This is a genomic window from Amycolatopsis sp. NPDC004772, from assembly GCF_053601215.1.
In genome coordinates this window covers 1-112,165 of the sequence record NZ_JBSGBK010000021.1, presented here as the reverse complement: position 1 = coordinate 112,165, position 112,165 = coordinate 1, and the positions used below count along the sequence as shown (strand labels likewise).

102 protein-coding genes and 1 tRNA gene are annotated in these 112,165 nt (G+C 71.2%); 49 read left to right on the top strand and 54 right to left on the bottom strand.

The features are described 5' to 3' along the window. Positions 1-119 precede the first annotated feature (119 nt). From ACWEF6_RS15800 to ACWEF6_RS15790, 3 genes are read right to left on the bottom strand one after another with little or no spacing between them, the layout of a single operon-like run. Positions 120-1,496: a hypothetical protein gene (locus ACWEF6_RS15800; RefSeq protein WP_449683571.1), complete on the bottom strand. Its 1,377-nt coding sequence runs from the start codon at positions 1,494-1,496 to the stop codon at positions 120-122. Further along, on the bottom strand, positions 1,493-1,828 hold the full coding sequence (locus ACWEF6_RS15795) for a hypothetical protein (protein WP_310973344.1): 336 nt from the start codon (positions 1,826-1,828) through the stop codon (positions 1,493-1,495). The genes ACWEF6_RS15800 and ACWEF6_RS15795 overlap by 4 nt, the downstream gene beginning before the upstream one ends. A 15-nt stretch (positions 1,829-1,843) precedes the next feature. After that, positions 1,844-2,368 carry a YbaB/EbfC family nucleoid-associated protein gene (locus ACWEF6_RS15790; RefSeq protein WP_449683570.1) on the bottom strand — a complete coding sequence of 175 codons (525 nt, stop codon included), beginning with the start codon at positions 2,366-2,368 and terminating at the stop codon, positions 1,844-1,846. Between the two features lie 144 nt (positions 2,369-2,512). Here ACWEF6_RS15790 and map point away from each other — a divergent pair, with 144 nt between their 5' ends. Beyond that, positions 2,513-3,277, top strand: coding sequence for a type I methionyl aminopeptidase (gene map / locus ACWEF6_RS15785; RefSeq protein ID WP_449683569.1), 765 nt, complete (start codon positions 2,513-2,515; stop codon positions 3,275-3,277). A 9-nt stretch (positions 3,278-3,286) separates the two neighbouring features. Further along, positions 3,287-3,799 carry a GNAT family N-acetyltransferase gene (locus tag ACWEF6_RS15780; protein ID WP_449683568.1) on the top strand — a complete coding sequence of 171 codons (513 nt, stop codon included), beginning with the start codon at positions 3,287-3,289 and terminating at the stop codon, positions 3,797-3,799. On the opposite strand, the gene ACWEF6_RS15775 is transcribed toward ACWEF6_RS15780, so the two are convergent. Next, on the bottom strand, positions 3,796-4,680 hold the full coding sequence (locus tag ACWEF6_RS15775; RefSeq protein WP_449683567.1) for a hypothetical protein: 885 nt from the start codon (positions 4,678-4,680) through the stop codon (positions 3,796-3,798). The genes ACWEF6_RS15780 and ACWEF6_RS15775 overlap by 4 nt on opposite strands. Positions 4,681-4,833: 153 nt before the next feature. Here ACWEF6_RS15775 and ACWEF6_RS15770 point away from each other — a divergent pair, with 153 nt between their 5' ends. Continuing rightward, on the top strand, positions 4,834-5,676 hold the full coding sequence (locus ACWEF6_RS15770; RefSeq protein WP_449683566.1) for an SDR family oxidoreductase: 843 nt from the start codon (positions 4,834-4,836) through the stop codon (positions 5,674-5,676). Positions 5,677-5,788: 112 nt separating this feature from the next. After that, positions 5,789-6,844 carry an alpha/beta hydrolase gene (locus tag ACWEF6_RS15765; RefSeq protein ID WP_449683565.1) on the top strand — a complete coding sequence of 352 codons (1,056 nt, stop codon included), beginning with the start codon at positions 5,789-5,791 and terminating at the stop codon, positions 6,842-6,844. 43 nt (positions 6,845-6,887) lie between these two features. Here ACWEF6_RS15765 and ACWEF6_RS15760 read toward each other — a convergent pair whose 3' ends face one another. The 3 genes from ACWEF6_RS15760 to ACWEF6_RS15750 all read right to left on the bottom strand — a co-directional run bounded on the left by ACWEF6_RS15760 (position 6,888) and on the right by ACWEF6_RS15750 (position 10,304). Continuing rightward, entirely contained in the window at positions 6,888-8,093 is a 1,206-nt protein-coding gene (locus ACWEF6_RS15760; protein ID WP_449683564.1) for an acyl-CoA dehydrogenase family protein, read from the bottom strand. 21 nt (positions 8,094-8,114) lie between these two features. Then, a complete protein-coding gene (locus tag ACWEF6_RS15755; RefSeq protein WP_310974160.1) occupies positions 8,115-9,410 on the bottom strand; it encodes an acyl-CoA dehydrogenase family protein in 1,296 nt (431 codons plus the stop codon). Positions 9,411-9,506: 96 nt separating this feature from the next. Then, positions 9,507-10,304 (bottom strand): SDR family NAD(P)-dependent oxidoreductase, encoded by a 798-nt coding sequence (locus tag ACWEF6_RS15750; protein WP_449683563.1) that lies wholly within the window; start codon positions 10,302-10,304, stop codon positions 9,507-9,509. A gap of 100 nt (positions 10,305-10,404) precedes the next feature. Here ACWEF6_RS15750 and ACWEF6_RS15745 point away from each other — a divergent pair, with 100 nt between their 5' ends. Further along, the gene (locus tag ACWEF6_RS15745; protein WP_449683562.1) at positions 10,405-11,229 is read left to right on the top strand and encodes a helix-turn-helix transcriptional regulator; all 825 of its coding nucleotides are present in this window, start codon (positions 10,405-10,407) and stop codon (positions 11,227-11,229) included. Here ACWEF6_RS15745 and ACWEF6_RS15740 read toward each other — a convergent pair. Then, entirely contained in the window at positions 11,224-12,429 is a 1,206-nt protein-coding gene (locus tag ACWEF6_RS15740; RefSeq protein ID WP_449683561.1) for a low temperature requirement protein A, read from the bottom strand. The genes ACWEF6_RS15745 and ACWEF6_RS15740 overlap by 6 nt on opposite strands. Before the next feature lie 118 nt (positions 12,430-12,547). Here ACWEF6_RS15740 and ACWEF6_RS15735 point away from each other — a divergent pair, with 118 nt between their 5' ends. The 4 genes from ACWEF6_RS15735 to fxsT (ACWEF6_RS15720) all read left to right on the top strand — a co-directional run bounded on the left by ACWEF6_RS15735 (position 12,548) and on the right by fxsT (ACWEF6_RS15720) (position 20,528). Beyond that, the gene (locus ACWEF6_RS15735; RefSeq protein WP_449683560.1) at positions 12,548-13,450 is read left to right on the top strand and encodes an effector-associated domain 2-containing protein; all 903 of its coding nucleotides are present in this window, start codon (positions 12,548-12,550) and stop codon (positions 13,448-13,450) included. Positions 13,451-13,560: 110 nt separating this feature from the next. Further along, positions 13,561-15,051: a VMAP-C domain-containing protein gene (locus ACWEF6_RS15730; RefSeq protein ID WP_449683559.1), complete on the top strand. Its 1,491-nt coding sequence runs from the start codon at positions 13,561-13,563 to the stop codon at positions 15,049-15,051. Continuing rightward, the gene (locus ACWEF6_RS15725) at positions 15,035-16,120 is read left to right on the top strand and encodes an AAA family ATPase (protein WP_449683558.1); all 1,086 of its coding nucleotides are present in this window, start codon (positions 15,035-15,037) and stop codon (positions 16,118-16,120) included. The genes ACWEF6_RS15730 and ACWEF6_RS15725 overlap by 17 nt, the downstream gene beginning before the upstream one ends. A 1-nt stretch (position 16,121) precedes the next feature. Further along, positions 16,122-20,528 (top strand): FxSxx-COOH system tetratricopeptide repeat protein, encoded by a 4,407-nt coding sequence (gene fxsT, locus ACWEF6_RS15720; RefSeq protein ID WP_449683557.1) that lies wholly within the window; start codon positions 16,122-16,124, stop codon positions 20,526-20,528. Between the two features lie 90 nt (positions 20,529-20,618). Here the strand turns inward: fxsT (ACWEF6_RS15720) and ACWEF6_RS15715 are convergent, their stop codons facing one another. Then, positions 20,619-22,454: an aKG-HExxH-type peptide beta-hydroxylase gene (locus ACWEF6_RS15715; RefSeq protein WP_449683556.1), complete on the bottom strand. Its 1,836-nt coding sequence runs from the start codon at positions 22,452-22,454 to the stop codon at positions 20,619-20,621. Positions 22,455-22,456: 2 nt separating this feature from the next. Then, a complete protein-coding gene (locus tag ACWEF6_RS15710; protein WP_449683555.1) occupies positions 22,457-22,648 on the bottom strand; it encodes a hypothetical protein in 192 nt (63 codons plus the stop codon). A 296-nt stretch (positions 22,649-22,944) separates the two neighbouring features. Here ACWEF6_RS15710 and ACWEF6_RS15705 point away from each other — a divergent pair, with 296 nt between their 5' ends. Genes ACWEF6_RS15705 through fxsT (ACWEF6_RS15695) form a run of 3 tightly spaced genes read left to right on the top strand, consistent with a single transcriptional unit; the run spans position 22,945 to position 29,810 of the window. Then, positions 22,945-24,477 (top strand): VMAP-C domain-containing protein, encoded by a 1,533-nt coding sequence (locus ACWEF6_RS15705; RefSeq protein ID WP_449683554.1) that lies wholly within the window; start codon positions 22,945-22,947, stop codon positions 24,475-24,477. Continuing rightward, positions 24,455-25,513: an AAA family ATPase gene (locus ACWEF6_RS15700; RefSeq protein ID WP_449683553.1), complete on the top strand. Its 1,059-nt coding sequence runs from the start codon at positions 24,455-24,457 to the stop codon at positions 25,511-25,513. The genes ACWEF6_RS15705 and ACWEF6_RS15700 overlap by 23 nt, the downstream gene beginning before the upstream one ends. A 1-nt stretch (position 25,514) precedes the next feature. Next, positions 25,515-29,810: an FxSxx-COOH system tetratricopeptide repeat protein gene (fxsT, locus tag ACWEF6_RS15695; protein WP_449683552.1), complete on the top strand. Its 4,296-nt coding sequence runs from the start codon at positions 25,515-25,517 to the stop codon at positions 29,808-29,810. Positions 29,811-29,815: 5 nt separating this feature from the next. Here fxsT (ACWEF6_RS15695) and ACWEF6_RS15690 read toward each other — a convergent pair whose 3' ends face one another. From ACWEF6_RS15690 to ACWEF6_RS15680, 3 genes are all read right to left on the bottom strand, one after another. Continuing rightward, positions 29,816-31,609, bottom strand: coding sequence for an HEXXH motif domain-containing protein (locus ACWEF6_RS15690; protein ID WP_449683551.1), 1,794 nt, complete (start codon positions 31,607-31,609; stop codon positions 29,816-29,818). Positions 31,610-31,631: 22 nt separating this feature from the next. Next, positions 31,632-31,826, bottom strand: coding sequence for a hypothetical protein (locus ACWEF6_RS15685; protein WP_449683550.1), 195 nt, complete (start codon positions 31,824-31,826; stop codon positions 31,632-31,634). A 169-nt stretch (positions 31,827-31,995) separates the two neighbouring features. After that, positions 31,996-33,174 carry a TetR/AcrR family transcriptional regulator gene (locus ACWEF6_RS15680; protein WP_449683549.1) on the bottom strand — a complete coding sequence of 393 codons (1,179 nt, stop codon included), beginning with the start codon at positions 33,172-33,174 and terminating at the stop codon, positions 31,996-31,998. Positions 33,175-33,324: 150 nt separating this feature from the next. On the opposite strand from ACWEF6_RS15680, the gene ACWEF6_RS15675 reads away from it, so the two are divergent. The 3 genes from ACWEF6_RS15675 (at position 33,325) to ACWEF6_RS15665 (ending at position 37,613) form a co-directional block, all read left to right on the top strand. Then, a complete protein-coding gene (locus tag ACWEF6_RS15675; protein WP_449683548.1) occupies positions 33,325-34,536 on the top strand; it encodes an acetyl-CoA C-acetyltransferase in 1,212 nt (403 codons plus the stop codon). Between the two features lie 8 nt (positions 34,537-34,544). After that, on the top strand, positions 34,545-36,716 hold the full coding sequence (locus ACWEF6_RS15670) for a 3-hydroxyacyl-CoA dehydrogenase NAD-binding domain-containing protein (protein WP_449683547.1): 2,172 nt from the start codon (positions 34,545-34,547) through the stop codon (positions 36,714-36,716). Positions 36,717-36,935: 219 nt separating this feature from the next. After that, positions 36,936-37,613 (top strand): hypothetical protein, encoded by a 678-nt coding sequence (locus ACWEF6_RS15665; protein WP_449683546.1) that lies wholly within the window; start codon positions 36,936-36,938, stop codon positions 37,611-37,613. Here ACWEF6_RS15665 and ACWEF6_RS15660 read toward each other — a convergent pair. The 3 genes from ACWEF6_RS15660 to ACWEF6_RS15650 form a co-directional block, all read right to left on the bottom strand. Next, on the bottom strand, positions 37,610-39,655 hold the full coding sequence (locus tag ACWEF6_RS15660) for an MMPL family transporter (RefSeq protein WP_449683545.1): 2,046 nt from the start codon (positions 39,653-39,655) through the stop codon (positions 37,610-37,612). The genes ACWEF6_RS15665 and ACWEF6_RS15660 overlap by 4 nt on opposite strands. Positions 39,656-39,769: 114 nt before the next feature. After that, a complete protein-coding gene (locus ACWEF6_RS15655) occupies positions 39,770-40,435 on the bottom strand; it encodes a response regulator (protein WP_449683544.1) in 666 nt (221 codons plus the stop codon). A 7-nt stretch (positions 40,436-40,442) separates the two neighbouring features. Continuing rightward, positions 40,443-41,510: a sensor histidine kinase gene (locus ACWEF6_RS15650; protein ID WP_449683543.1), complete on the bottom strand. Its 1,068-nt coding sequence runs from the start codon at positions 41,508-41,510 to the stop codon at positions 40,443-40,445. Positions 41,511-41,602: 92 nt separating this feature from the next. On the opposite strand from ACWEF6_RS15650, the gene ACWEF6_RS15645 reads away from it, so the two are divergent. Both ACWEF6_RS15645 and ACWEF6_RS15640 read left to right on the top strand, forming a co-directional pair. Continuing rightward, positions 41,603-42,070: a DUF3761 domain-containing protein gene (locus tag ACWEF6_RS15645; RefSeq protein WP_449683576.1), complete on the top strand. Its 468-nt coding sequence runs from the start codon at positions 41,603-41,605 to the stop codon at positions 42,068-42,070. Positions 42,071-42,156: 86 nt separating this feature from the next. Further along, positions 42,157-43,560 (top strand): MFS transporter, encoded by a 1,404-nt coding sequence (locus ACWEF6_RS15640; RefSeq protein ID WP_449683542.1) that lies wholly within the window; start codon positions 42,157-42,159, stop codon positions 43,558-43,560. On the opposite strand, the gene ACWEF6_RS15635 is transcribed toward ACWEF6_RS15640, so the two are convergent. The 7 genes from ACWEF6_RS15635 to ACWEF6_RS15605 form a co-directional block, all read right to left on the bottom strand. Beyond that, positions 43,557-44,363: an SAM-dependent methyltransferase gene (locus tag ACWEF6_RS15635; protein WP_449683541.1), complete on the bottom strand. Its 807-nt coding sequence runs from the start codon at positions 44,361-44,363 to the stop codon at positions 43,557-43,559. The genes ACWEF6_RS15640 and ACWEF6_RS15635 overlap by 4 nt on opposite strands. A 42-nt stretch (positions 44,364-44,405) precedes the next feature. Beyond that, positions 44,406-45,209 carry an SAM-dependent methyltransferase gene (locus ACWEF6_RS15630; RefSeq protein WP_449683540.1) on the bottom strand — a complete coding sequence of 268 codons (804 nt, stop codon included), beginning with the start codon at positions 45,207-45,209 and terminating at the stop codon, positions 44,406-44,408. Further along, positions 45,209-46,012, bottom strand: coding sequence for an SAM-dependent methyltransferase (locus ACWEF6_RS15625; protein WP_449683539.1), 804 nt, complete (start codon positions 46,010-46,012; stop codon positions 45,209-45,211). Before ACWEF6_RS15625 ends, ACWEF6_RS15630 begins: the two co-directional genes overlap by 1 nt. A 43-nt stretch (positions 46,013-46,055) precedes the next feature. Further along, positions 46,056-47,618 (bottom strand): acetolactate synthase large subunit, encoded by a 1,563-nt coding sequence (locus ACWEF6_RS15620; protein WP_449683538.1) that lies wholly within the window; start codon positions 47,616-47,618, stop codon positions 46,056-46,058. Beyond that, complete coding sequence (locus tag ACWEF6_RS15615) at positions 47,615-49,000, bottom strand: FAD-binding oxidoreductase (RefSeq protein ID WP_449683575.1); 1,386 nt, start codon at positions 48,998-49,000, stop codon at positions 47,615-47,617. Before ACWEF6_RS15615 ends, ACWEF6_RS15620 begins: the two co-directional genes overlap by 4 nt. Positions 49,001-49,108: 108 nt before the next feature. Then, positions 49,109-49,585, bottom strand: a complete 477-nt coding sequence (locus ACWEF6_RS15610; protein ID WP_310973290.1) for a roadblock/LC7 domain-containing protein — start codon at positions 49,583-49,585, stop codon at positions 49,109-49,111. A gap of 5 nt (positions 49,586-49,590) precedes the next feature. Further along, positions 49,591-49,962 (bottom strand): hypothetical protein, encoded by a 372-nt coding sequence (locus ACWEF6_RS15605; RefSeq protein WP_310973289.1) that lies wholly within the window; start codon positions 49,960-49,962, stop codon positions 49,591-49,593. Between the two features lie 212 nt (positions 49,963-50,174). Here ACWEF6_RS15605 and ACWEF6_RS15600 point away from each other — a divergent pair, with 212 nt between their 5' ends. After that, positions 50,175-50,987, top strand: coding sequence for an aldo/keto reductase (locus ACWEF6_RS15600; RefSeq protein WP_449683537.1), 813 nt, complete (start codon positions 50,175-50,177; stop codon positions 50,985-50,987). Positions 50,988-51,027: 40 nt separating this feature from the next. On the opposite strand, the gene ACWEF6_RS15595 is transcribed toward ACWEF6_RS15600, so the two are convergent. Both ACWEF6_RS15595 and ACWEF6_RS15590 read right to left on the bottom strand, forming a co-directional pair. Continuing rightward, the gene (locus ACWEF6_RS15595; protein ID WP_003079597.1) at positions 51,028-51,525 is read right to left on the bottom strand and encodes a DUF3830 family protein; all 498 of its coding nucleotides are present in this window, start codon (positions 51,523-51,525) and stop codon (positions 51,028-51,030) included. 2 nt (positions 51,526-51,527) lie between these two features. Then, positions 51,528-52,784, bottom strand: coding sequence for an aspartate aminotransferase family protein (locus ACWEF6_RS15590; protein WP_449678748.1), 1,257 nt, complete (start codon positions 52,782-52,784; stop codon positions 51,528-51,530). Between the two features lie 91 nt (positions 52,785-52,875). On the opposite strand from ACWEF6_RS15590, the gene ACWEF6_RS15585 reads away from it, so the two are divergent. The 3 genes from ACWEF6_RS15585 (at position 52,876) to ACWEF6_RS15575 (ending at position 55,921) form a co-directional block, all read left to right on the top strand. Next, a complete protein-coding gene (locus ACWEF6_RS15585) occupies positions 52,876-54,339 on the top strand; it encodes an NAD-dependent succinate-semialdehyde dehydrogenase (protein ID WP_310973283.1) in 1,464 nt (487 codons plus the stop codon). Further along, positions 54,336-55,394 carry a tartrate dehydrogenase gene (locus tag ACWEF6_RS15580; RefSeq protein WP_449683536.1) on the top strand — a complete coding sequence of 353 codons (1,059 nt, stop codon included), beginning with the start codon at positions 54,336-54,338 and terminating at the stop codon, positions 55,392-55,394. The genes ACWEF6_RS15585 and ACWEF6_RS15580 overlap by 4 nt, the downstream gene beginning before the upstream one ends. 212 nt (positions 55,395-55,606) lie before the next feature. After that, positions 55,607-55,921 carry a DUF4262 domain-containing protein gene (locus ACWEF6_RS15575; RefSeq protein WP_449683535.1) on the top strand — a complete coding sequence of 105 codons (315 nt, stop codon included), beginning with the start codon at positions 55,607-55,609 and terminating at the stop codon, positions 55,919-55,921. Between the two features lie 232 nt (positions 55,922-56,153). On the opposite strand, the gene ACWEF6_RS15570 is transcribed toward ACWEF6_RS15575, so the two are convergent. From ACWEF6_RS15570 to ACWEF6_RS15560, 3 genes are all read right to left on the bottom strand, one after another. Further along, on the bottom strand, positions 56,154-56,873 hold the full coding sequence (locus tag ACWEF6_RS15570; RefSeq protein WP_310973279.1) for a GntR family transcriptional regulator: 720 nt from the start codon (positions 56,871-56,873) through the stop codon (positions 56,154-56,156). A gap of 1 nt (position 56,874) precedes the next feature. Further along, positions 56,875-57,621 carry a maleate cis-trans isomerase family protein gene (locus ACWEF6_RS15565; RefSeq protein ID WP_449683534.1) on the bottom strand — a complete coding sequence of 249 codons (747 nt, stop codon included), beginning with the start codon at positions 57,619-57,621 and terminating at the stop codon, positions 56,875-56,877. 61 nt (positions 57,622-57,682) lie between these two features. After that, positions 57,683-58,423, bottom strand: a complete 741-nt coding sequence (locus ACWEF6_RS15560; protein ID WP_310973276.1) for a maleate cis-trans isomerase family protein — start codon at positions 58,421-58,423, stop codon at positions 57,683-57,685. A gap of 100 nt (positions 58,424-58,523) precedes the next feature. Between ACWEF6_RS15560 and ACWEF6_RS15555 the strand changes: the two genes are divergently transcribed. Genes ACWEF6_RS15555 through ACWEF6_RS15545 form a run of 3 tightly spaced genes read left to right on the top strand, consistent with a single transcriptional unit; the run spans position 58,524 to position 61,223 of the window. After that, positions 58,524-59,531: a D-2-hydroxyacid dehydrogenase gene (locus ACWEF6_RS15555; protein ID WP_449683533.1), complete on the top strand. Its 1,008-nt coding sequence runs from the start codon at positions 58,524-58,526 to the stop codon at positions 59,529-59,531. After that, on the top strand, positions 59,528-60,907 hold the full coding sequence (locus ACWEF6_RS15550) for an amidase (RefSeq protein WP_449683532.1): 1,380 nt from the start codon (positions 59,528-59,530) through the stop codon (positions 60,905-60,907). Before ACWEF6_RS15555 ends, ACWEF6_RS15550 begins: the two co-directional genes overlap by 4 nt. A gap of 58 nt (positions 60,908-60,965) precedes the next feature. Beyond that, positions 60,966-61,223, top strand: coding sequence for a hypothetical protein (locus ACWEF6_RS15545; RefSeq protein ID WP_310973271.1), 258 nt, complete (start codon positions 60,966-60,968; stop codon positions 61,221-61,223). Between the two features lie 24 nt (positions 61,224-61,247). On the opposite strand, the gene ACWEF6_RS15540 is transcribed toward ACWEF6_RS15545, so the two are convergent. From ACWEF6_RS15540 to ACWEF6_RS15505, 8 genes are all read right to left on the bottom strand, one after another. Beyond that, the gene (locus ACWEF6_RS15540; protein WP_449683531.1) at positions 61,248-62,480 is read right to left on the bottom strand and encodes an MFS transporter; all 1,233 of its coding nucleotides are present in this window, start codon (positions 62,478-62,480) and stop codon (positions 61,248-61,250) included. A gap of 96 nt (positions 62,481-62,576) precedes the next feature. Beyond that, the gene (locus ACWEF6_RS15535) at positions 62,577-63,095 is read right to left on the bottom strand and encodes an ArsR/SmtB family transcription factor (protein WP_449683530.1); all 519 of its coding nucleotides are present in this window, start codon (positions 63,093-63,095) and stop codon (positions 62,577-62,579) included. 44 nt (positions 63,096-63,139) lie between these two features. Further along, positions 63,140-63,955 carry a pyrroloquinoline quinone biosynthesis protein PqqB gene (gene pqqB, locus ACWEF6_RS15530; protein ID WP_449683529.1) on the bottom strand — a complete coding sequence of 272 codons (816 nt, stop codon included), beginning with the start codon at positions 63,953-63,955 and terminating at the stop codon, positions 63,140-63,142. Then, entirely contained in the window at positions 63,952-65,016 is a 1,065-nt protein-coding gene (gene pqqE / locus ACWEF6_RS15525) for a pyrroloquinoline quinone biosynthesis protein PqqE (protein WP_449683528.1), read from the bottom strand. The genes pqqB and pqqE overlap by 4 nt, the downstream gene beginning before the upstream one ends. Then, positions 65,007-65,273, bottom strand: coding sequence for a pyrroloquinoline quinone biosynthesis peptide chaperone PqqD (gene pqqD, locus ACWEF6_RS15520; RefSeq protein ID WP_449678740.1), 267 nt, complete (start codon positions 65,271-65,273; stop codon positions 65,007-65,009). The genes pqqE and pqqD overlap by 10 nt, the downstream gene beginning before the upstream one ends. Beyond that, positions 65,270-65,959, bottom strand: coding sequence for a pyrroloquinoline-quinone synthase PqqC (gene pqqC / locus ACWEF6_RS15515; RefSeq protein ID WP_449683527.1), 690 nt, complete (start codon positions 65,957-65,959; stop codon positions 65,270-65,272). The genes pqqD and pqqC overlap by 4 nt, the downstream gene beginning before the upstream one ends. Before the next feature lie 3 nt (positions 65,960-65,962). Further along, a complete protein-coding gene (pqqA, locus tag ACWEF6_RS15510) occupies positions 65,963-66,049 on the bottom strand; it encodes a pyrroloquinoline quinone precursor peptide PqqA (protein ID WP_043776987.1) in 87 nt (28 codons plus the stop codon). A gap of 108 nt (positions 66,050-66,157) precedes the next feature. After that, entirely contained in the window at positions 66,158-67,522 is a 1,365-nt protein-coding gene (locus ACWEF6_RS15505) for a WS/DGAT/MGAT family O-acyltransferase (RefSeq protein WP_449683526.1), read from the bottom strand. 80 nt (positions 67,523-67,602) lie between these two features. Here ACWEF6_RS15505 and ACWEF6_RS15500 point away from each other — a divergent pair, with 80 nt between their 5' ends. The 6 genes from ACWEF6_RS15500 (at position 67,603) to ACWEF6_RS15475 (ending at position 75,642) form a co-directional block, all read left to right on the top strand. Then, entirely contained in the window at positions 67,603-68,778 is a 1,176-nt protein-coding gene (locus ACWEF6_RS15500) for an NAD(P)/FAD-dependent oxidoreductase (RefSeq protein ID WP_449683525.1), read from the top strand. Positions 68,779-68,849: 71 nt separating this feature from the next. Next, a complete protein-coding gene (locus tag ACWEF6_RS15495) occupies positions 68,850-70,445 on the top strand; it encodes a thiamine pyrophosphate-binding protein (protein WP_449683574.1) in 1,596 nt (531 codons plus the stop codon). Continuing rightward, complete coding sequence (locus ACWEF6_RS15490; RefSeq protein WP_449683524.1) at positions 70,442-72,460, top strand: hydantoinase/oxoprolinase family protein; 2,019 nt, start codon at positions 70,442-70,444, stop codon at positions 72,458-72,460. Before ACWEF6_RS15495 ends, ACWEF6_RS15490 begins: the two co-directional genes overlap by 4 nt. Beyond that, positions 72,457-74,157, top strand: a complete 1,701-nt coding sequence (locus ACWEF6_RS15485; RefSeq protein ID WP_449683523.1) for a hydantoinase B/oxoprolinase family protein — start codon at positions 72,457-72,459, stop codon at positions 74,155-74,157. Before ACWEF6_RS15490 ends, ACWEF6_RS15485 begins: the two co-directional genes overlap by 4 nt. Positions 74,158-74,159: 2 nt before the next feature. Next, entirely contained in the window at positions 74,160-74,945 is a 786-nt protein-coding gene (locus ACWEF6_RS15480; RefSeq protein WP_449683522.1) for an SDR family NAD(P)-dependent oxidoreductase, read from the top strand. Positions 74,946-74,949: 4 nt separating this feature from the next. After that, a complete protein-coding gene (locus ACWEF6_RS15475; RefSeq protein ID WP_449683521.1) occupies positions 74,950-75,642 on the top strand; it encodes a GntR family transcriptional regulator in 693 nt (230 codons plus the stop codon). Here ACWEF6_RS15475 and ACWEF6_RS15470 read toward each other — a convergent pair. After that, entirely contained in the window at positions 75,617-75,811 is a 195-nt protein-coding gene (locus ACWEF6_RS15470) for a hypothetical protein (RefSeq protein ID WP_449683520.1), read from the bottom strand. The two genes, ACWEF6_RS15475 and ACWEF6_RS15470, sit on opposite strands and share 26 nt — an antisense overlap. 119 nt (positions 75,812-75,930) lie before the next feature. Between ACWEF6_RS15470 and ACWEF6_RS15465 the strand changes: the two genes are divergently transcribed. Next, a complete protein-coding gene (locus ACWEF6_RS15465) occupies positions 75,931-76,917 on the top strand; it encodes a helix-turn-helix domain-containing protein (protein ID WP_449683519.1) in 987 nt (328 codons plus the stop codon). On the opposite strand, the gene ACWEF6_RS15460 is transcribed toward ACWEF6_RS15465, so the two are convergent. After that, entirely contained in the window at positions 76,907-78,826 is a 1,920-nt protein-coding gene (locus ACWEF6_RS15460) for an NPCBM/NEW2 domain-containing protein (protein ID WP_449683518.1), read from the bottom strand. The genes ACWEF6_RS15465 and ACWEF6_RS15460 overlap by 11 nt on opposite strands. A gap of 172 nt (positions 78,827-78,998) precedes the next feature. On the opposite strand from ACWEF6_RS15460, the gene ACWEF6_RS15455 reads away from it, so the two are divergent. Together ACWEF6_RS15455 and ACWEF6_RS15450 are read left to right on the top strand one after the other, a co-directional pair. After that, on the top strand, positions 78,999-80,180 hold the full coding sequence (locus ACWEF6_RS15455; protein WP_449683517.1) for a CaiB/BaiF CoA transferase family protein: 1,182 nt from the start codon (positions 78,999-79,001) through the stop codon (positions 80,178-80,180). A 33-nt stretch (positions 80,181-80,213) separates the two neighbouring features. Continuing rightward, the gene (locus tag ACWEF6_RS15450; RefSeq protein WP_449683516.1) at positions 80,214-81,482 is read left to right on the top strand and encodes an aminotransferase family protein; all 1,269 of its coding nucleotides are present in this window, start codon (positions 80,214-80,216) and stop codon (positions 81,480-81,482) included. Between the two features lie 218 nt (positions 81,483-81,700). Here the strand turns inward: ACWEF6_RS15450 and ACWEF6_RS15445 are convergent, their stop codons facing one another. The 7 genes from ACWEF6_RS15445 to ACWEF6_RS15415 all read right to left on the bottom strand — a co-directional run bounded on the left by ACWEF6_RS15445 (position 81,701) and on the right by ACWEF6_RS15415 (position 86,742). Further along, the gene (locus ACWEF6_RS15445) at positions 81,701-82,117 is read right to left on the bottom strand and encodes a VOC family protein (protein ID WP_449683573.1); all 417 of its coding nucleotides are present in this window, start codon (positions 82,115-82,117) and stop codon (positions 81,701-81,703) included. Beyond that, positions 82,117-82,314 carry a hypothetical protein gene (locus tag ACWEF6_RS15440; protein WP_004561810.1) on the bottom strand — a complete coding sequence of 66 codons (198 nt, stop codon included), beginning with the start codon at positions 82,312-82,314 and terminating at the stop codon, positions 82,117-82,119. Before ACWEF6_RS15440 ends, ACWEF6_RS15445 begins: the two co-directional genes overlap by 1 nt. Before the next feature lie 134 nt (positions 82,315-82,448). Next, entirely contained in the window at positions 82,449-82,952 is a 504-nt protein-coding gene (locus ACWEF6_RS15435) for a GNAT family N-acetyltransferase (protein WP_449683515.1), read from the bottom strand. Between the two features lie 31 nt (positions 82,953-82,983). Then, positions 82,984-83,769, bottom strand: a complete 786-nt coding sequence (locus tag ACWEF6_RS15430) for an IclR family transcriptional regulator (protein ID WP_449683514.1) — start codon at positions 83,767-83,769, stop codon at positions 82,984-82,986. Between the two features lie 122 nt (positions 83,770-83,891). Next, positions 83,892-84,584: a family 16 glycoside hydrolase gene (locus ACWEF6_RS15425; protein WP_449683513.1), complete on the bottom strand. Its 693-nt coding sequence runs from the start codon at positions 84,582-84,584 to the stop codon at positions 83,892-83,894. 77 nt (positions 84,585-84,661) lie between these two features. Further along, positions 84,662-86,122, bottom strand: coding sequence for a PH domain-containing protein (locus ACWEF6_RS15420; RefSeq protein ID WP_449683572.1), 1,461 nt, complete (start codon positions 86,120-86,122; stop codon positions 84,662-84,664). A 110-nt stretch (positions 86,123-86,232) separates the two neighbouring features. Beyond that, the gene (locus tag ACWEF6_RS15415; protein WP_449683512.1) at positions 86,233-86,742 is read right to left on the bottom strand and encodes a PH domain-containing protein; all 510 of its coding nucleotides are present in this window, start codon (positions 86,740-86,742) and stop codon (positions 86,233-86,235) included. A gap of 173 nt (positions 86,743-86,915) precedes the next feature. Here ACWEF6_RS15415 and ACWEF6_RS15410 point away from each other — a divergent pair, with 173 nt between their 5' ends. Beyond that, positions 86,916-87,836: a proteasome assembly chaperone family protein gene (locus ACWEF6_RS15410; RefSeq protein ID WP_310967003.1), complete on the top strand. Its 921-nt coding sequence runs from the start codon at positions 86,916-86,918 to the stop codon at positions 87,834-87,836. Next, positions 87,833-88,564 carry a class I SAM-dependent methyltransferase gene (locus tag ACWEF6_RS15405; RefSeq protein WP_449683511.1) on the top strand — a complete coding sequence of 244 codons (732 nt, stop codon included), beginning with the start codon at positions 87,833-87,835 and terminating at the stop codon, positions 88,562-88,564. The genes ACWEF6_RS15410 and ACWEF6_RS15405 overlap by 4 nt, the downstream gene beginning before the upstream one ends. On the opposite strand, the gene ACWEF6_RS15400 is transcribed toward ACWEF6_RS15405, so the two are convergent. Next, on the bottom strand, positions 88,561-89,523 hold the full coding sequence (locus ACWEF6_RS15400; RefSeq protein ID WP_449683510.1) for an MCE family protein: 963 nt from the start codon (positions 89,521-89,523) through the stop codon (positions 88,561-88,563). The two genes, ACWEF6_RS15405 and ACWEF6_RS15400, sit on opposite strands and share 4 nt — an antisense overlap. A 4-nt stretch (positions 89,524-89,527) precedes the next feature. Then, positions 89,528-90,757, bottom strand: coding sequence for an FAD-dependent monooxygenase (locus ACWEF6_RS15395; RefSeq protein ID WP_449683509.1), 1,230 nt, complete (start codon positions 90,755-90,757; stop codon positions 89,528-89,530). A gap of 114 nt (positions 90,758-90,871) precedes the next feature. On the opposite strand from ACWEF6_RS15395, the gene ACWEF6_RS15390 reads away from it, so the two are divergent. Then, the gene (locus ACWEF6_RS15390; protein WP_449683508.1) at positions 90,872-91,531 is read left to right on the top strand and encodes a TetR/AcrR family transcriptional regulator; all 660 of its coding nucleotides are present in this window, start codon (positions 90,872-90,874) and stop codon (positions 91,529-91,531) included. Here ACWEF6_RS15390 and ACWEF6_RS15385 read toward each other — a convergent pair. The 4 genes from ACWEF6_RS15385 to ACWEF6_RS15370 all read right to left on the bottom strand — a co-directional run bounded on the left by ACWEF6_RS15385 (position 91,528) and on the right by ACWEF6_RS15370 (position 95,131). After that, positions 91,528-91,803: a YggT family protein gene (locus ACWEF6_RS15385; RefSeq protein ID WP_176175160.1), complete on the bottom strand. Its 276-nt coding sequence runs from the start codon at positions 91,801-91,803 to the stop codon at positions 91,528-91,530. The genes ACWEF6_RS15390 and ACWEF6_RS15385 overlap by 4 nt on opposite strands. Before the next feature lie 114 nt (positions 91,804-91,917). After that, positions 91,918-93,078, bottom strand: a complete 1,161-nt coding sequence (locus ACWEF6_RS15380) for a right-handed parallel beta-helix repeat-containing protein (RefSeq protein ID WP_449683507.1) — start codon at positions 93,076-93,078, stop codon at positions 91,918-91,920. A gap of 144 nt (positions 93,079-93,222) precedes the next feature. Further along, on the bottom strand, positions 93,223-94,242 hold the full coding sequence (locus ACWEF6_RS15375) for a pentapeptide repeat-containing protein (protein WP_449683506.1): 1,020 nt from the start codon (positions 94,240-94,242) through the stop codon (positions 93,223-93,225). Positions 94,243-94,474: 232 nt separating this feature from the next. Continuing rightward, complete coding sequence (locus ACWEF6_RS15370) at positions 94,475-95,131, bottom strand: TetR/AcrR family transcriptional regulator (RefSeq protein ID WP_449683505.1); 657 nt, start codon at positions 95,129-95,131, stop codon at positions 94,475-94,477. 132 nt (positions 95,132-95,263) lie between these two features. Between ACWEF6_RS15370 and ACWEF6_RS15365 the strand changes: the two genes are divergently transcribed. From ACWEF6_RS15365 to ACWEF6_RS15335, 7 genes are read left to right on the top strand one after another with little or no spacing between them, the layout of a single operon-like run. Further along, positions 95,264-96,388 carry a VOC family protein gene (locus ACWEF6_RS15365; protein WP_449683504.1) on the top strand — a complete coding sequence of 375 codons (1,125 nt, stop codon included), beginning with the start codon at positions 95,264-95,266 and terminating at the stop codon, positions 96,386-96,388. Beyond that, the gene (locus ACWEF6_RS15360) at positions 96,385-97,314 is read left to right on the top strand and encodes a fumarylacetoacetate hydrolase family protein (RefSeq protein ID WP_449683503.1); all 930 of its coding nucleotides are present in this window, start codon (positions 96,385-96,387) and stop codon (positions 97,312-97,314) included. Before ACWEF6_RS15365 ends, ACWEF6_RS15360 begins: the two co-directional genes overlap by 4 nt. After that, positions 97,311-99,188, top strand: a complete 1,878-nt coding sequence (locus tag ACWEF6_RS15355) for an acyl-CoA synthetase (protein ID WP_449683502.1) — start codon at positions 97,311-97,313, stop codon at positions 99,186-99,188. The genes ACWEF6_RS15360 and ACWEF6_RS15355 overlap by 4 nt, the downstream gene beginning before the upstream one ends. Then, on the top strand, positions 99,185-99,526 hold the full coding sequence (locus ACWEF6_RS15350; protein ID WP_449683501.1) for a DoxX family protein: 342 nt from the start codon (positions 99,185-99,187) through the stop codon (positions 99,524-99,526). Before ACWEF6_RS15355 ends, ACWEF6_RS15350 begins: the two co-directional genes overlap by 4 nt. Continuing rightward, a complete protein-coding gene (mhpA, locus tag ACWEF6_RS15345; protein WP_449683500.1) occupies positions 99,523-100,980 on the top strand; it encodes a bifunctional 3-(3-hydroxy-phenyl)propionate/3-hydroxycinnamic acid hydroxylase MhpA in 1,458 nt (485 codons plus the stop codon). The genes ACWEF6_RS15350 and mhpA overlap by 4 nt, the downstream gene beginning before the upstream one ends. Positions 100,981-100,992: 12 nt before the next feature. After that, entirely contained in the window at positions 100,993-102,177 is a 1,185-nt protein-coding gene (locus ACWEF6_RS15340; RefSeq protein ID WP_449683499.1) for a cytochrome P450, read from the top strand. A 12-nt stretch (positions 102,178-102,189) separates the two neighbouring features. Then, positions 102,190-102,387 carry a ferredoxin gene (locus ACWEF6_RS15335; RefSeq protein ID WP_449683498.1) on the top strand — a complete coding sequence of 66 codons (198 nt, stop codon included), beginning with the start codon at positions 102,190-102,192 and terminating at the stop codon, positions 102,385-102,387. Between the two features lie 109 nt (positions 102,388-102,496). On the opposite strand, the gene ACWEF6_RS15330 is transcribed toward ACWEF6_RS15335, so the two are convergent. Next, a tRNA-Arg gene (locus ACWEF6_RS15330) sits at positions 102,497-102,569 on the bottom strand. Between the two features lie 150 nt (positions 102,570-102,719). Here ACWEF6_RS15330 and ACWEF6_RS15325 point away from each other — a divergent pair. Beyond that, entirely contained in the window at positions 102,720-103,820 is a 1,101-nt protein-coding gene (locus ACWEF6_RS15325) for an epoxide hydrolase family protein (RefSeq protein ID WP_449683497.1), read from the top strand. A 195-nt stretch (positions 103,821-104,015) separates the two neighbouring features. After that, positions 104,016-104,936, top strand: a complete 921-nt coding sequence (locus ACWEF6_RS15320; protein ID WP_449683496.1) for a cation diffusion facilitator family transporter — start codon at positions 104,016-104,018, stop codon at positions 104,934-104,936. Here ACWEF6_RS15320 and ACWEF6_RS15315 read toward each other — a convergent pair whose 3' ends face one another. Together ACWEF6_RS15315 and ACWEF6_RS15310 are read right to left on the bottom strand one after the other, a co-directional pair. Further along, positions 104,937-105,641: a DUF305 domain-containing protein gene (locus tag ACWEF6_RS15315; RefSeq protein WP_449683495.1), complete on the bottom strand. Its 705-nt coding sequence runs from the start codon at positions 105,639-105,641 to the stop codon at positions 104,937-104,939. It lies immediately after the preceding gene. Further along, positions 105,638-106,447: a DUF3105 domain-containing protein gene (locus ACWEF6_RS15310; RefSeq protein WP_310967022.1), complete on the bottom strand. Its 810-nt coding sequence runs from the start codon at positions 106,445-106,447 to the stop codon at positions 105,638-105,640. The genes ACWEF6_RS15315 and ACWEF6_RS15310 overlap by 4 nt, the downstream gene beginning before the upstream one ends. 196 nt (positions 106,448-106,643) lie before the next feature. On the opposite strand from ACWEF6_RS15310, the gene argS reads away from it, so the two are divergent. The 4 genes from argS to thrC are packed head-to-tail and all read left to right on the top strand — an operon-like array spanning position 106,644 to position 112,110. Next, on the top strand, positions 106,644-108,299 hold the full coding sequence (argS, locus tag ACWEF6_RS15305; RefSeq protein ID WP_449683494.1) for an arginine--tRNA ligase: 1,656 nt from the start codon (positions 106,644-106,646) through the stop codon (positions 108,297-108,299). A 5-nt stretch (positions 108,300-108,304) separates the two neighbouring features. Continuing rightward, positions 108,305-109,735: a diaminopimelate decarboxylase gene (gene lysA, locus ACWEF6_RS15300; RefSeq protein ID WP_449683493.1), complete on the top strand. Its 1,431-nt coding sequence runs from the start codon at positions 108,305-108,307 to the stop codon at positions 109,733-109,735. 6 nt (positions 109,736-109,741) lie between these two features. Continuing rightward, entirely contained in the window at positions 109,742-111,052 is a 1,311-nt protein-coding gene (locus tag ACWEF6_RS15295) for a homoserine dehydrogenase (protein WP_310967025.1), read from the top strand. After that, the gene (thrC, locus tag ACWEF6_RS15290; protein ID WP_449683492.1) at positions 111,049-112,110 is read left to right on the top strand and encodes a threonine synthase; all 1,062 of its coding nucleotides are present in this window, start codon (positions 111,049-111,051) and stop codon (positions 112,108-112,110) included. The genes ACWEF6_RS15295 and thrC overlap by 4 nt, the downstream gene beginning before the upstream one ends. Positions 112,111-112,165 lie beyond the last annotated feature (55 nt).

The following is a 112,165-nucleotide window of genomic DNA, read 5'->3' as shown; positions in this document are numbered from 1 at the left end:
TACCTTTCTTTTCTTTCCCCCCGCCCCTGGGGGGGGGTCTCCCGGGTGTTTTTTTGTTCCCGGGGGTTAGAACCCGCTTTACCACTCACGACAAGCCGCGGCAGGCTCGGGTTCGGGGATTACTGCGGTTGTTGCTGTTGCTGCTTCTTGTCTTCCTCGGCCCACGCGGCTTCCGCCTGCATCTGGATGTCGGTGAGACCGCGGTCGACCTGCACGATGTCCTTGCCCGCCCAGCCCACGAAGTTCTTCGAGCTCTTGGCGTCGGAGAGCGCCTTCAGCATCGGGTAGTAGTCCGGGTGGTTCTTCTTGATCCAGTCGTCGGCGAACTTCATCTTCTGGTAGCTGTCGCCGAACTTCGTCTTCAGCCAGTCCTCGTGCTTCTTGATGGTCGAGATGTCGTGGTCGCTCAGGTGCGACTTCGGCGGCGCCGGCTTGGGCGGGGGCGGCAGGGGCCGCGAGAAGTTCGGCGTGGTCCCGTCACCCGGCGGCCGGGTGCTGGGCGTCGCGCCGCCACCCGGGTTGTCATGGGTGACCGCGGTGCCCGGCGGGGGCAGCGGCCGCGAAAAGTTCGGGGTCGTGCCGTCGCCCGGGGGCCGGGTGCTCGGCGTCGCGCCGCCACCGGGGCGGTCGTGGGTGACCGCGGTGCCCGGCGGCTTCGGCAGCGGCCGGGAGAAGTTCGGCACCCCGCCGCCGTGCGGGGGCAGGTTGCTCAGCTCGTGCCCCGCGCTCGAGGACGAGCCCGGCTTGCCCTTGACCAGCTTCGACAGCCCGGTGAGCCGGGCCAGCGTGCGGCCGGCGTAGGCGACGACCTTGGCGAGCTTGGCCATCATCGCCGCGACCTGGACCGAGACCGTCGCGACGCACTTGGTCACGCCGACCGCGATCGAGGCGCCGAAGGTGGGGATGGCGAGGGCGAGGGCGATCAGCATCGTGGAGATAATGTCGCCGAGGATGGTCGTGATGATGTCGCGCAGCAGCGCGCGGACCGCGCCGATCAGCGCCCCGGTGGTCTCGACCATGTAGCCGGCGACGTCGGCCGCCTTGGCGTTGGCGTCGATCCAGCCCTTCCGGTCGTTGATCGACTTCAGGAAGCTGTCGTAGCCCTTGCCCTGCCACTGGGTGATCGTGGCCGTGAGCGTCTTGTCGAGGTCCTCGCCGGTGTTGCGCAGGCTTTCGCCGATCTTGTGCAGCTCGTTGGCGACCTTCGTGACTTCCGACGGGTTGCCCGCGACCTGGTCGAGCGGCCACTTCAGGAACGAGACGTGCTCGATCAGCCAGCCCAGGCCCGCGGCGATCAGCTTCGCCAGCGGGTCCATGGCGAACGCGACGGTGTCGAGCACGGCGCTGATGACGTTGATGCCCAGCTCCACGCTCACGGCCGCGAGGTCGCCGCCGTGCTCGGTCTGGACCTTGCCGATCGAGTCCCCGACCTGCTTCCAGCTGTCGAAGACGCCGGCGCCCGTGGTCGAGTTCGCGGACGTGATGGGAACGGTCACTTGCCCAGCTCCGTTTCGAAGGTGCTCAAGCCCTGCGCCGTGTTCGCGTCGTGGGTCGCGTACGTCTCGGCGGCCTTCTTCAGGTCGTCCGCGGACTTGCCGATGTCGCCCACGAGCTTGGTGATCTCGCCGGTGATGACGGCCATCGTGACCCGCGAGGGCACGGCGAGCACCTGCGCGAGCAGGATGCCGAACGCGGCGTTGTCGAACCCGTTAGCCGCCTGCATCCGGTTCGCGGCGTCCTGCACCGCCGGTTGCGTGGTGCCCGACAGGAACTGGCTGAACTTCTGCAACTCGGCCGGGTCGACCGAGAACCCTGCTCCGGAAACCACCGGTTCTCCTCCGTGCTACCAGGGATTGCTTTCGCCGTCGTCCTCGTCCGGCTCGGGCCGGGGACGACGGCGCTGCTGACCACGCTGCGGCTGCGGTGGGCCCGCCTGTGGTGGCCCCGCCTGGGGCGGCCCCGGCGGCGGTGGCCGGTGCGCCGGAGGCTCCTCGGCCGGCTGCTGCGGGCCCTCTTCCGGCTGCGGCAAAAACTCGTCGAGGAGCTCGCGGGCCGCCGAGTTCTCGCCGACCATGCCGCTGAACGCGTCGGCGACCTCGGCCGAGACCTTCTGCTGCGCCCGGCCGATCAGCTGCAGCACCAGGCCGGACAGGGCTTGCGGGGGACGCTCGTACGCGCGCGGGCCGAACCGGAGGTCCTGCAGGACGCCGCTCGGGCCGACGGTCACCGAGACCGACCCGTCCGGCGATTGCACGCTGGCGACGGCGGATCGGAGCTTTTCCTGGGCTTCCGCGGCTTTGGCCTGGATTTCCGCGAGTTCGGCGCCGAACGCGGCGAGCGCATCGCCGTCGGGCACTGACTGGGTCAATTTGTCCTCGTCGCGAGAGAGGTCGTGAACGGGAGAAGTCAATCAGCGCTGCCTGAACTCCGGATGACACGGACCGAGCCGCCGGTTGAACGTGCGGTCCTGTCCCGACTGGACAGCGATAACTATACCGGTATAGTTATCGTCATGGTCGAGATCAAAACCGAGTCCGAGCTGGCGATGATGCGCGAGGCCGGGCGGGTCGTGGCGAACACCCTGCACGCGGTCAAGGAGGCGGCCGCGATCGGCGTCTCCCTGCGCGAGCTGGACGACGTCGCCGCCCACGTCATCAGCGAGGCGGGCGCGAAACCGTCGTTCCTGCACTACCAGCCGCGATCCGCGCCGACGCCCTACCCGAACGTCCTCTGCGCCAGCGTCAACGACGTCGTCGTGCACGGGATCCCCACCGCGTACCGGCTCCAGGACGGCGACTTGGTCAGCATCGACTGCGGCGCGATCCTCGACGGCTGGAACGGCGACGCGGCGATCAGCTTCGTCGTCGGCACCGCCGATCCCGCCGACCTCGCCCTCATCGAGGCCACCGAGCGGGCTCTGCAGGCCGGGATCGCCGCCGCTCAGCCGGGCGCGAAGCTCGGGGACATCTCGTACGCGATCGGCGCCGCCGGGCGCGCGCACGGCCACGGCATGCTCGACGACCACGGCGGGCACGGCATCGGCCGCGCGATGCACGAGGACCCGCACCTGCCGAACGAAGGCCGCGCGGGGCGCGGAATGCGGCTCAAGCCGGGGCTCGCGCTGGCGATCGAGCCGATGCTCACCCGCGGCGGCGACGACTACCGCTACGCCGAGGACGGCTGGTCGATCCTCACCGCCGACGGTAGCCGCGCCGCGCACGTCGAGCACACCATCGCCATCACCGAAGACGGCCCGCGCGTGCTCACCGTGCGGTAGACAAGGGGGATGGAGAACATCGTCATCCGGTCGGGTGATTCTGGGGATGTTGACACGCTGCTGCGCTTCTTCGACGAGGCCGTCGAATGGCTGGTCGCCCGCGGCAGCTCGAAGCAGTGGGGGACCGAGCCGTGGAGCCGCGTCCCGAAGCGCGTCGAGCGGGTCCAGGGCATGGCCGCGGACCCGGGTCTGCGCATCGCGGTGGTCGACGGCGAGCCGGCCGGCGCGCTGATCGTTTCGGAGGACCACGACCCGCACGTGCCCGCGGTCGACGAGCGCGAGCTGTACATCCGGCTGCTGATCACCTCGCGGCGGTTCACCGGCCGGCGCGTCGGCGGCCGCCTCGTCGAGTACGCGCTCGACGAGGCTCGCCGCCGCGGTATCGACCTGGTCCGCGTCGACTGCTGGGCCGGCGGTGACGGCGACCTGCAGCGGTACTACGAGGGCCAGGGGTTCAAGCCGACCGTCCGGTTCGCCGTCGACGAGTGGGTCGGCCAGGTGCTGGAGCAGCGCGTGGGTTAGCGGACCCGGAACCGGGCGGTCATCCCGTGCAGGGCGAGCGGGCGGCCGTCGGGGCCCGGTTCGAAGCTGATCAGCGTGTAGGTGCCCGGCCGCAGCGCCACCAGGGACATCACGTCGGAGCCGTTGTCCTGGCCGATGGTGACGACCTGGTCGTGGGTCAGCTTCCCGCCGAGCAGGTCCTCGGCGGTGGCGCCTTCGGGGAGCCGGAACAGGATCGCCTCGTGCCGCTGCGCGCCGGTCTGGTGGAAGCGCAGCACCACCTTGCCGTGCGGCGCGCGCACGCTGGTGGCGGCGGGCCGGTAGAAGTAGTCGCCGACCTCGACGTCGAGCGGGACCGCGTCCGCCGGCACGGGTGGTGCCAGCGGTTCGAGCTTGTTCACCTTCAGGTAGCCGTCGGTGTCCGGCCACCAGTACCAGCGTTCGTGGACGAGCTTGTGGCCGTAGGCGAGGTAGGTGCCTTCGGTGCTGAAGCTGCCGTCCGGGTAGGCGACGACGTCGAGGGTGCGCATCCGGTCGATGCGCAGGCCGCCGAGCACCCTCGGCACGCTCGCGTAGCTGTCCTGGTGCATGAACGTGGTGATGAAGTGGACCGTGAACAGGGTGGCCGCCGGGTTGGCGGCGAGGTCGTCCGGCCTGGCGGGGTCACCGGCGTTGACGCAGGCGACGAAGTTGCCGATGCCGGCGCGGACCCGCCGGGCCGTGGCCGGGTCCGCCGGGCGGCCCGGCCCGGACGGTGCTGCGGCCGTCGCGGGGTCGACGGTCCAGGCGCCCGGTGCCGGGGAGGTGCAGGTCGGCTGGGTCGTCGTCGTGGCGGCGGCCGGCGCCACCGCCACGGTGGAGATCCCCAGTGCCGTGGCCGCGAAAATGTGGGACAAGCGCATGTCCGTGCTCCTTTGCGGTTCGGATGTCGCCAGGCTAGGAACGGCGGACCGGTCGTCGCCTCGGGAATCCCACTGAAATTTCCCCGGGGAGTGGCGCCGTCCCGCTTCAGGGGCGACACTGTTGACGCGGTGCCAACAGACGAAGGAGTCGGCATGGAACTCGCGGGCAAGGTCGTGGTGATCACCGGCGGCGGGCAGGGGATCGGCGCGGCGACCGCGTCGGCGCTGGCCCGGCTGGGCGCGAAGGTGGTGATCGGCGACCTGGACCAGGTCCGGGCCGAGAAGACCGCCGGCGAGCTGGACGCCGACGCGCTGCCGCTGGACGTCACCGACCTCGCCGGGTTCACCGCGTTCCTCGACGAGGTCGAACGCCGGCACGGCCGCATCGACGTGCTGATCAACAACGCCGGCATCATGCCGCTCGGCGACCTCGAGACGGAGAGCGACGCGACGACCCGGCGTCAGCTGGAGATCAACCTGCACGCCGTCATTCACGGCACGCGCGAGGCGGTGCGGCGGATGCGGCCGCGGCGGTCCGGGCACATCGTCAACATCGCGTCGTTCGCGGGTAAGGCCGGCTTCCCCGGCGCGGCGACCTACTGCGCCACCAAGCACGCCGTCGTCGGGCTGTCCGAGGCGGTGCACCTGGAGCTGCACGGCAGCGGTGTCCACGTCTCGTGCGTGATGCCGGGCATCGTGCGGACGGAGCTGGCGAGCGGCCTCGCCGAGGCGAAGTTCTTCAAGTCCGTGCGGCCGGAAGATGTGGCGGACGCCATCGTATCCGCGCTGCGCAAACCTCGTTTCGACGTTTTCGTGCCCCGCTCGCTGGGCACTATGGGCAAGCTCACGCGGCTGCTGCCGCGGCGGGCGGGCGAAGCGTTCTCGCGGGCGTTGAAGGCGGACCGGCTTTTGGCTTCAGCAGCCCATTCCCCGGCCCGCGCGGCGTACGAAGCCCGGGCCGCGGAGAGCGGGCCCGGGGTAACTCGGACGGACTAGCGACCGTCCGAATTGGACGTGCTTGCCGGGTGCTTGCGGGTGTACCGATGTTGAGTCCGCCCGCCCGGCCCGGCAAGATTGCCCCCGGATCGGTTTCGGGAGGCACGAGGAAATGATTTCACCACCCGCACGGCTGGCCGCCGCGGCGTCGAACGTGGTCGGCAAGGTGCTGCACGGCGGCGTCGCCGACCTGCGCCCGATGCCGCGGGTGCTGATCGACCAGGGACCCAACCGCTCGCTGTACCGGATGACCCACAGCGGCGGCTCGGTGTCCGGGCCGCCGATCCTCCTGGTGCCCCCGCTGGCGGCCCCGGCGATCTGCTTCGACCTGCGCCGCGGCTGCAGCCTCATCGAGCACCTGATCGACGGCGGCCGCAACACCTACCTCGTCGACTACGGCATGGTGGCGTTCTCGGACCGCCGCCTGGGCATCGAGCACTGGATCGACGAGGTCCTGCCGCGCGCGATCCGCCGCGTGAGCGCGGACGCCGGCGGCCAGGACGTGCACCTGGTGTCGTGGTCGCTGGGCGGCATCTTCTCGCTGCTGGTGAACGCCGACCAGCCGGACCTCCCGATCGCCTCGATCACGGCGATCGGCTCCCCGGTCGACTTCACGGCCATCCCGATCGTGGCCCCGTTCCGCCCCCTGGTCGACCTGACCGGCGGCCACCTGCTGACGCCCATCTACCGCGTCTTCGGCGGCGCACCGTCCTATTTGGTCAGCCGCGTGTTCCGCGCGACGGGCATCAGCAAGGAAATCACCAAGCCCCTGGCCATCCTGTCCCACCTCGACGACCGCGACTACCTGGCCCAGATCGAGGCGGTCGACCACTTCATGAGCAACATGTACGCGTACCCGGGCCGCACGTTCGGCCAGCTGTACCACCGCCTGTTCCGCACGAACGACCTGGCGGAGGGCAAGGTGGACCTGAACGGCCGGATCATTTCGCTGTCCTCGGTCCGCGTGCCGACCATGGTGGTGGCGGGCGAGAACGACACAATCGCCCCGAGGCCGTCGGTGGAGCGCGTGGTGGAGCTGCTGGACAAGGCCCCCGAAGTCCGCTTCAAGACAGCGCCGGGCGGGCATCTGGGTGTCTTGACGGGCCGGAAGGCCCGGGGAACGACGTGGCGGTATCTGGACGAGTTCCTGGACGACCAGATCGCTTGAGATGGTGAAAGGGCCGCCCCGATTGCCGGGGCGGCCCTTCCGCCTACTTCAGCTCGGCGCTCGTCTTCCCGAGGATCCGGCGAGCCACGATCAACTGCTGAATCTGCTGCGTCCCCTCAAAAATGTCCAGGATCTTCGCGTCCCGAGCCCACTTCTCGAGCAGCGACTCTTCGCTGTACGCCCCGGTCAGCTCGACGCACTTCAGCGCGATCTCCACCACTGACCGCCCCGCCTTGGCCTTGGCCATCGAGGCCTGGAGCGAGTTCGGCTGGCGGTTGTCCGCCATCCACGCCGATTCCAGGGTCAGGAGGTAGGCCGACTCGTAGTCCGCCTCCAGGCGGAGGAACTCCGCCGCGGCCGCGTGCTGGCTGTTCGCCGGGCGGTCGTAGTCGATGGTGATTCCGGCGGACGTGAGGATCTTGCGCGTCTCGTCGAGGGCCGCGCGGGCGACGCCGATCGCCATCGCCGCCACCAGGGGGCGGGTGTTGTCGAACGTCTGCATGACGCCCGCGAAACCCTTGGCCGTGTCGATCTCCGGCGTGCCCAGCAGGTTCTCGCGCGGCACGCGGCAGTTCTCGAAGCGCAGCACCGCCGTGTCCGAAGCGCGGATGCCGAGCTTGTGCTCGGTGCGCACCACCTCGAAGCCCGGTGTGCCCTTCTCCACCACGAACGACTTGATCGCCGCGCGGCCCTTGCTCTTGTCCAGCGTCGCCCAGACGACCACCGCGTCCGCGCGCTCGCCTGAGGTCACGAAGATCTTCTCGCCGTTGATCACGTAGTGGTCGCCGTCGAGGCGGGCCGTCGTGCTGACCGCCGCCGAGTCCGAACCGAAGGCCGGCTCGGTGATCGCCATCGCCGCCCACATGCCGGAGAAGCGCTCGAGCTGCTCGTCCGTGGCCACCGAGCCGATCGCCGCGTTGCCGAGGCCCTGACGCGGCATCGACAGCAGCAGGCCGACGTCGCCCCAGCACATCTCGATCGTGCCGAGCACCACGTTCAGGTTGGCGCCGTTGCGGTTTCCCTTGGCCGCATCGTCCTTGCCGGACCGCCGCACGCCCGCCGCGCCCGCGCCGCCCTCGCCGGAGGAGTTCAAGCCGTCCAGCAGCGCCGCGAACATGTCCAGCTCGCTCGGGTACGTGTGTTCCGCGCGGTCGTACTTGCGCGAGATCGGCCGGAACACCTCGGCCGCGGCCTGGTACGCCTGGTTGATCAGCGCGCCGGCCTTCTTGGGGACTTCCAGGTTGATCATGGTCCAAAGCCTTTCCGAAGCCTAGAGAAGGACGGCGCCTTCCATGACGCCGATGGCCCGCAGGTCCCGGTACCAGCGCTCGACCGGGTGCTCCTTGACGAAGCCGTGCCCGCCGAGCAGCTGCACGCCCGCGTTGCCGATCTGCATGCCCTTGTCCACGGCCAGCTTCCGCGCCAGCGCGACCTCACGGGCGTAGGACTTGCCCTGCTCGGCCCGCGCCGCCGCGCGCAGCGTCACCAGGCGCAGGCCTTCCAGCTCGATCGCGATGTCGGCGACGGAGAACGCCACCGCCTGCCGGTGGCTGATCGGTTCGCCGAACGCGGTCCGCTCGTTGACGTAGGGGACGACGTAGTCGAGAACGGCCTTCGCGGTGCCGGCGGCCAGCGCCGCCCAGCCCAGCCGCGACAGCCGGACGACCTCGGCGAAGACGTCCGCCTTGCCGCCGCCGAGCAGCGCGCCCGCCGGCAGGTGCACGCCTTCGAGGTGCAGCTTGCCGGTCGCGGCGCCGCGCAGGCCCATCGCCGGCTCGGCCTCGATGGACACCCCGGCGTTCGACGACTCGACGAGGAACAGCGCCGGGCCGCGGCCTTCGAGGTCGGCCGACACGACGAACAGTTCCGCCTGCGTCGCCCGCGGGACCAGCGACTTGACGCCGTCGAGCTGGTAGCCCTTCGGGGTGCGGCGCGCCTTCGTGGCGGGCTTGAAGGGGTCGTAGAGCGCTTTCTGCTCCTGCAGGGCCAGCGCCGCGGCTGGGACGTGCTCGCCGGTGAACGCGGGCAGGTAGTCGGCCTGTTGCTGCTCGTCGCCCCAGCTGACCAGCGCGGTGCTCACCGCGGACGGCGCCAGCACGGCCACGGCCAGGCCGAGGTCGCCGTGGGCCAGCGCTTCCGCGACGAGCGCGTTGGTCACCACCGAGCGTTCGGTGCCGATGCCGCCGAGTTCTTCGGGGATGCCGACCAGGCTGATGCCCAGCTCGGCGGCCCGGCTCAGCAGGCCTTCGGGGGCCTCGAGCTTGGCGTCGGCGTCCGCGGCGGCCGGCCGCAGCTGCTCGGCGGCGAACTCGGTCACCGTTTCGACGATGAGCTGCTGGTCCTCGGTCGGCGTGAGGTCGAACAGCCCGGTGTCGGCGGCCGGCGTGAGCCGGGCGGGCTTGCCCAGCTTCTGCACCGACTTGAACGACCGGGTCGCCGCGCCGGCGACGCGGAAGCCGTTGCGTGTCCCCGCGGTGACCAGGCCTTCGAGCGGCTTGCGCAGCCCGGCCCGATCGACGACCTTGCTCCCGGCCAGCCGGGTCAGCGCGGACAGGCCCCAGCCCATCGCGTCCCGTTTCCTTGGCGCAGCCATGTGGCCCTCCATCCCGTTACCTACTCGCGAGTAGGTTAACCCGCGGGACGGGATAGCGCCAGTGCGGGTTCAGGCGCGCGTCAGCCGGGCCGAGGTCTCCCACAGCTCGCGGGCGCCGTCGGCCGGGCGTCGCCGTTCGAGCCGGGGCCGTCCGCCCGACCGGCCGCCCGGGCCGATGTAGGCGTTGCCGGGGACGTCTCCGGTCGCGGCGAACAGGATGGGCCGGGCGCCGTACTCGGCCTTCTTCTGCGCGATCAGCGGGTAAAGCGCTTTCAGCAGGACGGCCTGGACACCGCCGAAGTGCCGGTCGATCCCGGTCCGCGCGACGCCGGGATGGGCGGCGACGGCCCGGACCGCGCTGCCGGATTCGGCCAGCTGCCGCTGGAGTTCCTGGGTGAACAGCAGGTTCGCGAGCTTCGACTGGGCATACGCGCCCAGCGGCGAATACCGGCGGCGCTCCCAGTTCAGATCGTCGAGCCGCAGCCGCCCGCGCCGGGACAGGTTCGAGGAGACCGTGACGACCCGGCCGGTGAGGTGCGGCCGGAGCAGGTGCGTCAACAGGAACGGGCCGAAGTGGTTGACGGCCATGTGCGTCTCGAAGCCGTCGGCCGTCTTCGCGTACGGCACGGCCATCACACCCGCGTTGTTGATCAGGACGTCCAGCTCGCCCCGCCAGCCGGCGGCGAACTCGCGCACCGAGGCGAGGTCGGCGAGGTCGAGCCGCCGGACTTCGGTGGCGCCCGGCGGGGGCGTGACGCGGGCGGGGTCACGGACGGCCAGGACGACGCGGGCCCCGGAGGCGGCGAGCTCGCGGGCGACGAGGGCGCCGAGGCCGCTGCCGGCCCCGGTGACGAGGTAGGTGGTCATGCGCCCAGCGTCGCCGCGGCGGCCGGGGTGCGGCAGAGCGCGCCGATCGGGGGATCGGCGATCCCTGGCACCGGCCGGGCGGACGCCGATAATCGACGACGTGGACCGCACCGCGCTCGCCGACTTCCTCCGCCGCCGCCGGGAAGCCCTGCGCCCGGACGACGTCGGGCTGCCGCCGGGGCAGCGCCGCCGCACGGCCGGGCTGCGCCGCGAGGAGGTCGCGACGCTTTCGGGCATGTCGGCCGACTACTACACGCGGCTCGAGCAGGAGCGCGGGCCGCGGCCGTCGGAGCAGATGCTCGCGGCGATCGCCCGCGGGCTGCGGCTCACCCTGGACGAGCGCGACCACCTGTTCCGGCTGGCCGGGCACACCGCGCCGGCCCGCCACTCGCGCACGGACCACGTCAGCCCGCCGCTGATGCGCGTGCTGGACCGGCTGCACGACACGCCGGCGCAGGTGATGTCGAACCTCGGCGAGACGCTCGTGCAGAACCGGCCGGCCGAGGCCCTGCTCGGCGACGAAACCCGGCACCGCGGTCCGGCGCGCAGCGCGGTCTACCGGTGGTTCACCGACCCCGCCGAGCAGCGGATCTACCCGGAGCCCGCGCGCCCCGGCCACGCCCGGTTCCTGGTGGCGAGCCTGCGCGCCACCAGCGCGACCGACCGCCGGGCCACCGAGCTGGCCCGGCTGCTCACGGCGAAGAGCGCGGAGTTCGCGCAGCTGTGGGAAGCACACGAGGTCGCGGTGCCGTCCGAGCGGCGCAAGACGATCGTGCACCCGAACCTCGGCGAGATCGCGCTCGACTGTCAGCTGCTCTTCACCGACGACCTCGCGCAGGTCCTGCTGGTGTTCACCGCCACGCCCGGCAGCGAGGACGCGGAGAAGCTGCAGCTGCTTTCGGTCGTCGGCCCGCAGTTGCTATGAGTGCTCGGCGTGCACCTTCCGCCGCCACTCGCCGAACCGGAGCCGCTCGAAGGTGATGAGGCCGAGCACCGCGACGGCCGCGACCAGCAGCAGCGCGGCGGCGGGCACGTGTTCCAGCACCGGCGTCGCCGCGACCAGCAGCACCCCGAGGACCAGCCGCTGGACGTTCCAGCTGCCGAGGTTGCGCTTGCGCAGGGCGCTCAACGCGACCAGGTAGAGCGCGAGGCCGCCGGTCAGCGTCCAGATCGGCACGCCGTGCAGCGCTTCGCCGGGCGTGTGGTGCTCGGTGTCGGCGATGTAGAGGAACGCCTTCTTCAGCCCGAGGGCGACCAGCACGATGCCGGCGATGAGCGGCAGGTGCAGGAACGTGTAGGAGTCGGTGGCGAGCTTCGTGCGCTCGGTCCCGGTCGCCTGGGTGAGCCGGTGCTCGGAGACGCGCGCGACGACGTCGAAGTAGCTCCACCACATCCCGGCGGCCAGCCCCAGCCCGCACACGGCGGCCCCGGCGATCAGCCACGACATCGGCAGCGCCCCGATCCCGATCCCGATGGCGACGATCGACTCACCGAGCGCGATGATCACGATGAGCCCGAACCGCTCGGCGAAGTGCGCGGGCGAGTTCAGCCGCCAGCCCTCGGGCCCGGCGAGGTAGACGTTGAGGTAGTCGACGAGCAGCGCGACGACCCACAGCCCCAGCTGCCACGGCCCGCTCAAGAACGCGGCCACGCCGAGCAGGACGACGCTGGGCAGCAGCCCGACGAACATCTTGAGCAGTACCCGCCGCAGCCCCGGATCGTGCTTCGCGGCACCCAGGTAGGCAACGAGGTGCAGCAGCCGCACGAGCGCGTAGCAGACGACGAACAAGGCGGGGGCGTACAAGCCACCGGGGTGGTCGACGAAGGCTTCGGGGATGGTCAGCGACACCAGGAACATCACCGTCATCGCGCCGAACATGGCCAGCCGGGCGATCCCGTGGTCGACGTGGATGGTGTTCCCGAGCCACGCATAGCTGCACCAGCACCACCACAGCACCGCGAGCATCGCCACCCCCTGCACCACACCGGTGGGGCTCAGGTGGTCGGCCATCAGCTGGGTCGTCTGGGTGATGGCGTAGACGAAGACCAGGTCGAAGAAGAGCTCGATGGTCGAGACGCGGTGGTCCTCATCCGCGCTCACCAGGTGCAGGCGTCTCGTGGGCACGCCGAATTATGGACGAAACAAGGTCAAGAAGGTCCGGTTTCCGCGTAACGCCCTGCGCGAACATGGCCGAGCGTGCATGGGTCTGGGACAATGAGCAGCGGACGTGGGGAGGTGGGTCGTGCATTCCTATGCGGCCGCGCACCACAAGACGATCATGGCCGTCGACATCGCCGGCTACAACGACCCCCAGCGGACGACCGCGCACCGGCTGGTCGTCCACGAGGGGTTCTGGAAGATCATGCGCACGGCCTTCGCGGAGGCCGGGATCCCGTGGGACACCCTCTTCCGGGAGAACACCGGCGACGGCGTGATGATCCACCTGCCCACCGAGGTGGCGAAGGCGGACCTGGTGGCCGGGCTGCCCGACCGGATGCTGGCCGAGTTGCGCCGGTACAACGAGGTGCACGCCGCCGAGGCGAACGTCCGGCTGCGGGTCGCGCTGCACGCGGGCGAGGTCTACCAGGGCAGTCACGGAACGATCAGTGACGCGAACAGCTTCGCGTTCCGGCTGCTGGACGCGACCGAGGTCAAGGTCGCGTTGAAGGAGTCGAAAGCGGTGCTGGCGCTGGTCGTGTCGAACCCGTTCTACCAGGACGTCGTGCGCGCGGACCCGGCGGCGGACGCGCTCTCGTACCGCCGGATCCCCATCGAGAACAAGGAAACGAAGACCGAGGCGTGGCTGCGGCTGCTCGGCGCGGTCACCAACGGCTTCCCGGTGGCGGCGCCCGCTGCCCCGGACTTTCCGGCGCTCGTGGCCGCACTGCTGGCGATCTCCTGCGTGCGCAAGACGGAAAGCCGGCAGCTGCTGCTGGAGCTGTTCCCCCGCCGGGAAATCGCCGACCTCGTTCCCCACCACGCCGAAGACCGCCTGCACGTGATCGCCCTGGCGCGCACCTGCCTGCGCTTCGACGGGGGCCTGCAGGACCTGTTGGACGCGGTCCGGACCATCGAGCCGGGATCGCCGCAGGTGACGGCGCTGGCCGCGATCGTCGGCCGGTGGCCCGAGCGGCCGGCGTGGTGACCGGCCGGCCGGGCTTTCGGCGGGTCGCGTGTCAGCTTTTTGCCCTTTTGTGATTACGCCGAACAGGTAAACTCACGATCTTCGGTGCGCTTCTCGGGGTGGAGGTGAGGGTGAAGCAGGGGCATCCCGGCCTGGGTATCGCGGTTCGCAAGGCAGTCGTGGACGTGCTCGTGGTGGCCGGCTTCGCCGACGACAAATCGATTCGCACCCTCATGGTGAGCGAACTGCGGGAGGCGCTCGATCACCCGTTCACCTTTTCGGACCAGCTGACCGGCCGTGACCAATTGATCGAAATAGTTTCCGCGTGCTGCCGGCTCGCGGAAGGGCTGAACGCGCTGGCGGACGTGATCGATTTCCTCCGGCCCGGCAGCAAGGAGTGCGCGGAGGTGCGCACCCTTGTGACGTCGGTCCGGATGCACGAAGTGGTCCCGGAGGCCGAACAAGAGAAACTGCGCGAACGGTTGGCGGGTTTCGCACCGCCGGGGCTCGGCATGGCCGTCCGCCGGGCCGCCCGCTACGTCTCCCCGCCGCCTCGTTTCGAGGACGCGTCCGCGGCGTTTTCCGGGCTCGCCGATTTCAACGCCGGTCCCGGCGAGCTGCCGCCGCTGCTGATCTTCGTCGAACTGATCGCCGCCGAATGCGACGACGACCTCGCGGCGGAATTGCGCGGCTGGTCCGACGGGCAGGTGCGGCGGCTTCGCCTCGGTGACGCCTTGGGCCAGCTGCGCGCGGAACTGGCGGCCGCGCGCCCGGCTCCGGGCACGCTCCACCTCTTGATCGTCGTGCGCCCGGACCCGATCGAGGAGGACCGGTACGAGCTTTCCTGCTGGAGGCAGGAGGATCCGGACGCCTGGTCGCTGTCGAGGGGCGAGGCCGCGCTGGTCCGCGAAAACGAGCTGGAGCGCTGCGTCGACGTGCTGATCGCGGAGACCGAACAAGCCTGGTCGGAGGTGGTGTCCGACGTCGTGGTCGAGTTCGTCCTGCCGCGTGCGCTCCTCAACCTGCCGGTGCATTCGTGGACCACCGAGCGTGCTTCCGGCGCGCCGAAACCGTTGTATCTCAGCTACCGAACGGTGGTGCGGTCACTGGAACGGATGAGTGCTCCGCGCTGGCACCGCGTCTGGCGGCAACGGTGGGAGTCGTGGGTCGGTGATCCTTCGTTCGAACGGGTGTATTTCTGCCGGGCCGGGGACCGTCGCGATCCACTTCGGCTCGAAGCGATATTGAGCAACGAGCAATGGGCGATGACGGTGCTGACCGAATCGCCGCCGGTCAGCGCGATCTCCGGGCAGGACGAGCTTTTGCCGGCGTTGCGGACCGGCGTCCCGGTCATCGTCTGGCACCCCAGCGCCCCTTCGGAAGTCGTTCGCGAAGTGGTAGCCTGGTTAGCCGAAAGCAGGGGTGGATTGGGGGATTTGCCCGCACTGGTAAGGGAGTCTCGGCTGGACGCGCTTCGGAATCCGCCGTCGTCGGGCGATGGCGGAGCACTCACGGACCTGGTGGTGCTATGGGACGACCCGAATCGATTGCTTCCCATTGGCGAAACCGGGATCGTGGGGCGCCCCGAAGGAGGTGCCGACCAACGTGACCGAGCTTCCTGAAAACCGGCCCGGCGGGCCACCGCACCCGGACAGCCCACCCGATTGGTGGATTTACCGCGGGACCGGACGGCCGCTGCACGACGTCCGCCTGGCGGACCGGTTGCCGGCTCCGCCGCCGTGGCGCACGTTCCGGGGAGCCGAGCTCCCCGAGCGGGACGTCTTCCCGCCGGACGACGGCGAGATCGAGCGCAAACTGGGCACCGAGCTCAGTTACTCCGCCCGCGATGTCGATCCGCACGAAGCGGAAATGGTCAACGCGGCGCTGTACTTGCGGCGGCCGTTGCTGGTGACGGGCCGGCCGGGAAGCGGCAAGTCGTCCCTGGCGTACCGGATTTCGCGGGAACTGGGCCTGGGGCGCGTTCTCCGCTGGGCCATCACTTCGCAGACGACGCTCAGATCGGGGCTGTACGACTACGACGCGATCGGCCGTGTACAGGCCGCCGCGGCCTGGAAGGAACTCGCCGGCACGGGAGCGCAAGGGGAACTTCCGATCGGCGAGTTCGTCCGATTGGGTGAGCTGGGCACGGCTTTCCTGCCGCGCCGGCTGCCGCGTGTGCTCCTGGTCGACGAGCTGGACAAGTCGGAGTCGGACCTGCCGCACGACCTGCTGGGGCTGTTCGAAGACGGCGAGTTCGTGATTTCCGAGCTGGCCCGGGACGCACGCCGCTCGACGTCGGCGGAGGTGTTCACCGCGGATCCCGGCTACCCGGCGGAGATCCGGCACGGCCGCGTCCGGTGTGCGGCGTTCCCGATCGTGGTGATCACCAGCAACGGTGAGAGGGAGTTCCCGCCCGCGTTCCTCCGGCGGTGCCTGCGACTGGAGACGCGCGAGCCGGACGCCGGCCAGCTCGCGGCCATGGTCGCGGCGCACGCCCTGGACCCGGAGGGCGGCCGCGCCGGCTTGATCGAGGACTTCATCGCCCGCAGCGCGGCGGTCGGCGGGTTGCCCGCGGACAAGCTGCTCGACGCGGTCTTCCTGGCCACCTCCGGTGCGTACCGGCCGGAGGACGGCGCGTGGCCCCGGCTCGTCGATTCCCTCTGGCGGCAGCTCAGCCAGCAGGTGCCGTGAGATGCCGGAGCGGCCGGACCCCACTGCGGGCGACCACGACCTGACGTGGACCGAACTCGGCGACGGCCTCTGGCTCATGGCCGCCATCGAGACGCCCGCGGTCCCGGCTCCGCCGCCGGCGAGCCCTCCGGAACGGCCGGCCGCGCCGCCTCCCGAGCGGCCGCGTGAACATCCCCGGCCGCACACGGAGAGCGGCAGGGAACCCGATCGTGAGCCGCCGCTTGTCGACCGGCCATCGTTCGCCGAGCAGCTCGTGGGAAACGGCGTTCCGCTCGCACCGAGAGCCGGCGAGCCGTCTCCCGACGTGGACCTCACCAGCGCACCGACGGCCCCGGTGCTGCCCGGCGCGGCGGAGTTCGTCCGCGCCCTCCGCCCGTTCAAGCGAAAAGTTTTCTCGAACCGGGCGGACGACGTCGAGCTCGACGAAGACCGCACCGCGGAAGAAGCGGCACAGACCGGAATGTGGCTGCCGGTCACCAAGCGGCGGCGCGGTCGCTGGCTCGACCTGACGCTCGTCGTCGATTCGTCCCCGTCGATGGCGCTGTGGACGCCGACCGTGAACGCGTTCGCCCGGCTGCTGGAACGGCTGGGAGCGTTCCGGTCCGTGCGGGTCCGGCTGCTGGAAACCGGCAAGACCGGCGCGGCCGAAGGGGGCGAGGTTCTCGGCCCGACGTTGCGCGGAGGCACGGCCGACGCCCCGGCGCGCGGGGCGGGCGAGGTCATCGGCTCGGCGGACCGGAGTCTGTTGCTGCTGCTGACCGACGGCGTCAGCGACGCCTGGCACCGCGACCTGGTTTCGCCGCTGCTCGCCCGCTGGGCCCGCGCCATGCCGGTCGCGATCGTGCACCTGCTGCCCCAGCGCCTCTGGCCCCGCGGCGGGATGGAGATCCACCAGGCGGTACTCACCCCACCCGGCCCGTTGCGGCCCAACGCCAGTTACGACGTCCGGTCCGCCGACGTCCTCCTGGATGCCGCCGAGGCAGCCGAGCTCACCACCGGCGCGGTCCCGGTGCCGGTGCTGGAGCTGCAGGACCGGTGGCTCGGCTGGTGGGCGTCGATGATCACCGGTGTGGGTGGTGCCGCCCGCAAAGCCGCGGTGGTGCTGGCCCGCGACCAACCACGTCCGGGTGAGCAGAGCGCGGGCCCGGAGTCGGAACGGTCAGCACGGGAGAAGGTGAAGCATTTCCACAGTTCGGCGTCCCCCTCGGCCTTCCGCCTGGCAACGCTGCTGGCGGCGGTACCGGTGGACGTCGGCGTCGCTCGCATCCTGCAGGCGGAACTGGTGCCGGGTTCCGGCCCTGGTCACCTTGCGGAGGTCTTCACCAGCGGGCTGTTGAAGCGATCCCTGGACGGAACGCCGTGGGACCGCGCGAACTGGGAGTTCGCCGACCACGTCCGCCAGCTCCTGCTGAGAGGTGCGCGCCGTTCGGACACGGCCCACGCCGTGATCAGCGCTTCGAGGCGCTTCGGGGACCGAAATCCGGTGCTGGCCCGTCTCCAGGCCGCACTGGCGGCACCCGACGCGACGCCCGATCCGGTGTTACCAGCGGCAACTCCAGCGGAGATCGCCCTCGAACGTGACCTAATGCGTGCGCTATCCGGCCCATATCTATCACGGGCGGACCGGCTGGAGAGTAGAATCGCCGGCATCGGGCAACCCGGTGATCGACCGACGACCATCCCACCCACTAGCATTCCGGCGGTGAGTGACACGATGTCGCAGGAACTCAAGCCGACGGGTTCCTCGAGCGAACCTGCAACCGTCGTCCATCCGGACACCAGGAATGTCGATATTCCTGCCGCGGTGAGCGAAGTGTCGCCGGTCGTGCGGACGAAGATCGTCCGGGAGATCGCCGATGTGACCAGCCGAAGCGAGCGTCGTTCCGGTGACGAGGCGCCCCCCGTTTGGGGTGCTGTTCCGCCCAAGAACCCGAATTTCACCGGAAGGCGTGAACTCCTCGATCAATTGAGCGAACGGCTCGGAGCCGGAACGACAGCCGTCCTGCCAGCGGCATTGCACGGAATGGGTGGTATCGGCAAGACGCAGATGGCGGTGGAATATATCTACCGGCATCTGAAGGACTACGACATCGTCTGGTGGATTCAAGCCACCCAGGCCACCCAGATTCGCAAATCCCTCACCGAACTCGCCCAGCACCTGCGCCTGCCCGGCGCGGACGAGGCCATCACCGCGGTCCCGGCGGTCCGTGAGGCGCTGCGGCTGGGCCGTCCCTATCGGCGCTGGCTGCTGGTCTTCGACTCCGCCGAGGACCCGGCGATGGTGCGGCAGTTCTTCCCGGTGGACGGCCCGGGCCAGATCCTGGTGACCTCGCGCAACCCCAGCTGGGCCGGCATCGCGCGCCCGCTGGAAGTCGCCGTCTTCGAACGCGACGAAAGCAAGAAGCTGCTGGCCATGCGCCGCTCCGAGCTCGTCGACGCCGACGCCGACCTCATCGCCGACAAGCTCGGCGACCTGCCGCTGGCCATCGAGCAGGCGGCCGCCTGGCTGGCCGAGACCGGCATGCCGGCGCGGGACTACCTGGACCTGTTCGACGAGAAGGTCACCGAAATCCTCGACACCTCCGCGCCGAACGACTACGAAGTGTCCGTCGCCGCGGCGTGGAACGTCTCGTTCGACGAGCTGAGTACCCGCAACCCGGCGGCACACCAGCTGCTCCAGGTCTGCGCCTTCTTCGCGCCGGAGCCGATCTCGCGCAGCCTGTTCACCGGCGTGCGCGAGGTTTCCATCGCGACGGAACTCGACGCCGCCCTGCGCGACCCGATGCGGCTCGGCCGCGCGATCCGCGACGTCAACCGGTACAGCCTGGCCAAGATCGACCACCGCAGCAACACCCTGTTGCTGCACCGGTTGGTCCAGCTCGTCCTGCGTGAGCGGATGGGTGAACAGCACCGGCTGGAGATGCGCCACGGTGCGCACCTGCTGCTGGCGAAGCTGGACCCGAACGACCCCGCTTCGCCGCAGACCTGGCCGCGGTACCAGGAGATCCTGCCGCACATCTACGACGCCGAGCTGACCGACTGCGACGATCCGTGGGCCCGTCAGCTGGTGATCAACCTGTTCACCTTCCTCTACCACTGGGGCGACCACCAAGGCGCGCTCTCCCTGGCCGAACGGGCCGTCAACGCCTGGGCGACCGATCGGGAACAGCGGGTCGAACGGGGTGAGGCGCCTCGCGAAGACCCGCCGCTGCTGGAACTGGGCGCGTCCGAGCGGCTGGCCTTCTTCTACTGGGTCGTCGGCCGGTACAGCCAAGCCGCCGACGTCGCGAAGCAAACGCTGAACCGCTACACCGAGGCCCTCGGCGAAGAGCGTGAGGAAACGCTGAACGCGCAGCTCACGTATGCGCTCATCCTGAAGGCCCGCGGCAGCTTCTCCGAGGCCCGGCGGCGCAACGAGGAGATCTACCTCAAGGCCCGCGGGCTGTTCGGCGGCGACGACCCGATCACGCTGGACGCCGCGCACGAACTCGTGGTCGCTTTGCTGCTGACCGGCGAGTACCCGAGGGCTCGTGAGCTGGCCGAAGAAACCTACAGCCGCCGCGTCGAAACCTTCGGCTTCGACAACGACAACACGATCGGCACGCAGGTGCTGCTCGTGCTCGCGCGTCGCGAACTCGGCGACTATCCGTGGGCGCGGATCGAAATGGAGCGCATTGCGGAGCGGGCTGAGCAGTTGTACGGCGACGACAGCGTCGGCACCCTCCGGCGTCGTTACTACCAATCGGTCGCCTGCCGCAAGGACGGTGACCACGATGCGGCGCTCGAACTGTCGAAGGAGGCGCTGCGCAGGTTCCGCATCCGCTACGGGAACAACCACCCCAACGCGATGGCCTGTGCACTGGGGCACTCCATCGACCTCCGGCACTCGAGGAAGTTCGCCGAAGCCCGGGCCCTCGGCGAAGAGGTGTTCGAGCTCTACCGGGAGAACCTCGGCGAAAACCACCCGCACACGCTGTCGGCGGCGCTCGACCTCGGAGTCACCTTGCGGCTCGGCGGCGATCCGGCTAGTGCCCGGGTGATCGACGAGAAGGCACTGGCGGGGTTGCGCGAGAAGCTCGGCGAGGACCACCCGCACACGATCGTGTGCGCGATCGACGTGGCGAGCGACCTCTTCGCGCTGGACCGGATCGAGGAGGCCGCGGCTTTGGACGCGGACTTGCTGGTCAGGACCCGCTACCTGATGGGCGAAGACCACCCGACGACGCTGGCCGTGCAGCTCAACCGTTCGCTGGACCTGCGAAAACTGGGCGAGACCGCGGAAGCGGACGCGTTGTACGAGGACGTGTTGACGCGGTACCGCTTGGTCCTCGGGGAGAACCACCCCGGCACGGAAGCGGCGTCGCGCGGCGTCCGGGCCGACTGCGACATCGACCCGATGCCGCTGTAGCACGAGGTCGGTCGGCGACGCGCGGTTCGCAGACCGCTTACCGGAGGCCCTTGGCCATGCGGTGGCGGTCTGCTTTCCGGGAGGCACGGTTCAGTGCGTGAACCGGCCCAGCCAGCCGGCGATCGCCTCGACGGACGGAGTGGCCCCCGGCTCGTTGCGCAGCAGCCGGTGCACCGCCCGGACCAGTTCCGGGCGGTGCAGCAACGCCCTGGTCGCCGGTCCGGTGCTCCGCGCCGCGAGGGCGATCCCCAAGCCCGCCAGTGCCCCGGCGTCGTCGGGGTTCGCGGCGAGCAGGCGCCGGTAGCCGGCGGCCGCGGCCACCGGCCGCCCGGCCACGAACTCCAGCTCCGGTTCGGTCGCGCCCGGTACCGCGGCGCCGTGCGCGGCGAACCGTGCCGCGCCGTCCGTGCCGAGGCGGAGCCGGATCAGGTCGGTGAGGGTGTCTTCCCAGTCGCCGTCCGGCACCGGCGTCGGCTCTCGCGGCTCCAGCCGGCCGATGAGGGAATGCGGTCGCGAAAGCCCCTCTCGCCAGGCCGTCGCCAGCTCCGCCACCACGCCGGAATCGGGACGCAGGTGCCTGACCCGCCAGGCCGCGTAGTGGTTCTCGGCCGAGGCCCGGGCCAGCGCCTTCGCGTGGGCGGACACAGGTTCCTCCTGCCAAGCACCGATCTTCGCCGCGAGGCGGTCCAAGAACCGGTGGCCCGCCTCGGCGAGGCTGTCGTCGCCGTGCACCGCTTCGAGCGTTCGCCAGACCTGCCCGCGCCACAGCGCGAATTCGAACGCAGCCAGTTCGTTGCCCGGTTCCGCTGCGGCGAGGGCGCGCCAGAAGCCGGTCACGCCGAAAAAGGCGTAAATACCGTGCAGGACACCGGCGATCGGACGCGGATCGGCACGCCACGGCGCATACAGCCGCTCGCGCGGGTCGTCTTCGCTCAGCCGGACCAGGTGGAGCAACCCGCCCAGCCGGATGTGCTGGAACTCGTGGACCAGCGCGGCCGCCAGTGTGGCCGGATCCTCCCCGTAGGAAACGATCGCGCTGCCGAAGGCCTCTCCCGTGGACGCGCTCGGCAGCCGGAACGGGACGGCGGGTGCGGGCACGAGCGAGTACAACCCTGTCGGCAGGGCCGCGGCGGTCTCGGGAAGGTGCTCGACGAGCAGGCCCCACGCCTCGTCGAGCACCGACCGCCACGATTCGAGCTCGACCGGGCTCAGCCGCGCCGGAAGGATCGGTTCGTACAGCTCTCGGTACGGATCCAGATCGTCCAGCCTCACCGCCAGCCGGTGCTCGTCCGACCAGGAGACCACCTGGCGGATCCCGAGCCAGCCCGGCGCGTCGGCGGACAGGTCGCCGGGCAGTCGAACGACCGAATGACGATTGCGGATCTCGACGTGACCGTCCGCGCCTCGGATCGTGGCGACGGAGAACGGCGCCTCGGCCCGCAGCAACGCGGTTCCGAGCGTCGGCAGGGAAACTTTCCCGTGCCAGACCGGAAGTTCCGTCTCGAACGGGATCCCGGCGTGAACGGCGGCCGCGGCCGCGAGGCAGTGCAGGTGCCCGGCGTGCACCCAGAACGGGCAGACACCGGTGGCGTCTTGGCGGTAGAGCCGGGTCGTGTACCCGGCCCACGTGCCCGTGTACGGGTGGGCCAGTATTGTCTCGAGGGCCTGCGGGGCCGTCTGCTCGACACGGGCCAGCAATTCCCACGCCATTTCCGGCGACGGCAACGGTCGGTACAGGTCTTCGGATTTGGTGACGACCTCGACGAGGCCGCGCATCAGCAGCAACCGGCGGCTCCGTTCGGCCGCCCGCAGTTTCCGCAGCGGCCCGGGGCCACCCTCGCCCGCCGCTACCGCGTCGAAATCCGCCCACGGCAGCTGGTGGCGCCCAAGACCTTCGGTCTGACCCACGACTTCCTCGGCGGTCACGGTCAATCGACCCGCTTCGCGCCCTTGCTGCCACTCGCGGTCACCGGGATGTGCGAGACGCGTTCGACCGCATGGCGCAGTGCTCTGCGTATTTCGCCACCGTCCAAGGTGCGCAACCGGGCGATCGACACGCCGCCGAGGTCGAGAAGTTCGGATTCGATTCCCGCATCCGCGCCGGAACGTGCTGCCTGCATCGCCCTTTTCTCCTCTCGCCGGGAGAACGGACCCCGTCGGCCCGCTTTCATTGTCCCGCATTCCGGGCGGCTGCGACAGGGACGGCCGCAGTGCGCCGATCAGGTGACTTGCACCGGGCCGCAGCCACCGCGGCGCCCGGTCTTTCCGGCCCGCTCGCCGGTGGTTCCGCCGCCGATCACAGCGCTGCGTGCCGGTTTTCTGCCAACGCATGTCCACGTTTTGCCCACTACGACTGCGGGATTCGGTGGGTAAAATCACGACTCCTGGGCTTGCGGGCGGGGAGGTGGTTCGTCACGTGTCGGCCGGAGAACGAACCCACGGTGCGGACCGCGAGCTGCACTTCCCGTCGGCGGTCCGCGTGGCGGTCCGGGAAGCGATCGTCAACGTCCTCGCCGGGATGGGCTTGGCGGGCGATCGGTCGAGCCGGTCGCTGCTGGTGGGCCTCATCCACGACAACCTCGGCTTCCCGTTGACACTGTCCGATCACGCCACCGGGCGGGACCAGCTGATCGACGTCGTGAACGCCTGCGCCAAGGCGGAAGGGGGACTGCTCGCCCTCGACCACGCCGTCCGCATGCTGCGGCCGAACTGCCCGGAATCCGAGCTGCTGCACCGGCTCGTGCACGAACCGCGCATGCACGACCTGCTGCCGGACTCCGAGTTGCCTTGGTTGCGTTCCGTGCTGACCGGGTTCACCCCGCCGGCGCTGGGTGTGCTCGTCCGGCGGGCCGCGGGCTGGGCCGCGGGCCCGGCAGGCGAACCGGGCGACGCGTGGGAGGCGTTCTGCCTGCTGACCGAGCTCAACACGCCCGCACACGGGTTGCCGCCTGCCCTCGCCTTCGTCGAGTTCGTCGCCGCCCGGTGCGCCCGGGCACTCGGCGACGAGTTGCGGGAGTGGAACACCTGGCAGGCCCGGCGGGTGCAGGGCGAGGCCCGGTTGCGCGAACTGCGTGCCGAAGAGGAACCCCGCGGTGGCGACGGGTTGCGGCTGCACCTGGTGATCATGGTCGAGCTGGACGGCATCGACCCCGACCGGCACGTGGTCTCCCACTGGCGGCAGGAAGATCCGCACGAATGGCCGCCGGCCCGGGGCGGGATGACCACCATCCGCGGCACGGACCTCGAGCACCACGTCGACCGGTTGATCGTCGACGCCGAACGCGCGTGGTCGGAATACCCGGAAGAAGTGGCGCTGGAATTCGTCCTGCCGCGGGAACTGGTGAACCTGCCGGTGCACCGGTGGTGCAAGGAACACGAAACCGGGGACCCCCGGCCGTTGTTCCTCGACTACCCGATCGTCATCCGTTCGCTGGAGCGGATGTTCTCGCGGCAGTGGCACCGGGCGTGGCGGATCCGCTGGGCGGCGATGCTCGGCAACCCGTCCGCCGAGCGGGTGTACTTCTGCCCGCCGCGCGAGGGCGCCGAGCACCGCCGGCTCGACGCCGTTCTCAGTGACGGGCGGTGGCTGGTGATGGTACTGGCGGGACCGCCGCCGGCGCGGCCGCGGCCGGGCGGGGACGAGCTGGCGACCGGGCTGCGGACCGGCATCCCGGTGGTGCTGTGGCACCCCGATGCCCCCGCCGACCTGCTCCGCGGAGCCGTCGCCTGGCTCGTCGGCGGCGGTGCCGGGCTCGGCGACCTGCCGGCCCGGACGCGGGATTCCCGGCTCGCCGCGTTCTCGAAAGACACGCTTTCGGCCGATTTCCAGGCCGCACGCGACTTGGTGATCCTGTGGGACGACCCGAGCAGACTGCTCTTTCTGGACGAAGGCCCTTACCTGCCGAACGCGACACGGGAGATTTCGGATGAACGGGGAAAAGCGTCCTGAGCGGCCGAGCTGGTGGATCTACCACGGGACCGGCCGGCCGCTTCACGGCGCTTCACTGGCCGACCTGCTCCCACCCGCCCCGCCTTGGCGCGTGTTCGACGGGGGCCCGTTGCCGGACGAAGACGTGGTGGCACCGGACGAAGGGGAAGCGGCCCGGCGGCTGGGTTCCGAGCACCGGCTGACCGCCCGGCACGTCGACACGCACGAGATCGACATGGTCAACGCCGCCCTGTACCTGCGCCGTCCCCTCCTGGTCACCGGACGGCCGGGCAGCGGGAAGTCGAGCCTCGCCTACCGGGTCGCGCGCGAGCTGGGACTGGGCCGGGTGCTCCGGTGGCCGATCACCTCCCACACCACGCTCAAGAACGGGCTGTACCACTACGACGCGATCGGCCGGGCGCAAGCGGCCGGTGCCCGGGCGGCCGCGGTTCCGGACGGCGAACCGGAACCGCCGATCGGGGACTACCTCCGGCTCGGCGAACTCGGCACGGTCTTCCTGCCCCGGCGGCTGCCCCGGGTGCTGCTGATCGACGAACTCGACAAGAGCGAAGCCGATCTGCCGAACGATCTGCTCAGTTTGTTCGAAGACGGCGAGTTCGCGATCCCGGAGCTGGTGCGGATGCGCAGCCGGACCCGGGAGGTCGAGGTCTTCACCGCGGACGCCGACGCGACGGCGACGGTGGTGGACGGGCGGGTCCGGTGCGCGGCGTTCCCGTTCGTCGTGATCACCAGCAACGGCGACCGCGACTTCCCACCCGCGTTCCTGCGGCGGTGCCTGCGCCTGGAGATCCGGGAGCCGAACATCGAACAGCTGGCGGCCATGGTGGCGGCGCACGCACTCGACCCGGCTGACACGCACCGGTCGCGGATCATCGAGGAATTCGTCAGCCGGAGCGAAGCCTACGGTGGTCTGCCGGTCGACAAGCTCCTCGAAGCGGTCTACCTGGCGACGTCCGGTGCCTACCACGACGAAGGCGACTCCTGGCCGCGACTGGTGGACGCGCTGTGGCGTCAGCTGAACTCAGTGGTGCCGTGACATGACCGAAGAGGTGTCCGGCAACGCGCCCCTGTCCTGGCGGGAGGTCGCCGACGCGGTCTGGCTGACGGCGGTACTGGGACGACTGCCGGAGCGACCGGCCGAGGAACCGGAATCCCGGGCGCGCCCACCAGCGCCCGATCGGCCACCCGAGCTCCCGCCTCCCGTGCCCGACCCGAAGGCCGCGGCAGATCCGCCGCGGCCCGGGCCCGGGCAACCCGAACCCGGGCAGCCCGCCGCGCGGTCCGAGCCGGTCAGCGAGCGGCAGCGTCGTCCGCTGACCGAAGGCTTCGTGCGCGGCGCCCGCGAAAGCGCCGGCAACGGCGAGCCGGTCAACGGCCGGGGCCGGAAGCCCCCGACGATGCCGGGCGGGCCGGACATCCTGCGGGCCCTGCGGCCGTTGAAACAGCTGCGTCCGTCGTCGAGCGAAGACGATCTCGAGCTGGACGAGGAGCTGACCGCCGAACGAGCCGCACAAACCGGCCTGTGGCTCCCGTGGCTGCGGCCCACGCCGACGACCCGCGTCCTGGACCTGACGGTGGTCGTGGACGCCGGGGTGTCGATGGCGTTGTGGCAGCACGAAGTCACGGCCTTCCTGAAACTCGTGCAGCAGCTCGGGGCGTTCCGCACGGTCCGCATCCGTTACCTGGAAACGGAAACCCGGGCGACGGACGGCTCGCTCGCTCCAGTGCTGCGCGGCGGTACGCCGGACGCGCCCCAACACAGCGTGGCCGAACTCCTGGACTGGTACGGCGGGCGGCTGATGCTCGTGCTGACCGACGGCGTCGCCGAAGCGTGGCGGCAAGACCTCGTTTCGCCATTGCTCGCCCAGTGGAGCCGCCGGATGCCGGTCGCGCTCGTCCACCTGCTTCCCCAGCACATGTGGCGGAAGAGCGGGATCGCCCTGCACCGAGCCCGGTTGACGTCACCCGGTCCCTTCCGCCCCAACAACCGCTACGGGTTCGACCTGCCGGATGCCTGGATGACCATGGCGGAACCCGAAAAGGCGATCGCCGGTGCGGTGCCCGTCCCGGTGCTCGAACTGGACGGCCGGTGGTTCACCTGGTGGGTGGGCCTGATCGCCCGTTCGGTCGGCAAGGCGGTGCCGGCCACCGTGCTGCTGGCGCGCGACCAGCCGATGCCCGAAGGCGAGGACGACGAAGAGCCGGCCTCGTCGCTGACGGCCGAGGAACGGGCCCGGCGCTTCCTCGGTGCCGCGACCCCGCCTGCGTTCCGCTTGGCGACATTGCTCGCCGCGGTGCCGGTCAACCTGCCGATCGCGCGGTTCGTCCGAGCGGAATTCGTCCCGGAGGCCGACAGTTCGCACGTCGCCGAGGTGCTCACCAGCGGGCTCCTCGGCCTGCCTGCCGGCCGCCCGGCCGAGGAGGACGCCGTCTTCGCTTTCCCGATCCCGGTCCGCGAAGCCCTGCTCGCGGCCGCGCGGCGGGCGGAGACGGTGCAGGTGGTCGTGGCGACCGGCCGGCGGTTCGGCGAACGGCACCCGGTGCTGGTCCGGATCACCGACGCACTGGCCGATCCCGAACGGGTGGCCCTGCCGGACGAGCCCGCGGACGTCTCTCTCGAGCGAGTCGTCATGCGGGCGCTCTCGGGTCCGTACGCGTGGCGCGCCGAGCGACTGCAGGAGCGGGAGCGGGAACTGGCCGCGGCGGAGGAGGAGGCGGAGTCCGCGGCGGCCGTGGCGCACCAGGAGATGCTCCCGCCGGTGACGGTGGGGACGGGAACCCCGGACGAGGCACTGGTCGCGACCGTCCGGAACGAAGCGGCCACCTCCCGGCGCCGGGTGCGGCAGATCACCACCGACGCCCCGATGGTCTGGGGCGCGGTCCCGGCGCGCAACCCCGAGTTTGTCGGCCGCGGTGAGTTGCTCGACCGGCTCGGAGCCGCACTGCGGTCGACCCGTTGTGCGGTGCTCTACGGAGCGGGCGGCCTCGGCAAGACCCAGCTCGCGGTCGAGTACATCTACCGGCAGCTGCGCGACCACGATCTCGTCTGGTGGGTGAGCGCACCCCAGGAGTCCCAGGTCCGGGCGTCGTTGACCGAGCTGGCCCGGCAGTTGCGGCTCCCCGGCGCGGAGGAGACGCTGACCGCGGTGCCCGCCGTGCTGACGGCGCTCCGCGCGGGCAAGCCGTTCCGCCGCTGGCTCCTCGTCTTCGACGCGGCCGACCGGCCCGAGCTCCTGCGCCCGTTCCTCCCGCTCGGCGGCCCGGGCCGGATCGTGGTGACCGCACTGGACGCCCCGTCCGGCTCGTTCCCGGCGGAGTCCATCGAAGTGGACCGGTTCGCTCGCGCGGAGAGCGTCGAGCTCCTGCGCCGCCGGGACCCTGCGGTCAGCCCCGCCGATGCCGACGCGCTGGCGGAGAAGCTGGGAGACCTGCCGATCGCCTTGGCCCTGGCCGCGGCCTGGCGAGCCGAGGCCGGCATCCCGGTGGCCGAGTACACCCGGCTGCTGGACGAGAAGGTGGCCGAGATCCTCGCGACCGCCCCGCTGCAATCCGGCTACGAGATCGCCATGACGGCGGCCTGGAACGTGTCCTTCGACGGGCTGGCCGTGCGCAACCCGGCCGCGCACCAGCTGCTCCAGGTGTGCGCTTTCTTCGCCGCCGAACCGATTTCCCGCAGCTTGTTCACCGGGGTCCGGGGAGTGTCGATCGCCCCGGAACTGGACACCGCGATGCGCGACCCCGTCCTGCTGGACCACGCACTCCGGGAGCTCAACCGGTACCGGCTGGGAAAGCTGGACCACCGCAGCGGAACCCTGCTCCTGCACCGGCTCGCGCAGCTGGTGCTGCGCGCCCGGATGACCGACCGGACGCGCGCGGAAATGCGCCACGGCGCGCACGTCCTGCTCGCCAACCTCGATCCGAACGATCCCGAGACGGCGTGGCAATGGCCGCAGTACCAGATCGTGCTGCCGCACCTCCGGCACGCCGAACTCGTCGGCTGCGACGATCCGTGGGTCCGCCGGCTGTTGCTCAACCTGATGAAGTTCTTGTACGTCACCGGTGACCACGCGGGTGCGGTCGCACTGGCCCGCGAAGTCGTCGCCGCCTGGACGGATCGTTACGGTGCCGAGGACGCCCAGACGCTGTCCGCGTCGGTCCAGCTCGGGTTCGTGCTCTGGGTGCTCGGCCAGTACGAAGAGTCTTCGGCGATCAGCAGGCAGACCTTGTGGCTGTACCAGCGGACCGTGGGCCCGGACTCCGAACAGGCCTTGCGGGCCGAGGTCCAGGTGGCGGTCGGGTTGAAAGCCAGCGGTGATTTCTACGCGGCCCGCGAGCTCAACCGGCGGACCTACGAGAAGGTCCGTTCCCTCTTCGGCGACGACGATCCGACCGCGCTGCGCGCTGCCCACGACCTGGTCGTTTCGCTGCTGCTGGCGGGTGACTACCAATCGGCTCGCGGGCTCGGCGAGGACACCTACGAACGCCGGTCGGAGGTGCTCGGGTACGACAACTGGGAAACCATCATGACCCTGAACATCATGATCATCTGCCGCCGGGAGCTCGGTGACTATTCGTGGGCGCGCATCGAGCAGCAGCGGGTCGTCGAGCGGGTGCGTGGTTTGTTCGGCCTGGAAACCGACGGCGTCATCCGCCGCGACTACCACCTCGCCGTGGCACAGCGCAAAGACGGCTACCACGAGGCCGCGCTCGAACTGTCGGGCAGTGCGCTGAAGCGGTTCCGGCTCAAATACGGGTCGGGCCACCCCAGCGCGATGGCCTGCGTGCTCGCCCATTCGATCGACCAGCGCAACGCCGGCGACCTGCCGGCATCACTGGAGCTGGGTGAGCAGGCGCTGTCGCTCTACCGGACCGGCTTGGGTGATCGGCATCCCCACACGCTGGCCGCCGAAGCCAACATCGGGGTGACCCTGCGGATGCTCGGTGATCCCGCGAGCGCGCTGCACCGGGACGAGCGCGCCCTGGCCGGCTTGCGTGATCGGCTGGGCCCGGCCCACCCGCACGTTCTCGCCTGCTCGATCAACACGGCGAACGACTGGTTCGCCCTCGACGACGTGCCGCGCTCCCTCCGGATGAACACCGAGACACTGGCGCGGCTGCGCCGGGCGCTGTCCGAAAGCCATCCGATCACGCTGGCGGCCCGGCTCAACCGGGCTCTCGACCTGGAACGGCTCGGCCGCGTCCGGGAGGCGGTCAGCCAGCACCAGGACGTTCTGGCCGTGGCCGACAGGGTGTTCCGGCGCGGTCACCCCGCTGTCGCGGCCGCGGCGAAGGCGGTGCGGGCGGAGTGCGATATCGATCCGATGCCGTTGTGACGACGTCAGCGCAGTGCTTCGCCGATCCAGCCGGCCAAATCGACGACCGCCGGTGCGGCGCTCGTGCGGCGCAGCTCCCGGTGCACGGCACGCACCACCTCCGGTACGCCGAGCAGGGCGCGGGCTGCGTGCCCTGCGGGCAGGGCGAGACCCAGGCCGACCAGCGCTTCGGCGTGCTCCGGGTTTTCCGCAAGCGCGGCCTCGTAAGACGAGCCGGCTTCGCCGGCTCGTCCGGTGAGCAACCGGTGATCGCCGTCGAGCGCTCCCCGCACCTGCGACCACACTTGCGCCAGCTCGGCGTCACCGTCATCGGCGAAGCGAACGCGGATCAGGTCCGCACGAGCGTTCGTCCACTCGCCGTCGGACACGGTGTCGAGCCGGGTCGCCGGGGATACCGGCGGGCACGGGCCGTGCTGTCGCCAAGCCTCAACGAGAGCCGAGACGGTTTCCGGCTCGGGGCGGAGGTGGCGCAGCCGCCAGCCGGCGTGGTGGTCCGCGGCCAGGACTGCCGCCCAGTGCACCGCTTCGCGCGTGCACGGTTCGGCTTGCCACGGCTCGAAGACGGCGGCGAGTCCGGTGAGGAACTGCTGTCCCGCTTCGGTCAGCGCAGCCTCGTCCCGGATGGCCTGCAGCGTCCGCCAGGTCACGGTGCGCCAGTGGGCGAACTCGAAGGCAGCCAGCCGATCGCCGGGACGTGCCCGCGTCAGCGCCCGCCAGAAAGCGGTGACGCCGAAGAACGCGTAGACCCCGTGCACCAGACCACCGAGCGGCCGCGGGTCTTCCCGCCACGGGGCGTAGAGCCGTTCGGTGCGGTCGTCGTCGTGCAGCGGCACGAGCTGCAGCAAGCCACCCAGCCGGATGTGCTGGAACTCGTGCACGAGGGCGGCGGCCAGCGTGGCCGGACCGCCGGTCCCGGGTTCGGCGATCACCGCGCTCCCGAAGGCTTCCCCCGTCGATGCGCTGGGGAGCCGGAACGGGACGGCCGGCTCGGGCACGATCGACGTCAGGCCCGTGGGCAGGATGGCCGCGTACTCGGGCAGGTGCTCGACGAGCAGCTGCCAGGCCTCGCCGAGCTGGTTCTGCCAGTGCGCCAGGCCGGCGTCGGTCAGCCGGTCGGGCGGGATCGGGTGGTACAGACCGCGATGGGGATCCAGGTCCTCGAGCCGGAGGGCGAGGACCCGGCCGTCGGCTTCGAACCGGAATTCCCGCAGCCTGCTCCAGGCCGCCGAGCCGGGCGTGACCTGTGAGCGGTCGCCGGTGATCGTGAACGAACCGGCCGCGCCCCGCACTTCGGCCGTCGTGAAGCCGCCGCCTTCGTCGAGCCGTCCGGCGCCCAGTGTCGGCAGTACGACGACGTTGTCCCAGACGGGGACGCGGAGGGAAAATTCCAGGTTCGCATGGATGGCCGCGGCGGCGGCGAGGGTGTGGAAGTAGCCGTAGTGGACCCACAGCGGGCACTCACCGGTCAGCCCCTGCTCGAGCAGCCGCGTCGTGTATCCCGCCCAGCTCCCGGTGTAGGGATGCGCGAGGACTCGCTCCAGGGCGTCCGGATCGGCCTGCTCGGCCCGCACCAGCAGGTCCCAGGCCCGTTCGGCCGGATCGAGCGGGCCGGTCAGCCGGTCGTCGGTTCGAGCCGACTCGACGAGCCGGAGCAGCAGGAGCAGCCGGCGGCTGCGATCCGCGCTGCGCAACAGTTCCACCGCATCCACGCCACCACCCCCGACGGCCAGCTGGTCGAAGGTGTCCCAGCTGATCGAGTGCAGATCGGACTCGGACGCCAGGTGGTCCACGGTGCGCACGGAACGGCCCTTCGAAGTGGATTCAGTCGACGCGTTTGGCGCCGCCGCTGCTGCCGCTCGCGGTGACCGGGATGTGCGCGACACGAGTCACGGCGTGACGAATCGAACGGCTGAGCGCCGGGGTGTCGAGTTTCCGCAGTTCGGAGAGGGAGACGGCGCTGAGATCGAGGAGCTCGGATTTGATCCCCAGCCGCTCGCCGAAAGCCGGCGATCGCATAACGGTGCTTCACTTCTCCTTGCCCGGAACCCACGCGTCAATCGGAAGCGCGAAAAGTAACACCGGAGCGGGCGCGAAGGCATGATTGATGCCCGGCGTGTTGAGAACACGTCGGGTCTCGATCCTGGCTGTGGGATCCATCGTACGCCTCGTCGACCGGGTCGGCCGATCAAACGACGCCGAGGACCTTGTGCAGCAGCGTCGTCAGCTCCGGCTCGAAGTTCGGTCTCGACGCCACCCGGCGTGTCCGGGCCAGGTCGTTCGCGATGGTCAACGCCGCGTGGACCGTGATCTTCGCTTCCCGCGGCGGGAGCTCCGGCCGCACCGCCGACAGCAGCGTCACCCACTGCGCCACGTAGTCCCGCTGCACCCGAAGCAGGTCCACCTTGTCCCGGTCCGGCATCGTCACCCGGTCCGCCGAGAACGAGACCAGCAGCTCCGGCGTGTGCAAGATCGTGTGCACATACGAAGCCGCCAGGCGGCGCAGGGCCGAACGCTCGTCCGACGTCTGCAGCGCCAGCTCTGCCGCCAAGGCCAGTCTGTCCGCCGCTCGGTGGCCGATGGCCACCATCAATGCCGCTTTGCTGGGGAAGTGGCGGTACACGCTGGGGCCCGCTATGCCCGCCGCTGCTCCGATGTCCTCCATGCTCACGTCGTGGAAGCCTCTCTGGGCGAACAGGGCCGTTGCCTCCGCCAGCACCTGCTCGCGGCGGGAGGGCTTGCCCAGGCTCGATGCTGCCGCAGGAGGGGGAGACGACGGCTCGGGGAGTGTGGTGTTCAGCACACCCAAGGCCAGCTCGACCAACAACGCGGCGAAGCGGCGACGTGCCACCGACGTGTGGTGGACGGACACGCTGCCGAACACCGACAGGGCCGCCCAGCAGAGAAGCTCAGCGTCCTCGGCCGGCAGGTCCGGACGCCGGGCCTGGAGGGCCTTCGACCACGCCGCCAGGGCCAGCGCTGATCGGCGGGCGATCTCGCGCTGGTCCTCCTTCGGCAGGTGACGGCCCTCCCAGCGCCACAGGGCCGCGATCTCGCGCCGCTCGACCGCCTGGCCGGCGAGGCGGTCGAGGAGGGAACGGAGCTGGTCAGCCGGGGGAACCGAGTCCGACAGGGCCTCCGCCGTCGCCGCCTCCATGTCCTCGAAGCCGCTCAGGACCACGTACGCCAGGATTGCCTGCTTGTCCGCGAAGTGGCGGTACAACGCCGGCCCCGTTAACCCTGCCGCGTCCGCTATGTCCTTTATGCCGACTCCGGGGAAGCCTCGGGCGCGGAACAGCTCCGCCGCCACCGCGGCCAGCTGGGCCTTGCGGTCGCGGGGGCGCGCACTACGCACTGAGTCGGTCATGGTGAGTGAACGATAGCGCCTAACGGCACACCTGCAACCCATTGACACCAAGGGGTAATCCGGCGATATGTTAATGGCCATTAGCCCTACTGGCCGGTATCATCGGTCACGGTACGACGACGTCCGACATCGCTCGCGAGGAGTTGTTCAGTGAGTAGCGAGGCCTACATCTACGAGGCGATCCGCACGCCTCGCGGCAAGAACAAGGGCGGTGCCCTGCACGGCACCAAGCCGGTCGACCTGGTGGTCGGCCTGATCAACGAACTCAAGGTCCGCCACCCGAACCTCGACCCGCAGGCGATCGACGACATCGTGCTCGGCGTCGTCTCGCCCGTCGGGGAGCAGGGCGCCGTCATCGCGCGCACCGCCGCCCTCAACGCGGGCCTGCCCGAGACCGTCGCCGGCGTGCAGCTCAACCGCTTCTGCGCCTCCGGCCTCGAGGCCACCAACACCGCCGCGCAAAAGGTGCGCTCCGGCTGGGACAACCTGATCATCGCCGGCGGTGTCGAGTCGATGTCGCGCGTGCCGATGGGCTCCGACGGCGGCGCGCTGTTCATGGACCCGGCCACCGCCTACGACAACTACATCGTCCCGCAGGGCACCGGTGCCGACCTGATCGCGACCATCGAGGGCTTCTCCCGCGAGGACGTCGACCGCTGGGCCGTCCGCTCGCAGGACCGCGCCGAGGCCGCCTGGTCCGGCGGCTACTTCGCCAAGTCCGTCGTACCGGTCAAGGACATCAACGGCGTCACCGTCCTCGACCACGACGAGCACCGCCGCCCCGGCTCCACCGTCGAGGGCCTCGGCAAGCTCAAGCCCGCCTTCGCCGGCATCGGCGAGCTGGGCGGCTTCGACGCCGTCGCGCTGCAGAAGTACCACTCGGTCGAGCGCATCAACCACGTCCACACCGGCGGCAACTCCTCCGGCATCGTCGACGGCGCCGCGCTGGTGCTCGTCGGCTCCGAGCAGGTCGGCAAGACCTTCGGGCTGACCCCACGCGCCCGGATCGTGGCCACCGCGTCGATCGGCTCCGAGCCGACGATCATGCTGACCGGGCCGACCCCGGCCACCGAGAAGGTGCTGAAGGCCGCGGGCCTCAAGCCCGAGGACATCGACCTGTGGGAGCTCAACGAGGCGTTCGCGTCCGTCGTGCTCAAGTGGATCAAGGACCTGCACCTCGACGAGGAGAAGGTCAACGTCAACGGCGGCGCGATCGCCATGGGCCACCCGCTCGGCGCCACCGGCGCGATGCTGGTCGGCACCGTGGTCGACGAGCTGGAACGCCGCCAGGCGCGCCGCGCCCTGGTGACCCTGTGCATCGGCGGCGGCATGGGCGTCGCGACCATCATCGAGCGGGTGTGAGGACTCCAATGGCCGAGAGCAAGACCATCCGCTGGGAACAGGACGAAGACGGCATCGTCACCCTGACCCTGGACGACCCGAACCAGTCGGCGAACACGATGAACGCCGACTTCCGCGAGTCGCTCGGTGTCACGGTCGACCGCCTCGAAGCGGAGAAGGACAACATCACCGGTGTGGTCCTCACGTCCGCCAAGAAGACGTTCTTCGCCGGCGGCGACCTCAACGACCTCATCCAGGCCAAGCCCGAGCACGCGGTCGAGCTGACCGAGGGCAGCACCCTGATGAAGGGGCAGATGCGCCGCATCGAGCAGCTCGGCAAGCCGGTCGTCGCGGCGATCAACGGCGCCGCGCTCGGCGGCGGCCTGGAGATCGCGCTGGCGACGCACCACCGCATCGCCGCCGACGTCAAGGGCAGCCAGATCGGCCTGCCCGAGGTGACGCTGGGCCTGTTGCCCGGCGGCGGTGGCGTCGTGCGCACCGTGCGCCTGCTCGGCATCCAGAGCGCGCTGCTGAACGTCCTGCTCCAGGGCCAGCGGCACCGTCCGGCCAAGGCCCTCGAGCTGGGCCTGGTGCACGAGCTCGTCGGCTCGGTCGAGGAGCTCGTCCCCGCCGCGAAGGCGTGGATCAAGGCGAACCCCGAGGGCGGCGTGCAGCCGTGGGACGTCAAGGGCTACAAGATCCCGGGCGGCACCCCGTCGAACCCGAGCTTCGCGGCCAACCTGCCGGCGTTCCCGGCGAACCTGCGCAAGCAGATCAAGGGCGCGAACATGCCGGCGCCGCGGGCGATCCTGGCCGCCGCGATCGAGGGCGCGCAGGTCGACTTCGACACCGCGATCCAGATCGAGACGCGCTACTTCATCCACCTCGCCACCGGCCAGGTCTCGAAGAACATGACGAAGGCGTTCTTCTTCGACCTGCAGACCATCAACTCGGGTGGCTCGCGGCCGGACGGCTTCGAGAAGTACACGGCCAAAAAGGTCGGCGTCCTCGGCGCGGGCATGATGGGCGCGGCGATCGCGTACGTGTCGGCGAAGGCGGGCATCGACGTCGTCCTCAAGGACGTCTCGCAGGAGGCGGCCGAGAAGGGCAAGGGCTACGCGGAGAAGCTGGAGCAGAAGGCCCTCTCGCGCGGCAAGACCACGCAGGAGAAGTCGGACGAGCTGCTGGCCAAGATCAAGCCGACCGCCGACCCGGCCGACTTCGCGGGCGTCGACTTCGTCATCGAGGCCGTGTTCGAGAGCGTCGAGCTGAAGCACAAGGTGTTCGGCGAGATCGAGAGCATCGTCAACGCCGACGCCGTCCTGGGCTCGAACACCTCGACGCTGCCGATCACCACCCTCGCCGAGGGCGTGCAGCGCACCGAGGACTTCATCGGGATCCACTTCTTCTCGCCGGTGGACAAGATGCCGCTGGTCGAGATCATCTGCGGCGAGAAGACGTCGCCGGCCACGCTGGCCAAGGTGTTCGACTACACGCTCCAGATCAAGAAGACCCCGATCGTCGTCAACGACAGCCGCGGCTTCTTCACCTCGCGCGTGATCGGCACGTTCATCAACGAGGCCGTCGCCGCGCTGGGCGAGGGCGTCGAGCCGGCGTCGATCGAGCAGGCGGGTTCGCAGGCCGGCTACCCGGCGCCGCCGCTGCAGCTGATGGACGAGCTGACGCTGACCCTGCCGCGCAAGATCCGCAAGGAGACCCGCGAGGCCGTCGAGGCGGCCGGTGGCGTGTGGAAGGCGCACGCGTCGGAGACCGTGATCGACCGGATGGTCGAGGAGTTCGACCGCAAGGGCCGCTCGACCGGCGCGGGCTTCTACTCCTATGGGGAAGACGGCAAGCGGACCGGCTTGTGGCCGGGGCTGCGGGACGCGTTCAAGTCGGGCACGGCGCAGGTGCCGTTCGAGGACCTCAAGGAGCGGATGCTCTTCGCCGAGGCCCTGGAAACGGTGAAGTGCTTCGACGAGGGCGTGCTGACGTCGGTCGCGGACGCCAACATCGGCTCGATCTTCGGCATCGGCTTCCCGGCGTGGACCGGTGGCGTCATCCAGTACATCAACCAGTACGAGGGTGGCCTGCAGGGCTTCGTCGACCGGGCGCGTGAGCTGGCCGCCCGGTACGGCGACCACTTCGAGCCGCCGGCCTCGCTGGTGGAGAAGGCCGCCAAGGGCGAGATCTACGAATAAGCGGTGCCCGAAGGGGCTCTCCTCGACCGAGGAGGGTCCCTTCGGTCGCGTTCGGACTGCTGTCGTCGCTCTCGGTGCCGAGCATTGGCACCGGCGTGCCGAAGTGACCGTCCCCCGGTGCTGGCCGGGCATGATCTATCGCCCGTTCGGGGCCGCTACCGGTGCGGAGTAGCATCCCGGTTGCTTCTCTTCTCATAAGCGCGAGGGAGACTCAGCCGGATGGCAGATCCCGTTCATAACACCATCGTTATGCTCGACGTCGAAGGGTACAGCTCGGTCGAAAGGACGAGGGATGACCTCGACGCGCTGAAAAAAGGCCTTCACGAGGCATTGGTGGCGGCCTTCGCCGATTCCGGTATGCCATGGGACGATTTGCAACACGAAATCAACGGTGACGGCTACCTCATTCTCGTGCCTGCGCGATTTTCGAAGTCGCCACTTGTCGAGCGATTTCCACAATGCTTTGCCAAAGAGATCCGGGTGCACAACGCCCAAAACGAAAAACAAGCCCAGATGCGGCTGCGGATGGCGTTGAACGCTGGTGAGATCGCCGGCGGGCCGGGCAAGTGGACCTCGCCGGCGATCAGCAGGACTGCACGCCTGATCGATGATCAAGCGGTGAAAAGCGCACTCGCCGGGTTCAATGGTGTGCTTGTCATGATAACTTCGGATTACATCTTCGATGAGGTGGTGCGGCCGAGCAGGGTTGCGGCCGCACCCACTTTTCGCAAGGTGCGCATCAAGCGGATTTCGCAGCACGCTTGGATCTCGCGCCCGGAAGATCCCTACCCGGTGAAAAAGCGCCGATCCGCCGCGGCCCGGCGATTCTGGTGGCTGGCCGCGGCGGTAATCGTGGTCGCGGCCATCGTGCTGGCCGCGCTCCTGATCCTCGGCTAGGGCTCCAGCGCGAAGTGCGGCAGCCGGCGATCCAGCCACCGGGGCAGCCACCACGCGCGGGCCCCGAGCAGGCGCATGATCGCGGGGACGACCAAGCAGCGGATCACCAGTGCGTCCAGCAGGACCGCGACCGCCAAGCCGAGGCCGAACTGGGCCAGCATGCGGGACGGGTCGAGCAGGAACGCTCCGAACACCAGGACCATGATCGCGCCCGCCGCGGTGATCACCGCTCCCGTCGACGCCAGGCCTTCGCGCACCGCCGACTGTGCATTGCCCGTGCGGCGCCACTCCTCGTGCATCCGGGACACCAGGAACACCTCGTAGTCCATCGACAGCCCGAAGACGATCGCGAAGATCATCACCGGGACGAACGCCTCGATCGGGCCCGGCTGCGCGCCGAACCAGCCGTCGCCGAACACCAGCGTCATCACGCCGAGCGAAGCGCCGATGCTCAGCAGGTTCAGCAGCGCCGCTTTGAGCGGGATCAGCACCGAACGGAACACCACCATCAGCAGCAACGCCGACAACCCGACGACGACCAGCACGAACAGTGGCAGCCGGTCCGCGACGGCGTCCGCGAAGTCCGTCGCCGCCGCGACCGAACCGCCGACGAGGTAGTGGCCCGGCAGCGTCGGGAGGACGTCCGTCCGCAGCCGCGTCACCAGATCGGCGGTGGCTTCGTCCTGCGGTGACGTCGTCGGGAACACCAGAACCGTCCGGCCCATCGGCGGCAGGACCTGGGCGATGCCCGGATTCGACGTGAGTTTCCTTTGCAGCGCAACGGTGTCGCCGTCTTCGGTGACGATCGCGAGCGGGCCGGTGAAGCCCGGGCCGAAGCCTTCGGCCAGCAGGTCGTAGGCCTTGCGCGTGGTGGAACCGGCCGGGTCGGTGCTCGCGTCGGCGAACCCGAGCCGCAGGCCGGCGGCCGGAATGGACAGTCCGATAAGGACGATCAGCCCCAGGGCGAGCGGCGCCAGCGGACGGCGTTGGACACCGTCGGCGAGCCGTCGCCACGCCTTGCCGTGCTCCTTCCGAAGAGCGTGCCGGCGGATCCCTCGCTCGAGCCGCTTGCCGAACAGCGACAGCAGCGCGGGCAGGAGCGTCACCGACGCGAGCATCGTCATCAGGACCGTCAGCGCCACGGACAGCGCGACCCCGCGCAGCCCGCCGAGCCCGAGCGCGAGGAGGCCGAGCAGGGCGATGATCACCGTCGTCCCGGCGAACAAGACCGAGCGGCCTGCCGTGTCGAGGGCCCGCCGGGCGGCCGAATCGCGGTCGTGGCCGGCGAGGATTTCCGTGCGGTAGCGGGAAAAGATCAGCAGCGCGTAGTCGACGCCGACGCCGAATCCGACCAGCATCATCAGCGGCGAGGTGTAGCTCGCGATGTCGACGAAGTGCGAGACGACCGTGATCACGCCCAGCGTGCTGCCGACCGCGAACACCGCCGTGATGACCGGCAGCCCGGCCGCCAGCAGCGAGCGGAACAGGAACACGAGGATGACCAGCGCGGCGAGCAAGCCGACGCCCTCCGCGGGACCGCCGCTCTCGGAGATCCGCTCGATCGGGTCCCCGGCGAGCGCCACCTCGACCGGCCCGGCCCGCTTGGCGGTGTCGGCGAACTGCACGATGTCGTCGTAGGGGAGATCGGTCGACGCCGCGTCGAAAGTGACGGTGGCGTAACCGATCCGTCCGTCGGGAGAGAGCGTCGTGTCGGTGACCGAGCGCACGTGCGGCAGGGACCGGACTTGGCCGAGCATGGCGTCGATCGGCGCCCGGTCGGCGGCGAGGCCATTGTCGGCTTTCAGCACGATCTGCGCGTTCGCGCCGGACTGCGCGGAGTTCTTGAGCAGGTCCACGACCTGCTGGGATTCGGTGCCGGGCAACGAGTTGTCGTCGTGGAACGCGCTGCCGGCCAGTTGCGAGGTGAACGTGACGCCGATGAGGACCAGCGCCCAGAGCGCGACGGCGAGCCACCGGTGGCGTTGCGCCCAGCCGGCCAGCCGCGCCAGGCCGCCCCCGGAGGTACGAGTGATGGTGTCCATGGTGGACAAGGATTCGCGAGCGGGGCCCTACCGCGCGTCGCGCAGCGGAGGACACTTCGCGTGCTCCCGGCGGTGTCCCCTAAGGCCGGTCCCGTACACCTGGGGGAGTACGGGTCAGGGCGCCAGCCACCGCGGCGTCACCGCGCCGGACTCGTAGGCGAGGACGACCAGCTGCGCGCGATCGTGCATGCCGGTCTTGGTCATGATGCGGCTGACGTGCGTTTTCGCCGTCGCCGGGCTCAGCGTGAGCTCGCGCGCGATGTCGTCGTTCGACAGCCCGGCCGCGACCAGGGACAGCACCTCGCGCTCGCGGTCGGTGAGCCGGTCGAGCGCCGGGGACGGCGCCGGGCGGGTGCCGCGCGCGGCGAACTCCGCGATCAGCCGCCGGGTGATCGACGGCGCCAGCAGCGCGTCGCCGCGGGCGACCACGCGCACGGCGTGGATCAGCTCCTCGGGCTCGGTGTCCTTCACCAGGAACCCGCTCGCGCCCGCCCGCAGTGCGCCGTAGACGTCTTCGTCGAGGTCGAACGTCGTGAGGATGACGACCTTGGCCGGCACGCCGGGGTCTTCGAGGAGGTGCCGGGTGGCGGCGAGGCCGTCGAGCACCGGCATCCGGATGTCCATCAGGACGACGTCGGGGTGGTGGTCGTGCGCGGCCTGCAGCGCCTCGCGCCCGTCCGCGGCCTCGGCCACGACGGAGATGTCGTCCTCGCCATCCAAAATGGACCGGAAGCCGGCGCGGACGAGCCGCTGGTCGTCGACGAGCAGGACCCGGATCATCGGCCCATCATCGCACCGGCAGCCGGGCGCGCACGCGGTAACCGCCGTCTTCGCGCGGCGCCGCGGTCAGCTCGCCGCCGAGGGCCCGCGCGCGTTCGGCCATCCCGCGGATGCCGTTGCCCGCCGGCGCCGCGCCGCCGCGGCCGTCGTCGTCGACCTGAACGGACAGCTCGTCGGCGCCGTAGCCGAGCCGGACGACGACGGTCTTCGCGCCGGCGTGCTTGGCGACGTTCGTCAGCGCCTCCTGGACCACCCGGAACGCGGCGTGCTCGACGTCCGGGGGCAGGTCACGGGCGACGCCGTCGATCTCGGTGCGCACGGTCAGCCCGGAGGCGCCGACCGATTCGGCCAGCTCGGCGACCCGCTGGAGGCTCGGGCCGCCGGTCCGGCGGAGCATGCCGAGCGTCGCGCGCAACTCCTGGAGCGCGGTCTTGCTGGCGTCCTTGATGGCGCCGAGCGCTTCCTCGGCCTGCCCGGGCTCACGGCGGTGCAGCGCGGCGCCGGCCTGGACGTTGATCAGCGCGAGGTGGTGGCCGAGGACGTCGTGCAGCTCGCGGGCGATGCGCAGGCGTTCGTCGGTGGCGCGGGCCCGGGCCTCGGCCTCCTTGGTGCGCTCGGCTTCGGCGCGGTAGTGCGCGACGGCCCCGCCGGCGACCAGGGCGACGAACCAGCCGGTCATCAGGAAGAAGGCGAAGTTGTCGACGTGCCGCCCGGTCCGCGAGCCGATCTCCCCGGCGGCGACCCCGGCCATCGCGGCGACGACGAGCAGCGCGGCCCCGCGGATCCGCCCGGCCGCGGCGGCGTTGTAGAGCGCGTAGGCGAAGGCGAGCAGGACGAGACCGTCGGGATCGGTGAGCGGGTAGTAGAGGGCGCAGCAGCCGAGCGTGACCGTGGCGACGGTCAGGGGGAAGCGGCGCCGGAAGAAGAGGGCGGCACAGGCGAGGACGGTGAGCACCCAGCCGACGGCGGCGTGGTGCGCGGGCTTGGCCCCGTCGTTGAGCACGGCGAACAGCGAGCCGACGAGCACCGCGATGATGACCGCGAGCTCGGCCGCGTACCGCCGTAACCAGGACATACGGCGAGTTTAGGAGAACCGGCGTAACAACCGGGCGCGTTCGATCGACTCCTGCGGCATTGCTTCGTGGTGCTAAGGGAGTCGGCATGCGGATGAAGTTCGGTGCGGTGCTGGTCGCGGGTGTGCTGGTCGCGGGGTGTGGGGCCGGTGCCGTGCCGCCCAAGGACGCCGGGAACCTCGGGGTGGTCGCCCCCACCACGTCGGCGTATTCGATCCCGACGTACTCGGCGCCGACCGAGACGTCGACGTCGGTGCCGACGACGTCCGAAGCGCCGGTGGTCACCACGACCCCGGAGGCGCCGAAGACGGTCGCGCCCAAGGTGACCGCTCCGAAGGCGACCACGCCGCGGACCACCGCCCCGAGGACCACCGCGCAGGCCGCGCCGAAGCCGGCCGAGTGCGGTGCCGACTACTACCGGAACTCGGACGGCAACTGCGTCCACCGGCCCAGTGACAACCCGGCCGGCGCCACGGCCCTCTGCAAGGACGGCACCTACAGCTACAGCCAGCACCGCTCGGGCACCTGCTCCGGCCACGGAGGCGTCCGCACCTGGCTGTGACGAAACCGCCACTCGTACGGAAACCCGTCACCCCGTAGGTACAGTGCATGAAGTTGCATGACGCGTACTAAACACACACTGGGGGTGTGGTGGTGTCCCGTTCCGGCCGGGCGATCGTCGTGGTGCTCGCCTCGTGCGGGCTCGTTGCCTCCTTCATGCAGACGCTGGTCGTGCCGCTGATCCCGGTCTTCCCGCGGCTGCTGCACGCGTCCCCGGCCGACGCGTCCTGGGTGGTCACCGTGACGCTGCTGGCCGCGTCCGTCGTCACCCCCGTCAGCGGGCGGCTCGGGGACCTCTACGGCAAACGGCGGATGATCCTCGTCAGTCTCGGGCTGCTCATCGCCGGCTCGGTCGTGTCCGCGACGACCAGCGCGCTCGCCTTCCAGATCCTCGGCCGCGGGCTGCAGGGCTGCGCGATGGGCGTGATCCCGCTCGGCATCAGCATCATGCGCGACGAACTGCCGCCCGAACGCGTCGGTGGCGCGATCTCGCTGATGAGCGCGACGCTCGGGGTCGGCGGCGCCATCGGGCTGCCGGTCGCGGCCGTGGTGGCCGAGAACGCCGACTGGCACGTGCTCTTCTGGACCGCCGCCGGGCTCGGGCTGGCCTGCGCGCTGCTGATCCTCACCGTGGTCCCCGAGTCGCCGGTGCGGACGCCCGCGCCGTTCGACTACTTCGGCGCCTTCGGCCTGGCCGCCGGGCTGCTCTGCCTGCTGCTGCCGGTGGTCAAGGGCGGGACCTGGGGCTGGACCAGCGCTCGGACGCTCGGGCTGGCCGCGGCCGCCGTCGTCGTCCTGCTCGGCTGGGGCGTCTACCAGCTGCGCCGCCGCGATCCGCTGGTCGACCTGCGGGTGTCCGCGCGCCGCCCGGTGCTGTTCACGAACCTCGCGTCGATCATGGTCGGCTTCGCCCTGTATGCCATGGCGTTGTCGTTCCCGCAGCTGCTGCAGGCGCCGGCGTCGACCGGCTACGGGCTGGGCCAGACGCTGGTCGAGTCCGGCCTCACGCTGGCCCCGAACGGCCTGGTGATGATGCTGCTCTCGCCGGTTTCCGCACGGCTCATCGCCCGGTTCGGCCCGCGCCCGACGCTGATCAGCGGCTCGCTGGTGATCGCCGCCGGGTACGCGTTCGCGATCGTGCTCATGGACAACGCCGCCGAGCTGATCACGGCGTCGGTGATCATCGGGGCCGGCGTCGGCATCGCGTACGCGGCGATGCCCGCGCTGATCATGGGTTCGGTGCCGATCACCGAAACGGCGTCGGCGAACGGCCTGAACTCCCTGATGCGCGGCGTCGGCACGGCCGTCTCCAGCGCGGTGATGGCGGCGATGCTGGCCCAGCTGACCATCACCGTCGGCGGGCTGCCGGTGCCGTCGCTGTTCGGCTTCCGCGCGACGTTCGCGGTGGCCGCGTTCGCCGCGCTGGCGGGGGCGCTGCTCGCGGCGCTGGTCCCGCGGACGCGGACCGCGCCGGAGCTCGTCGCCGTCTAGTTCTTGCGGGCCACCAGGGCCAGGCCGCCGCATTCCGCGGGGTCGGGCGGCATTTCCGCGGGGTTGTCCGGCCGCCACTCGGGGATGAACACGATGCCCGGGTCGACGATCTCGAAGCCGTCGACCAGCGCCTGGAGCTCGTCGGCCGAGCGCGGGGTCACCGGGTTCGCGCTCTTCTGGTACATCGCGACCGCACGGGCCGTGTCGTCGCTCTGCTGCTCGTAGGTGGCGGACGACAGCGCGAGGTAGCTGCCGGGCGCGAGCGCGTCGCGGTAGGCGGCGATCAGCCCGGCCGGGTTGCGCTCGTCCGGGATGAAGTGCACGAACAGCGCCATCACGACCATCACCGGCTGGTCCAGGTCGAGCATCATCTCGGTGATGTCGTGCTCGAGGACGTCGTCGGGGAACTCGGCGTCGGCGTGCACCATGGCCGCGTTGTCGTTGTCCTCCAGCACGATCTCGCTGTGCGCGACGGCGACCGGCTCGTTGTCGACGTAGACGACGCGCGCGCCGGCGTCGACGGCCTGGGCGACTTCGTGCACGTGCCCGACCGTCGGCATCCCCGAACCGATGTCGAGGAACTGCCGGATGCCCTGGTCCATCCCGAACCGGATGGCCCGGCGCAGCCACTGCCGGTTGAGCCGGGCCCGCTCACGCGCGTTCGGCTGCGCGGCCAGCACCTGCTCGGCGAACATCCGGTCGACGGCGTAGTTGAGCTGCCCGCCGAGGATGTAGTCGTACACGCGCGCGGCGTTGGGCTTGTCGAGGTCGATGCCCCGCCGCGCGTACTCGTCTTCGCTCATCCGCCGCTCCCCGGAAGTCAGGTGTGCCGCGAGAATAGCCGCTCAGTTCCGGCGGGCCACCAGGGCCAGCTGACTGGCCTGCTCCGGGTGCTCGCCGACCTCGGCGGGGTCGTCCGGCCGCCACTCCGGCGTGAACACGATCCCCGGCGGCACGATCTCGAAGCCGCCGACCAAGGCGCGCAGCTCCTCCCGCGACCGCGCGAAGACGTCCGTGACGCTCTGCTGGTACAGCTCCGCCGCGCGGCGGACCTCCTCGCCCTGCCCTTCGAACGTGCCCGACGACAGCGCCAGGTAGCTCCCCGGCGCGAGCGCGTCCCGGTAGGCCGCGATCAGCCCCGCCGGATCCCGCGAGTCCGGGACGAAGTGGATGAACGCCGCCATGATCAGCATCACCGGCTCGGTGAAGTCCAGCAGCTGCTCGGTCGCCGGGTGCCCGAGGACGTCGGCCGGGCGCTCCGCGTCCGCCTGCACCATCTCCGCGTTGTCGTTGTCCTGCAGGACGATCTCGCTGTGCGCGACGGCGATCGGCTCGTTGTCGACGTACACCACCCGGGACGCCGGGTCGATCGACTGCGCGACCTCGTGCACGTGCCCGACCGTCGGCGTGCCCGAACCGACGTCCAGGAACTGGCGGATCCCCTGCGAAGCGCCGAAACGCACTACGCGGCGCAGCCACCGGCGGTTGAGCACGGCCAGTTCCCTGGCCTCCGGCCGCACCTGGAGGATCCGCTCGGCGAACTCCCGGTCGATCGCGTAGTTGAGCTTGCCGCCGATCAGGTAGTCGTACACGCGCGCCGCGTTCGGCTTGTCGACGTCGATGCCGCGCGGCGCACGGTCGCCGGCCATCACCGCTCCTTGCGGCCCACCAGCGCGAGGCCGCCCGACTGCTCCGGCGGGTCTTCGAGCGGGCCGTCCGGACGCCATTCCGGCGTGAAGACGATCCCCGGCGGCAGGACTTCGAAGCCCGTCACCAGCGCCCGCAGTTCGTCGGGTGACCGCAGGGTCAGCGGCGTGCCGCTCTTCTCGTACAGCGCGACCGAGCGCTGAGTCTCCTCGCCCTGTCCTTCCCAGGTGCCCGACGACAGCGCGAGGTAGCTGCCCGGCGCGAGGACGTCGCGGTAGGTGCCGATCAGCCCGGCGGGGTCCCGCGAGTCGGGGATGAAGTGCACGAACGCCGCCATGATCACCATCACCGGCTCGCCGAAGTCCAGCAGCTCCTCGGTGACCGGGTGCTCCAGCACCTCGTCCGGACGCTCGGCGTCGGCCTGCACCATGGCGGCGTTCTCGTTGCCCTCCAGCACGATCTCGCTGTGCGCGACGGCGATCGGCTCGTTGTCGACGTACACCACCCGCGACTTCGGGTCGATCGCCTGGACGACCTCGTGCACGTGCCCGACCGTCGGCATCCCCGAACCGATGTCCAGGAACTGCCGGATGCCCTGCTCGGCGCCGAACCGCACGGCGCGGCGCAGCCAGGCCCGGTTGGTCAGCGCCATGTGCTGCGCGTTCGGCAGCACGCCCAGGACGCGGTCGGCGAACATCCGGTCGACGGCGTAGTTGAGCTTGCCGCCGATCATGTAGTCGTACACGCGCGCGGCGTTCGGTCTTTCGAGGTCGATGCCCCGCTTCGCGTGTTCGTCGTCGCTCATCCGCCGCTCCCGGGTCGAAGGTGTGACGGGAGAATAGTCCGGTTCACAGCAGTGGCGGCACCGCGGCGTCGATGAGGTGCGGGCCGGGCTCGGCGAAGGCGCGCTGGAGCTGTTCGGCGAGCTCTTCGGCCGTGGTCGCCCGGGACGCGGGCACGCCCATGCCCTCCGCGATCTTCACGAAGTCCATGTCCGGCCGGGAAAGATCGAGCAGGTCGTTCGCCTTCGGGCCGCCCGAAGCCGCGCCGACGCGCTGCAGCTCCAGCCGCAGGATCGCGTACGCGCGGTTGTTGAGCAGCACCGTCGTGACGTTCAGGTTCTCCCGGGCCTGCGTCCACAGCGCCGAAATCGTGTACAGCGCACTTCCGTCGGACTGCAGGTTCAGCACCGGCCGGTCCGGCGCCGCGACGGCCGCGCCGGTGGCCACCGGCATGCCGTAGCCGATCGCGCCGCCGGTCAGCGTGAGGACGTCGTGCCGCGGCGCGCCCGCCGTCGCCATCGGCAGCATCAGGCCGGAGGTGTTGGCCTCGTCGGCGATGATCGCGTTCTCCGGCAGCAGCGCCCCGATCACCTCGACCCAGTTCTGCGGGGTCAGCGGCCCGCTGGGCAGCGCCGGCCGCGATTCCGGCGCCAGCACGGGCTCGGTGTCCGCGGCGACCAGCTCGGCGACCTCGTTCAGCGCGCGCGTGACGTCCTGCCCGACCGACGCCAGCGTGTGCACCTGGGCGCCTTCGGGCACCAGGTCGCTGGCCTTGCCCGGGTAGGCGAAGAACGACACCGGCGCCTTCGTGCCCGCGACGACGACGTGCTTGATCCCGTCGAGCTGGTAGGCGACCTGCTCGGCGAGGTAGCCGAGCCGCTCGATCGCGGGCAGCCCGGCGCCGCGCTCCAGCCGCGCCGGGAACGTCTCGACGAACACCTTGGCGCCGGTCGCGGCGCCGATGCGGCTGGCGGCGCGCAGGCCTTCCTCGCGGCACGCGCCGCCGCCGACGAGCAGGGCCACCGGCTCACCGGTGCCGAAGACCGCGGCGACGTCCTTGACGGTCGTCGCGTCGACGGCCTGCGGCACGCGCGGCGGGATCGGCGCGCAGGTCTCGCCGCCCTCGCCCCACGAAGCGTCCGCGGGCAGGATCAGCGTGGCGACCCGGCCGGGCGCGTCCTGCGCGGCGGCGACCGCGGCGGCGGCGTCCGCACCGACGTCCTTGGTGTGCTCCGAGCGGCGCACCCAGCCTTCCAGCGAGCCCGCGACGGCCTCGATGTCCGACTCCAGGGGCGCGTCGTACTGCTTGTGGTAGGTCGCGTGGTCGCCGACGACGTTGACGACCGGCGTGTGCGCGCGCCGCGCGTTGTGCAGGTTCGCCAGGCCGTTGCCCAGGCCGGGGCCCAGGTGCAGCAGCGTCGCGGCGGGCTTGCCCGCGATCCGCGCGTACCCGTCGGCCGCGCCGGTGACGACGCCTTCGAACAGGGCGAGCACGCCCCGCATCTCGGGGACGGAGTCGAGCGCGGCGACGAAGTGCATCTCCGACGTGCCCGGGTTCGCGAAGCACACCTCGACGCCGGCGTCGACCAGCGTGCGGATCAGGGACTGGGCGCCGTTCAGCTCGCTCATGCTTTTCCTTCGGGGAAGAGAACGCCGGGGTTGAGGATCCCGGCGGGGTCGAAGCTCTGCTTGATCCGGCGCATCAGCTCGATCTTCGCCGGGTCTTCGAGTTCGGAGTGGTAGTGCGCCTTGGTGCGGCCGAGGCCGTGCTCGCCGGAGATCGCGCCGCCGAGTTCCATGGCGTAGGCGAAGACGTCGGTGAGCAGCTGCTTCCGCTTGGCGTCGTCCTTGCAGAAGATGCCGAGGTGGACGTTGCCGTCGCCGGCGTGCCCGCAGCCGAGCGCGCCGCCGCCGGCGGCCATCGCCAGTTCACGCGCCTTCGAGATGAACTGCGGCATCGCGGTGCGCGGCACGACAACGTCGATCACGTCGTCGGCGCCGGCCGCCTTCGCGGTCCAGAACGCCTTCTCCCGGGCTTCGATGAGCTTGCGGGCGGCGTTGCCTTCGAGGACGTAGACGTCGGTGGCACCCAGCTCGCTCAGCAGCTCGCCGACGGTTTCGACGTCTTCCCCGAGGCGCCCGGTCTCACGATTTTCCAGCGCCACCACGAGGTACGCCTCGCTGGTCTCGCGGATCTCGTCCGGCACACCCAGTTCGAGCTTCTCGTTGTAGACGATCGCCGCCATCGTCAGGTTGTCGATGTACTCGAGGATGTGCGGCGCAAGGCCGCTGGAGAGGACCTCCGGCACGGCGGCCATGACCTGGCCGAAGTCGCCGAAGGGGGCGAGCACGGTGGCGCCGTGGGCCAGCCGCGGGTGCAGCTTGACGGTGATCTCGGTGGCCAGCGCGAGCGTGCCCTCGGAGCCGATGATCAGCTGCGTGAGGTCGTAGCCGGTGGAAATCTTCGACGTCTTGCCGCCGGTCCGGATGATCTCGCCGGTCGGCAGCACGGCCTGCAGGCCGAGCACGTTGTTGCGGGTGACGCCGTACTTGACCGCGCGCATCCCGCCGGCGTTGGTGCCGACGTTCCCGCCGACGCTCGCGCTGAGCTCACCGGGGTAGACGGTGTAGCCGAGCCCGGCTTCGGCGGTCTTGGCGTCGAGTTCGGCGAGGGTGACGCCGGGCTGGACGACGGCGACGTGGTTCCCGGTGTCGACTTCGAGGACGGCGTTCATCCGCTCGAAGGAGATCAGCAGCCCGTCCGCCTGCGGCCGGGCCGCCCCGGACAGCCCGCTGCCGGAGCCGCGGGCCGTCACGGGGACGTTGTGTTCCGAAGCGGCTTTCAGCAGCTCCGCGACTTCTTCTGCCGTTGCCGGCTTCGCGACGTACGCAGGCTTCTGCGGTTCCGCCGTCAGCGCTTCGTCGTGCGCGTAGTCCTCCGAGATCGCCTCGCCCGTCAGCAGGTTTCCGTCCCCGACGATCTCGGCCAGGCGTGCCGCCACGTCGCCCATCGGCAGTTTCTCCTCCGCGCCGTCGCTGTGGTTACCGCAGCGTAGTACGTACCGGCGGTACGCCGCCATGAAGGATTTTCACGTTCTTGCGCGGAGGAGGTTCGCCGGTCAGTTCGCCGTGGTCAGAGCGTCCTGGAGCAGGGTCAGCGCCTGCCTCGCGACGACGTTGAACAGGCCCATGGTCGTGTCCGGCCGGGCGAACACGACCAGCAGGATCGGCCCCTGCACGGGGAAGACGCAGACGTGCCCGAGCGAACCCTGGAACATCGCGCCGCGGGCCTCGCCGAGGCCCGCCTGCCCGATGAACCTCGTGGCCAGCCCGACCGCGGCGGCGGACATGGCCGCCACGCTGTCGTCTTCGATCTCCCGGGTGTCGCTGGCCAGCAGCAGGCCGTCCCGGCTGGCCACCAGGAGCCCGGTGATGTTGGCCCGGTCGACCCGGTCGCGGATCTCGTCGAGGGCCTTGGCCGCGGCCTTGGCGTCGGGGTGGGCCTCCCGGGGTCCCTTCTGGACGGGGAAGGCCGGGGTCGCACCGAGCTTGCGCGTCGGCAGCGGCACCGGGGTGCCGGGTACTTCGGCCGGCATCCCCGTCACACGACCAGCTCGGCTTCGATGTTCTTGAGGTAGTGCCGCGCCAGCGCGAGGTTGGCCCGCTCCCGGTCCAGGACGAGGTACAGGAACAGCGCGGAGTCGTGCTTGGCCGGCTTGAGCAGGCGGATCAGGTGGTACTGGCGACCGAGCGTGATGAGGATGTCCTCGATCTCGTCGTTGAGCCGCAGCGCGGAGATCACGCGCAGCTTGGAGCGGACGACCTCGGTGTTGCCCGCGGCCGCGGTGTCGAGGTCCAGCCAGTCGCCGCCGCCCAGCGTCCCGAGGGCCATCCCGCTTTCGTAGTCGACCAGGGCGGCACCGACCGCGCCGGTGATGGAAAGCGCTTCCTTCAAGGCTGTTTCGATGTTCATGGGGCTCGTCTTCTCCCTTGTCCCGACGCCTTGACGTGCCGACCCGGTGGTCAGGTGCGATCACCCTAGAGTTGCCTGAGGCGTCAGCATATCCCCAAACGGAGCAATCAAATTGCTCCAATGGCGCTATTAGATAACGCAAAGTGCAAGTTGCAGATTTGGCTCAGACTAAATCTCTGGTGGGTGACGGGGTCGGCGGCGAAGCTTCCGGCATGACCTCGACGTACACCTTCGAAGACGGCCTTTCCGTGCACCGCCTGGGGTTCGGCGCGATGCGGCTCACCGAGTGGGACCACGTGCGCGACGGTGCCGCCGCGGTCGCGCGCCGCGCGGCCGACCTCGGCGTGACGTTCTTCGACACCGCCGACGCCTACGACCTCGGCCTGAACGAGGAGCTGCTCGCCGACGCGCTCCACCCGTACCCGGGGCTGCTCATCGCGACGAAGTGCGGGCACGCCCGCCCGAGCCGCGGCGAGTGGGTCCCGCTCGGCCGGCCCGAATACCTCCGGCAGCAGGCGGAACTTTCGTTGCGGCGCCTGCGCGTCGACCGGCTCGAGCTGCTGCAGCTGCACCGGGTCGACCCGCAAGTGCCGCTGGCCGACCAGATCGGCGCGCTCGCCCGGCTGCGCGACGAGGGCAAGGTCGCCCGGATCGGGCTGTCCGAAGTGACCGTCACGCAGCTGGCCGAGGCGCAGGCGATCGCGCCGATCGCGAGCGTCCAGAACCGCTACAACCTGACCGACCGCGCGTCCGAGGACGTCCTCGACCACTGCGAGCGCAACGGAATCGCGTTCGTCCCGTGGCTCCCGATCGCCCGCGGTGACCACGCCACGGCGGACGGCGTGCTGGGCAAGGTCGCGGCCGGCGTCGGCGCGACCCCCGCTCAGGTGTCCCTCGCCTGGCTGCTGCGCCGGTCGCCGGTGGTGATCCCGATCCCGGGGACGTCGTCGATCGCGCACCTGGAGGAAAACTGCGCCGCGGCGGAGGTCGTGCTCTCCGACGCCGATCTCGCGCAGCTGGGCTGAGCTCGGCCCGGCCGCGGAAAACCGCGGCCGGGCCGGGGGATCAGGCGCGGGCGAACGAGAGCGTTTCGCCCTCGACACCCCGCAACCACAGGTCCTGCGCGGCCGCCGCCATCTCGGCCAGGCCTTCCTCGATCGTGGCGAACACGTTGCCGGGCACCCAGCCCGCGTCGCCGTTGATCAGCAGGTTGTTGCGGCCGTAGAAGATCGCCAGGTCGGTCGCGCCCTGGTCGCTGTGCGCTTCGCTGCCTTCGTCGTAGCCGTACGCCGGATTGCCGATTTCCCAGGCCTCGAAACCGAAGTACACGACGTCGCCGGGGATCGGCGTGATCGTCGGGTTCTCCCGGCCCGGCTTGGGTTCGGCGAACGGCGGTACGAGCGTGTAGACCTCGTTGCGCGCGTACTTGGCGTGGTAGGCGGATCCGCTCTGCGGCAACGCGTCCCAGACCGCCTTGCAGGTGCGCGGTGCCTCGTCGTCCAGCAGCCGGGCCCGGCAGGAGACGCCGCGCTTGTCCAGGGTGATCGTGATGTACCGGGCCATGCTCAGCTCCCCGTGACCGAAGCGACGACGTCGCCCCAGATCCGCAGCGCGTCGTCGACCTGCTCGGCGGTGACGACCAGCGGCGGCACCATCCGGACGACGTTCATGTACGGCCCGCAGGTGAGCAGCAGCAGCCCGTTCTTCGCCGCCGCCTGCTGCGCGGCCTGCGCGGTGGCCGTGTCCGGTTCGCCGTCGGCCGTGGTGAACTCCGAGCCGACCAGCAGCCCGAGCCCGCGCACCTCGCCGATCGACGGCGTCTTGTCCGCGATCACCCGCGCGCCTTCGAGGAGCTGGCGGCCGCGCTCGGCGGCGTTCTCGACCAGGTTCTCCTGCTGGATGACCTCGAGCGTCGCGATCGCCGCGGCGCACGAAACCGCGTTGCCGCCGTACGTCCCGCCCTGCGAGCCCGGGAACGCCTTCGCCATCAGCTCCTGCGAAGCGGCGATGCCGGACAGCGGGAAGCCGCTCGCCAGGCCCTTCGCGATGAGGACGATGTCGGGGGAGACGTCGAAGTGGTCGTGGCCCCAGAACTTCCCGGTGCGGCCGAAGCCGGTCTGGATCTCGTCGACGACCAGCAGGATGCCGTGCCGGTCCGCGCGTTCGCGCAGCCCGGCCAGGAACTCGGTGTTCGCCGGGACGTACCCGCCCTCGCCGAGCACGGGCTCGACGAACATCGCGGCGGTCTCGTTCGGCGCGCTGACCGTCTGGAAGAGGTAGTCCAGCTCGCGCAGCGCGAACTTCGTCGCCGTCTGCTCGTCCCAGCCGTAGTGGTAGGCGTACGGGAACGGCGCGACGTGCACGCCGGCCATCAGCGGACCGATGCCGGCGCTGAACCGCGTCCCGGACGTCGTCATGGTGGCGGCGGCGACGGTGCGGCCGTGGAAACCGCCCTGGAAGACGATGACGTTCGGGCGTTTCGTCGCCTGCCGCGAGAGCCGCAACGCCGCTTCGACGGCTTCGCTGCCGGAGTTGGCGTAGAAGAGCGAGTCGAGCCCGCTCGGCAGGACCCCGCCGAGGCGTTCGGTCAGCTCGAGGAGCGGCTTGTGCATGACCGTCGTGTATTGGCCGTGGACGAGCTTGCCGATCTGCTCCTGCGCCGCCCGCACGACGTGGGGGTGGCAGTGCCCCGTGCTCGTGACGCCGATGCCGGCGGTGAAGTCCAGGTGCCGTTTGCCGTCGACGTCGTAGAGGTAGACCCCTTCACCGTGGTCGACCACGACGGGCGTTGCCTGCTTGAGCAGCGGAGAGAGCTGGGCCACAGCGTGCTCCTCGGTCGGTTCGAGCGGGTTGTCGATTGTTGACAATATCCATAGCATGGCCTCCGGGACAACACGTGAGGAGCAGGTCGGCATGAGCGCGAGCACCGAGACCGGCGTCGTCGAGGCGGTCGGCAAGGAACTGTTCATCGGCGGCAAGTGGGTTGCCGCGCAGGACGGGAAGACGTTCCCGGTGGTCGACCCGGCCACCGGGAAGGAGCTGTGCCACGTCGCCGACGCCTCGCCGTCGGACGGCGTCGCGGCGCTGGACGCCGCCGTCGCGGCCCAGGCCGATTTCGCGAAGATGGCGCCTCGCGAGCGCGGCGAGATCCTGCGCCGCGCCTACGAGCTGCTGATGCAGCGCCAGGAAGAACTGGCGTTGCTGATGACCCTGGAGATGGGCAAGCCGCTCGCCGAGTCGAAGGGCGAGATCGCCTACGCCGCCGAGTTCTTCCGCTGGTTCGCCGAGGAGGCCGTCCGCATCGACGGCGGCTACGCGACCGCCCCGAACGGCGCCGGCCGGTTCCTGATCACCAAGCAGCCGGTCGGGCCGACGCTGCTGATCACGCCGTGGAACTTCCCGATGGCGATGGGCACGCGCAAGATCGGCCCGGCGATCGCCGCGGGCTGCACGTCGGTGATCAAGCCGGCCGCGCAGACGCCGCTGTCGATGCTCGCGCTGGCCGGCATCCTCGCTGAGGCGGGCCTGCCCGAAGGCGTGCTGAACGTCGTGACGACCAGCGACTCCGGCGGCGTGATGGAGCCGCTGATCCGCGACGGCCGCGCCCGCAAGCTGTCCTTCACCGGCTCCACCGGCGTCGGCCGCAAGCTGCTGGAACAGTGCGCCGACAAGGTTTTGCGGACGTCGATGGAGCTGGGCGGCAACGCGCCCTTCCTGGTCTTCGACGACGCGGACATGGACGCCGCCATCGACGGCGCGATGCAGGCGAAGATGCGCAACATCGGCGAGGCGTGCACCGCGGCGAACCGGTTCTACGTGCAGCGCGGCGTCGTCGACGAGTTCGCGCGGCGCCTGACCGAGCGCATGCAGGCGCTGCCGATGGGCCGCGGCACCGAGAAGGACGTCGTGGTCGGCCCGCTGATCGACGACAAGGCCGTCGAGAAGGTGACGGAACTGGTCAAGGACGCCACCGACCGCGGTGCCCGGGTCCTCACCGGCGGCTCGGGCGTCGACGGCCCGGGGCACTTCTACCAGGCCACCGTGCTCACCGACGTCCCGCAGGAGGCGCGGCTGACGCACGAGGAGATCTTCGGGCCGGTCGCCCCGATCACGCCGTTCGACACCGAAGAAGAGGCCGTCGCGAAGGCGAACGACACCGAGTTCGGCCTGGTTTCCTACGTCTTCACCAGCGATCTCAAGCGCGCGCTGCGGGTCTCGGAAGCCCTGGAGGCCGGGATGATCGGGCTCAACCAGGGGATCGTGTCGAATCCGGCGGCGCCGTTCGGCGGGATCAAGCAGTCCGGGCTCGGCCGTGAGGGCGGGTCGGTCGGCATCGACGAGTTCCTCGAGACCAAGTACATCGCGGTGGCCCTGTGAGCGGGTACCGCATCGCGAGCATCCCGGGCGACGGGATCGGCGTGGACGTCACGGCCGAGGCCCGCAAGGTCCTCGACCGGGCGGCCGCTTTGTTCGATTTTTCCTTGGAGTGGACCGAGTTCGACTGGAGCTGCGAGCGGTACGCCCGGGTCGGCGCGATGATGCCGGAGGACGGGGTCGCGCAGCTCTCGGCGTTCGACGGCATCCTGCTCGGCGCGGTCGGTTTCCCCGGCGTCCCGGACCACGTTTCGCTGTGGGGCCTGCTGATCCCGCTGCGGCGGGCGTTCCAGCAGTACGTCAACCTGCGTCCGGTGCGGCTGCTGCCGGGGACGACGTCCGTGCTGGCCGGGCGGAAGGCCGAGGAGCTGGAGCTGGTCATCGTCCGGGAGAACTCCGAAGGGGAGTACTCGGCGGTCGGCGGGCGGCACAACGCCGGGCGGCCGGACGAGTTCGTGCTGCAGGAGTCGGTTTTCACGCGGGTCGGCGTCACGCGGATCATCCGGTACGCGTTCGAACTGGCGCGGACGCGGTCGGCGCGGGTCTGCTCGGCGACGAAGTCGAACGGGCTGATCCACTCGATGCCGTTCTGGGACGAGATCTTCGCCGAGGTCGCGGCGGAGTTCCCGGACGTACACAGTGAACAGATGCACGTGGACGCGCTGGCGGCGCGGATGGTGCAGGCGCCGGACCGGCTCGACATCGTGGTGGCGTCGAACCTCTTCGGCGACATCCTGAGCGACCTCGCGGCCGCCATCACCGGCGGCCTCGGCATGGCCCCGTCCGGAAACATCAACCCATCAGGTGAATTCCCGTCGATGTTCGAGGCGGTCCACGGGAGCGCCCCGGACATCGCGGGACAGGGGATCGCCAACCCCGTGGCGCAGGTCCTGGCGGCCGCGATGCTGGTCGAACACCTGGGCGAAACCGTTGCGGCGCAAGCGATCCGCGCCGCGGTGGACCGCGTGCTCGACGAGGGCCGGGTGCGCACGCCCGACCTCGGCGGCACGGATACCACAGAACGGCTCGGCACGGCGGTGGCCGAAGCGCTGGGCTGAGTTTTGTCGGTGCCCTCCGGCACGGTGGACCACGAGCCCACCGAGGGGGAGGAGTCACCGATGTGCTTCGAGTGCGAGAACCCGGACAGATCCGGTTACCTGGAACGGCTTCGCGGCGGCGTGGCCGACCGGGGCTGGCTGGTGCAGGGAGTGGAGAGAGAGCGGGGCCGTACCCGCCGTGGGCCTACACGATCGGCCTGAGCGGGTACGGCTTGCCGGAGCTGGTCGTCACCGGCCTGCCGATGCTCGCGGCCGGCGCCCTGCTGAACGCCCTGGCGTCCCACACCCTGCACGGCCCGCCGTTCGCGGCGGGTGACCACATCCCGTTGCGCGACGGCCCGCTGATCGAGGTCGTCTCGCTCGCCGAGCCGTCGGCCCACCTGGTCTTCGCGGCGGCGCTGTACGGCCCGCAAATCCGCGCGCTGCAACTGGTCCACGCAGACACCCAGGGCCGCTTCCCCTGGTCCCCCGACTACCGCGACGGCCGCGCCGGCCAGCCCGTCCTGGGACCCCGCCATGCGAACTGACCCCCGTGAGTTCCGCCCCCAATCACGCGAGTTCCGGCCTCAATCACGCGAGTCCCGGCCACAATCACACGAGTCCCGGTCCCCTTCACACGAGTCCCGGCCCCGGCCGAGCGTGTCGTCCGCCCAATCACGCGTGTCGACCGCCCGATCACGCGAGATGCCCGCCCAACCACGCAAGATGCCTCGCTGGGCACCCGTGTCGACCGCTCAATCACCCGTGTCGGCTCTGCGGTCACGCGTTTCCCGGCACCGGCGGAGCTTCCCCGTCCCGCAGGCTCGTGCCCGGCGCGAGCCGCTGCACCGCGTCCTCCATGTGGGCCTCCAGCAGCGTCAGCGCCGTCTCCTCGTCGCCGTCGCGCAGGGCCTGGATCAGCTTCGTGTGCTCCTCCACCCGCTCCTCGACCCGCTGGTACGTGCTCTGCAACGCCGTCAGGCACATCCGCGTCTCGATCAGCAGCGTCCGGGCCATCCGCACCAGCCGTTTGCTGCCGGAGGCGTTGATCAGCGCCTCGTGGAACTTCAGGTCCGCCGTGGAGAGCGCCGTGGGGTCGTCCTCGCTCGCCGCCGTCGCCATCTCGGTGACGGTCTGCTCGAGCACGTCCGCGATCCGGTCGCGGTCGCCGCCGCGCAGGGCGCGCAGCATGGCCGCCCGCTCGATCGCGGATCGGGCCGCGTAGATGTCGTAGACGTCGCCCGGTTCGAGGTCGATGACGAACAGCCCGCGGTGTCTTTCGCTCCGCAGCAGCCCTTCGGACACCAGGTGCTGCATGGCTTCCCGGAGCGGCCCCCGTGACACCTGGAACCGCGCGGCCAGCTCGGTCTCGCCGAGCTGGGTCCCGGGCGGGAGAGCGCCCGTCATGATCGCGTCACGCAGCTGGCGCGCGATCACGGCGGCCGTCGACTCGCGGCTCACCGGCTCGATCTCGGGCAGCATGCCCGGTGGCAGGGCCATCTCAGGCGCCCCCGTCCGGCAGGTGCCGGAAGAGCGCGCCGAGCGAGCGGACGAGCCGGTGCTGCCCGGTCAGGCGCAGGCCCTCCCAGACCGTGACCTGGTTGGCGGTCAGCACGGGCTTGCGGAGCGCGGCCTCCACGGCGTTGATCTCGCCGAGGGTGCGCATGGCGGTGTCCGGCACGAGCACCGCTTCGGCGTCCGGGTGGTCGTGGCCGACGGCGAGCTCGACGACGGCCTCCGGGGTCATCGCGCCGACCTCGGCCGCCGTGACGATGTCCGCGCTGGCCATCGAGACGACCTCGATGCCGCCGGCCTGGAGGAAGTCGGCGAACAGCCGGGCGATGTCGTCCGGGTAGCTGGCGGCGACGGCGACCCGTCGAGCGCCCAGCGCACGCGCGGCGTGCACGAACGCGAAGGAGGTGCTGGAGGCCGGGACACCGGCGACGGCGGCGAGACGGTCGGCCTGGTCGCGGGCGCCGTCCCAGCCGTAGACGAAGCTGCCGCTGGTGCAGGCCCAGATGACGGCGGCGGGCTCGTGCTTGGCGAGGAGGGCGGCACCGTCGGCGAGGCGGGCCTCGCTGCCGAGGTCGAGCAGCTCGGCCACCGCGTGCTTGTCGGTGCCGTAGATGTGCTCGACGGCCAGGCGGATGTCGCCCTCGTCGACGGCCATGCCGCCGAGCAGCTGCTCGGCCAGCGGGTAGTCGTCTTCGGCCGCGTGGTCGGGGTAGATGAAACCGATGGTGGTCACGGAACCTCCGGAGGGGACGCAAATTGTCGACAATCCTAGAGGGGAGGTCAAGGAATACCCTTCACGACACGTCACGAAGCCACCTCCCGGGTCCGACGATGGGGAGGTTCATCCGGCGCAGGCACGCCCACATCGTCAGCTGGTTGGCGGTGAGCACCGGTTTGCCGAGCGCGGCTTCCAGGGGTTCGATCAGGTCGTAGGTGGGGAGGTTGGTGCAGCTGACGAAGATCGCTTCGGCGTCGCCGTGGTCGGCGGCGAGGATGCGCTCGGCGATGGTCCGGTAGCTGACCTTCCAGATGCCGCCGCCCAGGCCGAGGTGGTCGCTGGCGACGGTCGTGACGTCCAGCTCGGCGAGGAAGTCGTGCAGGGCGCGGGTCAGGTCGGCGTCGTACGGCGTGAGCACCGAGACGCGGTGGAGGTCGAGCTGGTGCAGCACTTCGGCCAGCGCGCCCGAGGTGGTGACGGCGTCCGGCGCGCCGGCGTCGCAGATCGCCTTGGTCAGCGAGCGCTCGTAGTCGACGCCGTTGACGAAGCTGCCCGACGTGCAGAGGTAGGCGACGACCTCGGGCTCGACGTGCAGCACGTCGCGGGTCGCGCTCGCCAGGTGGTGGCTGTCGCTGACCAGGCGGGCCATCTCCATGCTGACCGGCACGGGCTCGTACGGCGTGCGGGCGAGGTGGAGGGACACCTCCATCGGCACCCAGCGCCAGAGCTCGCGCTCCAGCGCGAGGTCGAAGGGGGCGATGACCCCGATGCCGCGTTGCGCCAGCGGGCCGTCGAACGCCAGGAAGTCGAAATCCAAGGCTCAGCCTCCGGAATACGTCTGTACTTGACAGTCCGGTGCTCCGGGGGTCGTTCCTCGGATTGTTGACAATCATACGAGTCACTTTTACCGTGTCAACGTGATCGCCTCGGAACACCGGGAAGCCCCCGTCCTGGCAGTGCTCTGCGGCGAGTCCCGCCCACCGGACATGCGTGCTGTCGAATCCGGGGCGGTCGTGCGTTACACGGACGCGGCGGGTCTCGCCGAAGCGTTGTCCGGAGCGGACGCCCTCTTCGTCTACGACTTCCTGTCGACGGCCGTCCCCGGCGCGTGGCACGCGGCCGACCGGTTGCGCTGGCTGCACATCGCCAGCGCCGGGGTCGACCCCGTGCTGTTCCCCGGGCTGCGCGAAAGTGACGTCGTCCTGACGAACTCGCGGGGTGTCTTCGACGACGCCATCGCGGAGTACGTGCTGGGCGTCGTCCTCGCTTTCGCGAAGGACTTCGCGCGCTCGCACGACCTGCAGCGCGAAGGCCGCTGGCTGCACCGGGAGACCGAGCGGGTCGCCGGGCGCGAAGTGCTGGTGGTCGGCACCGGGCCGATCGGCCGGGCCATCGCGCGGCTACTGCGCGCGGCCGGCATGCGGGTGAGCGGCGCCGGCCGCCGTGAGCGCACCGGCGACCCGGACTTCGGCGTCGTGCACGAGTCCGCGCGGCTCGCCGAAATCCTGCCGCACGCCGACTACGCCGTCGCGGTCGCGCCGCTGACCGAGCACACGAAGGGCATGTTCGACGCGCGGGCGTTCGCCGCGATGAAGCCGTCGGCGCGGTTCGTCAACGTCGGCCGGGGCGAGCTCGTGGTGACGTCCGACCTGGTCGCCGCGCTCGAAAACAAGACCATCGCCGGGGCCGCGCTCGACGTCTTCGACACCGAGCCGCTGCCGGCCGAAAGCCCGCTGTGGACGCTGCCGGACGTGCTGATCTCGCCGCACATGTCCGGCGACTTCATCGGCTGGCGGAACACACTGGTCGAGGTGTTCACCGAGAACTTCCGCCGCTGGCGCGCCGGGGAGCCGCTGCGCAATGTCGTCGACAAGACGCTCGGTTACGTGCCGTCGGAGAACCAGGGGAACCAGGGAGCCGGATGAACGACAGGATGCTGACCGCCAGCGAGCTCGTCGCCGCCTACGCGACCGGCGAGCTTTCGCCGGTCGAGGCGACGCAGAACGCGTTGCAGGCCATCGAAGCCCGGGACGGCGAGTGCAACGCCTACTGCCTCGTCGACGCGGACCGGGCGCTGGAGCAGGCCAAGGCGGCCGAGGTCCGCTGGCGGGACGGCAACCCGATCGGGTGGCTCGACGGCGTGCCGGCGTCGATCAAGGACATGTTCCTCACCCAGGGCTGGCCGACCGTCCGGGGCTCGAAGAGCATCGACCCGGACCAGCCGTGGGACGTCGACAGCCCGGTCGCCGCGCGGATGCGCGAGGCCGGCCTGGTGCTGCTCGGCAAGACGACCACGCCCGAGATCGGCTGGAAGGGTGTCACCGACAGCCCGCTGTGCGGCATCACGCGCAACCCGGCCGACCCGTCGAAGACGGCGGGCGGGTCGAGCGGCGGCAGTGCCGCGGCCGTCGCGGCCGGCATGGGCGAGCTGTCGGTCGGCACCGACGGCGGTGGCTCGGTGCGGATCCCGGCGTCGTTCTGCGGCATCGTCGGGCTGAAGCCGACCCACGGCCGGATCCCGCTCTACCCGGCGAGCCCGTTCGGCCCGCTCTCGCACGCCGGCCCGATGGCACGCTCGGTCGACGACACCGCGCTGCTGCTGGACGTGCTTTCGCTGCCCGACCACCGCGACCCGGCCGCGCTGGCGCCGCCGGTGGGGTCGTTCCGGGAGGCCGTCCGGCGGGACGTGCGCGGCCTGATCGCCGCGTTCTCGCCGACGCTCGGGTACGTCGACGTCGACCCGGAGGTGGCCGCGATCGTCGCCGAGGCGGTCCGCTCGCTGGGGGACGCCGGCCTGCACGTCGAGGAGACCGACCCCGGGTTCGCCGATCCGAAGCCGGCGTTCGACGTCCTGTGGTCGTCCGGCGCGGCGAAGCTGCTGGACTCGTTCCCGCCCGGGTCCGAGCAGCGGACCGACCCCGGTCTGCGCCGGGTCTGGGAACTCGGCCGGAAGTGGACGGCGAGCGACTACCTCGACGCCACCGCCGAGCGGGCCGCGCTCGGTATCCGGATGGGCGAGTTCCACACGCGCTACGACGTGCTGATCACGCCGACCCTCCCGATCGCCGCGTTCGAGGCGGGGCACGACGTGCCGCCGGGCAGCGGGCTGAGCGAGTGGCCGGAGTGGACGCCGTTCACGTACCCGTTCAACATGACGCAGCAGCCGGCGATCAGCGTGCCGGCCGGGCGGACGTCGGCGGGGCTGCCGGTCGGCCTGCAGATCGTCGGGCCGCGGCACTCGGACGACCTGGTGCTGGCCGTCGCGAAGCTGCTGGAGGAAGTGCGGCCCTGGGCGCCCTGACCACACGTGAGGGTGAAACCCGGACCGGCGAGGGGAAAGCTGTGCCACTGTCGGCCGGGTGAACGCTCAAGGCTGGTGGTACGAACGAGCCATCCCGACCGTCGACGTCACCGGAGAGCCGACGCGGGTGGTCGTCGGCCTGATCGAACAGGGCGACAGGCTGGCCGCAGCACTGCGGGTGGACGACGGCAAGGCGGCGCTCGTCCCCCTGGAAACCGGCGGCGAGCTGCTGAAGGCGCTGCGCGAGACGCTGGAGAACTGGTGGCGCCTGGACGGCCACCGCGACCTGACGTCCGGACCGCGCGTGGGCCGGTAGAACGACCGGGGCTGGTGCTGAACTTCAGCCTGGTGCGCCCGGGCTGACCGGCGCCCGGCGGACGAGCCCCCGCACCTGCGAGCTGCACAGCACGAGCGCGGTGGCGCCGACGACCAGGGCCGCGCCGCCCAGCAGCGTTGCCGACCGGCCGGCGTGTTCGGCCAGCGGGCCCACGCTGATCTGGCCGAGCGGCATCGCGATGCACGAGCCGAGCATGTCGTAGGAGTAGACGCGGGCGAGCTTGTCCGGCGGGATGTTCTCCTGCAGGGACACGTCCCAGGCGACGGAGAACTGTTCGATCGCGATGCCGGAGAGGAACATCGCGGCCAGCAGCGGCAGCAGGTACGGCGTCTGGCCGAGGACGAGCATCGGCAGCGCGTCGACCAGGACCAGCGCGACGCCGACGAACAGCATCCGCCGCGGTTGCCAGTGGGCGGCGAGGATGCCGCCGAGCAGCGACCCGGCGGTCTGCACGGCCAGCGCGAAGCCCCAGCCGGTGCGGCCGAAGGTGTCGTCGGCGACGAGCGGGCCGATCACCAGCAGCGCGCCCGCGGTCACGGCGTTGACGATCATGAACTGCAGCACCACCAGCCACACCCACGCCCGGGCGCGGAACTCCCGCCAGCCTTCGGCCAGCTCGGCGAGCGGACGGCTGCCGGGCACGCGTTCACCGCGCGGCAGCCGGATCCGCCGGTACGCCAGCGCGGCGGCGAGGAAAAGCAGGGAGTTCCCGGCGAGCGCCCACCCGGAACCGGCGAAGGCGACGAGCACGCCGGCCAGCCCGGCCCCGGCGATGCGGCCGGTGTTGGAGAGCAGCCGGACCAGGGCGTTCGCCTGGGTGAGCAGGGTGGCCGGCACGGTCAACGGCGTGAGCGACGCGGCCGCGGGCAGGGAGATGGCCGAGACGGCCCCGTTGACGAGCCCGAGCCCGGCCAGCAACGGGATGGAGGCGAATCCACAGAGGACACTCGCGGCGATGGCGGCCTGCGTGAGCGCGGCGGCGGTTTCGGTGCCCTGCAGGATGACGGACCGCGGAAGCCGGTCGGCCAGCAGGCCGCCGAAGAGCAGCAGGAGAACGTTCGCGATCGACCGGGCCCCGACGACGATCCCGAGGTCGACGGCCGACCCGGTGAGATCGACCACGGCGAAGGCCAGGGCGAAGGGGGCGATGGCGTTCCCGAAGTCGGCCAGGCTCCGGCCGGTGACGAGGGCACGGAACCGGGCTTCCCGCAGCGGGGCGAGCAGCGGACTGGTCACGACAGCGGCTCCGAGGGGGCGGGCACGCGGGTTCGGCGTGGGGCGCTCACGACAGCGGCTCCGAGGAGGCGGGCACGCGGGTTCGACACGGGGCGCTCACGACAGCGGCTCCGTGCTCTCCAGCTCGAACAGCGCCACGCTCGCGCTGACCCGGACCGTCCCCGGAGATCGAGGGGGCCGGGCCGCCGCGTGCAGTTCCTCGCTCAGTGCCGTCGCCTTCTCCAGGAGGCGGGCCCACAACTCCGGGTCCACCCACAGCTCCGCGTCCGTCAGGGACGCCGGTCGCTTCGCCGCCCGGTCGGCAGAGCGCCTCAGCAGCTCGTTCGCGATCGCCTTCGTCAGGAGCTTCTCCTCGCCCGGCGAGCGGGTCGTCAAACGCTTGCCCGAGTCCGGCTGGTGGCGGTAGCGCTTGGCGCGGCCGCCGCGGATGTGGACCTCCTCCGCCACCTCCAGCAGGCCCGCGTCGTGCAGCCGGCGGACGTGGTAGCTGACGTTCGCCTGCGTCTCGCCGAGTTCGCGGGCCGCCTCCGCCGCGCTCAGTGCCGTGCCCGTCAGCAGCGACAGGATGCGCAGGCGCAGCGGGTGGGCCAGCACCCGGAGGTGGTCGTGGGGCATGTCCCCAGTCAACCACGACTGTCAAACACTTATTTGGGGGTTGGTCAGAACGAGAACCGAGCGCCGTCCGGAGGCAGGGAAGCGCCGGCGGCCAGCACCGCCGCGTGTTCGGGGGACGCGGGGTCCAGCACCGGGTTCGTGTTGTTCAGGTGGGTGAACGCCCACGGCCGCCCGGCCACCCGGGGCAGGCTCGCCGTGATCGGCAGGTGGCCCATCGCGAGCTGGTCCGGCCCGCCCACCCCGGCCATCTCGTCCGGCGCGTAGAACGTCCCGTCGAGCAACACCAAAGACGCGTCCGCCACGAACTCGTCGAACCCGGCGGGCCAGCTCCGCAGGCACGGTGCGTACACCAGCACCCCGCCCGTCACCGGGTCCGTGATCCGGTAGGCGACCACCCAGGTGCCGCCGGAAGGAGCGGCGTACTTCGGCCGCTTGTCGCTCACCGGCAGCGTCTCGACCCGCAGGCCCGGGATGTCCACAACCGACGACCAGGTCCAGTTGCCGTAACTGTCCACGAGGGAGAACAAGGGCGACCGCGCGGCCGGCGGCACCCACACCGGCAGCCCACCCGACTCGCGCAGCATCAGCAAGCCCAGGGAATGGTCGAGTTCGGCGTCCGTCAGCAGCACCCCGCGCAGCGGGATCTCCCGCGGCCCCGGCCCGGCCCGCAGCTCCGGCGTCCCGAGGAGCTGCGCCCGGATGTCCGGCGAACAGTTCAGCAGGTACCAGCCGGCGCCGTCCGCGCTGATCGCCACGCAGTCCTGCGTGCGTGGCGGCAACCCCGAAACGCAGAGCCGGCACGCGCAGTTCCACTGTGGACACCCGCCGCCGGCCGCGGTGCCGAGGATGATCACCTTCACCGGCGCATGACCAGGTCGGGAACCCCGGGCCGGGACAGGACCAGGTCGACCACGCCACGCTGGGGCGACCGCGAGCACACCGGGTCCGTCGCCGCCGCGTCGCCGGTGAGCAGGAACGCCTGGCAGCGGCAGCCACCGAAGTCGACGCCCCGGCGGTCGCACGTGCGGCACGGCTCGCTCATCCACTCCTCGCCGCGGTAGGCGTTGAACGACGACGAGCGGTACCAGATCTCGGCCAGCGGCGTGTCCCGCACCGACGACAGCGAGAGCGTCGAGATCGCCGACGCCGCCGGGCAGGGCAGCACCGTGCCGTCCGGCGCCACCGTCAGCTGCCGCGCACCCCAGCCGTACATGCACGGCTTCGGGTACGGCTCGTGGTAGTCGGCTACGACGTAGACGATCTCCATCGTGCCCCGCAGGCGATCGACGGCCGCGCGCACCACCGGCTCGGCGGCCGCCAGCTGGGCAGCCGTCGGCATCAGCGCGTCCCGGTTGCGCAACGCCCAGCCGTAGTACTGCGTGTTCGCCAGCTCCAGCCGGTCCGCGCCCATCCGCTCGGCCAGCTCGATGATCCCGGCCAGCTGGTCGTGGTTCTGCCGGTGCAGCACCACGTTCAGCGACAGCGGCAGCCCGGCCGCCTTCACCAGGGAAGCCGCGGCCAGCTTCCGGTCGAAAGCCTTCGCCCCCGCCAGCCGATCGGACCGCTCCCGGGTGGCGCCCTGCGCCGACAGCTGGACGTGCGCCAGCCCGCGCGCAACGAGGTCGTCGAGCCGCGAAGACGTCAGGCCGAGCCCCGACGTGACCAGGTTGACGTAGCAGCCGAGCCCGTGCGCGTGGGCGACCAGCGCGGGCAGGTCCGGCCGGAGCAACGGCTCACCGCCCGACAGGTGCACCTGCAGGACGCCGAGTTCCCGCGCCTGCGGAAACACCGACAGCCAGTCCTCAGTGGACATCTCACGGGCACGGGCCGTCAGCTCGACCGGGTTCGAGCAATAAGGACAGTGCAGCGGACACCGGTGGGTCAGCTCGGCCAGCAGGCCCAGCGGCGGGCTCACGTCCATGCCACGACCCGCCGTTCGCCCAGCCGGGTCAGCACGGACAGGACGTCCTGCGCGACGACACCGGAGTAACGCCCGGAAAGCGCCGTCGTGATCTCGCTGACGGACCGGGCACCGTCGCAGAGCTCGAGGACCGCGGCCGCCGTGGCGTTCGGCACCAGGACGCCCTCGGGGAACAGCAGCACGTGCGTCTCCCGGACGTGGTCGAAGGACAGCCGCACACCCCGGCGCAGCTGCGGAACCGAATCGGCGGTGATCACGCGGCCGCCCGCTCGATCGCGTCGAGCATCGACCACAGGACGTCGCACTTGAACGACAACGCGGCGATCGCGCGGTCCTGCTGTTCGCGCGTGACGCAGTGGCGGACCACGATGTCGAGCGTGTCCTTGCCCTCGCCGGAAACCTTGTCGATGCGGTTGGTGAAGTACGCGAGGTCGTCGGGAGAAATCCACGCGTAGTGCGCGAGCATGTCCGCCACCCGCTGCTGCATCAGGTGCCCGGCGAACATCTCGGTCAGCCCCGACGCGACGGCCTCCCACCACGGCTTCGTTCGCGCGAAGGTGACGTAGGCGTCCACCGCGAACCGGACGCCGGGAGCGACGTGCCGTTCGTCCAGGACTTCGTCGCGGTCCAGGCCGACGGCCGTGCAGAGCCGCAGCCAGCGGTCGATCCCGCCGGTGCCGGCGCTCACGCCGTCGTGGTAGACGATCCGGTCGAGCCACTGGCGGCGGATCTCCGGCACCGGGCAGTTGCTGATGATCGCCGCGTCCTTCTGGGGCAGCACGCACTGGTAGTACCAGCGGTTCGCCGCCCAGATCCGCAGCGCGCGCTCGTCGAGCTCGCCCGCGTGCAGCCGGCGGTGGAACGGGTGCGTTCCCCAGTACCGGCCGGAAAGACCGCGCAGCGCGTCGATGAATGCGCTTTCCGGGAGTGGCTCGACCGGCATCGGTCAGTCCGCCATGCGGGCCGCGTAGGCGGTGACCTCCATCGGGGTTTCGTACTCGACGAAGTCCGGGGTCGTCCACTCCTCGGTCATGCCCTGCTCCTCTCTCCGGGGGTGATCGTCGTCACCCTAGGAGCGTCCGGAGCGGACTGACCAGCCAGTTCGGAAAGATTCCTTCCGATGGGGGAGCCGGTGAGCGGGCTACCGCACCGCGGCTTCGAGCTCGACGAGGGCCGTGTCGAGGTGGGTCAGGATCCGCTGCAGGTGCGGGACGCTGCGGCGGCAGCCGGTGATGCCGAAGTCGAGGTGGTCGCCGTTGCTCGTCAGGGTGATGTTCACGGCCTGGCCGTCGAGCAGCACCGACGCCGGGTAGATGCCGTCGAGCTGGGCGCCGTTCCAGTACATCTGCTTGCGCGGGCCGGGCACGTTCGAGATCACCAGGTTGAACGGCGGCCGCGTGTTCTTGACGACGCCCGGGATCGGCGAGACGCCGAGCTGCGCGACGTTCACCGCCGAGAGCAGCAGCGTCTGCAGCGGCGTCAGCTCCGAGAACAGCCGCTTGCCGTTGCGCATCGACTGGTGGATCGTGACGAGCCGCTTGCCCGCGTCCGGCAGGTCGGTGGCCAGGTTGCAGAGCAGCGCGCCGATGTTGTTGCCCGCGGCCTCGCCCGGGTCGTTCTGCCGGCGCAGCGACACCGGCACCATCGCGATCAGCGGCGCGTCCGGCAGCGCGCGCTGCTCGATGAGGTAGTCCCGCAGCGCGCCCGAACACATCGCGAGCACGACGTCGTTGCGCGACACCCCGGCCGCGGTCGCCACCTGCCGGACCCGGTCCAGCGACCACTTCTGCGCCGCGAACCGCCGCGCGCCGCCGATCGGCACGTTGAGCATCGTCTTCGGCGCCTGTCCCGGCAGCGTCAGAGTGTGCTCGCCGAACGCCTCGCGCGCGACCTTCATCGCGGCCGGCGCCAGGCTCGCGAGCTGGTTGGCGGTTTTCCGTGCCGTTCCGAGCACCGAGCGCGGGCGCTTCTCACGCTCGCCGCCGGGCTTGCGCCGGCTGCCCCACCACGGCGGGCAGTCCATGTCCGCGGGGTCGTCCGAGAGCGTGCCCTGCAGCTGGCGCAGCGCCGAGACGCCGTCCATCAGCGCGTGGTGGACCTTCGTGTAGACGGCGAACCGGCCGTCGTCGAGCCCCTCGATGAGGTGGGTCTCCCACAGCGGGCGGTGCCGGTCGAGCAGGGTGCTGTGCCACCGGCCGGTCAGCTCCAGCAGCTCGCGGACGCGGCCCGGCCGCGGCAGCGCCGAGTGCCGGAAGTGGTAGTCGAGCTCGAGCTCGGCGTCGTTGGCCCAAGCCACGTGCCCCATCGTGTTGACCGGCCGGGCCGGGCGGCGCCGGAAGACCGAGCGCATGTTGTCCGATTCGAGGAGGCTCTTGCGGATGTCACGCAGGTACTCGTCGCCCGCGCCATCGGGTTTCCGGAACAGCTGCAGACCGCCCACGTGCATCGGATGCTCGCGCGTTTCGACGAGGAGGAACATCGAATCGGTCACGGGCATCATCGCCATGGGACATCACCTCTCGAGCTCGGCACGCCGACTCTACGCGCTCGGCGGCCGCCGGTGGATCACGTTCTACATTGGCGAGTATGACCGGCCGCGGCACAGGGGAAACGTCGTTGCCACCGATGGCCGAGTGCGTCGTGATCGGCGGTGGCGTGATCGGCGTCAGCTGCGCGTTCCGGCTCGCCGAAGCCGGCGTGGACGTGCTGCTCCTCGAGCGCGGTGAGCTGGGCGGCGGCTCGACGGCGAAGGCCGCGGGCGGCATCCGGTCGTCGTTCACCAGCCGGGTCAACGTCGAGCTCGGCCTGCGCGGGCTGGCCGCGTACAGCGCTTTCCGGAGCGACTTCGGCACCGAGATCGACTTCCGCCGCGACGGCTACCTCTACCTCGTCACCGACCCCGCCGACGTCTCCGCGTTCGAGCGCTGCGCCGAGCTCCAGCGCGAGCACGGCGTCCGCAGCCACCTGCTCGACCCGGCGGAGGCGAAGAAGGTGCTCCCGCCGGTGGAGACCGACGGTGTCGTGGCCGCCCTCTGGTCGCCGGACGACGCCAAGGCGACGCCGGACGCGGTCGTCCAGGGGTACGCGAAGGCGGCCCGCGCGCGCGGCGCGAAGCTGCGGACCGGCGTCGAGGTCACCGGGATCGAGCGCGACGGCGACGCGCTGACCGGCGTCGTCACGACGGCGGGAGTGGTCCGGACCGGCGCGGTGGTCTGCGCGGCCGGCGCGTGGTCGGGCCGGATCGGCGAGCTGGCCGGGGTGGACCTGCCGGTGCGCCCGTACCGGCGGCAGGTCGTGTTCACCGGGCCGGTGCCCGGGCTGCCGGAAGCGGTTCCGCTCACCATCGAGATGCCGTCGGCCTTCTACTTCCACCGCGAGGGGCCCGGCCTGGCGATGTCGTTCTCCGACGGCGACGGCGTCCCGGGCTTCGACACGCGGTACGAACCGGGCGAGTGGCTGCCGCGGCTGGCCGAGCTCGCGGGCCGCCGGCTTCCCACCGTGCTCGACGCCGGCATCCGGACGGCCTGGGCCGGGCTGTACGAAACGACGCCGGACCGCAACCAGATCATCGGGGAAAGCGTCCTGCTGTCGCGGTTCTTCTACGCGACCGGCTTCTCGGGCCACGGCTTCCAGATGGGCCCGGCCACCGGCGAGCTGATCCGGGACCTCTACCTGCGGCGACGGCCCGCGGTGGACATCGCCGGGCTCGACGTCCGCCGGTTCGCCGCGGGCTCGGCGGGTGCCGAGCACAACATCGTCTAGGGGCAGATTGCCAGATCGTTGAACGATCTGGCAGTATCCGAACCGTGGCTGTGAGTGGTGCTCGGGAGCTGGTGGACGCGCTGGAAGCGCTCGGAACGGAGATCGTCTTCGGCCTTCCGGGGGTGCACAACCTGCCACTGTGGGAAGCGCTCGGTGAAACCCGCATCAAGCTCGTCGGCGTCCGCCACGAACAGACCGCCGGATACGCCGCCGACGGCTACGCCCGCGCCACCGGCAAGCTCGGCGTCGCGCTGGTCACCACCGGTCCGGGCGCGGCGAACACGCTCGGCGCGGTCGGGGAGGCCATGGCGTCCGCGGCCCCGGTGCTGGTCATCGCCACCGACATCCCCTCGGCGCTGCGGCGGCCCGGCGTCGTCCGCGGCGTGCTGCACGAGACGTCCGACCAGCAGGCGATGTTCGCGCCGGTGACCAAGGGCGGCTTCACCGTGCGGGCCCCCGACCAGATCGGCACCACCGTGCACCGCGCCGCCCGGCTCGCGCAGCTGCCGCAGAGCGGCCCGGTCTACCTCGGCGTGCCCACCGACTACCTGCGCGAACAGGTGCCGCACCGGCGGCCGCCCGCCCCGCACCGCAAGCCCGACGTCGACGTCCCCGACCTCGCGCGGGCCGAGGCGATGCTGTCCGACGCACGGCACCCGCTGATCTGGGCCGGCGGCGGTGCGTTGCGATCGGGCGCGGGTGAGGCGATCGGTGCCCTCGCCGAGAAGCTCGCCGCGCCGGTGATCACCACGTTCGCCGCCCGCGGGCTGCTCCCGCTCGACCACCCGTGCCTGGCGCCGAACCCGGTGCACACGCCGGAGGTCGGCGAGCTGTGGGACGAAGCCGACGTCGTGCTGGCCATCGGCACCGACTTCGACGGCCTGATGACGCAGAACTGGCGGATGCCCAAGCCGCCCCAGCTGATCGCGGTCAACGTCGACGCCGACGACGCCGCCAAGAACTACCGCCCCGACCTGACGCTGGTCGGGGACGCGCGCTCGATCGTCGAGCGGCTGCTGCCGAAGCAGCGGGACGGGCTCGACGACATGACGCTGCGGCTGGCCGGGATCGGCCGCCGGGTGCGCCAGCGCATCCGCGACGAGGAACCGCAGGCCTACGACTTCCTGTCCACTTTGGACGAGGTGCTGCCGACGGACGCGGTGCTGGTCTCGGACATGTGCGTGGCCGGCTACTGGGTCGGCGGCTTCCACCGGGTGCGGGCGCCGCGCAAGCTCGCCTACCCGATGGGCTGGGGCACCCTCGGCTACGGCTTCCCGGCGTCGCTCGGCGCGGCCGCGGCCGGCACCGGGCGCGCCATCTGCATCACCGGCGACGGCGGGTTCCTCTACGGCTGCGGCGACCTGGCCACGCTCGCGCAGGAGCAGCTGCCGGTCACCGTCGTCCTGGTCGACGACGGCGGGTACGGCATGCTCCGCTACGACCAGGACCGCGAGGGCCTGCCGCACCGCGGGGTCGACTGGGACAGCCCGGACTTCGTCGGCCTGGCCCGGTCGTTCGGGGTGCACGCCGACCGCGTCTCCGGCTTCGGGCGGGCGTTCCGGCGGCTGCTCGGCGAGTTCGTCGAGTCGGACGAGCCGAACGTGCTGGTCGTGAAGGCCAAGCTCAAGCCGCCGCTGAACACCTCGCCGCGGTGGTACCGGACATGAGGATCGGCGTCGACATCGGCGGCACGTTCACCGACCTCTGCGCGGTCGACGAGACCGGCATCGTCGCGGTCGGCAAGGTCCTGACTACGCACGACGAGCCGGCCCGGGCGGTCGAGGAGGGCCTGGCCGCGCTGCTGCCGGACCTCGGCGCCGTCGAGCAGGTCGTGCACGGGACGACGCTGGTGACGAACGCCCTGATCGAGCGCAAGGGCTCGCGGACCGCGCTGCTGGCCACCGCCGGGTTCCGGGACGTCCTGGAGATGCGCCGCGAGCACCGGTACGAGCTCTACGACCTGCACCTGGAACTGCCCGCGCCGCTCGTGCCCCGGCACCTGCGGTTCGACGTCCCGGAGCGGATCCTCGCCGGCGGGTCCGTCCATACCGGACTCGACGAGTCCTTGGTGGCACGGCTCGGCCGGGAGCTGGCGGCGCGCGGTATCGAGGCCGTCGCCGTCTGCTTCCTGCACGCCTTCACGAACCCGGCGCACGAACGCCGGACCGCGGAGATCCTGGCCGAGGTGGCGCCCTCGCTGCGGGTGGCGCTGTCGTCCGACGTCGTCCCCGAGATCCGCGAGTTCGAGCGGGCGTCGACCACGGTCGCCAACGTCTACGTCCGGGACCTCACCGAGCGGTACCTGCGCGACCTCGAACAGCGGCTGCACCGGCTGGGGATCACCCGCGCGCCGCACATCATGCTGTCCAACGGCGGACTGGCCACTGTGGACACCGCCGCCCGGCACCCGATCCGGATCCTCGAGTCCGGCCCGGCGGGCGGGGCACTCGCGGCCGCGGCGATCGGGCCGGCCGACCTGCTGGCCTTCGACATGGGCGGCACCACGGCCAAGCTGTGCTTGATCGCCGGCGGCACGCCGCTGGTGACGCACCAGTTCGAAGTGGACCGCAAGTACCGGCTGCTGCCCGGCTCCGGGCTGCCGGTGCGGGTGCCGGTCACGGACATGATCGAGATCGGCGTCGGCGGCGGCTCGATCGCCCGCATCGACGCGCTGGGCCTGCTCACCGTTGGCCCCGACTCGGCGGGCTCCGAGCCCGGCCCGGTCTGCTACGGCCGCGGCGGCACCGAGCCCACGGTCACCGACGCCGACCTCGTGCTCGGCTACCTCGACCCGGGCTACTTCCTCGGTGGCGGCATGCGCCTGGACGCCGAGGCCGCGAGAGCGGTGCTCCGAAGGAAGATCGCCGATCCGCTCGGGGTGAGCGTCGAAGAGGCCGCCTGGGGCATCCACACGAGCGTCAACGAAGACATGGCCAACGCGGCGCGGGTGCACGCCGTCGAGCGCGGGCACGATCCGGCGAAGCTGCCGATGTACACCTTCGGCGGGGCCGGGCCGGTGCACGGCGTCGGCGTCGCGCGGGCCCTCGGCGCGCCTTCGGTCGTCGCGCCACCGGCCGCCGGGGTGCTCAGCGCGGCGGGGTTCCTGACCGCGCCGCTGGCGTTCGACTTCGTGCGGTCGGCCCGCGCCGCCGTCCACGACCTGACGTGGGACCAGGCCGACGCGCTGTTCGCCGAGATGGAAGCCGAGGGCGCGGCGCTGCTCGCCAAGTCCGGAGTGGACGAGGTGACGCACCGGCGCGTCGCCGAGATGCGGTACGCCGGGCAGGGGTACGAGATCCGCGTCCCGGTCCACGACGGTCCCTGGCCCGGGACCCTGATCGACGAGTTCACCCGCACCTACCGCGCGCTCTACCGGCGCACCGGGCCCGAGGTCGGCGTCGAGGTGCTGAACTGGCGGGTCGTGTCGAGCGGTCCGAAACCGGCCGTGAAATTGCGGCTGACCTCGGCTTCCTCCGGTGAGGCGCGCAAGGGCACTCGTCAGGCGTACTTCCCGTCGGCGGGTGGATTTGTCGACACGGCCGTGTTCGACCGGTACCGGCTCGAACCCGGCACGCGGGTCGGCGGACCGGCCATCGTGGAGGAACGCGAGTCCACTGTGGTCGTCCCGCCCGGCGCGTCCTGCGTCGTCCGGGACGACGGCGCCCTGGAGGTGACGGTGTGAGCGTCGACCCCATCGTCGTCGGGCTGTTCGGCCACCGGCTGCACTCGATCCTCGCCGAGCAGCAGAACGCGCTGGTCAACACGGCCTTCTCCGCGGTCGTGCGCGAGTCGCTCGACCTGGCCTGCGCGGTGTTCGACTCGCGCGGGGAGATGATCGGCCAGTCCGTCGGCGGCACGCCGGGGCACATCAACGCGATGGCGACCGGCATGCACCACTTCGTCGCGGCGTACCCGCCGGAGACCCTCGAACCCGGGGACGTGCTGCTCACCAACGACCCGTGGCAGACCGCGGGCCAGATCAACGACATCACGGTGGCGACGCCGGTGTTCCGGGGCGGCCGGCTGGTCGCGTGGTTCGCCTCCTGCTGCCACGCGCCGGACATCGGCGGGCGGCTGGTGTCCGCCGAGGCCCACGAGGTCTTCGAAGAAGGCCTCCGGTTGCCGATCCTGAAGTTCCTCCGCGCGGGCGAGGTCAACACCGACCTCGAACGGCTGATCCGGGCCAACGTCCGGACGCCGGAGGAGACCATCGGCGACCTGTACGCGCAGGTCACCGGCAACGAGGTCGGGGCGGCGAGCCTGCTGCGGCTGCTGGCCGAGCTCGGCCTCGACAGCCTGGACGAGGTCGCCGCCGAGATCATGGATCGCTCGGAGCGGGCGTTGCGCGACGCGCTGCGGGAACTGCCCGACGGCACGTACACCAACGAGGTCGTCACCGACGGCTTCGACGACGAAGAGATCGTCCTGCGCGTCACGGCCACTGTGGACGGCGACGAGATCCACCTCGACTTCGCGGGCTCTTCCCCGCAGAGCCGACGCGGGATCAACGTCGTCCTGAACTACACGCGGGCGTACGCGTCGTTCGCGGTCAAGGCGGCGATCGCGCCCGAGGTGCCGCACAACGCCGGGTCGTTCCGGCCGGTGCACGTCACCGCGCCCGCAGGCTCGGTGCTGAACTGCCGACCGCCGGCCCCGGTCGCGTCCCGGCACCTGATCGGGCACTTCCTGCCGTCGCTGCTGATCGGCGCGCTGCCCGGCCCGGCACTCGCGCCGAGCGCGGACGCGCTGTGGATGACCATCTGGCGCGGGCCCGGGTTCATGCTGAACGTCTTCCAGACCGGCGGGATGGGCGCGCGGGCGGACAAGGACGGCCTGTCCACCACCGGCTTCCCGAGCGGCCTGCGCTCGACACCCACCGAAGTCATCGAGACCATGGCGCCGCTGGTCCAGCACGCGCGCGAGCTGCGCGTGGACTCCGGCGGGGCCGGCCGGTTCCGCGGCGGACTCGGACAGGTGACCACGATGGGCGCACTCGGCGTGACTTCCTGGAGCGTCAACGGGAACGTCGACCGGGTGCGGGCCGCGGCGTCCGGGGTGGCCGGCGGGGAACCCGGCGCGCCCGGTCGCTTCGGCCTGCACGGTGGTCGGGACCTGCCCGCGAAGAGCCGGGTGCCGCTGGCGGCAGAGTCCGTTGTGGACGTCACGCTGCCCGGCGGTGGCGGGTACGGGCGGCCGGCCGAGCGGCCGGCGGCGGCGGTGCTCGCCGACGTCGTCGAGGGGTACGTCTCGGTGGCGGCGGCGCGGGCGGTGTACGGCGTCGAGGTGCGCTACCTCGGGGACCCGGACGCGCTGGTCCGGCTGCCCGGGGACTACGTGGTGGACGAAGAGCAGACAGCACGACTGAGAGCAGGGCAGTGAGCATGGGTCGGTTGGCCGGCAAGGTCGCGGTGATCTTCGGTGGCGCGCGGGGCATCGGCCTCGCCACGGTGAAGGAGTTCCTCGCCGAGGGGGCGACGGTCTTCGCGTCCGACATCCGCGAGCCCGCGGAAGCACTCGACGGCTACCGTCATTCCATAGTGGACGCCACCGACGAGGCCGCGGTGGCGGCGTTCGTCGACGGCGTGCTCGCCGAGGCCGGCCGCATCGACGTGTTGTTCAACAACGTCGGCATCCACCTCGGGAAGTCCCTTGTGGATACGAGCCTCGCCGAATTCGACCACATCTTCGCGCTCAACGTGCGGGCCGCCTTCCTCGGCACCCGCGCCGTGCTGCCGCACATGATCGAGCAGAAGGCCGGCAGCATCATCACGACGTCGTCGAACGGCGGCGTGATGGGCCGCCCCGGTGACCCGGTGTACAACGCCACCAAACACGCGCTGGTCGGGCTGACCAAGTCGATCGCCGTCGCGCACGCGCACCAGGGCATCCGGGCCAACACGGTCAACCCGGGCGCGATCGACACCGACATGCTGCGCAGCACGCTCAACTCGCCGGAGGAGTTCGAGACCAAGCAGCACCAGCTGGTCGCGAGCACACCCGCGGCCCGCGTCGGCGAGGCGTGGGAGGTCGCGAAGGCTGTGGTGTTCCTAGCCAGCGACGAGTCCCGGTTCGTCAACGGCGTCGTGCTGCCGATCGACGGCGCCAAGGCCGCGGGGGCGCTGCCGGGCAACCGGTACAGCCTCGATTTCGACCTCGGCGTCCGGTAGTGCCGTGACCGTCGATGCCTCGGGGCTGGAGAGCGCGCGGCACCTGCTCGAGCGCAGCGGCACGGCCGAGCGGGTCGCGGCCATCCTGCGCCAGTACATCACCGACGGCGTCTTCGCCCCCGGTGAACGGCTGTCCGAGCCGGTGATCAGCTCGGCGCTCGGCGTCTCGCGCAACACGCTGCGCGAGTCGTTCCAGCTGCTCGCCCACGAGCGGCTGGCCGTGCACGAGCTGAACCGCGGCGTGTTCGTGCGCGAACTGACCACAGAGGACATCGAGGACCTCTACGTCGTGCGCCGCGCCACCGAATGCGGAGCCCTGCGCCGCGCGGCCGAGCTGTCCACAGTGGATCTGTCACTCGTCGAGCAAGCGCTTCAGGCCGGCCGGACGGCCGCGGCGGCCGAGAACTGGCCGGCGGTCGGCACCGCGAGCATCCACTTCCACCAGGCCCTCGCGGACCTGGCCGGCAGCGAACGCCTGTCCGCGACGATGCGCCAGGTGCTCGCCGAAACCCGGTTGTTCTTCGTGCTCAACGAGAACACGCGCGAGTTCTACGAGCCGTTCCTGGACTGCCACGAGCAGATCCTGCGCGACCTGCGCGGCGGGCGGTTCGACGCCGCGGAGGCCGCGCTGGACCGCTACCTGCGGGACGCCCAGGCCCGGCTGCTCGAGCTCAGCGCACCGGGAACACCACGCTGAACGAGTACGGCCGGCGGACCGTGACGAGGTGGTACCGGCCGTCGGGACCGGCCACCCAGCTGTACCAGGCGATCGTGCGCAGGATGGAACACGTGCGGTAGCCGGGGGCGGGCGGATCGGCGGCACGGGCCGTGGCGGCCGGCACGGAGGCGAGCAGCACGGCGGCCACGGCAGCGACTGTCCCCGCACGTCGGATGCACACCAGCCCACTCAACCCCGCGGGAACCTCCGACCGGAAAGGATTCGAGCCGGTTCAAATCCGCCGTCTTCGCTGCTACCGTCGGTGAAGTGTTCAAGCTGGGGGTCGACGCCGAGACGGTGGCCAGGACCCGGTTTTCCCCGTCGCTGGCGGCGGAGTCCCTCGCCTGGCTGAAGCTCGCCGCCGACGCGGGACGGCACCCGGTGTTCGGCGATCCCGGCCCGCTCGCCCGCGCGGCGCTCGCCCACCCCGACGTCGCCCTGCTGCTGGACCTGCTGCCGCGCCCCGGCGAGGTCTACACGCCGGACCTGCTCACCCCGCAGCCGGGCACGGCCACCCGGCACCGCGACCTGCTCGACGAGCAGATCGCCCGGATCGAGGCGACCGCGCAGGACGACGTCGAGACCCAGGTGCTGGGCCACACGCAGGTCCACTGGACCAGACCGCTGCCGGTCACGGCCCGCCGGAGCGTCGAGTCGGGGACGATGCCGCGGCGCCTGGCCAACGGCCTCGCCCGGTTCTGGCGCGACGCGCTGGCCGAGGACTGGGCCGGCCTGCAGGCGGTCCTCGACCGGGACATCACCCACCGCGCGCAGACCATCGCCCGCCACGGCGTCGGCGGGGTGCTCGGCAGCCTGCACCCGACCATCGGCTGGGCCGGCGACGCGATCACCGTCGTCAAGCCGTTCGACGGCGAGGCCGACATCTCCGGCCGGGAGCTGGTCCTCGCGCCGGGCGTGCTCAGCTGGCCCGGCACCAGCATCCAGATCGACGTCCCCGGCCAGGTCGTGCTCTGCTACCCGGCGCACGGCGTCGGGACGGGCGCCGACCACCGGCCGGGCCGGATCGCCCCGGTCGTCGGCGCGGCCCGGGCGGCGCTGCTGGCCGACCTCGAACCGGCGCGGTCGACGGCGGAGCTCGCGTCCCGGACCGGGTACAGCCCGGGCACGGTGTCGTACCACCTGAGCGCGTTGCACCGGGCGGGCCTGGTCACCAAGGTCCGGGACGGGCGGTTCGTGTTCTACCGACGGACCGCGCAGGCCGTCGCGCTGCTCGAAGGAGCCGTCAGCAGCTGACGTTCGGGGCGATCCAGTCGGCGTACTCGTCCGCCGAGCCGTCACCGCCGTCGTCGACCGCGATGGCCAGCTGCTGCACGCCGGTGACCGGGACCGTCAGCTTCTGCGGTTTCGTGCCGCGCTGGACGATCCCCGTCGCGAACAGCTCGCGGCCGTCGCCCAGCACGCGGAACGCCACCGTCGCCTGCGGGCCCGACGCGTCGTCGACGCCGTACTGGGTCGTGAACGACTTGCACGCCCCGCCTAGGTGCAGGCGGATCACCGACGGCGCGTGCACGCCGATCCCGCTGTTGGGCTGGTAGCCCACGCCGCCGACGGCCATCGCCCGCCCGTTGGCCACGCTGCCGCGTTCCACCGGCCCGAGCCCGTTTTCCGAGTACAGCCAGGGCCGCGTGCTGAGGTAGGTCGTCCCGGTGCCCGGCGCGGTCACCAGTGGTGCCTCGGCGGAGCCCGCCGCGGACCGCGGGCCGAACTCGCTCGTGTAGCCGCCGCTCACCCCGACCAGCACCTTCGCGGCCGGTGCCGCGGTCGGCCGCAGCGTGATTTCGCGCGTCACCGTGCTCCCGGGGGAGACCCGCGGGACGTCGACCTGCGCGGGGCCGTCCAGCGCCCACCCGGACGGCACGGTGATCGTGTAGCGCGCGTCGGTGATCGGGGTGTCGCCGTCGTTGGTCAGCGTCACGGTGCCCGGCACCGCCTGGCCGGCCAGGAACCCCTCGGGCAGCTCGACACCCAGCGTGACCAGCGGTTCGGTGGGGGACGGCTGACCAGGCCACACGCGGAAGAAAGTCCCGGAGTTCGCACGCGTGGACGTGCGCAGCGTGCCGGTGCTGGTCAGCTCGACGCCGGTCCACAGGTCGCGGACCCGGTAGGCCGGCGCGGCCGCGACGCCGGATTCCGCGAGGTCGAACGCGATCGTCCGGGCAACCGGGCCGCGGTTGAGCAGCAGCACCGCGACCGAGCCGTCGGACATCGGCTTCGCCCAGATCTCGCCGTCGGACAGGTCGCGGACCTTGCGTCCCGGCGTGCCGGACCAGTCCTGGTCGACCGCGATCACGTCCCGGTTGGCGATCGTGTCCAGCGGGAACGACTCGTTCGGCATCAGCGGCGCGTTCAGCAGCGCCCACAGCGAGAACTGCACGCGCCGCACCCAGGGGTCGACGATGCTGAAGTTGAGGTAGCCCGGATCGCTCCAGCCACCCGGGCCGGTGTGCCCGGCCAGCGGGATCTGCTTGTCCACGGCCAGCATCGCGGACGGGAAGTTGTCCGGGAGGTCGCTGGTGAGCTGCCAAGTCTGTGCGCCCGCGCCGGGGGCCCACTCCCACTGGCGGTAGTTCGCCGCGAAGGTGTCGATCATGGCGAGCAGGATCGGCCGTCCGGTGGCTTTGAGTGCGTCGCTCATCTTCCTGGTGGCCGCCGCGACGCCGTTCTCGCCACCGCACGTGTCGTATTCGAGGTAGTCGACGCCCCAGGCCGCGAACGTTTGCGCGTCCAGTTCCTCGTGGTCGCGGGAGCCGGGCATGGCGCTGCCGCAGACGAGCGCGCCGGTGCCGCTGTGCAGCCCGAACTTGAGGCCGTTGGCGTGCACGTAGGCGATGAGCCCGGGCAGGTCCGGGTACTTGGCGGTGTCCGGCTGGAGCTTCCCGTCGGCCGCACGAGTCTTGGTCGCCCAGCACCCCGCGATGTTGACGTACCTGTAGCCGGCGTCCTTCAGGCCGCTGGTGACCAGCATGTCGACCGCCGCGCGGACCTTGGCGTCGTCGATCCGCGGGCACTGGTTCCAGCCGCGGGACCACGAGATGCCCATCGGCGGCTTCGCGGCGATGACCGGCTCGTCGGCGGCGGCCGGGGCGGCGATCGCCGTGCCGAGGGTGAGGAGGGTGAGCAGCAGGACCCCGAACCGTCGCATGGGTTCCCTCTCCGGGACTGCGGACAAGATCTCCAGGGTGACGTGGGGCCGAAACGGGCATCAGGGCAGAAATGCCGCCCCCGGACGAGTGGCCTCCCGCGGCGGGCAGTGGGTGAATTCCCGAGGCGCGCCCGGGTAGAAAGGGACCGGACGCCGAGACGAGGAGCCATCGATGCCCCCTGCTGTTCGACCGCTGGACGGGATCAAGGTCGTCGACCTCTCCCGCATCCTGGCCGGGCCGTACTGCACCCAGTACCTCGGTGAGATGGGCGCGGACGTGGTGAAGGTCGAGCCGCCGGGCCACGGCGACGACACCCGCGGCTGGGGCCCGCCGTTCGTCGGCGACGAGGCCGTCTACTACCTGGCGGCGAACCGGAACAAGCGCGGCATCGTGCTCGACCTCAAGACCGACCGCGGCCGGGAAGCGCTCCGGCGACTGGTCGCGGACGCCGACGTCCTGGTCGAGAACTTCCGCCCGGGCACGCTCGAGAAGTGGGGCATCGGGTACGAGGCGTTGTCCGCGCTCAACCCGCGGCTGATCCACGTGTCGATCACCGGGTTCGGCCAGACCGGGCCGTACCGCGACCGCGCGGGGTACGACCTGGTGGCGCAGGCCCTCGGCGGCGTGATGTCGCTGACCGGCGAGCCGGACGGCGCACCGGCGAAGGTCGGGCTGCCGGTGGCGGACCTGAACGCGGGGACGTGGGCGATCATCGGCGTCCTGATGGCGCTGCAGGCCCGGCACACGACCGGCCGCGGCCAGTACCTCGATGTGTCCCTATTGGACAGTCAGCTGGCCTGGCACGTGTACGCGGCGGGTGCGGTGTTCTACGACGCGCCCCGCCCCCGCCGGATGGGTTCGGCGCACCCGAGCATCGTCCCGTACCAGGGTTACCACGTCGCCGACGGCTGGCTGGTCATCGCGGTCGGCAGCGAGAAGCTGTGGCACGCGTTCTGCGGCGTGCTCGGCCTGGACATCGCGGCCGACCCGCGGTTCTCGTCGAACGCGCTGCGCGCCGCCCACCGCGACGAGCTGAACGCGCTGCTGGAGCCGGTGCTCCGGACGCGCACGGCAGCGGAGTGGATGAAGGCGTTCGACGCGGCGGGCATCCCGGCGGCGCCGATCAACGAGATCGACGACGTCTACGCGGACCCGTGGGCGGCCGCGCGCGAGCAGGTGGTCCGGCTGCCGCACCCGACGGTGGGGACGTACGTGGGCACGGGCTTCCCGGTGAAGGCGTCGGACACCCCGGCGCGGCCGACGTCCGCCCCGCCGACCCTGGGCCAGCACACCGAGGAGGTGCTGGCCGAGCTGGGGTACTCACCCGAGGAGATCGCGGAGTTCCTGGACTGATGGTAGGGATGGGGGCAGGACTGAGGAGGACCGATGGCAGCACAGCACGCCCTGTGGCACCCGTTCGCCGACATGGGCGCGGTCGACGGTGACCGGATGGTCGTCACCCGGGCCGAGGGTTCGTACATCTGGGACGACGCCGGCCGCAGGTACTTCGACGCGACGGCGTCGCTCTGGTACGCGAACTTCGGCCACGGCCGTCCCGAGATCACCGAAGCGGTTTCCCGCCAGCTGGGTGAGCTCGACTCGTGGAACCTGTTCGGCTACAACGCGAACCGCCCGGCGATCGAGCTGGCGGACCGGGTGGCGGCCTTGGCGCCGGAGCCGGGGTCGAAGGTGTTCTTCGGTTCGGGCGGCGGCGACGTCATCGACACGGCGGTGAAGCTGGCCCGCGCGTACTTCGCGCAGACGGGGCGGCCGGAGAAGGTCCACGTGATCGGCCGGGCGCAGGGCTACCACGGAACCCACGGTTTCGGCACGGCGGTGGGCGGCATCCCGGCGAACGCGGCGGGTGTGGGCCCGCAGCCGCCTTCGTTTTCCCACGTGGCATATGACGATGCGACGGCGCTGGAGGCGGAGATCGAGCGCGTGGGTGCGTCGCGGGTGGCGGCGTTCTTCTGCGAGCCGGTGATCGGCGCGGGCGGCGTGCTGCTGCCGCCGGAGGGCTACCTCGAGGAGGTGGCGGCGATCTGCCGCCGGCACGAGGTGCTGTTCGTCGCGGACTGCGTGATCGCGGCCTGGGGCCGGCTGGGCACGTGGTTCGGGATCGACCGGTGGCCGGTGCGGCCGGACATGATCACGACGGCCAAGGGCATCACGGGCGGAACGATCCCGCTGGGAGCGCTGGTGGTGGCGCCGAAGGTGGCATCGCCGTTCTTCACGGGGGCACCGGGAGCCCCGATCTTCCGCCACGGCCCGACGTACGCGGGGCACCCGGTGGCGTGCGCGGCGGGCTTGGCCACGCTGGACATCTACGAGCGCGACGGCTTGATCCCGCGCGGCCGAGAGCTGGAGAAACCCCTGGCGGACGCGGTATCGGGAGTGGCGGGGCATCCGCTGGTCGCCGAGGTACGGGCGGGCCTGGGCTTCTTGGCGGCGGTGGAGCTGAGCGCAGAGCTGCTCGACGCCGACCCGGGGGCACCGGTGAAGCTCCAGCGAGCCTGCCGCGACGAGGGTGTGATCGTCCGCAACCTCGGGCGCGGGGTGGCGGTGTCACCGCCGTTGGTGGCGGCGGAGCCGGAGCTGGATCTGCTGGCGGCGGCGTTGCCGAAGGCACTGGACCGCCTGGCGGCGCAGGTGTGAGGTCGCGAATGACTTGTTCGCGACGCTTGTGCTGGTGACGGCTGAGCGGAACCCGCGTGCTTCGGCGCGGGACTGGCGTGCTTCGGCGCGGAACTGGCGTGATCCAGCGCGGGACTGGCGTGTCCCGGCGCGGGACTGGCGTGATTGGAACCGGAACTCACCAAGGTCGGCGGCGGCCCCCAGCCCGCCGCCGACCTAGCCTCATCCCGGCCCCGGGCTCACGAAACGCAGAACTCGTTCCCCTCCGGGTCGGCCATCGTCACCCAGCTGTGTGGCCCCTGCCGGCCTCGCCACAGGAACTCCGCGCCGCGCGCCTTCAGCTTCTCGACCGATTCCTCGACGTTGTCCGCGCCCACCCACACGTCCAGGTGGAGGCGGTTCTTCACCGTCTTGGCCTCCGGGACCTCCTGGAACAGGATCCGCCGGGGCGGGCCCTCCGGTGGCGAGTCCGGGTGCCGGATGCCCGCTCCCGCTTTCCACACCAGCGAACCCCGGTACGTCCGGGTTTCCTCCTCCGTCGCGTACCCCTTCGCGATCATCTCGCGGACGAAGTCCGCGTCCGTCGGTTCCACGGACCAGCCGAGCGTCTCGGCCCACCAGTCGGCGAGCACGTGCGGGTCGGCCGAATCCACCACTACCTGGAAGTCATGCGCCATACCGGCACGTTAACGACCGAGTCCGACATTTTCCGGAGCATCGGGTCCTCGGGGACGACCGTGAAGCGCCACTTGTCCACGCCGCCGCCCATGATCTCGGCGTACCGGCGGGCCCCGTCCGCGTTGGCGAACCGGACCTGCTGGCCGTTCGTCAGGTGGGTGATCTTGACCGCCACGACTGCCTCCCGAAGTTGGTGGGCCGGCCCTCGGAGCTTCCCCCTCCGGGACCGGCAAGGCACAGTAGAACACATGTTCGACCGCCCGCGCCACTCTCTCCCTCAACTAGGGGACCAACAGGCAAAAGACCAGGTCAGAGCGGGCGAACCATGGCCATCCGTGGCCAGGCGTCGAGGCCGCGGGCGATCTCGGCCCGGCGGATCGAGCGCAGTCCGTCGCCGATTTCCGCTTCCGGGACGACCCGGAACCCCAGGCGTTCGTAGTACGGCGCGTTCCACGGCACGGTTTCGAACGTCGTGAGCGTCAACGCCGGCAATCCGCGCGCACGGGCCCACTCCGCCAGCGTCTCGATCAGCGCGCGGCCGATTCCCCGCCGCGCGTGCGACGGCCGGACCGACACCTGCTCGATGTGCGCGCACCCGTCGACGACCTCGGCGATCAGGTAGGCCACCGGCCGGTCCGCGGAGTCGACGCTCACCCAAGCGCGGCCCGCCGCCTGGAAAACCGCCAGCGACTCCACCGAACCCGGGTCTTCGTCGGCGATCGCCGCCATGTCGACGTCGCGGAAGAGTGCCCCGGCCTCCCGCTCGACGTCGACGAGCGCGGGCAGGTCGTCGGGGCGCGCGAGACGGATCACCCGGGTAGTTCTACGCGCCCGCGCGGATTTCTCACACCGAATAAGACGCGATCGCCCGCTGGATGCGGACCGCGTACTCCTGCAGGGCGGTGATCGCCGTCTGCCGGGCCTCTTCGGTGATCCGGGCGGCCGGGCCGGCCAGGCTCAGCACGGTGGGCCGCCTGCCGATCGTCTGCACCGGCACCGAACAGGCCCAGACGCCCTCGTCGAGTTCCCCCGAGCTGACCGCGTACCGGTTCTCCAGCGCCTGCTTCAGCTCGTCACGCACCGCTGTGCCGCGCTGCGCGACGATCGACGCCCACCGCTGGTCACGCTCGATCTCCGGCAGCAGCGCGAGCAGCATCTTGCCGGACGCGCCGACGCCGAGCGGCAGCGAATGCCCCGGCTCGAACGTGAACCGCATGGCGCGGTCGCACTCGACGCGGTCCGCGCACACGGCGCCGTCGCCGAACCGCTGGAACAGCATCACCGTCTCGCCGAGCTCCCGCGCGGCCTCCTCCATGGCCGGCCGCGCCAGCTGCACCATGTCGTTGGCGAGCTGGGCGGCCCGCGCCAGCGGCATCACCTGGCTCGTCAGGTGGTAGTGGCCGGCCCGGCCCTCCTCGAGCAGCTGCAGCTCCTTGAGCAGGGCCACGTACCGGTAGGTCGTCGCCACCGGGGTGCCGATCGTCGCGGCCAGCTCGGCGACGCTCGCCTCCCACCGGCGCTCCGAAAAGGCCAGCAGCAACTGGAGGACCTTGCGGGAACTGCTGGCACCCGGGGTGCGGCGGGGGGAAGTGGTGGCGGAACCGTCGACGGTACTGACGGCAGGCGTCATCGTGACCTCTCGGTGAGACAAAAACGACCTTCGCTATCACACGGGGTGAATAAATTAGCACGTAGTGTGAAAGGAAGGCCAGCAATGGCCCGGAATAGGGCCATCGCCGGGCGCACCGGACATCACATGGTGAGAAACTCGCCCGGTTTCGTCACCACGGGTGACTCGACGTACAGGCCGCGGTACTCGTCCTGGATCCCCGAGTTGTGCACCTGCAGCGCGAGCGGGCCGACGCGCCCGGCCGTCCGGTCGGTGAACTGCAGCACTTCGACGCCCTTGCAGGTGATCGCCGTGCCGGTGAGCGGGCAGCAGGCCATCCGCGCGACCCCGGTGGCGGCGTCGCCGATCAGTTCGCACTGGGCCCACTTCTTGATGTCGATGGTGGTGTGCGGCAGTTGCCGGAACAGTTTCCCGCCGCCGTTGTTGTGCCCCGGCCGGTAGTCCCAATGTCCCCCGTTCGGCGGTTGGAACTGGATGGCGCTCAGTGCGTCGCGGATCGGGTCGGTGGTGCCCCAGATCAGCACGGTCGGTTTGTGGTTGCCCTTGACCTGCCGGACATTGAATATCCACCGAAACGTGCCGACCTGCTGTTTGTTGTAGTACAACCAGCCGCGCGCGGTGCCATTGCCGTGGATGACGCCGGTTTTCGCCGACCAGAGCCCGGCTTTTGACGACGTCCACGCGCTCAGGTCGGTTCCGTCGAACATCGAGACCAGATTCGGGTCACCGTAAGGGTTTTCGGCCGCCGCGGCCGGCGTCGGGACCGAAGCCGCGACGATCCCCGCGGCCACCACGCCGAGAAGCTTCCGGAACATCCTGCCGTCCTCTCGTCGAACGCGAATCGAGGGTTCGGACGGCGGATTTTCACGTTAGGAGCGGCCCGGGCCGGGCGTCAACCACGGTCCCGGTCACCGGCGAGGAACGGCGTCAGCAGGCCGGAGACGGCCCGGTCGGCGAGCGCCAGCCCGTCGGCCTCGCCGACGTCGAGCACCTGGTACTTCCCCTTGCCCGCGGCGACCGGCGCGATCAGCGTGACCAGCCCGGCCCGGCGCTGGAAGTACGAGCGTTCGACGACGATCCCGGTCATCCCGTCGCAGCGGACGGCCGCCGTGCCGCGGTCCAGCGAACCCGACCGCGTCACGAGGTACCGGCCGGTGAGGGCGTGGCCGAGGCCGCGGTAGCGGTCCCAGCCGACGAGCGCGGCGACCGGCACCAGCACCAGCGCGACCTGCCACGGCCAGTCCGGCAGCGCACCGAGCCACGCCAGGCCGTAGAGCGCCGCGGCGAGCAGCAGCACGCTCAGGACGGCCCGGGACAGCCGCCGGTACAGCGCCCGGCGGGGGTGGCGCACCAGCGGCGTCGCGGCCGGGTCCTCACCCAGCACCCGGGCGACGACTTCGTGCGCGCGGGCCAGCGGCGCCGGCGGCAGCAGCAGGCTGCCGCCCTTGTCCGCGCTCTTGCCCTCCCGCAGGCCGGCGGCGATGGCGACGCAGCGGGCGCCACCGGCCAGCCGCAGCGGCAGCGGCTCGCGGATTTCGGCGCCGCGCAGGCGGTCCTCCTCGATCGACACCGACCGCGTGGTGATCAGCCCGCGCCGGATGTGCAGCGTGCCGGCGGGCTCCCGGGTGAGCCGGAAGTTCCAGAACGACAGGACGTACCCGCCGACCGACAGCAGCGAGACGAGCACCAGCAGCCCGACGGCGGCGAGCACCAGGCTCAGCCACACCGGGGTGTCGGCGAAGTGCCCGACGACGGCCTGGACCAGCGAAAACTGGATCGGGTCGAAGTGCAGTTCGTGCGCGAAGTGGTAGACCGTGCCGACCGCCGCACCGACCACGGCCAGCCCGGACAGCGTGAAGGGCGCGTACCGCAGCCACCGCTTGTCGACCGCGGCGATCAGCTGCTCCGGCGGCGCGGCGGCCTCCTCGGAAACGACCTCGGCCTTGCGGTGCAGCAGGAGCGTCCGCAGCCGCTGGGCCTCGGCGATGGTGACGGCGTCGAGGACGAGCTCGTCCTTGCCCGGTCCCTTGCCGTGCGAGTGCCGCCCGGTGCCGATCCGCGCGGCGGCCAGCGAGAACAGCCGGTGCTTCGGTTCCGAGGTGACGTCGACCGTGCGGATCCGGTCGCGCGGGATGGCCCGGTGCTTGCGCTGTAGCAGCCCGGTACGCCACTCGACCTGCGCCTCGGTGATCCGGTAGCGGGAGGTCAGCACGTGCGAGACGCCGGTGAACACGGCGATCGCGGTGAACACGAGACCGATCCACTGCCACGGTTCGCCGTGGCCGAACAGCAGCGCGCCCAGCAGCACCGGCAGCGACTTCACCAGGTCCAGCACCGGGCGGATGAGCAGCATGCGCCGGTCGAGGTGGTGCCACGGCGCGTCCTGCGTGCCCTCGGCGGGCGGGGTGATCACTTCGGCGGTGCTTTCTGCCGCCTCCGCGGGGAAGAGTGCGTCGGCGGGGCTCACGTCGCATCGCCCCGCACGGCCTGGGTGGTCTTCGTGAGCTCGTCGGCCAGGGCGAGCGCGCGGTCGTGCGCCAGGCCCGAGATCCGCAGTGGGCCCGCCGCGGAGGCCGTCGTGACGGTGATCTTCGCCAGCCCGAACAGCTGCTCGAAGGGGTCGCGCTCGATGTCGACGGTCTGGATCCGCGAGACCGGCGCGATCCGCCACTCCTGCTTCAGCCAGCCCGACTGGGTGTAGACGGCCTCGTCGGTGACCTCCCAGCGGTGCACCCGGTAGCGCCACTGCGGCATCACGATCAGGTGCAGCGGGCCGAGCACGCCGGAGAGCACCAGGGTCACGGTCAGGAACGATGGCGCGTCGTCGCTGGTCACGACGATGAGCGTCTGCACCCCGACCAGGATGATCCACAGGATCGACGCGGTCACCGTCCAGTAGCCGATGGCCCGGCGGCTGACCCGGTGCGCCGGCGGCCGCAGCCGCAGCGCCGTGTTCGTGGTGTGTTCGCTCACGGGTCAAGCGTGCCCGATCGGTGCCTTGCGCGCCCACGACAGTTGTCACGATGGCGATCCGAACCGGCCTCGAACGCGTGGCGTTACGATCGGCGACACCGTCGGCGGAATGGAATCCCACCCGGGGTGTGTTGTGCTTGACGGATTGGTATAGCGGCGATCAGGAGGATCAGGTGGGACTCGATCCCGACGACCTGTACGAGGTGGACTCGGACGTCCCCGACCTGACCGGGGCGGTGCTGCTGCACCACTTCGAGGGGTTCATGGACGCCGGCTCGGCGGGCCGTCTGCTGGCGGAGCACCTCCTGGGCGGCGAGCACCGGGTGGTCGCCCGTTTCGACGTCGACCGGCTCATCGACTACCGCTCGCGGCGGCCGACGATGACCTACGCGGTCGACCACTGGGAGGACTACGACGCGCCCGAGCTGGTGGTGCACCTGCTGCACGACGCCGACGGCACGCCGTTCCTGCTGCTGTCGGGCCCGGAGCCGGACCACGACTGGGAGCGGTTCAGCGCGGCGGTCCGGAACCTGGTCGAGCGCTGGGGCGTCCGGCTGACGGCCGGCTTCCACGGCATCCCGATGGGCGCGCCGCACACCCGCCCGCTCGGCGTCACCGCGCACGCGACCCGCAAGGACCTGGTCGTCGACAACCAGCAGCTGCCGAACCGGCTGCAGGTGCCGGGCAGCCTCGCCGCGCTGCTGGAGTACCGGCTCGGCGAGTGGGGCCACGACGCGATGGGCTTCGCCGCGCACGTGCCGCACTACCTGGCGCAGTCGACGTACCCGGCGGCGTCGCTGATCGTGCTCGACGCGCTGAGCCGGGCGACCGGGCTGAGCCTGCCCGAGGGCGAGCTGCGCGCGGCCGCGGACCTGGCGGACGCCGAGATCAACCGGCAGGTCGCGGAGTCCGACGAGATCGCCGACGTCGTCCGCGCCCTGGAGCGGCAATACGACACGTTCATCGAGGCGTCCGACCGGGGCAGCCTGCTGGCGGAGTCGGTCGAGCACATGCCGACGGCGGAGGAGCTCGGTTCGCAGTTCGAGCGGTTCCTCGCGGAGCAGAACGGCGGCGACGGCCCCGAGCGCGGATGACGCGCTACGACGAGATCGGCGTCGGTTACGCACTGGGCCGGCGGACGGACCCGCGCTGGCTCTCGCCGGTGCTGTCGGCGCTGGGTCCCGCGGCGTCGGTGCTGGACGTCGGCTCGGGGACGGGCTCGTACGAGCCGCCCTCGCGGCACGTCGTGGCGGTCGAGCCGTCGGCGGAGATGATCCGGCAGCGCGCGACGGGGGCGGCGCCGGTGGTCCGGGCGGTCGCGGAGGCGCTGCCGTTCGCGTCGGACACGTTCGACGCGGCGCTGGCGGTGCTGACGGTGCACCACTGGCCGGATTGGCGCGCGGGTGTGCGCGAGCTGCGCCGGGTCGCCGCCCGTCAGGTCGTCCTGGCGTACGACACGGCGCTGCACAGCGACTTCTGGTTCGTGCGGGAGTACGTGCCGGAGATCGCCGCGCTGGAAGCGTCCCGCCCTTCGGCGCCGGAGATCGCGGACTTCCTCGGCGCGTCGGCGGTGGTGCCGTTGCCGGTGCCGTGGGATTTCACGGACGGGGTGTTCCCGGCGTACTGGCGCCGGCCGGAGGCGTACCTGGACCCGGGGGTGCGCCAATCGTGCTCGGCCCTGGCCCAGACCTCGCCGGCGGCGGTCTCGCGGGGGATCGCGCGGTTGCGGGAGGACCTGGAGTCGGGGCGGTGGCACGGGGACCACGCGGACCTGCTCGACCTGCCGGAGTGGGACGCGGGTTTCCGGCTGATCGTGGCCTAGCCGTGGCAGCCTTCTTCGTTCAACGGCCCGAACGAAGGCAGCACCAGCCCGCACAGGTACCCGTCGATCCAGCGCCCGTTCCCCGCGAGGTTCGTCCCCAGCCGCACGAACGGCGCGAACCCCCGGATCCCGGCGGCCAGCGCGTCCTGGTTGCGCTGCAGCATCGACGTCAGCTGGTCCAGCTGGGTCAGCACCGGCCCGACCGGTGACTCCCCGATGAGCCCCGACAACTCCGACGACAACCGCCGCGAGCCGTCCAGCAGCCGAGTGATCGCCGCTTCGCGGTTGCTCACCGAGGCGAGCAGCTCGTTGCCGTCCTCGAGGAGCCGGCGAACCGCCGCGTCGCGGTCGACGAGAGTCTGCGAAATCACGCGTGTATTGCCCAGCAACGCAGCCAGCTGCCGGTCGCGCGCGGCGAGCGAGTCCGAAAGCCGTGAGAGCCCGGTAAGGGCGGCGCGAACGCTCTGCGGAGTGTTTGCCAGCGTCGCCGAAAGCGTGTCGAAGCTGCGAGCCAGCCGCGTGGTGTCGATACGGTCCACTGTGGACGAAAGCTCGCCGAACGCCGCGAGGATGTCGTACGGCACCGTCGTGCGCGACCGCGGGATCGGCGACCCCGGGTCGAGCGTGCCCTCGCCCTGCGGGTCGAGCGCGAGGTACTTCTGGCCCAGCACCGTCTTCAGCCGGATCGCCGCGCCCGTCGCGTCGCCGAGCCAAGCTCCCTTGGCCCGGAACGAAACCAGCACGTGGTCGCCGCGCAGGCGCACGTCCGACACGCGCCCCACCTCGACGCCGGCGATGCGGACGTCGTTGCCGGCACTCAGCCCGGCCGCTTCGGTGAACTCGGCCGCGTAGGTCGTCCCGTCGCCGAGTACCGGCAGGGAGCGCGCGTTCAGCGCCGTCACCACGCCCAGGGCCAGCACGGCCAGGCCCGCGACGGCCGTCCTGACCGGATTTGACATGGCGTCAAGAGTGACCCACCTCACGCCGGGTCGCCAGCCGAGTCCCCCGATGAGAGGAATCGGGGTATTCGCGGTACTCCAGCGCGTTGGCCGCGCGATCGGTCATCCAGGCGAAGATGCCGCCGAACAGCCGCGTGCTCAGCATCCGGTAGGCGCGGTTGCGGCTGCGGATCTTCGCGGCCGTGCGCGGCGCGAGGAAGTTGCCGGACCCCTTGCCGTTCTTCTGCCCGACCGTGGCCGGCTTGCGCAGCCGCTGCTCGTACTTCGCGAACGCCGTCACGTGGTCGCCGCCGGCCGCCGCGAGCTCGCCCGCCAGCACCTGGGCGCCCATCATCGCCAGCCCCGTGCCGGACCCGCCCGGCCCGGCGCACCAGGCGGCGTCGCCGAGGAGCACCACGCGCCCCTTCGACCAGCGGTCGAGGTGGATCTGGCTGATCGAGTCGACGTACAGGTCGTCCGCCGCGGGCAGCGCTTCGAGCAGCTTCGGCGTCTCCCAGCCGGTGTCCGCGAACAGGTGCGTGAGCAGCGCACCCTGCTCGGCGGGTGTGCGGCGGTGGAACTCGACGCCGTCCGCCGCGAAGACCAGGCCGACGTGCAGCCGGTCCGGCAACCGGTGGCTGCCCACCATCAGGCCGCGGCCGGGCTCGTTGTACAGGACGCTGGTGTGGTCGAGCCCCAGGTGGTTGGGCGCGGTGAACCCGGCGATGCCGAAGCCGAGGTCGCGCCGGAAGTCCTGCTCCGGCCCGAAGGCGGCGGCCCGGACGCCGGAGTGCACGCCGTCGGCCCCGACGACCAGGTCGAACGTCCGCGGTGCGCCGTGGCGGAAGGTGACTTCGACGCCGTCCGCCGTCTCGGTGAGGCTCGTGACGCGATCGCCGAAGACGTATTCGGTGTGGTCCGCGGTGTGCTCGTACAGGATCCGCGCGAGGTCACCGCGCAGGATCTCGACCTCGCCGCTCCAGGCGGCGCCGGGCACGGTCAGCGCGGGACGGCCGTCGAGGCCGAGCACGGTCTGCTCGCCCATCGCCGTCTCGTACCGGCGGATCTCGTCGAGCACCCCCATCGCGGCCAGTAGTTTCACCTGCTCGCCGCGGAAGTCGACGGCCTGGCCCCCGGGCCGCAGGGCGGGCGCGGACTCGACGACGGTGACGCGGTAGCCGGCGCGGTGCAGCCAGTGGGCGGCGGACGGGCCGGCGATGCCGGCCCCGGAAACGAGCACGGTCCTGGTGGTCATCGGGGGTTCCTCTCGGGTCGGTGGCTTCCGGCACCGAGACTGCGGGCGACCGCTTACCGTCTTCGCACGATCCGCTGACGGCTCGGCCAGTGCCCCGCGGTTGCAGTCGCTAACATGGCCCGGGTGGACCGCGCCGCCGAAGGCCGGATCCAGGAGGACGGCGACGGCGTCGTCGAGGCACGCATCCTGGATGCCGCTGCACACCTGATCGCCGAAGAGGGCTTCGGCCGGTTGAAGATCGGCGGCGTCTGCGCCCGCTCCGGCTACGCGCGTTCGGTCGTCTTCCAGTACTTCGGCGACAAGGACGGGCTCGGGCGGCGGCTCGTCGAGCACGCCGTCGAGGCGTTCACCGACGCCTACAGCGAGGCCGTCGCGGCCCGGACCGGATCGGCGAACGCGACGCCGATGGACATGCTCCGCGCGCTGCTGGACATCATCTTCGAGCTGATCCGCACGATGCCGACGCTCAACCAGGCGTTCCTGGCCCTGTGGGGCGACGCGGCGGCGGAGTACTCGGGCCTGCGCGGCGCGCTCACCGAGGCCGACCGCCGGTTCCGGTTCGCCATCGCGCAGACCGTGGCCAGCGGGGTCGCGGACGGGTCCATCACCGGTGTCCGCGACCCCGATTCCTACGCTTCGGCGCTGCTGGCCCAGTTGCGCGGGATCTCGATGCAGGCCCTGATCGACCCCGACGGCGTCGATCTGCGCGGGCTGCGCGCCGAGCTCGAGCGCAGCGTCGACCGGCTGTCCTCGAGCTTCCGCGGCACGCTCTAAAGCGCGTACACGATGCTCCGCAGCACGATCACGCCGATGAAGACGAGCGTGAAGGCCAGGTCGAGCGAGATCCCGCCGATCCGCACCGGCCGCACCACCCGCCGCACCGGCCCGATCACCGGTTCGGTCGCGGCGTAGGCCAGGCCGCGGGCGCGCCGCGCCCACGGCGGGGTGTTGCCCACCACCGCGACCCAGTCCAGCACCATCCGCGCGACCAGCACCAGCAGGTACAGGCTCAGCGCGAACCCGAGCAGCGTCCCTAGCGCACCCATGGCCCCTCCGTTCTTCCTACCCCGAGAACGCGCGAGGGGGGCCGGGAGTGCCAGTTCTGTCCGGTTCACAGGATTTCGACAGGATCGGGTGACGGCCGTCACCGCGAGTAGCGATCAGCCGAAGGTCACCACGAGCCGGCCGTCGGAGGCGAAGGACCACCTCATGGTGCCGGCGTAGGACGAGCACCGGGACCCGTTCTTGCCGGTCCAGAACTGGTCCGAGCTGTCGACGTTGCCGACGGTCTTGTCGTTCGAGCCACCGCCGGCGAAGCGGCACGAAGTGTCGTTGCGGAACACCGAAGTCCCGGTGTCGAAGGAGAAGTTGCGCTCGGCGTTGTCGATGCCGACGTTGTCCGAGACGGACATCGAACCGGGGTTGCTGTTGTAGGTGAACCCGTGGTGGCCGTTGCGGTAGGCGATGTCGCGCCGGACGATGTGGTTGACCGCGATCTTGTCGCCGCCGAGCTTGTAGCCGTTGCGGTCGCCGTTCTTGTTGACGGTGCCGTTGCTCAGGGTGCCGTTGGCGTAGGCGAGGGAGTCTTCGATGGTCACCGGGCCGATCGGGCCGGTGTCGGTCTTGGTGTAGAGGTCCCAGCCGTCGTCGATGTTGTGGTGCGAGACGTCGTAGCGGAAGACGTTCCCGGGGCCGGCGGTGAGCTTCGCGGCGAACCCGTCGGCGTCTTCGCCGTCGGAATCGGCGTTGTCGTGCGATTCGGAGCTCACGACGAGGTTGTTCGACGGCCACTGGTCCTTCGGCGTGCTCGACGCGATCCGCGAGATCTGCAGCCCGGAGTCGCGGTTGAAGCGCGTGACGACGCGTTCGATGACGTTGTTGCTCCCGCCGACGAAGATCCCGTTGTCCCCGGCGCGTTCGACGACGATCCCGGCGACGCGCCAGTAGGAGCCGTTGACGGCGAGCCCGCGGTTGGCCGGGTCTTCCTGCATGGCCGAGAAGTTCAGCACGGGTGTCTCGCCGGGGTAGGCGGAGAGCGTCTTGCGCGCGCTGGAAGTGCCGCTGTTGGCGGGCGCGATGGTGACGGTCTGGCTGTAGGAGTAGGTGCCACCGCGCAGCGAGATGGTGCCACCGGCCCCGATCCGGCTCAGGGCCGACGGCAGGGTGGTCGGATCCGTCTGCGTCCCGGCGGCGGAGTCCTTGCCGTTGGGCGCCACGTAAAGCGTGGTGGCCGCGGCATCGGACGGCGGGGCCAGCGCGGCCACGGTGACCAGCGCGGCGGCTGCTGTAAGCGCTTTCTTGATGCTTCCGTACGAACTCATGCACGCCTCCTTGCGGGCAAGAACTGTCGGACACCCGGATCCGAGAGCGCTCCCAGAGGGAGCGGGATCTCCGGTGAGGCGACGGTAGCATCGGGTAGCGGCGGCCCGAGTGGGCCAAGCGGGTCGTCTGTACTGAAAACGCTTTCAGGAGTGGCCTGGTGGCACGGCACGCCTGGTGGACGGCGGAAAATCCTCGGGAGTCGCGGGCTTGATGTTCACCACAACTCGGCTCGGGTCGAAGCCGGGCGGCCAGACGGTGGTCGCATCGGCCAACGCGCCGGTCAAGAGCGCCGAGTCGAGGTGCCGCGCCCGCATGTCCGCACCTCGAAGATCGGCTCCGCGAAGGTCGGCGGCACGCAGGTCGGCGCCTTCGAGGTGTGCTTCACGCAGGTTGGCGTTTGCGAAACACGTCCGGACCGCCATGGCCTGCCGCAGGTCGGTTCGCTGCAGTTCGGCTCGGTCGAGCCGCACATCACCCAGCCGGACGCGCGCGAGATTCGAGTGCCGGATGATCGCGTCCGCCAGGTTGGCGCCGTACAGGTTCGCACTGCGGAGATCCACCCGCGACAGGTAGAGGTGCAGGGCATCGCCTGCGGGGGGTCGGCGACCGAGCACGTTCATGGCCGCCTGAACGTCGGGCGCGCGGACGTACAGCCAGGGCAGTGTCCTGTCGACTTCGGTCGTCGGGTGTTCCGGCCCGCCCGCCGGCGATTCTTGCCACGGCGAGTGACCGCGGACGAACGCGCCCAGGACGTACTGGATCTGCGGCCGATCCGACGCGGAGTTCCTGGCGACCCGTTCGAGGGCGTAGATACCGCCGATTCGCACGTCGATGTTCTCGCTGCCGATTTGATCGACGGCACGGGTGAAGCGCTCCGTGGTCTGACCTTCGCGGTTGACCTGAACCTGGCGCCAAGCCCCGATCGCCCCCAAAACAACCAACAGGCCGGCGACCGACTGGAGAACCGCGGACCGAACCCCGTTCTGCAGCTGGGATTGGACTTGTTGCAGCTGGATCCGCACGTCGGCGCTGCTCACGCCCCGCAGTTCTGCATCGGTCAGTTGCGGGTACACCAGTTGGGGAATCACCGTGAGGCCGGCGAGAACGGTGATCAGAAAACATATCAGGAACAGGGTGATATACCACCGATCTCGTCGCGTCATCGCTCGAATTATTCGGGATTTCCGCTGTCTGGAAAGCCGCTAACGGGTGGAGGAGGCCGTTGCCGCAGTTGGTGTCCCGCCCGTGGAACGAGGCCCGGTTCGAGAGCGGGCGGGGAAGTTGCAGGCGCGGCTGCCCGCGACCAAACCTCGGTCGTCGATCGGCCGAGGGGAAAGCCGGTGCGGTTCTCGGTGGTGAACCGGGGAATCCCCCGGGTCCTCGGCGCGCAGTTGTTCAGGCGGCGGTGCCCGGCCCGGTCGCGAAAGTGTCGAGGTCGGGCAGCGGGCGGCCGCAGACCTCGTGGGCTTCGGCGGCGGTGAGGCCGAGCATGCGCAGCACGTCCTCGGTCACCTGGTCGGTCGTGGCGGCGTCGTCGCGCTCGGGTCGTCGGTGCAGCAGGTGGCCGAGGCCCAGGGCGGCTCCGGCCACCGTGACCATGGCGAGTTCGGTGTCCGGCACGGTGAAGCGGCCGGCCCGCACGGCGGCCTCGATGTCGCGGCGGGCCCGGGGGGCCAGCCCGCTCTCCGAGCCGGCGAGTTCGAAGCCGTGGTGCAGGAGCACCTTGCTGAGTTCGGGGTGCCGGCGGTGCAGGCGCCCGGTCAGCCGGAAGCTCTGCGCGAAGACCTGGGCCGGGTCGTCCAGGCCGGTGGTCAGCCCGTCGAGCAGGGCGCCGTGCGTGTCGAGGGCGTCCTCGACCGCGGCCTGGTAGAGCTGCTCCTTCGTCTCGAAGTGGTTGTAGAACGAGCCCATCCCGACGTCCGCGATCCGGGTGATCTCCAGGATCGGCACCGCGGTCTTCCCCGCGGCGATGAGGGCTTGGGCCGCCCGGATCAGGGCCGCGCGGGTGTGTGCCTTGCGCCGTTCCAGCCGGCTCGGAACATGCTCCGGCATCCGTGCTCCCGTCTTCGCTGGTCGTCGCCGCATCGTAGCTCAGTACGTCACTGATGAGGAAATCGTCAGAAACTCTTGACTGAGGAGATGCTCATAACTGACGATGTCGTCATCAACGTGGCTGGAGGAGCCGTGGGAGATCCGCACAGCGGGCTGCACAGCGAGCGCGGCGCGCTCGCGGGCGAGCATCCCGGCCGGGCCGCGAACCCGGTGGTCAAGGTGCACGACCTGGCGTGGCTGGAGTTCGAGAAGCCGGACCTGGAGCGGGCGGAGGTGTTCGCCCGGGCCTTCGGGTTCACCACCGTGCTCAGCACCGGCCGCGAGCTGCACCTGCGCGGCACCGACGCCGGCGCGCCGTGCGTGCTCATCCGCAAGGGCGCCCGGTCGAAGTTCCTCGGGCCGGCGTTCCTGGCCGCGGCTCCCGGCGACGTCCTGCGGCTGGCCGAAGCCACCGGGCGGCCGGTCGCCCGGCTACCGGAGACGCTCGGCGGCGTCGTCGTGGACCTGCCCGACCCGAGCGGCCTGCGGGTCCGGGTCGTCTCGGACACCCACGAGCTGCCCGCGCTGCCGCCGCAGGAGCCGCACGTGCTCAACTTCGGCCACGAAGCCCGGCGGATCAACGCCACGCAACGCCCGCCGCGAGCACCGGCGCTGGCGCAGCGGCTCGGGCACGTGGTGCTGCAGACGACCCGCTACCGCGCGGTGCTGGACTGGTACCTGGAACACCTGGGCCTGATCGTCAGCGACTTCCTCTACCACCCGGGCCGGCGCGAGCGCGGGCCGGTGATGAGCTTCATCCGGTGCGACCGCGGCGCCACCCCGGCCGACCACCACACCCTCGCCCTGCTGCTCGGCCCGGCCGACCGGTACGTGCACTCGGCGTACCAGGTCGCCGACCTCGACGCGCTGGCCGCGGGCGGCGAGTACCTGCGCGAACACGGTTACCACCACTCGTGGGGCATCGGGCGGCACATCGAGGGCAGCCAGCTGTTCGACTACTGGCGTGACCCGGACGGGTTCATGGTCGAGCACTTCAGCGACGGCGACCTGTTCGACAGCACCCTGGAACCCGGCTGGGCCCCGTTGACCGCCTCCGGGCTGGCCCAGTGGGGGCCGCCCGCGACCGCCGACTTCCTCGGCGTCAAGCCCGGCAAGGAATCCCTGCGCGAACTGCGCGCGATGCTCACCGCGCTGCGCGAAGACAACGAATTCGACGCCCGGCGCCTGCTGGGCCTGCTGAAGGTGGCCCGCTCATGAGTCTGACCGTTCTGCGCACCGCCGATGCCTGGTACCTCACCACCCCGGACGGCGCGGCGAAGATCCCCACGTCCGCGAAGACCACCGGCGAGCTGCTCGCCGACCGCACGGCGATCGCCGCCGCGGGGCCGGCGACCGACTCCGTCGAGGACCTCGTCCTGGTCTCGCCGGTCACCGCGCCCTGCCGCGTCGTCGCCCAGATGACCAACTTCGCCTCGCACGTCACGGAATCCGGGATGGACCCGAAGACCGTGCCGCTGACGTTCTTCCGCAAGACCTCCGGCTCGATCAGCGGCCCGTTCGACGACGTCGTCAAGCCGTCGCACGTGCGGCTGCTCGACTACGAGGTGGAGATCGGGCTGGTCATCGGCCGCGAAATCCCGGTCGGCACCGAGATCGCCTCGCTGAGCGAGTACGTCGCGGGCCTGGTCGTGACCAACGATGTCTCCGCTCGCGACATCCAGCTCCCCCAGACCCAGTTCTACGAAGCCAAGTCCTATCCGACGTTCACCCCGGCCGGGCCCGCTCTCGTGCTGGTGGACGCCGATGGGCTCGAGCGGTTCGGCGACCTGCGGCTGCGGCTGTCGGTCAACGGCTCGGTCCGGCAGGACTCGGTCGTCGGCGAGGACATGATCTACCGTCCGCTCGAAGCCTTGCGGGCGTTGACCCGGTTCCAGCGCCTGGATCCCGGCGACCTGGTGCTGACCGGAACGCCGGCCGGCACTGCGTTGTCCGCGCCGCCGAAAGCCGTGGAGAAGCTCGCCGCGCTGCTGCCCCCGGCGCTGAAGTGGAAGCTGTTCTTCAAGGGACAGGCGAAGAATCCGAAGTACCTGGCCGACGGCGACGTCGTCGAGGCGTCGGTCGCCACCGACGACGGTGTCCTCGACCTGGGCACCCAGCGCACGGTCGTGAGGCACAAGCGATGACCGGCGCTTCCCTGTGGCCGCGCTGCGCCGGGCCCGCCGACCTGGCCGCGATCGAGGCCGTCCCGCTCGCCGAACGAGGTCTGCCGGAGTCGACGTACGCCCTGCTGCGGCGGGCCGCCGCGTGGTGGCCGGAGCACCCGGCGACCACCGTGCTGCCCGAAGCCGCGCGGTGGCGCGAGCCCGTCCGCCGCACGTTCGGCGAGCTGCTCGCCGACGTCCACCGCTACGCCAATCTGCTGCACGACCTCGGGATCCGGCGCGGCGACGCGGTCGCGGTGATGGCGCCCAACTGCGCCGACCTGATTCCGGCGACCCTGGCCGCCCAGCTGGCCGGGATCGCGGCGCCGCTCAACGGCGGCCTGTCCCGCGACCACCTCGCCGAACTGCTCCGCCGGTCCGGCGCCCGCGTGCTGATCACGGCCGGACCGGAACTCGCGCCGGAAATCTGGGCCACCGCCCGGGCGCTGGCCGCCGAGCTGGACGTCGTCCTCGTGCTGCGCCCGACCGGCGCGACCGGCGAACCGGCCGCGTTGCCCGCCATCGAAGGGGTGCGCATCGGCTACCTCGCCGAACTTTCCCCCACAATGGACTCTTCCGACTTCGCCGGTGAGCCCCCGGTGGCGTCGGACCTGGCCGCGTTGTTCCACACCGGCGGCACCACCGGAGCGCCGAAACTGGCCGCGCACACGCACGCCAACGAGGTCGCCGACGCGTGGATGATCGCGGCGAATTCGCTGCTCGACCCCGGCTCGGTCGTCTTCGCGGCGCTGCCGCTGTTCCACGTCAACGCGCTCGTCGTCACGCTGCTGGCGCCGCTGTTCAAGGGCCAGCACGCGGTGTGGGCCGGCCCGCTCGGCTACCGCGAACCGGCGCTGTACGGGGAGTTCTGGAAGATCGTCGAGCACCACCGGATCGCGGCGATGAGCGCGGTCCCGACCGTGTACGCGGTGCTCGCGCAGTGCCCGGTCGACGCCGACATCTCGAGCTTGCGCCACGCCATGGTCGGTGCCTCGCCGCTGCCCGCGGCCGTCCGGGAGGGCTTCCAGGGCCACACCGGCGTCACGCTGGTCGAGGGGTACGGGCTGACCGAAGCCACCTGCGCCAGCGCGCGCAGCTTCCCCGACGTCCCGCGCCCCGGCAGCGTGGGGCAGCGCCTGCCCTACCAGCGGATGAAGGTCGTCCACCCGGAAACGGGGGAGGAGTTGCCCCACGGCGAGACCGGGGTGCTGGCCATCAGCGGCCCCACCGTGTTCCCCGGCTACGTCGTCGGGCGTGCCGGAACCGGGTACGTCCTGGACGGCCTCGGCAAACTCCGCGACGGCTGGCTGACCACCGGCGACCTGGCTCGCCTGGACGCCGACGGGTTCGTGCACCTGGCCGGCCGCGCCAAGGACCTCATCATCCGCGGCGGCCACAACATCGACCCGGCGCTGGTCGAGGACGCCTTGCTGGCCCACCCCGAGGTGACCGCGGCCGGCGCGGTCGGCCGTCCGGACGAGCATTCCGGCGAGGTGCCCGTCGCGTACGTGACCCTCGCGCCCGGGGCCACGGCGAGCGAGGCCGACCTGCTCGCCTGGGCCGCCGGCCGGGTGCCCGAGCGGGCCGCCGCGCCGAAGGCCGTCACCGTGCTCGACGCCCTGCCGGTGACCGACGTCGGCAAGCCCTACAAGCTCGCGTTGCGCGCTGACGCGGCTCGCCGCGCGATCGCCGAAGCACTGTCGGCGTTCGACGGAGTGGCCGTCGACGCGGTGATCGAGGACGTCACCGTGACCGTGACGATCACCCTTTCGTCCGATGTGGACGAACCGAAGGTGAGGGCCACTCTGGGCCGCTACACCGTCCCCACCCGTCTGACCTTCCGGGGAGACTCATGATCGTCCTGTCCGTCCTCGTGGGGGCCGTCTTCCTGCTCTTGGGCTCGGCCAAGCTGTTCGCGCTCGCACCCATGCGGGAACGCGCCGCGCACGCCGGGTTCTCCGTCACGGCCTACCGCGGCATCGGCGCGCTGGAGATCGCCGGAGCTGCCGGGCTCCTGCTCGGCTTGACCGTGCCGGTGCTCGGCGCCTTGGCCGGGGCCGGCCTGCTGCTCCTGCTCGCCGGTGCCGTCGTCACGCACGTGCGCAACCGGGACCGGGGCCGCGACGTCGTCCCGGCGCTGGTCTGCGCGGTGCTCGTCGCCGGCTACCTCGTGGCTCTCGGGGTGTCGCCGTGAAGGTCCCGGTCGTCATCGTCGGCGCGGGTCCGACCGGGCTGACCGCCGCGGCGCTGCTCGGCCGGTACGGCGTCGAGTGTCTGGTGCTGGAGCGCTGGGAGTCGGTCTACCCGCAGCCCCGAGCGGTGCACCTGGACGACGAGGTGCACCGCATCCTCGGGCGGCTCGGGCTGGCCGGGGCGTTCGCCGCCATCTCGTGGCCCTGCCACGGGCTGCGGCTGCTCGATCCGGACCTGCGGGTGCTGGCCGAGTTCCGCCGTTCGCCGGGCGGCGGCCGGCACGGCTACCCCGAGGCGAACATGTTCGACCAACCCGACCTGGAGCACCTGCTCCGCACCCACCTGGAGACGCTCGGCGCCGTCACCGTGCGCGGCAATACCGAGGTCACCGGTATCCGGCAGGACGGGAGCGGCGTGCAGGTCGAGACCGCCGACCGCGGCACCCGCGCGCGCGAGACGATCCACGCCGACTACGTCCTGGGCTGCGACGGCGCCAACAGCCTCGCCCGGACGGCGATCGGCGCGACGATGGCCGACCTGAAGTTCGACCAGCGCTGGCTGGTGGCCGACGTCGCCACCACCGCCGAGCTCGGCGCGTGGGAAGGCGTGCACCAGGTCTGCGACCCGCGCCGCGCCGCGACCTACATGCGCATCGGGGAAACCCGCTACCGCTGGGAGTTCCGGCTGCTGCCGGGGGAGACCGCCGGCGACTTCGGCGACCTCGGCCGGCTGCACCCGCTGATCGCGCCGTGGACCGCGGACATCCCGGCCGGCGACCTGGAGATCGTCCGCGTCGCCGAGTACACCTTCCGCGCGCAGCTCGCGGACCGGTGGCGCGACCGCCGGGTGTTCCTGCTCGGCGACGCCGCCCACCTCACGCCGCCGTTCATCGGCCAGGGCATGGGCGCCGGGCTGCGCGACGCCGTCAACCTGGCCTGGAAACTCGCCGGCGTCCTCGACGGGACGCTGCCCGCGTCCGTGCTCGGCACCTACGAGGTGGAACGCAAGCCGCACGCCCGCGCGATGATCCGGCGCGCGGTGCTGGTCGGCAAGGCCATGACCGAAGGCGGTCGCATCGGCAACCTCATCCGCCGGGTGGTCGCGCCGCGCCTGAACGGCCGCGTCCTCGACAGCGCGACGCCCGCCCTGCACCGGTCGGACCTCGTCGTGCGGCCGAGGCTGGGGCGGACGGCCGCGGGACGGCTGTGCCCCAACGCCCTCCTCGACGACGGGACCCGCTTCGACGACGTCGTCGACGGCCGCTTCGCCGTCGTCACCACCAACACGCCGTCGGAGACCGAGCGAGCCGCCATCCGGGAGTCCGGCGCCGTCCTCGTCCCCACCCGGCGTTCCGGTGAGCTGCACCGCTGGCTGCGGACCGGCGCGGCCGTCGTCCGTCCGGACGGCACGGTGCTGAGCGCCGGCAACAGCCTCTCCCGGTGCCGGCACCCCTGACAAGGAGCAACGATGCCCCAACGCCACGAAGTGCCGGTGTACCGGCCGGACATCTATTCGCCGCAAGCGATCCTGGACCCGTACCCCCACTACGCGAACCTGCGCGAACTCGGTCCGGTGGTGTGGCTGCCCAAGCACGACGTCTACGCGCTGCCCCGGTACGCCGAATGCAAGGCCGTGCTGCTGGACGACAAGACCTTCGTCTCCGGCGACGGCGTCGCCCTCAATCCCGTCGCCAACCGGCTTTCCCGCGGCACGACGCTCAACAGCGACGGCGAAGACCACGCCCGCCGCCGGGCCCTGGTCGCCCACCGGCTCACGCCCCGGGCCCTGCGCGCGATGAAGGACGTCGTGGAACGCCAGGCGGCCGAGATCGTCGACGCCGCAGTCGCCCGACGTACTGTCGACGGTGTCGAAGTCGCGGCCGCCCTGCCCGCGGCGGTGGTCCCCGACCTCGTCGGCTGGCCGGTGGAGGGGCGGGAGCACCTGCTGCGGTGGGGCGCGGCCACCTTCGACATCCTCGGTCCGTTGAACGGCCAGGCGGTGCAGGCGGTCCCGGCCGGCCTGGGCATGGCGCGGTTCGCGCACACGGTCGCGAAGCGGCGGAAGGTGTTGCCGGGCAGCATGGGCGACGACCTGCTGCGCGCGGCCGACGCGGGCGAACTCACCCACGCCGAGTGCCCGGCGCTGATGATCGACTACCTCGCGCCGTCCCTGGACACCACCCTCAGCGCGATCGCGAGCGCCCTGCACCTGTTCGCCACCCACCCCGGCCAGTGGCAGCTCCTCAAGGACGACCCGGGCCTGATCCCCAACGCGGTCAACGAGATCGTCCGCTACGAATCGCCGTTGCGCGCGTTCAGCCGCAAGGTCGCGCGCGACACCGAGGTGGCCGGCACGCCGTTGCCCGCAGGCGCCCGTGTCCTCGTCGTCTACGCCTCCGCCAACCGCGACGCGCTGGAGTGGGAAAACCCGGACACGTTCGACATCCGCCGCGACGCGGCCCGCCAGCTCGGCTTCGGCCGCGGCACACACGGCTGCGCCGGACAGGGCCTCGCCCGCTTGGAAACCCAGGCAATGCTGCACGCACTCGTGGCCCGCGTCGAGAGGATCGAGCCGACCGGCCCACCCGAGTGGGCGCGCAACAACATCATCCACCGCCTCGGACGGCTCCCGCTCGAACTCATCCCGGCCTGAAAGGGGACACCAGTGCAGATCTCCGCCGACTACGACCGCTGCGAAGGCCACGGCCTGTGCACCGAACAGGCACCCGCGATCTTCGACCTCGACGACGAGGCCGAACTCGTCCACCGCTTCGAAGGCACCGACATCCCGCCGGAGCAGATAGCCGCCGCCCGCGCGGCGGTCACCTCGTGCCCGGTCGCTGCGCTGCGCGAACTCCCGTGACACCACGGCGCTTCCCAGCCGGCCCCGGCCGCAGCCGGCCGGGTGAGACGCGAATCGGCCCCTACCGCGTTCTCGCTGGTAGGGGCCGATTGGTGGGAGTAAAAGAACGTGCCCTCGGCAGGATTCGAACCTGCGACACCTGCCTCCGGAGGGCAGTGCTCTATCCCCTGAGCTACGAGGGCCCATCGCTGGGCGACTCCGAAAGCTTAGCGCATGCCCCGCCGCCTCCCTCCCGCAGGTGGTCGGACTGACGAACGCCCAGGTCAGCGCCGGCAAGTTGATCCTTTCGACCGGACGTCGCTAGCGTGGGAGGCCCACCTGAAGGAGCCGAGATGGCCGAGCCGTTCCAGGTAGCTCTCGATGAGGGCGATGTCGCCGATCTGCGGGAGCGGCTGCGGCGGACGCGGTGGCCCGAGCCCGAGACCGTCGATGACTGGTCGCAGGGGGTTCCGCTCGCCTACGTGCGCGAGCTCTGCCGCGACTGGGGCGAAGAATACGACTTCGGGTTCGCCCGGCGGCTCAACGCCTTTCCGCAGTTCCGGGCCACCGTCGACGGGGTCGGCCTGCACTTCCTGCACGTCCGGTCACCCGAGGCCGATGCGCTGCCGCTCGTGCTGACCCACGGGTGGCCCGGGTCCGTTCTCGAATTCCTCGACGTCCTCGGGCCGCTCACCGATCCCGCCAAGCACGGGGGTGATCCCGCCGATGCCTTCCACGTCGTCGCGCCGTCGCTGCCCGGGTTCGGGTGGAGCGACAAGCCCGCGCTGAAGATCCCGCGGGTTGCCGAGCTGTGGGACGCGCTCATGCAGGAGCTCGGCTATGACCGCTACGGCGCCCAGGGCGGCGATTGGGGCGCCTCCATCACCAACGCGCTCGCGCGGTCCGGCCGCGTTGCCGGGGTGCACGTCAACTTCGCGCCCGTGCGGATGGACGTCGGCGATCCGACGCCCGCGGAGAGCCGGGCGCTGGCCGATCTGCAGGAGTTCCGGCGGAGCGGCAGCGGCTACTCCGCCCAGCAGGGCACCCGGCCGCAGACGCTCGGCTACGGCCTCACCGACTCGCCCGCCGGCCAGGCCGCCTGGATCGTCGAGAAGTTCTGGGCCTGGACCGACCACAAGGGGCACCCGGAGGACGCCGTCGACCGGCAGCGCATCCTGGACGACATCTCCGTCTACTGGTTCACCGCGACCGCGGCCTCCTCGGCCCGGATGTACTGGGAGAACAACGACCGCGACCTCTCCACTGTGGACGTTCCGGCGGGCGTTTCGGTGTTCCCCAAGGAGATCGTCCGGCCGTCGCGGCGGCAGGCCGAGCAGCGCTACACCGATCTGCGGTGGTTCGAGGAACTGCCCGTCGGCGGGCACTTCGCCGCGATGGAGCAGCCCGGCCTGTTCGTCGACCAGGTGCGCGGCTTCTTCCGGCTGGTGCGTTAGGCGAGCCGGCCGCTCACCCGGATGGTCGACGCCGAAGCGTGACGAGTCCGCCTGGCGGGAAACCCCGGGTGGTGGATTGGGTGGCCCCGCCGCGCGGGGTAGCTTGCGGATGGGTGAACTTAGGCTGCCCTCTGTTGCATATATGCGCATCCGACTATATGTTTGGCCCGACGGCAAACCGGGAACGGAGGCGGAATGGGTCAGGGACACGGCCACGGGCACGCGGTCGCGCCGGCGAGCGCGTCGGGACGTCACGTGCGGGGGCTGGCCATCGCCCTGGGCATCGGCGCCGGGTTCATGGTGCTCGAGTTCGCCGTCAGCCTGGCGACCGGCTCGCTGGCCCTGATGTCGGACGCCGCCCACATGTTCACCGACGTCCTCGGCGTGGCGATGGCACTGGCCGCAATCATGCTGGCGCGACGCAGCGGCCCGACGGTCGGCCGCACGTTCGGCCTCTACCGCGCGGAGGTGCTGGCCGCGCTGGCCAACGCGCTGCTGCTGTTCGGCGTCGCGGGCTACGTCCTGATCGAGGCGATCGGCCGCATCGGCGACCCGCCGGCGGTCCCGGGCCTCCCGGTCCTGTTGGCCGCGGCGGCCGGCCTGGTGGCCAACCTGGTGTCGTTCGCGGTGCTGCGCGCAGGCGCGAAGGAGAGCCTCAACGTCCGCGGCGCGTACCTCGAGGTCCTGGCCGACCTGATCGGCTCGGTCGGCGTCCTGGTCAGCGGCGCGGTGACGCTGCTGACGGGCTGGCGATACGCCGACCCGATCATCGGTGTCGCGATCGGGCTGTGGGTGCTGCCCCGCACGTGGACGCTGGCCCGCCGCGCGCTGCGCATCCTCTTCCAGCACGCGCCCCAGGGTGTCGACGTCGGAGCGATCAATGCGGAGCTCTCGGCGCTGCCGGGCGTGGCGGACGTGCACGACCTGCACGTCTGGACGCTGACCTCGGGCATGGAGGTGGCTTCGGCGCACCTCACGCTGGCGCCCCCGGCGAAGCAGTCGGACGTGCTGACGGAAGCGCAGGACCTACTCTCTTCGCGGTACGCGATCCAGCACGCGACCCTGCAGGTGGAGGCGCCGTCGTGTGCCCGCCGCTGCCAGGAACTCAGCTGGTAGCTAAGCGGGCAGCGGCTGGGCTCCCCGCCCCGAAAGCATCAGCTTGATCTGGTCCATCTCCGCGCCCTGCGACGCCAGGATGCTGTTCACCAGCGCCTTCAACGCCGGCAGCGTGGAATGCGCGGCCGCGTACTGGGCCATCGACGTCCCGCCCTGGTGGTGGCGCAACATCAGCTGCAGGAAGAAGACGTCGAACGCGCGGCCCGACAGCGAGCGCAGCTTGGAAAGCTCCTGGTCGGTCGCCATGCCCGGCATCAGCGGCCCACCCGCCGGGTTGATCGAGGACGGGGCCATCGACATGCCGTCGTGGCCCGGCATCGGTTCGGTCATCCACTGCATCGGGGCGCCGATCGGCTGCTCGGGCTGGTCCCACAGCATGAGCCAGCCCTTCATCCGGCCGACCTGCTCGAGCTGCGTCCGCTCGATGTCGAACGACAGCTGCTTGATCTCCGGGTCGGTCGTGCGGTCGCGGGCGATGCCCGCCATCGTCACCGCCTGGAGGTGGTGCGTCGACATGTCCTGGGCGAAGCCGACCTCGACCGACCCGGCGGCCGGCACCGCGGCCGCCGGGTCGTCGTCGATGGCGCGGGTCAGGAACATCCCCGCCGTCGCGCCGATCAGCAGGACCGCCAGCAGTGTCCCGCCGATGATCACCCAGCGTGACCAGGTCGGCTGCTCGGTGTCGAGGTCGGCTTCGGTCATCACTTCGTCGGTGTCGGGGAAGCGGGGGCGGACGCGGGAGCGGACGAGGCCGGCATGCCGTTCTCACCCTGGGCGGCGGTGCTGCCCTTGTAGTCCATCGGCTTCGCGTCCGGGCCCGGCTTCGACGCGTCGAACGGCGGCGGGTTGTCCGGGTCGAACTGGCCCGGGACCGCGTCGCAGGACGCGCCCACCTCGGGGTACACGCCGTTCGGGTTGCTGCGCAGCGCCGCGATGAACTCGTCGATCCGCGGGTCGTTGGCGTCGTCCAGCTTCAGCTGGTGGCCCCACGACTGCAGCGAGATCGGCTTGTCCAGGCCCGGGTACGGCGACATCATCGTGTACGGCTTGCCCTTGGCGCGGACGCTCAGCAGGTTGAGCGCGTCACCCGAGATCTGCTGCGGGTTGTAGGCGATCCAGACGGCGCCGTGCTCCAGCGCGTGCACCATGTTCTCGGTGCGGACGGCGGTCGGGTACACGGTGCCGGTGCAGGTGGCCCAGGTCTGGTCGTGCGGGCCGCCGAACGGCGGGGTCTTGTCGTAGGCGACGCGCTCGGTCGGGAGCACGTGGACGCTGCCGGTGTAGGTCGCGGTCACCACGCCCGGGATGCGCTTCGAGGGATCGGGGTCCTGGGCGGACGGCGCGAACGAAGCGGCGGCGGCCTCGCGGTCGGCCTGCTCACGCTTCGGCGCGGACTGCACCATGTAGTAGATGATCACCGAGGCGGCCAGCGCCACGACGGCGACCACGGCGACGATCGTGCCCCACGGCGTCCCCTTCTTGCTCACCACGGAACCGCGGGCCGCCTTCACCGCCGACCCCTTTTTCCGAGTTGTCCCGTTCGCCATGGCTCCCGCGTTCTCCCTCTGGTGGCTGCGGACGGATTCCCGCCCGGGCCAGTGTAGAGACCACGCGTCTGATCACCGTTAACGCCTCACGAACCCACTCACCGTGACATCCCCGAGACCGATGAAAGCCCCCGACCAGGGCACACCTAGAATTCGGCAAGTGACTCCCGCCGCTCTCGCCGACCTGGTCCGCAGCTCCGCCGTGCAGGTGCTCGCCGCACGCGGCATCGACGACACCGTGCTGCCGGAGCAGGTGACCATCGAACGCCCGCGCAACCCCGAACACGGCGATTACGCGACGAACCTCGCCCTCCAGGTGGCCAAGAAAGCCGGCCTCAAGCCGCGCGACTTCGCCGAAGCGCTCGCCGAGGCGGTCTCGGCGGACGACGGCGTGGCCTCGGCCGAGGTCGCCGGCCCCGGTTTCCTCAACTTCCGGCTCGCCGCCGCCGCTCAGGGCGACATCGTGCGCCAGGTGCTCGACGCCGGCGCCGCGTACGGCCGCGGCGACGCGCTGGCCGGCACGAAGATCAACCTCGAGTTCGTCTCCGCGAACCCGACCGGCCCGATCCACCTGGGCGGCACGCGCTGGGCCGCGGTCGGCGACGCGCTGGGCCGCGTGCTGGGCGCGCAGGGCGGCGACGTCACCCGCGAGTACTACTTCAACGACGCCGGCGCCCAGATCGACCGGTTCGTCCGGTCGCTGATCGCCGCCGCGAAGGGCGAGCCCGCGCCGGAGGACGGCTACGCGGGCGGCTACATCAACGACATCGCCGCCGAGGTCATCAAGGCCGAGCCGAGCGCGCTGTCGCTGCCGGAGGAGCAGCGCCACGAGACGTTCCGCCGGATCGGCATCGAGCTGATGTTCGGCGAGATCAAGTCCAGCCTGCACGAGTTCGGCACCGACTTCGACGTCTACTTCCACGAGGACTCGCTGCACAAGTCCGGCGCGGTCGACGCCGCCGTCCAGGAGCTCAAGGACTCCGGCAACCTCTACTTCGAAGACGGCGCCTGGTGGCTGAAGTCCAAGGAGTACGGCGACGACAAGGACCGCGTCGTCATCAAGCAGGACGGCAACCCGGCCTACATCGCCGGCGACCTGGCCTACTTCAAGGACAAGCGCAACCGCGGCTTCGACCTGTGCATCTACATGCTCGGCGCGGACCACCACGGCTACATCGCCCGCCTCAAGGCCGCGGCCGCCGCGTTCGGCGACGACCCGGCGACGGTCGAGGTGCTGATCGGCCAGATGGTCAACCTGGTCAGCGACGGCAAGCCGGTCCGGATGTCCAAGCGCGCCGGCACCGTGATCACCATGGAGGACCTCGTCGAGGCCGTCGGCGTCGACCCGGCCCGCTACGAGCTGATCCGCTACTCGGTGGACTCCACTTTGGACGTCGACCTGGACCTGCTGCGCAAGCACTCCAACGACAACCCGGTCTACTACGTCCAGTACGCCCACGCGCGGCTGGCGTCCCTGCAGCGCAACGCGGCCGACCTCGGCATCAAGTCCACTTCGGACGTCGACTTCGGACTCCTGACGCTGCCCGCCGAGGGCGACCTGATCCGCACCATCGGCGAATTCCCGGAAACCGTGCGCCGCGCCGCCGAAATGCGGGAGCCGCACCGGATCGCGCGCTACCTCGAAGAACTCGCGGGCGCCTACCACAAGTTCTACACCGTGGGCCGCGTGCTGCCCATGGGCGACGAAGAGGCGACCCCTCTGACGCACGCCCGGCTCGCGCTGTGCGAAGCCGCCCGCCAGGTCCTGGCGAACGGCCTCGCCCTCCTCGGTGTCTCCGCTCCGGAACGGATGTAAGAAAAATGGCGCACCCCGCGGGCCCCAGGCACGCCGACGTCTACCCCCACGCCGACACCTCCGGGCTTCAGCCGTCCGGGGTCGAGGAGCTCGACAAGCTGCCCGCGAAAGTGTGGCCGCGCAACACCTTCCGCGCCGCCGACGGCGTCGTCCGGATCGCCGGCGTCGACGTCCGCGAGCTCGCCGAGCAGCACGGCACGCCGCTGTTCGTCGTCGACGAAGCCGACTTCAAGTCCCGCTGCGCGGACTACGCCGAGGCGTTCGACGACCCGTCGCTCGTGCACTACGCGTCCAAGGCCTTCCTCTCCATCGAGATCGCCCGCTGGGTGGCCGAGCAGGGGCTGAGCCTGGACGTCTGCAGCGGCGGCGAGCTCGCCGTGGCGCAGCGCGCGGACTTCCCGGCCGAGCGGATCACCTTCCACGGCAACAACAAGTCGCCCGCCGAGCTCGAAGCCGCGGTCGTCGCCGGGGTCGGCACGGTCGTGCTCGACTCCTACTTCGAGATCGCCCGGCTGGCCGACATCGCCGCCCGCCACGACGTCGTGCAGCCGGTGCTGATCCGGGTCACCGTCGGCGTCGAGGCGCACACCCACGAGTTCATCGCGACCGCCCACGAGGACCAGAAGTTCGGGTTCTCCCTGGCCGGCGGGGACGCCGCCGAGGCGGTCCGCCGGGTGCTCAACGCGCGCTCGCTCAAGCTCGTCGGCCTGCACAGCCACATCGGCTCGCAGATCTTCGACGCCGACGGCTTCGAGGTCGCCGCCCGCCGCGTCGTCGGGCTGCTCGCCGACCTGGCCAAGGAGCACGGTCCGGAGCTGCTGGACCAGCTGAGCCTGGTCGACCTCGGCGGCGGCTTCGGCATCGCCTACACCGAGAAGGACAACCCGCCGCCACCCGCGCAGATGATCACGCAGATCCGCGAGATCGTCCGCAAGGAGTGCGCGTACGCGGGCCTGCCGGTGCCGCGGATCGCCGGCGAGCCGGGCCGCGCGATCGCCGGTCCCGGCACGATCACGCTCTACGAGGTCGGCACCATCAAGGACGTCTCGCTCGGCGACGAGTCGGCGCGGCGGTACGTCAGCGTCGACGGCGGGATGAGCGACAACATCCGGACCGCGCTCTACGACGCCGTGTACGACGTCCGGGTCGTTTCCCGCTCCGCGGGCGACAACGAACAGCCGGTGCAGGCCGTGCTGTCCCGGGTCGTGGGAAAACACTGTGAATCCGGCGACATCGTCGTACGAGACTGCTGGCTGCCCGACACGCTGGCTCCCGGCGACCTGCTGGCGGTCGCGGCGACCGGCGCGTACTGCTACTCGATGGCGAGCACGTACAACCGGATGCCCCGCCCGGCCGTGGTCGCCGTGCGCAACGGCAGCTCCCGGCTGCTGCTGCGGCGGGAGACGACCGACGACATGCTGCGCCTGGAGGTCTGAAACACCGTGTCTGCCCCGGAACGACGTCCGATCAGGGTCGCGCTGCTCGGCTGCGGGACCGTCGGCGGCGAGGTCGCCCGGCTGCTCACCGAGCAGGCCGGCGAACTGGCCGCCCGCGCCGGCGCGCCGGTCGAGCTGGCCGGCATCGCCGTCCGCCGCCCGGACAAGCACCCCGAGCTGCCGCCGGAGCTGCTGACCGCCGACGTCGAGCAGCTCGTCACCAGCGAAGACGTCGACGTCGTGGTCGAGCTGGTCGGCGGCATCGAGCCGGTCCGCGGCTGGCTGCTCGCCGCGCTGAAGGCGGGCAAGTCCGTCGTCACGGCGAACAAGGCGCTGCTGGCCGAGCACTCCGCCGACCTGTTCGAGGCGGCCGACGCCGCGGGCGCCGACCTGTACTTCGAGGCCGCGGTGGCCGGGGCGATCCCGCTGCTGCGCCCGCTGCGCGAGTCCCTCGCCGGCGACCGGATCACCCGCGTGATGGGGATCGTCAACGGCACCACGAACTACATCCTGTCGGCGATGGACTCGACCGGCGCCGGCTACGCCGAGACGCTCGACGAGGCCAGCCGGCTCGGATACGCCGAGGCCGACCCGACCGCCGACGTCGACGGCTACGACGCCGCGTCGAAGGCCGCGATCCTGGCCTCCCTCGCCTTCCACACGCGCGTGACGGCGTCGGACGTGCACCGCGAGGGCATCGCCGACGTCACCGCCGCCGACCTCGCCGCGGCCCGGATGCTGGGCCGCACGGTGAAGCTGCTGGCCATCTGCGAGCGGGTTACCGACGACGACGGCGTCGAGTCGGTGTCCGCCCGCGTGCACCCGGTGATGATCCCGCGCAGCCACCAGCTGGCCGGCGTCGGCGGCGCGTTCAACGCCGTCTACGTCGAGGCCGACGCCGCCGGCGAGCTGATGTTCTACGGCCAGGGCGCGGGCGGCGCGCCGACCGCGAGCGCGGTGCTCGGGGACCTCGTCGCGGTGGCCCGCAACCGGGTCGTGGGCGGCCGCGGGCCGCGGGAATCCGCGCACGCGGCCCTGCCGGTGCGGCCGATGGGCCAGACGCCGACCCGGTACCACGTGAGCCTGTCCGTGGCCGACCGCGCCGGGGTGCTCGCCCAGGTGGCGCAGGCGTTCGCCGACCACGGCGTGAGCATCGCGGCGGTGCGGCAGAGCGACGTCGGCGACCGCGCGAGCCTGGTCGTGGTGACGCACCAGGCCCCCGACGCCGCGTTGCAGTCCACTGTGGACGAGATCGGGCGGCTCGACGTCGTCCACGAAGTTGTCAGCGTGATGCGCGTGGAAGGCGAAGACCAGTGATCAGGCACCCCTGGCCCGGGCTCATCGAGGCGTACCGGGACCGCGTCCCGGTCCCGGACGGCGCGCGGGTCGTCACGCTCGGGGAGGGCAACACGCCGCTGCTGCCCGCCCACCACCTGTCCGAGCTGACCGGCTGCGAGGTGTACCTCAAGGTCGAGGGCGCGAACCCGACCGGCTCGTTCAAGGACCGCGGGATGACCGTGGCCATCACGCACGCGCTCGCCAGCGGCCTCAAGGCGGTGATCTGCGCGTCGACCGGCAACACGTCCGCCTCGGCCGCCGCCTACGCCGCCCGCGCCGGGCTCACCTGCGCGGTGCTGGTGCCCCAGGGCAAGATCGCGATGGGCAAGCTCGCCCAGGCCGTGCTGCACGGCGCCCGGATCCTGCAGGTCGACGGCAACTTCGACGACTGCCTCGAACTGGCCCGCAAGACCGCGGCCGACTACCCGGTCACGCTGGTCAACTCGGTCAACCCGGTGCGCATCGCCGGCCAGAAGACCGCCGCGTTCGAGATCTGCGACGTACTCGGCACCGCGCCGGACATCCACTGCCTGCCGGTCGGCAACGCCGGCAACATCACCGCCTACTGGGCGGGGTACGCCGAGTACGCGGCCGACGGTGTGGTGAAGAACACGCCGCGGATGTTCGGCTTCCAGGCGGCCGGCGCGGCACCGCTGGTGCACGGCGAGCCGGTGCGCGACCCGGACACGATCGCGACCGCGATCCGGATCGGCAGCCCGGCGTCCTGGACCGCCGCGGTGAAGGCGAAGGACGAGTCCGACGGGCTCTTCGAAGCCGTCACCGACGAGAAGATCCTCGAGGCCTACCGGCTGCTGGCCGGCCGCGAAGGCGTCTTCGTCGAACCGGCGTCGGCCACCAGCGTGGCGGGCCTGCTGGCCACGGCCGCCGACGGCCGCCTGCCGCGCGGTTCGCGGGTCGTCTGCACGGTCACCGGGCACGGCCTGAAGGACCCCCAGACGGCGCTGGCGGGCAACGTCGAGGTCGAGCCCCTCGCCGTGGACCCCTCGGCGGTCGCGGCGGCCCTGGACCTCCGGTGACCCCCGGCTCGCAAGCGCCCCAATGTGGCGTTCGGTGCGTTGGACGCACCGAACG

What these genes read in the sequence shown, in the direction of transcription:
- map (WP_449683569.1), top strand. Translation starts at nt 2,513, where the DNA reads ATGGTCGAGATCAAAACCGAGTCCGAGCTGGCGATGATGCGCGAGGCC.
- ACWEF6_RS15780 (WP_449683568.1), top strand. Translation starts at nt 3,287, where the DNA reads ATGGAGAACATCGTCATCCGGTCGGGTGATTCTGGGGATGTTGACACG.
- ACWEF6_RS15775 (WP_449683567.1), bottom strand. Translation starts at nt 4,680, where the DNA reads ATGCGCTTGTCCCACATTTTCGCGGCCACGGCACTGGGGATCTCCACC.
- ACWEF6_RS15770 (WP_449683566.1), top strand. Translation starts at nt 4,834, where the DNA reads ATGGAACTCGCGGGCAAGGTCGTGGTGATCACCGGCGGCGGGCAGGGG.
- ACWEF6_RS15765 (WP_449683565.1), top strand. Translation starts at nt 5,789, where the DNA reads ATGATTTCACCACCCGCACGGCTGGCCGCCGCGGCGTCGAACGTGGTC.
- ACWEF6_RS15760 (WP_449683564.1), bottom strand. Translation starts at nt 8,093, where the DNA reads ATGATCAACCTGGAAGTCCCCAAGAAGGCCGGCGCGCTGATCAACCAG.
- ACWEF6_RS15755 (WP_310974160.1), bottom strand. Translation starts at nt 9,410, where the DNA reads ATGGGCTGGGGCCTGTCCGCGCTGACCCGGCTGGCCGGGAGCAAGGTC.
- ACWEF6_RS15750 (WP_449683563.1), bottom strand. Translation starts at nt 10,304, where the DNA reads ATGACCACCTACCTCGTCACCGGGGCCGGCAGCGGCCTCGGCGCCCTC.
- fxsT (WP_449683557.1), top strand. Translation starts at nt 16,122, where the DNA reads ATGCCGGAGCGGCCGGACCCCACTGCGGGCGACCACGACCTGACGTGG.
- ACWEF6_RS15710 (WP_449683555.1), bottom strand. Translation starts at nt 22,648, where the DNA reads ATGCAGGCAGCACGTTCCGGCGCGGATGCGGGAATCGAATCCGAACTT.
- ACWEF6_RS15700 (WP_449683553.1), top strand. Translation starts at nt 24,455, where the DNA reads ATGAACGGGGAAAAGCGTCCTGAGCGGCCGAGCTGGTGGATCTACCAC.
- fxsT (WP_449683552.1), top strand. Translation starts at nt 25,515, where the DNA reads ATGACCGAAGAGGTGTCCGGCAACGCGCCCCTGTCCTGGCGGGAGGTC.
- ACWEF6_RS15685 (WP_449683550.1), bottom strand. Translation starts at nt 31,826, where the DNA reads ATGCGATCGCCGGCTTTCGGCGAGCGGCTGGGGATCAAATCCGAGCTC.
- ACWEF6_RS15680 (WP_449683549.1), bottom strand. Translation starts at nt 33,174, where the DNA reads ATGACCGACTCAGTGCGTAGTGCGCGCCCCCGCGACCGCAAGGCCCAG.
- ACWEF6_RS15670 (WP_449683547.1), top strand. Translation starts at nt 34,545, where the DNA reads ATGGCCGAGAGCAAGACCATCCGCTGGGAACAGGACGAAGACGGCATC.
- ACWEF6_RS15665 (WP_449683546.1), top strand. Translation starts at nt 36,936, where the DNA reads ATGGCAGATCCCGTTCATAACACCATCGTTATGCTCGACGTCGAAGGG.
- ACWEF6_RS15660 (WP_449683545.1), bottom strand. Translation starts at nt 39,655, where the DNA reads ATGGACACCATCACTCGTACCTCCGGGGGCGGCCTGGCGCGGCTGGCC.
- ACWEF6_RS15655 (WP_449683544.1), bottom strand. Translation starts at nt 40,435, where the DNA reads ATGATCCGGGTCCTGCTCGTCGACGACCAGCGGCTCGTCCGCGCCGGC.
- ACWEF6_RS15650 (WP_449683543.1), bottom strand. Translation starts at nt 41,510, where the DNA reads ATGTCCTGGTTACGGCGGTACGCGGCCGAGCTCGCGGTCATCATCGCG.
- ACWEF6_RS15645 (WP_449683576.1), top strand. Translation starts at nt 41,603, where the DNA reads ATGAAGTTCGGTGCGGTGCTGGTCGCGGGTGTGCTGGTCGCGGGGTGT.
- ACWEF6_RS15635 (WP_449683541.1), bottom strand. Translation starts at nt 44,363, where the DNA reads ATGAGCGAAGACGAGTACGCGCGGCGGGGCATCGACCTCGACAAGCCC.
- ACWEF6_RS15630 (WP_449683540.1), bottom strand. Translation starts at nt 45,209, where the DNA reads ATGGCCGGCGACCGTGCGCCGCGCGGCATCGACGTCGACAAGCCGAAC.
- ACWEF6_RS15625 (WP_449683539.1), bottom strand. Translation starts at nt 46,012, where the DNA reads ATGAGCGACGACGAACACGCGAAGCGGGGCATCGACCTCGAAAGACCG.
- ACWEF6_RS15620 (WP_449683538.1), bottom strand. Translation starts at nt 47,618, where the DNA reads ATGAGCGAGCTGAACGGCGCCCAGTCCCTGATCCGCACGCTGGTCGAC.
- ACWEF6_RS15615 (WP_449683575.1), bottom strand. Translation starts at nt 49,000, where the DNA reads ATGGGCGACGTGGCGGCACGCCTGGCCGAGATCGTCGGGGACGGAAAC.
- ACWEF6_RS15610 (WP_310973290.1), bottom strand. Translation starts at nt 49,585, where the DNA reads ATGCCGGCCGAAGTACCCGGCACCCCGGTGCCGCTGCCGACGCGCAAG.
- ACWEF6_RS15605 (WP_310973289.1), bottom strand. Translation starts at nt 49,962, where the DNA reads ATGAACATCGAAACAGCCTTGAAGGAAGCGCTTTCCATCACCGGCGCG.
- ACWEF6_RS15600 (WP_449683537.1), top strand. Translation starts at nt 50,175, where the DNA reads ATGACCTCGACGTACACCTTCGAAGACGGCCTTTCCGTGCACCGCCTG.
- ACWEF6_RS15595 (WP_003079597.1), bottom strand. Translation starts at nt 51,525, where the DNA reads ATGGCCCGGTACATCACGATCACCCTGGACAAGCGCGGCGTCTCCTGC.
- ACWEF6_RS15585 (WP_310973283.1), top strand. Translation starts at nt 52,876, where the DNA reads ATGAGCGCGAGCACCGAGACCGGCGTCGTCGAGGCGGTCGGCAAGGAA.
- ACWEF6_RS15570 (WP_310973279.1), bottom strand. Translation starts at nt 56,873, where the DNA reads ATGGCCCTGCCACCGGGCATGCTGCCCGAGATCGAGCCGGTGAGCCGC.
- ACWEF6_RS15550 (WP_449683532.1), top strand. Translation starts at nt 59,528, where the DNA reads ATGAACGACAGGATGCTGACCGCCAGCGAGCTCGTCGCCGCCTACGCG.
- ACWEF6_RS15535 (WP_449683530.1), bottom strand. Translation starts at nt 63,095, where the DNA reads ATGCCCCACGACCACCTCCGGGTGCTGGCCCACCCGCTGCGCCTGCGC.
- pqqE (WP_449683528.1), bottom strand. Translation starts at nt 65,016, where the DNA reads ATGGACGTGAGCCCGCCGCTGGGCCTGCTGGCCGAGCTGACCCACCGG.
- pqqC (WP_449683527.1), bottom strand. Translation starts at nt 65,959, where the DNA reads ATGCCGGTCGAGCCACTCCCGGAAAGCGCATTCATCGACGCGCTGCGC.
- pqqA (WP_043776987.1), bottom strand. Translation starts at nt 66,049, where the DNA reads ATGACCGAGGAGTGGACGACCCCGGACTTCGTCGAGTACGAAACCCCG.
- ACWEF6_RS15505 (WP_449683526.1), bottom strand. Translation starts at nt 67,522, where the DNA reads ATGGCGATGATGCCCGTGACCGATTCGATGTTCCTCCTCGTCGAAACG.
- ACWEF6_RS15500 (WP_449683525.1), top strand. Translation starts at nt 67,603, where the DNA reads ATGACCGGCCGCGGCACAGGGGAAACGTCGTTGCCACCGATGGCCGAG.
- ACWEF6_RS15490 (WP_449683524.1), top strand. Translation starts at nt 70,442, where the DNA reads ATGAGGATCGGCGTCGACATCGGCGGCACGTTCACCGACCTCTGCGCG.
- ACWEF6_RS15480 (WP_449683522.1), top strand. Translation starts at nt 74,160, where the DNA reads ATGGGTCGGTTGGCCGGCAAGGTCGCGGTGATCTTCGGTGGCGCGCGG.
- ACWEF6_RS15460 (WP_449683518.1), bottom strand. Translation starts at nt 78,826, where the DNA reads ATGCGACGGTTCGGGGTCCTGCTGCTCACCCTCCTCACCCTCGGCACG.
- ACWEF6_RS15455 (WP_449683517.1), top strand. Translation starts at nt 78,999, where the DNA reads ATGCCCCCTGCTGTTCGACCGCTGGACGGGATCAAGGTCGTCGACCTC.
- ACWEF6_RS15450 (WP_449683516.1), top strand. Translation starts at nt 80,214, where the DNA reads ATGGCAGCACAGCACGCCCTGTGGCACCCGTTCGCCGACATGGGCGCG.
- ACWEF6_RS15430 (WP_449683514.1), bottom strand. Translation starts at nt 83,769, where the DNA reads ATGACGCCTGCCGTCAGTACCGTCGACGGTTCCGCCACCACTTCCCCC.
- ACWEF6_RS15425 (WP_449683513.1), bottom strand. Translation starts at nt 84,584, where the DNA reads ATGTTCCGGAAGCTTCTCGGCGTGGTGGCCGCGGGGATCGTCGCGGCT.
- ACWEF6_RS15420 (WP_449683572.1), bottom strand. Translation starts at nt 86,122, where the DNA reads ATGCTGCTCATCCGCCCGGTGCTGGACCTGGTGAAGTCGCTGCCGGTG.
- ACWEF6_RS15405 (WP_449683511.1), top strand. Translation starts at nt 87,833, where the DNA reads ATGACGCGCTACGACGAGATCGGCGTCGGTTACGCACTGGGCCGGCGG.
- ACWEF6_RS15400 (WP_449683510.1), bottom strand. Translation starts at nt 89,523, where the DNA reads ATGTCAAATCCGGTCAGGACGGCCGTCGCGGGCCTGGCCGTGCTGGCC.
- ACWEF6_RS15395 (WP_449683509.1), bottom strand. Translation starts at nt 90,757, where the DNA reads ATGACCACCAGGACCGTGCTCGTTTCCGGGGCCGGCATCGCCGGCCCG.
- ACWEF6_RS15390 (WP_449683508.1), top strand. Translation starts at nt 90,872, where the DNA reads ATGGCCCGGGTGGACCGCGCCGCCGAAGGCCGGATCCAGGAGGACGGC.
- ACWEF6_RS15385 (WP_176175160.1), bottom strand. Translation starts at nt 91,803, where the DNA reads ATGGGTGCGCTAGGGACGCTGCTCGGGTTCGCGCTGAGCCTGTACCTG.
- ACWEF6_RS15380 (WP_449683507.1), bottom strand. Translation starts at nt 93,078, where the DNA reads ATGAGTTCGTACGGAAGCATCAAGAAAGCGCTTACAGCAGCCGCCGCG.
- ACWEF6_RS15375 (WP_449683506.1), bottom strand. Translation starts at nt 94,242, where the DNA reads ATGACGCGACGAGATCGGTGGTATATCACCCTGTTCCTGATATGTTTT.
- ACWEF6_RS15370 (WP_449683505.1), bottom strand. Translation starts at nt 95,131, where the DNA reads ATGCCGGAGCATGTTCCGAGCCGGCTGGAACGGCGCAAGGCACACACC.
- ACWEF6_RS15360 (WP_449683503.1), top strand. Translation starts at nt 96,385, where the DNA reads ATGAGTCTGACCGTTCTGCGCACCGCCGATGCCTGGTACCTCACCACC.
- ACWEF6_RS15355 (WP_449683502.1), top strand. Translation starts at nt 97,311, where the DNA reads ATGACCGGCGCTTCCCTGTGGCCGCGCTGCGCCGGGCCCGCCGACCTG.
- ACWEF6_RS15350 (WP_449683501.1), top strand. Translation starts at nt 99,185, where the DNA reads ATGATCGTCCTGTCCGTCCTCGTGGGGGCCGTCTTCCTGCTCTTGGGC.
- ACWEF6_RS15340 (WP_449683499.1), top strand. Translation starts at nt 100,993, where the DNA reads ATGCCCCAACGCCACGAAGTGCCGGTGTACCGGCCGGACATCTATTCG.
- ACWEF6_RS15325 (WP_449683497.1), top strand. Translation starts at nt 102,720, where the DNA reads ATGGCCGAGCCGTTCCAGGTAGCTCTCGATGAGGGCGATGTCGCCGAT.
- ACWEF6_RS15320 (WP_449683496.1), top strand. Translation starts at nt 104,016, where the DNA reads ATGGGTCAGGGACACGGCCACGGGCACGCGGTCGCGCCGGCGAGCGCG.
- lysA (WP_449683493.1), top strand. Translation starts at nt 108,305, where the DNA reads ATGGCGCACCCCGCGGGCCCCAGGCACGCCGACGTCTACCCCCACGCC.